Origin of the sequence: Paenibacillus rubinfantis (assembly GCF_001486505.1) — a bacterium.
Taxonomy (GTDB): Bacteria; Bacillota; Bacilli; order Paenibacillales; family Paenibacillaceae; genus Fontibacillus; species Fontibacillus rubinfantis.
The window spans coordinates 649983-765325 of the sequence record NZ_LN909066.1; the positions used below are offsets into that span (position 1 = coordinate 649983).

General features: G+C 54.0%; 116 protein-coding genes, 1 tRNA gene and 1 other annotated feature (2 of these 118 cut by a window edge). Of the genes, 39 read left to right on the forward strand and 78 right to left on the reverse strand.

The window, feature by feature from the left end:
• The 4 genes from pepF to BN3277_RS20520 all read left to right on the forward strand — a co-directional run.
• Positions 1-431, forward strand: partial view of an oligoendopeptidase F gene (gene pepF, locus BN3277_RS20505; protein ID WP_059045926.1) — the 3' portion only. The gene continues 1360 nt to the left of window position 1, outside the view; only the last 431 of its 1791 coding nucleotides appear in the window; its start codon lies beyond the left edge, outside the window; its stop codon occupies positions 429-431.
• 85 nt (positions 432-516) lie between these two features.
• Positions 517-900, forward strand: a complete 384-nt coding sequence (locus BN3277_RS20510) for a LapA family protein (protein WP_059045928.1) — start codon at positions 517-519, stop codon at positions 898-900.
• On the forward strand, positions 881-1918 hold the full coding sequence (locus tag BN3277_RS20515) for a M42 family metallopeptidase (protein WP_059045930.1): 1038 nt from the start codon (positions 881-883) through the stop codon (positions 1916-1918). Before BN3277_RS20510 ends, BN3277_RS20515 begins: the two co-directional genes overlap by 20 nt.
• 22 nt (positions 1919-1940) lie before the next feature.
• Positions 1941-2678 (forward strand): hypothetical protein, encoded by a 738-nt coding sequence (locus tag BN3277_RS20520; RefSeq protein ID WP_232436480.1) that lies wholly within the window; start codon positions 1941-1943, stop codon positions 2676-2678.
• Positions 2679-3054: 376 nt separating this feature from the next.
• On the opposite strand, the gene BN3277_RS20525 is transcribed toward BN3277_RS20520, so the two are convergent.
• From BN3277_RS20525 to BN3277_RS20550, 6 genes are all read right to left on the reverse strand, one after another.
• On the reverse strand, positions 3055-4422 hold the full coding sequence (locus BN3277_RS20525) for a helix-turn-helix domain-containing protein (protein WP_059045933.1): 1368 nt from the start codon (positions 4420-4422) through the stop codon (positions 3055-3057).
• 289 nt (positions 4423-4711) lie between these two features.
• Positions 4712-5461: an ABC transporter permease gene (locus tag BN3277_RS20530; RefSeq protein WP_059045935.1), complete on the reverse strand. Its 750-nt coding sequence runs from the start codon at positions 5459-5461 to the stop codon at positions 4712-4714.
• A complete protein-coding gene (locus BN3277_RS20535; RefSeq protein WP_059045936.1) occupies positions 5462-6223 on the reverse strand; it encodes an ABC transporter ATP-binding protein in 762 nt (253 codons plus the stop codon).
• A 134-nt stretch (positions 6224-6357) separates the two neighbouring features.
• The gene (locus BN3277_RS20540) at positions 6358-6687 is read right to left on the reverse strand and encodes a PadR family transcriptional regulator (protein WP_059045938.1); all 330 of its coding nucleotides are present in this window, start codon (positions 6685-6687) and stop codon (positions 6358-6360) included.
• Between the two features lie 13 nt (positions 6688-6700).
• On the reverse strand, positions 6701-7054 hold the full coding sequence (locus tag BN3277_RS20545) for a DUF1048 domain-containing protein (RefSeq protein ID WP_059045940.1): 354 nt from the start codon (positions 7052-7054) through the stop codon (positions 6701-6703).
• A gap of 1 nt (position 7055) precedes the next feature.
• A complete protein-coding gene (locus tag BN3277_RS20550) occupies positions 7056-7412 on the reverse strand; it encodes a DUF1048 domain-containing protein (protein ID WP_059045942.1) in 357 nt (118 codons plus the stop codon).
• Positions 7413-7756: 344 nt separating this feature from the next.
• On the opposite strand from BN3277_RS20550, the gene BN3277_RS20555 reads away from it, so the two are divergent.
• Entirely contained in the window at positions 7757-8257 is a 501-nt protein-coding gene (locus tag BN3277_RS20555) for a MarR family winged helix-turn-helix transcriptional regulator (RefSeq protein ID WP_059045944.1), read from the forward strand.
• Positions 8235-12446: a 2-hydroxyacyl-CoA dehydratase gene (locus BN3277_RS20560; protein ID WP_059045946.1), complete on the forward strand. Its 4212-nt coding sequence runs from the start codon at positions 8235-8237 to the stop codon at positions 12444-12446. Before BN3277_RS20555 ends, BN3277_RS20560 begins: the two co-directional genes overlap by 23 nt.
• A gap of 368 nt (positions 12447-12814) precedes the next feature.
• Here the strand turns inward: BN3277_RS20560 and BN3277_RS20565 are convergent, their stop codons facing one another.
• The 8 genes from BN3277_RS20565 to hemE all read right to left on the reverse strand — a co-directional run bounded on the left by BN3277_RS20565 (position 12815) and on the right by hemE (position 22239).
• A complete protein-coding gene (locus BN3277_RS20565) occupies positions 12815-14842 on the reverse strand; it encodes an ABC-F family ATP-binding cassette domain-containing protein (RefSeq protein WP_059045949.1) in 2028 nt (675 codons plus the stop codon).
• 15 nt (positions 14843-14857) lie between these two features.
• On the reverse strand, positions 14858-15685 hold the full coding sequence (locus tag BN3277_RS20570; protein ID WP_059047369.1) for a DUF92 domain-containing protein: 828 nt from the start codon (positions 15683-15685) through the stop codon (positions 14858-14860).
• Positions 15686-15687: 2 nt separating this feature from the next.
• Positions 15688-16329: a fumarylacetoacetate hydrolase family protein gene (locus BN3277_RS20575; RefSeq protein ID WP_059045951.1), complete on the reverse strand. Its 642-nt coding sequence runs from the start codon at positions 16327-16329 to the stop codon at positions 15688-15690.
• Positions 16322-17110 carry a glycerophosphodiester phosphodiesterase gene (locus BN3277_RS20580; RefSeq protein WP_059045952.1) on the reverse strand — a complete coding sequence of 263 codons (789 nt, stop codon included), beginning with the start codon at positions 17108-17110 and terminating at the stop codon, positions 16322-16324. The genes BN3277_RS20575 and BN3277_RS20580 overlap by 8 nt, the downstream gene beginning before the upstream one ends.
• 35 nt (positions 17111-17145) lie before the next feature.
• Positions 17146-18561 (reverse strand): CapA family protein, encoded by a 1416-nt coding sequence (locus BN3277_RS20585; RefSeq protein WP_059045954.1) that lies wholly within the window; start codon positions 18559-18561, stop codon positions 17146-17148.
• Positions 18562-18744: 183 nt separating this feature from the next.
• Positions 18745-20169, reverse strand: a complete 1425-nt coding sequence (gene hemG / locus BN3277_RS20590; protein ID WP_059045956.1) for a protoporphyrinogen oxidase — start codon at positions 20167-20169, stop codon at positions 18745-18747.
• A gap of 6 nt (positions 20170-20175) precedes the next feature.
• A complete protein-coding gene (gene hemH / locus BN3277_RS20595; protein WP_059045958.1) occupies positions 20176-21117 on the reverse strand; it encodes a ferrochelatase in 942 nt (313 codons plus the stop codon).
• A gap of 60 nt (positions 21118-21177) precedes the next feature.
• Entirely contained in the window at positions 21178-22239 is a 1062-nt protein-coding gene (gene hemE / locus BN3277_RS20600) for a uroporphyrinogen decarboxylase (protein WP_059045960.1), read from the reverse strand.
• A gap of 249 nt (positions 22240-22488) precedes the next feature.
• Between hemE and BN3277_RS20605 the strand changes: the two genes are divergently transcribed.
• Positions 22489-23706 carry an MFS transporter gene (locus BN3277_RS20605; protein WP_059045962.1) on the forward strand — a complete coding sequence of 406 codons (1218 nt, stop codon included), beginning with the start codon at positions 22489-22491 and terminating at the stop codon, positions 23704-23706.
• Positions 23707-23807: 101 nt separating this feature from the next.
• Here the strand turns inward: BN3277_RS20605 and BN3277_RS20610 are convergent, their stop codons facing one another.
• Positions 23808-24365, reverse strand: a complete 558-nt coding sequence (locus BN3277_RS20610) for a TetR/AcrR family transcriptional regulator (protein ID WP_059045964.1) — start codon at positions 24363-24365, stop codon at positions 23808-23810.
• A gap of 231 nt (positions 24366-24596) precedes the next feature.
• On the opposite strand from BN3277_RS20610, the gene BN3277_RS20615 reads away from it, so the two are divergent.
• The gene (locus BN3277_RS20615; protein WP_059045965.1) at positions 24597-25439 is read left to right on the forward strand and encodes an oxidoreductase; all 843 of its coding nucleotides are present in this window, start codon (positions 24597-24599) and stop codon (positions 25437-25439) included.
• A gap of 72 nt (positions 25440-25511) precedes the next feature.
• Here the strand turns inward: BN3277_RS20615 and BN3277_RS20620 are convergent, their stop codons facing one another.
• On the reverse strand, positions 25512-26369 hold the full coding sequence (locus BN3277_RS20620) for a class I SAM-dependent methyltransferase (protein ID WP_082691544.1): 858 nt from the start codon (positions 26367-26369) through the stop codon (positions 25512-25514).
• A gap of 128 nt (positions 26370-26497) precedes the next feature.
• Here BN3277_RS20620 and BN3277_RS20625 point away from each other — a divergent pair, with 128 nt between their 5' ends.
• Positions 26498-27409 (forward strand): LysR family transcriptional regulator, encoded by a 912-nt coding sequence (locus tag BN3277_RS20625; RefSeq protein WP_059045967.1) that lies wholly within the window; start codon positions 26498-26500, stop codon positions 27407-27409.
• On the opposite strand, the gene BN3277_RS20630 is transcribed toward BN3277_RS20625, so the two are convergent.
• Positions 27404-28570, reverse strand: coding sequence for an alanyl-tRNA editing protein (locus BN3277_RS20630; RefSeq protein WP_059045969.1), 1167 nt, complete (start codon positions 28568-28570; stop codon positions 27404-27406). The two genes, BN3277_RS20625 and BN3277_RS20630, sit on opposite strands and share 6 nt — an antisense overlap.
• 168 nt (positions 28571-28738) lie before the next feature.
• Between BN3277_RS20630 and shc the strand changes: the two genes are divergently transcribed.
• Complete coding sequence (shc, locus tag BN3277_RS20635; RefSeq protein ID WP_059045971.1) at positions 28739-30673, forward strand: squalene--hopene cyclase; 1935 nt, start codon at positions 28739-28741, stop codon at positions 30671-30673.
• A 30-nt stretch (positions 30674-30703) separates the two neighbouring features.
• Here shc and BN3277_RS20640 read toward each other — a convergent pair whose 3' ends face one another.
• Entirely contained in the window at positions 30704-31375 is a 672-nt protein-coding gene (locus BN3277_RS20640) for a TetR/AcrR family transcriptional regulator (RefSeq protein WP_059045973.1), read from the reverse strand.
• Positions 31376-31537: 162 nt separating this feature from the next.
• Between BN3277_RS20640 and BN3277_RS20645 the strand changes: the two genes are divergently transcribed.
• Entirely contained in the window at positions 31538-32743 is a 1206-nt protein-coding gene (locus BN3277_RS20645; RefSeq protein ID WP_059045974.1) for an MFS transporter, read from the forward strand.
• A 4-nt stretch (positions 32744-32747) separates the two neighbouring features.
• Positions 32748-33584 (forward strand): oxidoreductase, encoded by an 837-nt coding sequence (locus BN3277_RS20650; protein WP_059045976.1) that lies wholly within the window; start codon positions 32748-32750, stop codon positions 33582-33584.
• 112 nt (positions 33585-33696) lie between these two features.
• Here BN3277_RS20650 and BN3277_RS25620 read toward each other — a convergent pair whose 3' ends face one another.
• Positions 33697-33837, reverse strand: coding sequence for a hypothetical protein (locus tag BN3277_RS25620; protein WP_157688745.1), 141 nt, complete (start codon positions 33835-33837; stop codon positions 33697-33699).
• Between the two features lie 165 nt (positions 33838-34002).
• On the opposite strand from BN3277_RS25620, the gene BN3277_RS26330 reads away from it, so the two are divergent.
• Entirely contained in the window at positions 34003-34428 is a 426-nt protein-coding gene (locus tag BN3277_RS26330; protein WP_316244816.1) for a DUF559 domain-containing protein, read from the forward strand.
• 561 nt (positions 34429-34989) lie between these two features.
• On the opposite strand, the gene BN3277_RS20660 is transcribed toward BN3277_RS26330, so the two are convergent.
• Positions 34990-35211, reverse strand: coding sequence for a DUF2905 domain-containing protein (locus BN3277_RS20660; RefSeq protein ID WP_059045978.1), 222 nt, complete (start codon positions 35209-35211; stop codon positions 34990-34992).
• A 178-nt stretch (positions 35212-35389) separates the two neighbouring features.
• Here BN3277_RS20660 and BN3277_RS20665 point away from each other — a divergent pair, with 178 nt between their 5' ends.
• Complete coding sequence (locus tag BN3277_RS20665; protein ID WP_059045980.1) at positions 35390-36109, forward strand: cupin domain-containing protein; 720 nt, start codon at positions 35390-35392, stop codon at positions 36107-36109.
• A 54-nt stretch (positions 36110-36163) separates the two neighbouring features.
• Here BN3277_RS20665 and pfkB read toward each other — a convergent pair whose 3' ends face one another.
• The 4 genes from pfkB to BN3277_RS20685 form a co-directional block, all read right to left on the reverse strand.
• The gene (pfkB, locus tag BN3277_RS20670; RefSeq protein ID WP_059047371.1) at positions 36164-37081 is read right to left on the reverse strand and encodes a 1-phosphofructokinase; all 918 of its coding nucleotides are present in this window, start codon (positions 37079-37081) and stop codon (positions 36164-36166) included.
• A gap of 7 nt (positions 37082-37088) precedes the next feature.
• Complete coding sequence (locus BN3277_RS20675; RefSeq protein WP_059045981.1) at positions 37089-37838, reverse strand: DeoR/GlpR family DNA-binding transcription regulator; 750 nt, start codon at positions 37836-37838, stop codon at positions 37089-37091.
• A gap of 223 nt (positions 37839-38061) precedes the next feature.
• Positions 38062-39126 carry a lytic polysaccharide monooxygenase gene (locus BN3277_RS20680; RefSeq protein WP_059045983.1) on the reverse strand — a complete coding sequence of 355 codons (1065 nt, stop codon included), beginning with the start codon at positions 39124-39126 and terminating at the stop codon, positions 38062-38064.
• 265 nt (positions 39127-39391) lie between these two features.
• A complete protein-coding gene (locus BN3277_RS20685; RefSeq protein ID WP_059045985.1) occupies positions 39392-40021 on the reverse strand; it encodes an O-methyltransferase in 630 nt (209 codons plus the stop codon).
• Between the two features lie 138 nt (positions 40022-40159).
• Between BN3277_RS20685 and BN3277_RS20690 the strand changes: the two genes are divergently transcribed.
• Both BN3277_RS20690 and BN3277_RS20695 read left to right on the forward strand, forming a co-directional pair.
• Entirely contained in the window at positions 40160-41305 is a 1146-nt protein-coding gene (locus BN3277_RS20690; protein WP_059045986.1) for a THUMP domain-containing class I SAM-dependent RNA methyltransferase, read from the forward strand.
• 60 nt (positions 41306-41365) lie between these two features.
• The gene (locus tag BN3277_RS20695; protein ID WP_059045988.1) at positions 41366-43423 is read left to right on the forward strand and encodes an LTA synthase family protein; all 2058 of its coding nucleotides are present in this window, start codon (positions 41366-41368) and stop codon (positions 43421-43423) included.
• Positions 43424-43687: 264 nt separating this feature from the next.
• On the opposite strand, the gene BN3277_RS20700 is transcribed toward BN3277_RS20695, so the two are convergent.
• Complete coding sequence (locus BN3277_RS20700; RefSeq protein WP_059045991.1) at positions 43688-44653, reverse strand: acetylxylan esterase; 966 nt, start codon at positions 44651-44653, stop codon at positions 43688-43690.
• Positions 44654-44803: 150 nt separating this feature from the next.
• Here BN3277_RS20700 and BN3277_RS20705 point away from each other — a divergent pair, with 150 nt between their 5' ends.
• From BN3277_RS20705 to BN3277_RS20715, 3 genes are read left to right on the forward strand one after another with little or no spacing between them, the layout of a single operon-like run.
• Complete coding sequence (locus tag BN3277_RS20705; RefSeq protein WP_059045993.1) at positions 44804-45136, forward strand: PadR family transcriptional regulator; 333 nt, start codon at positions 44804-44806, stop codon at positions 45134-45136.
• A complete protein-coding gene (locus BN3277_RS20710; protein ID WP_059045996.1) occupies positions 45133-45489 on the forward strand; it encodes a hypothetical protein in 357 nt (118 codons plus the stop codon). Before BN3277_RS20705 ends, BN3277_RS20710 begins: the two co-directional genes overlap by 4 nt.
• 17 nt (positions 45490-45506) lie before the next feature.
• A complete protein-coding gene (locus BN3277_RS20715; protein ID WP_059045998.1) occupies positions 45507-46433 on the forward strand; it encodes an FtsW/RodA/SpoVE family cell cycle protein in 927 nt (308 codons plus the stop codon).
• A gap of 67 nt (positions 46434-46500) precedes the next feature.
• Here the strand turns inward: BN3277_RS20715 and BN3277_RS20720 are convergent, their stop codons facing one another.
• The 4 genes from BN3277_RS20720 to BN3277_RS20735 all read right to left on the reverse strand — a co-directional run bounded on the left by BN3277_RS20720 (position 46501) and on the right by BN3277_RS20735 (position 48133).
• A complete protein-coding gene (locus BN3277_RS20720) occupies positions 46501-46731 on the reverse strand; it encodes a YuzB family protein (RefSeq protein WP_059046000.1) in 231 nt (76 codons plus the stop codon).
• Between the two features lie 31 nt (positions 46732-46762).
• A complete protein-coding gene (locus BN3277_RS20725; RefSeq protein ID WP_059046001.1) occupies positions 46763-47065 on the reverse strand; it encodes a HesB/IscA family protein in 303 nt (100 codons plus the stop codon).
• Between the two features lie 81 nt (positions 47066-47146).
• Positions 47147-47386 carry a hypothetical protein gene (locus BN3277_RS20730; protein ID WP_059046003.1) on the reverse strand — a complete coding sequence of 80 codons (240 nt, stop codon included), beginning with the start codon at positions 47384-47386 and terminating at the stop codon, positions 47147-47149.
• Between the two features lie 123 nt (positions 47387-47509).
• The gene (locus BN3277_RS20735) at positions 47510-48133 is read right to left on the reverse strand and encodes a TraX family protein (protein ID WP_059046005.1); all 624 of its coding nucleotides are present in this window, start codon (positions 48131-48133) and stop codon (positions 47510-47512) included.
• A gap of 121 nt (positions 48134-48254) precedes the next feature.
• On the opposite strand from BN3277_RS20735, the gene BN3277_RS20740 reads away from it, so the two are divergent.
• Positions 48255-49166 carry a diacylglycerol/lipid kinase family protein gene (locus BN3277_RS20740; protein WP_059046007.1) on the forward strand — a complete coding sequence of 304 codons (912 nt, stop codon included), beginning with the start codon at positions 48255-48257 and terminating at the stop codon, positions 49164-49166.
• 67 nt (positions 49167-49233) lie between these two features.
• Here the strand turns inward: BN3277_RS20740 and racE are convergent, their stop codons facing one another.
• The 4 genes from racE to BN3277_RS20760 all read right to left on the reverse strand — a co-directional run bounded on the left by racE (position 49234) and on the right by BN3277_RS20760 (position 51519).
• Positions 49234-50052, reverse strand: a complete 819-nt coding sequence (gene racE, locus BN3277_RS20745; protein WP_187380109.1) for a glutamate racemase — start codon at positions 50050-50052, stop codon at positions 49234-49236.
• A 178-nt stretch (positions 50053-50230) separates the two neighbouring features.
• Positions 50231-50668: a YtxH domain-containing protein gene (locus BN3277_RS20750; RefSeq protein WP_059046009.1), complete on the reverse strand. Its 438-nt coding sequence runs from the start codon at positions 50666-50668 to the stop codon at positions 50231-50233.
• Between the two features lie 118 nt (positions 50669-50786).
• The gene (locus tag BN3277_RS20755) at positions 50787-51206 is read right to left on the reverse strand and encodes a DUF86 domain-containing protein (RefSeq protein ID WP_059046010.1); all 420 of its coding nucleotides are present in this window, start codon (positions 51204-51206) and stop codon (positions 50787-50789) included.
• Positions 51207-51231: 25 nt separating this feature from the next.
• The gene (locus BN3277_RS20760; RefSeq protein ID WP_059046012.1) at positions 51232-51519 is read right to left on the reverse strand and encodes a Dabb family protein; all 288 of its coding nucleotides are present in this window, start codon (positions 51517-51519) and stop codon (positions 51232-51234) included.
• Positions 51520-51686: 167 nt separating this feature from the next.
• On the opposite strand from BN3277_RS20760, the gene BN3277_RS20765 reads away from it, so the two are divergent.
• From BN3277_RS20765 to BN3277_RS20775, 3 genes are all read left to right on the forward strand, one after another.
• Positions 51687-51995 (forward strand): hypothetical protein, encoded by a 309-nt coding sequence (locus BN3277_RS20765; protein ID WP_059046014.1) that lies wholly within the window; start codon positions 51687-51689, stop codon positions 51993-51995.
• A 124-nt stretch (positions 51996-52119) separates the two neighbouring features.
• A tRNA-Ala gene (locus BN3277_RS20770) sits at positions 52120-52192 on the forward strand.
• A gap of 421 nt (positions 52193-52613) precedes the next feature.
• Positions 52614-52833, forward strand: a binding site (T-box leader).
• A gap of 43 nt (positions 52834-52876) precedes the next feature.
• On the forward strand, positions 52877-54748 hold the full coding sequence (locus BN3277_RS20775; protein WP_059046016.1) for an arginine--tRNA ligase: 1872 nt from the start codon (positions 52877-52879) through the stop codon (positions 54746-54748).
• A gap of 78 nt (positions 54749-54826) precedes the next feature.
• On the opposite strand, the gene BN3277_RS20780 is transcribed toward BN3277_RS20775, so the two are convergent.
• From BN3277_RS20780 to BN3277_RS20795, 4 genes are read right to left on the reverse strand one after another with little or no spacing between them, the layout of a single operon-like run.
• On the reverse strand, positions 54827-55621 hold the full coding sequence (locus tag BN3277_RS20780) for an ABC transporter permease subunit (protein WP_059046018.1): 795 nt from the start codon (positions 55619-55621) through the stop codon (positions 54827-54829).
• Between the two features lie 47 nt (positions 55622-55668).
• Entirely contained in the window at positions 55669-56442 is a 774-nt protein-coding gene (locus BN3277_RS20785; RefSeq protein ID WP_262362901.1) for an ABC transporter permease subunit, read from the reverse strand.
• Positions 56443-56478: 36 nt separating this feature from the next.
• A complete protein-coding gene (locus tag BN3277_RS20790) occupies positions 56479-57360 on the reverse strand; it encodes an ABC transporter ATP-binding protein (RefSeq protein WP_059046020.1) in 882 nt (293 codons plus the stop codon).
• A 34-nt stretch (positions 57361-57394) separates the two neighbouring features.
• The gene (locus BN3277_RS20795; protein ID WP_059046023.1) at positions 57395-58009 is read right to left on the reverse strand and encodes a TetR/AcrR family transcriptional regulator; all 615 of its coding nucleotides are present in this window, start codon (positions 58007-58009) and stop codon (positions 57395-57397) included.
• Between the two features lie 230 nt (positions 58010-58239).
• Here BN3277_RS20795 and BN3277_RS20800 point away from each other — a divergent pair, with 230 nt between their 5' ends.
• The 3 genes from BN3277_RS20800 to BN3277_RS20810 are packed head-to-tail and all read left to right on the forward strand — an operon-like array spanning position 58240 to position 61424.
• Positions 58240-59619 (forward strand): ABC transporter substrate-binding protein, encoded by a 1380-nt coding sequence (locus BN3277_RS20800; RefSeq protein WP_059046025.1) that lies wholly within the window; start codon positions 58240-58242, stop codon positions 59617-59619.
• A 60-nt stretch (positions 59620-59679) separates the two neighbouring features.
• Positions 59680-60567, forward strand: coding sequence for a carbohydrate ABC transporter permease (locus BN3277_RS20805; protein WP_059046027.1), 888 nt, complete (start codon positions 59680-59682; stop codon positions 60565-60567).
• Positions 60568-60590: 23 nt separating this feature from the next.
• Positions 60591-61424 carry a carbohydrate ABC transporter permease gene (locus tag BN3277_RS20810; RefSeq protein ID WP_059046029.1) on the forward strand — a complete coding sequence of 278 codons (834 nt, stop codon included), beginning with the start codon at positions 60591-60593 and terminating at the stop codon, positions 61422-61424.
• 13 nt (positions 61425-61437) lie between these two features.
• On the opposite strand, the gene BN3277_RS20815 is transcribed toward BN3277_RS20810, so the two are convergent.
• Both BN3277_RS20815 and BN3277_RS20820 read right to left on the reverse strand, forming a co-directional pair.
• Positions 61438-62433, reverse strand: a complete 996-nt coding sequence (locus BN3277_RS20815; protein ID WP_059046031.1) for a helix-turn-helix transcriptional regulator — start codon at positions 62431-62433, stop codon at positions 61438-61440.
• Positions 62434-62487: 54 nt separating this feature from the next.
• Positions 62488-62985: a DinB family protein gene (locus tag BN3277_RS20820; RefSeq protein ID WP_059046032.1), complete on the reverse strand. Its 498-nt coding sequence runs from the start codon at positions 62983-62985 to the stop codon at positions 62488-62490.
• A gap of 175 nt (positions 62986-63160) precedes the next feature.
• Between BN3277_RS20820 and BN3277_RS20825 the strand changes: the two genes are divergently transcribed.
• Complete coding sequence (locus tag BN3277_RS20825; protein WP_059046034.1) at positions 63161-64111, forward strand: radical SAM protein; 951 nt, start codon at positions 63161-63163, stop codon at positions 64109-64111.
• A gap of 75 nt (positions 64112-64186) precedes the next feature.
• Here the strand turns inward: BN3277_RS20825 and BN3277_RS25845 are convergent, their stop codons facing one another.
• Positions 64187-64306, reverse strand: a complete 120-nt coding sequence (locus BN3277_RS25845) for a sporulation protein YjcZ (RefSeq protein ID WP_198342965.1) — start codon at positions 64304-64306, stop codon at positions 64187-64189.
• Positions 64307-64529: 223 nt separating this feature from the next.
• Between BN3277_RS25845 and BN3277_RS20830 the strand changes: the two genes are divergently transcribed.
• Complete coding sequence (locus BN3277_RS20830) at positions 64530-64778, forward strand: hypothetical protein (RefSeq protein WP_232436482.1); 249 nt, start codon at positions 64530-64532, stop codon at positions 64776-64778.
• Between the two features lie 38 nt (positions 64779-64816).
• On the opposite strand, the gene BN3277_RS20835 is transcribed toward BN3277_RS20830, so the two are convergent.
• The 6 genes from BN3277_RS20835 to nrdR form a co-directional block, all read right to left on the reverse strand.
• Positions 64817-65440, reverse strand: a complete 624-nt coding sequence (locus tag BN3277_RS20835; RefSeq protein ID WP_059046037.1) for a DedA family protein — start codon at positions 65438-65440, stop codon at positions 64817-64819.
• Between the two features lie 210 nt (positions 65441-65650).
• A complete protein-coding gene (pstB, locus tag BN3277_RS20840; protein WP_059046038.1) occupies positions 65651-66409 on the reverse strand; it encodes a phosphate ABC transporter ATP-binding protein PstB in 759 nt (252 codons plus the stop codon).
• Positions 66410-66423: 14 nt separating this feature from the next.
• Positions 66424-67311, reverse strand: coding sequence for a phosphate ABC transporter permease PstA (gene pstA, locus BN3277_RS20845; RefSeq protein ID WP_059046041.1), 888 nt, complete (start codon positions 67309-67311; stop codon positions 66424-66426).
• Positions 67308-68210 (reverse strand): phosphate ABC transporter permease subunit PstC, encoded by a 903-nt coding sequence (gene pstC, locus BN3277_RS20850; RefSeq protein WP_059046042.1) that lies wholly within the window; start codon positions 68208-68210, stop codon positions 67308-67310. The genes pstA and pstC overlap by 4 nt, the downstream gene beginning before the upstream one ends.
• A gap of 89 nt (positions 68211-68299) precedes the next feature.
• Positions 68300-69259, reverse strand: coding sequence for a phosphate ABC transporter substrate-binding protein (locus BN3277_RS20855; RefSeq protein ID WP_059046044.1), 960 nt, complete (start codon positions 69257-69259; stop codon positions 68300-68302).
• 178 nt (positions 69260-69437) lie between these two features.
• Positions 69438-69908 (reverse strand): transcriptional regulator NrdR, encoded by a 471-nt coding sequence (gene nrdR, locus BN3277_RS20860; protein ID WP_059046045.1) that lies wholly within the window; start codon positions 69906-69908, stop codon positions 69438-69440.
• A 136-nt stretch (positions 69909-70044) separates the two neighbouring features.
• Here nrdR and BN3277_RS20865 point away from each other — a divergent pair, with 136 nt between their 5' ends.
• On the forward strand, positions 70045-70266 hold the full coding sequence (locus BN3277_RS20865; RefSeq protein WP_059046046.1) for an alpha/beta-type small acid-soluble spore protein: 222 nt from the start codon (positions 70045-70047) through the stop codon (positions 70264-70266).
• 73 nt (positions 70267-70339) lie between these two features.
• Here the strand turns inward: BN3277_RS20865 and BN3277_RS20870 are convergent, their stop codons facing one another.
• The 10 genes from BN3277_RS20870 to BN3277_RS20915 form a co-directional block, all read right to left on the reverse strand.
• Positions 70340-70903, reverse strand: a complete 564-nt coding sequence (locus tag BN3277_RS20870) for a lytic transglycosylase domain-containing protein (RefSeq protein WP_059046047.1) — start codon at positions 70901-70903, stop codon at positions 70340-70342.
• Positions 70900-71496, reverse strand: a complete 597-nt coding sequence (gene coaE, locus BN3277_RS20875; protein ID WP_059046048.1) for a dephospho-CoA kinase — start codon at positions 71494-71496, stop codon at positions 70900-70902. Before coaE ends, BN3277_RS20870 begins: the two co-directional genes overlap by 4 nt.
• Positions 71497-71551: 55 nt before the next feature.
• Positions 71552-72406 (reverse strand): DNA-formamidopyrimidine glycosylase, encoded by an 855-nt coding sequence (mutM, locus tag BN3277_RS20880; RefSeq protein WP_059046049.1) that lies wholly within the window; start codon positions 72404-72406, stop codon positions 71552-71554.
• 51 nt (positions 72407-72457) lie between these two features.
• The gene (gene polA / locus BN3277_RS20885; protein WP_059046050.1) at positions 72458-75118 is read right to left on the reverse strand and encodes a DNA polymerase I; all 2661 of its coding nucleotides are present in this window, start codon (positions 75116-75118) and stop codon (positions 72458-72460) included.
• 149 nt (positions 75119-75267) lie between these two features.
• Positions 75268-75927, reverse strand: coding sequence for a phosphate signaling complex protein PhoU (phoU, locus tag BN3277_RS20890; RefSeq protein ID WP_059046051.1), 660 nt, complete (start codon positions 75925-75927; stop codon positions 75268-75270).
• A gap of 18 nt (positions 75928-75945) precedes the next feature.
• Positions 75946-76704, reverse strand: a complete 759-nt coding sequence (gene pstB, locus BN3277_RS20895; protein WP_392396647.1) for a phosphate ABC transporter ATP-binding protein PstB — start codon at positions 76702-76704, stop codon at positions 75946-75948.
• Between the two features lie 234 nt (positions 76705-76938).
• Positions 76939-78153 carry a methyl-accepting chemotaxis protein gene (locus tag BN3277_RS20900; RefSeq protein WP_059046053.1) on the reverse strand — a complete coding sequence of 405 codons (1215 nt, stop codon included), beginning with the start codon at positions 78151-78153 and terminating at the stop codon, positions 76939-76941.
• Between the two features lie 119 nt (positions 78154-78272).
• Positions 78273-78998, reverse strand: coding sequence for a response regulator transcription factor (locus tag BN3277_RS20905; protein ID WP_059046054.1), 726 nt, complete (start codon positions 78996-78998; stop codon positions 78273-78275).
• 148 nt (positions 78999-79146) lie between these two features.
• Positions 79147-80943: a two-component system histidine kinase PnpS gene (pnpS, locus tag BN3277_RS20910; protein WP_059046055.1), complete on the reverse strand. Its 1797-nt coding sequence runs from the start codon at positions 80941-80943 to the stop codon at positions 79147-79149.
• 2 nt (positions 80944-80945) lie between these two features.
• Positions 80946-82496 carry a fumarate hydratase gene (locus tag BN3277_RS20915; RefSeq protein ID WP_059046056.1) on the reverse strand — a complete coding sequence of 517 codons (1551 nt, stop codon included), beginning with the start codon at positions 82494-82496 and terminating at the stop codon, positions 80946-80948.
• A 175-nt stretch (positions 82497-82671) separates the two neighbouring features.
• Between BN3277_RS20915 and yfbR the strand changes: the two genes are divergently transcribed.
• Positions 82672-83292 (forward strand): 5'-deoxynucleotidase, encoded by a 621-nt coding sequence (yfbR, locus tag BN3277_RS20920; RefSeq protein WP_059046057.1) that lies wholly within the window; start codon positions 82672-82674, stop codon positions 83290-83292.
• A gap of 108 nt (positions 83293-83400) precedes the next feature.
• Here yfbR and BN3277_RS20925 read toward each other — a convergent pair whose 3' ends face one another.
• Together BN3277_RS20925 and BN3277_RS20930 are read right to left on the reverse strand one after the other, a co-directional pair.
• Positions 83401-84270, reverse strand: a complete 870-nt coding sequence (locus BN3277_RS20925) for an SDR family oxidoreductase (protein ID WP_059046058.1) — start codon at positions 84268-84270, stop codon at positions 83401-83403.
• 96 nt (positions 84271-84366) lie between these two features.
• Positions 84367-85251, reverse strand: a complete 885-nt coding sequence (locus tag BN3277_RS20930) for a glycosyltransferase family 2 protein (RefSeq protein ID WP_059046059.1) — start codon at positions 85249-85251, stop codon at positions 84367-84369.
• Between the two features lie 163 nt (positions 85252-85414).
• On the opposite strand from BN3277_RS20930, the gene BN3277_RS20935 reads away from it, so the two are divergent.
• Complete coding sequence (locus BN3277_RS20935; protein ID WP_059046061.1) at positions 85415-85759, forward strand: helix-turn-helix domain-containing protein; 345 nt, start codon at positions 85415-85417, stop codon at positions 85757-85759.
• Between the two features lie 94 nt (positions 85760-85853).
• Here the strand turns inward: BN3277_RS20935 and BN3277_RS20940 are convergent, their stop codons facing one another.
• From BN3277_RS20940 to citZ, 5 genes are all read right to left on the reverse strand, one after another.
• Entirely contained in the window at positions 85854-86279 is a 426-nt protein-coding gene (locus tag BN3277_RS20940; protein ID WP_059046062.1) for a hypothetical protein, read from the reverse strand.
• Between the two features lie 1018 nt (positions 86280-87297).
• Positions 87298-88452: a multidrug efflux MFS transporter NorA gene (gene norA / locus BN3277_RS20945; RefSeq protein ID WP_059047375.1), complete on the reverse strand. Its 1155-nt coding sequence runs from the start codon at positions 88450-88452 to the stop codon at positions 87298-87300.
• Positions 88453-88571: 119 nt separating this feature from the next.
• The gene (locus tag BN3277_RS20950; protein ID WP_059046064.1) at positions 88572-89393 is read right to left on the reverse strand and encodes a MerR family transcriptional regulator; all 822 of its coding nucleotides are present in this window, start codon (positions 89391-89393) and stop codon (positions 88572-88574) included.
• A 145-nt stretch (positions 89394-89538) separates the two neighbouring features.
• A complete protein-coding gene (icd, locus tag BN3277_RS20955; RefSeq protein ID WP_059046066.1) occupies positions 89539-90834 on the reverse strand; it encodes an NADP-dependent isocitrate dehydrogenase in 1296 nt (431 codons plus the stop codon).
• An 86-nt stretch (positions 90835-90920) separates the two neighbouring features.
• Positions 90921-92033: a citrate synthase gene (citZ, locus tag BN3277_RS20960; RefSeq protein WP_059046067.1), complete on the reverse strand. Its 1113-nt coding sequence runs from the start codon at positions 92031-92033 to the stop codon at positions 90921-90923.
• Between the two features lie 353 nt (positions 92034-92386).
• On the opposite strand from citZ, the gene ytvI reads away from it, so the two are divergent.
• Positions 92387-93505: a sporulation integral membrane protein YtvI gene (ytvI, locus tag BN3277_RS20965; protein WP_059046069.1), complete on the forward strand. Its 1119-nt coding sequence runs from the start codon at positions 92387-92389 to the stop codon at positions 93503-93505.
• Positions 93506-93620: 115 nt separating this feature from the next.
• Here ytvI and BN3277_RS20970 read toward each other — a convergent pair whose 3' ends face one another.
• From BN3277_RS20970 to BN3277_RS21005, 8 genes are all read right to left on the reverse strand, one after another.
• On the reverse strand, positions 93621-94013 hold the full coding sequence (locus BN3277_RS20970) for an FxsA family protein (RefSeq protein WP_059046071.1): 393 nt from the start codon (positions 94011-94013) through the stop codon (positions 93621-93623).
• A gap of 65 nt (positions 94014-94078) precedes the next feature.
• Complete coding sequence (locus BN3277_RS20975) at positions 94079-94498, reverse strand: acyl-CoA thioesterase (protein WP_059046073.1); 420 nt, start codon at positions 94496-94498, stop codon at positions 94079-94081.
• 104 nt (positions 94499-94602) lie between these two features.
• Entirely contained in the window at positions 94603-96024 is a 1422-nt protein-coding gene (gene pyk / locus BN3277_RS20980; RefSeq protein WP_059046075.1) for a pyruvate kinase, read from the reverse strand.
• Between the two features lie 245 nt (positions 96025-96269).
• The gene (locus BN3277_RS20985; protein WP_059046077.1) at positions 96270-97355 is read right to left on the reverse strand and encodes an acetyl-CoA carboxylase carboxyltransferase subunit alpha; all 1086 of its coding nucleotides are present in this window, start codon (positions 97353-97355) and stop codon (positions 96270-96272) included.
• The gene (gene accD, locus BN3277_RS20990) at positions 97356-98249 is read right to left on the reverse strand and encodes an acetyl-CoA carboxylase, carboxyltransferase subunit beta (RefSeq protein WP_059046079.1); all 894 of its coding nucleotides are present in this window, start codon (positions 98247-98249) and stop codon (positions 97356-97358) included.
• Between the two features lie 118 nt (positions 98250-98367).
• Positions 98368-98556: a hypothetical protein gene (locus BN3277_RS20995; protein WP_036624401.1), complete on the reverse strand. Its 189-nt coding sequence runs from the start codon at positions 98554-98556 to the stop codon at positions 98368-98370.
• Between the two features lie 207 nt (positions 98557-98763).
• Entirely contained in the window at positions 98764-99258 is a 495-nt protein-coding gene (locus BN3277_RS21000) for a phosphatidylglycerophosphatase A family protein (RefSeq protein WP_059046080.1), read from the reverse strand.
• A gap of 1014 nt (positions 99259-100272) precedes the next feature.
• Positions 100273-103794: a DNA polymerase III subunit alpha gene (locus BN3277_RS21005; RefSeq protein WP_059046082.1), complete on the reverse strand. Its 3522-nt coding sequence runs from the start codon at positions 103792-103794 to the stop codon at positions 100273-100275.
• A gap of 109 nt (positions 103795-103903) precedes the next feature.
• Here BN3277_RS21005 and BN3277_RS21010 point away from each other — a divergent pair, with 109 nt between their 5' ends.
• The 3 genes from BN3277_RS21010 (at position 103904) to BN3277_RS21020 (ending at position 105663) form a co-directional block, all read left to right on the forward strand.
• The gene (locus BN3277_RS21010) at positions 103904-104233 is read left to right on the forward strand and encodes a YtrH family sporulation protein (protein ID WP_059046083.1); all 330 of its coding nucleotides are present in this window, start codon (positions 103904-103906) and stop codon (positions 104231-104233) included.
• Positions 104230-104730 (forward strand): sporulation membrane protein YtrI, encoded by a 501-nt coding sequence (locus tag BN3277_RS21015; RefSeq protein WP_059046085.1) that lies wholly within the window; start codon positions 104230-104232, stop codon positions 104728-104730. Before BN3277_RS21010 ends, BN3277_RS21015 begins: the two co-directional genes overlap by 4 nt.
• Positions 104731-105363: 633 nt before the next feature.
• Complete coding sequence (locus tag BN3277_RS21020; RefSeq protein ID WP_059046087.1) at positions 105364-105663, forward strand: YtpI family protein; 300 nt, start codon at positions 105364-105366, stop codon at positions 105661-105663.
• Between the two features lie 50 nt (positions 105664-105713).
• Here BN3277_RS21020 and BN3277_RS21025 read toward each other — a convergent pair whose 3' ends face one another.
• Positions 105714-107048 (reverse strand): DRTGG domain-containing protein, encoded by a 1335-nt coding sequence (locus BN3277_RS21025; protein WP_059046089.1) that lies wholly within the window; start codon positions 107046-107048, stop codon positions 105714-105716.
• Positions 107049-107100: 52 nt separating this feature from the next.
• Positions 107101-107832: a YwiC-like family protein gene (locus tag BN3277_RS21030; RefSeq protein ID WP_082691545.1), complete on the reverse strand. Its 732-nt coding sequence runs from the start codon at positions 107830-107832 to the stop codon at positions 107101-107103.
• Positions 107833-108063: 231 nt separating this feature from the next.
• On the opposite strand from BN3277_RS21030, the gene BN3277_RS21035 reads away from it, so the two are divergent.
• Genes BN3277_RS21035 through BN3277_RS21045 form a run of 3 tightly spaced genes read left to right on the forward strand, consistent with a single transcriptional unit; the run spans position 108064 to position 108911 of the window.
• Positions 108064-108297 carry a DUF2249 domain-containing protein gene (locus tag BN3277_RS21035; RefSeq protein ID WP_059046091.1) on the forward strand — a complete coding sequence of 78 codons (234 nt, stop codon included), beginning with the start codon at positions 108064-108066 and terminating at the stop codon, positions 108295-108297.
• A 17-nt stretch (positions 108298-108314) separates the two neighbouring features.
• Entirely contained in the window at positions 108315-108674 is a 360-nt protein-coding gene (locus BN3277_RS21040; protein WP_059046093.1) for a hypothetical protein, read from the forward strand.
• A complete protein-coding gene (locus BN3277_RS21045) occupies positions 108675-108911 on the forward strand; it encodes a DUF2249 domain-containing protein (protein ID WP_059046096.1) in 237 nt (78 codons plus the stop codon).
• A gap of 117 nt (positions 108912-109028) precedes the next feature.
• Here the strand turns inward: BN3277_RS21045 and BN3277_RS21050 are convergent, their stop codons facing one another.
• Both BN3277_RS21050 and hemG (BN3277_RS21055) read right to left on the reverse strand, forming a co-directional pair.
• Positions 109029-110114 (reverse strand): TIGR04053 family radical SAM/SPASM domain-containing protein, encoded by a 1086-nt coding sequence (locus tag BN3277_RS21050; protein ID WP_059046099.1) that lies wholly within the window; start codon positions 110112-110114, stop codon positions 109029-109031.
• Complete coding sequence (gene hemG, locus BN3277_RS21055; protein ID WP_059046101.1) at positions 110114-111544, reverse strand: protoporphyrinogen oxidase; 1431 nt, start codon at positions 111542-111544, stop codon at positions 110114-110116. Before hemG (BN3277_RS21055) ends, BN3277_RS21050 begins: the two co-directional genes overlap by 1 nt.
• A 176-nt stretch (positions 111545-111720) precedes the next feature.
• On the opposite strand from hemG (BN3277_RS21055), the gene ilvB reads away from it, so the two are divergent.
• Positions 111721-113442, forward strand: coding sequence for a biosynthetic-type acetolactate synthase large subunit (gene ilvB / locus BN3277_RS21060; protein ID WP_059046102.1), 1722 nt, complete (start codon positions 111721-111723; stop codon positions 113440-113442).
• A gap of 68 nt (positions 113443-113510) precedes the next feature.
• Here ilvB and BN3277_RS21065 read toward each other — a convergent pair whose 3' ends face one another.
• The 3 genes from BN3277_RS21065 to BN3277_RS21075 form a co-directional block, all read right to left on the reverse strand.
• Entirely contained in the window at positions 113511-113804 is a 294-nt protein-coding gene (locus BN3277_RS21065; RefSeq protein WP_059046104.1) for a hypothetical protein, read from the reverse strand.
• Positions 113805-113942: 138 nt separating this feature from the next.
• Positions 113943-114287 (reverse strand): YlbF/YmcA family competence regulator, encoded by a 345-nt coding sequence (locus tag BN3277_RS21070; RefSeq protein WP_059046106.1) that lies wholly within the window; start codon positions 114285-114287, stop codon positions 113943-113945.
• Positions 114288-114888: 601 nt separating this feature from the next.
• A protein-coding gene (locus tag BN3277_RS21075; protein WP_059046108.1) for a DUF445 family protein crosses the window boundary here: on the reverse strand, positions 114889-115343 show its 3' end. Its footprint extends 709 nt past the window's final position; only the last 455 of its 1164 coding nucleotides appear in the window; its start codon lies off the right edge, out of view — the gene reads right to left on this strand; the stop codon is at positions 114889-114891.

Below are 115343 nucleotides of genomic sequence, written 5' to 3' on the forward strand. Positions count from 1 at the left end.
TATTCCGGCAAACGATGTTCGCCGAATTCGAGAAGCTCATTCACGAGCGCGCCGAAGCCGGGGAGTCGTTGACACCGCAGGAGCTGTCGGAGATTTACTACGATCTGAACGTGAAATACCACGGCAAAGACATGGTCGTGGACCAAGACATCGAGATGGAATGGGCGCGGATTCCTCATTTTTACACGAGCTTTTACGTCTACAAATACGCAACGGGCTTCTCCGCGGCGACGAGCTTCTCGAAGCAAATTCTCGAGGAAGGCCAACCGGCGGTCGACCGTTACCTCGGCTTCTTGAAGAGCGGTGGCAGCGACTATTCGATTAATATCCTGAAAAAAGCCGGCGTTGACATGTCCTCTCCGGAGCCGATTCGCGAAGCGATGAGCGTGTTCGAGAACGTCATCGCGCAAATGGAACAATTGACGAACTAACGTACATTGGCCGATGGCTACCACAAAATCCCTTGCCCTTTGCGGACAAGGGATTTTATACTGTCCTAGAAGGAGGTGTACCCTCATGAAAATTCAATGGTCCCTGATTCTGGCCTTGATCTTCGCTTTGATCACCGCCGTGTTTGCCGTGATCAACGTGGATCCGGTGCAGGTGAATTTGCTGTTTGGCTCGGTCAGCCTTCCGCTGATTTTGCTGATTCTCGGCAGTACGCTGCTCGGCGGCATCATCGTTGGTTCGTTTGGCATTTACCGCGGCTACCGACTGCAGCGCGAAGTCAAAAGCTTGCACGCCAAGCTTGTACATATCCAGGAGGCAACCGGATATATTTTTCCGGAACCGGAGAAACCGGAGCGCGGTAAGAAGAAGAAATCCGCTGAAAACGAAACGCAATCCGAAAACGAAACTGAATCGGTGAAGGAGGACTCCCATGAATATTCAACCGAATGAAACCTATATGTTAAATTTACTGAAAACCCTGCTGGATACGCCTAGCCCCAGCGGGTTTACACACGGCATCATGTCGCTGATCCAACGTGAAGCCGATGCTTTGGGTGTGCCTTGCAGCTTCAATGAAAAAGGCGGCGCTCTCCTGACCCTGCCCGGCCGCGATTCATCGCGGCGCATCGCGCTCAGCGCACACGTCGATACGTTAGGCGCCATGGTGCGCGCCATCCGTCCAAACGGCACGCTGGCAATCACCTCGGTGGGCGGGTTCATGATGCATAGTATCGAGAACGAATACTGCCAAATCCACACCCGCAGCGGCCGGGTCTATACCGGTACGATTCTGTCGACCCACCCTTCCGTTCACGTCTACAGCGACGCCCGCGAGATCAAACGCGAAGAGATGAACATGGAGGTACGGATCGACGAGGTCGTAGAAAATAAAGAGGACGTGCTGAAGCTGGGCATTGGCGTTGGCGACTTCATTTCGTTTGATGCCCGCGCAGTCGTCACGTCTAGCGGGTACATCAAGTCCCGCCATCTGGACGATAAAGCAAGCGTCGCCGCCCTGTTTGGGCTCATCGAATCGAGCCGCCGCGAAGGCTGGACGCCGCGGCATGACCTCGTGTTCCTCATCTCCAATTATGAGGAAGTGGGGCACGGCGCCTCCTGGATTCCCGACGGCGTCAACGAAATGATCGCCGTCGACATGGGCGCCATGGGTGATGATTTAAGCTGCAAAGAGACCGACGTCTCGATTTGCGCGAAGGACTCCTCCGGCCCGTACGACTATGAGATGACCAGCCGGCTGATCGAGCTTGCCCAAGGCCTGGGTATTCCGCATGCGGTGGATATTTATCCGCACTACGGTTCTGATGCCTCGGCAGCGCTGCACGGCGGCCACAATATCCGCGCCGCCCTCATCGGACCAGGCGTGCACGCCTCGCACGCTATGGAGCGGACCCATAAGCTGGCGGTCATTAATACGACCCGCCTGTTAGCGGCTTATGTTGCCGATTAATTGGCGACGCTGGGGAATCGCCATGACTTCGGTCGTGGCGATTTTTCTTGGCATCCTGCTGATGATCGGCTGGGGCAGCCGCTACCTGCTCCCTCACCATTACGAGTATCAGGAGCTTACCGCGGCGAACGGCGTCAAGCTGCATGCCTTGATTGTGGACCCGGAGCGAATTGAGCTGCGGGCCGCGGACCAACCGCTGGGGCGTTACCGCGTGTATGGCATGAACGGCGGTTTTTTCTACAATGACGCCGTGTTGTCGCTCGCGGTAAACAACGATCAGCCGGTTCAAGGCACATCAGGCGCTTACGGCTCCGGCTGGTTCAACGCCAAATACGCGCGCGGTACGCTCGTGTGGGACGGCGCGGCGAACGGCTTCTCGGTGCAGGTGGTTTCCGCTGCAGACGAGCTTGTCGTCACGGATCGCGCCCGCTATTTTGCCCAAGGCGGCGTTAGCATGAAGCTGCAGGATGACGCCGGGTGGCGGGCGGCGGCGGTAGAGGCCGAGCATCTGCCGAATCCCGATGAGAATCGGCTCCGCTCCGGTCTCGCTTACGACGCGAGCGGCCAGCTGTGGCTGATCGTCACGCCTACGCGCTGCACAGCCGATGCCTTCCGCACCGCCGTCAAGGCAACGTTGGCGGACGGCCAGCTCGTCGACGGCATCTTCCTCGACGGGGACGGCTCCGCCCAACTGAACGCCGCGGAAACCAAGCTGAACGGCGACTCCCGCAATTTGCGGCAGATTATTGTGATCAGGTAGGGGGAGCGAAATAACGCCAGATGGCGTCCTCGTCGGGGGTTCCTGATGTCTCTCTCGTGCTGCCTTTACGCGATTATCCCTTTCATTCAGGGGGCCAGGGGCTCCGAGTGAGGAAGAGTTCTTCACCTGATCTCGGTAATATCTGACCAAAGGGGATAATGGTGCAAAGCCTGCGGAATTATTACTTTCTCATAACGAAAAAACGCCTACTCGTTTAAAACGAATAGGCGTTTTTACTTATGTCCTCTTATGTAGTTTTCTTATGCGCCACCATTTTGACCAAAGGCAGTGAAGGTAGGTTGCTCAACATGAATCGTAGCAGGAGTAGTAAAGATTAATGAAAAAAGAACTGCCAGAACAACAACGACTTTAGATTTCATAAACTTCGTTTCACCTCACTTACAATATTCTTATACTTCTTACATATATCTATTGCAGCCATGTGCCTATGATGTTCAAATAGTACCATAAAATCTAGAAGTGCTTCCTTATTATTCATTTTAACCGAATTCTCAATTCCTTGCATCAAATAATTGAAACCCATTGTATATTCTTTTTTATGTAGATAGTAATAAGTCAGATCGTACAAGAATTGATTGTACTTATCAGGTAGAACCTGGTCTTTATACAAGTCATTTGATTGTTTTCGGTTGATATATGCTTCGATCTCCGACTTAAATTGAAGTAGGATATGATCTACATCAATTTGGTGCCGGTTAGCTGCGGACATAACGTTTGAAATCGACGATATCACTTCATCAGGGTTTTCGATCATAAACGCTACATAATCGGAAAGATATTCGATTTCACCACTCATGAGTCGATTGACATAGATATTGGCACTCGACCATTTTTGAAATAACCTTAACCAATGTATGGAGTCCTCGTCCTTTTCCTGCACCCAACTTAAATCTGTATATTGATAAGTATATTCCAATGCTTTTGCGTAGTCTTCTCTACCCTCATATACTTCTGCACACAATAGTTTGGCATAAACAATGTATACAAACATGGGTCTGCTAAGCCGGTGTTGCATTTCGTGAAATCCCTTTTCCGAGCGTCTGTTACTGAAATAAAGGAGGCGTGCCTTGCGTTCCATCTCGAGAGCCAAAACCTCAAGCCTGTCCCACTCACGAAGCGAGCGGTACAAGTTAGCCAAATCCTTGAGCGCGTCCAGCTGTAGGACCTCATCCAGCCGATCCACGTAGGGTTCGAATTGGTGGGCGATTTTGAGATTATGGGCCTGGTCCGATCCTATCCGGATCTTAAACAAACGATACTGGCATATCGCCAACCGCTCAGAATACTGTCTCGTTTCGCACATAGCTACATTTTCATACAGAATTTCCGCGGCACCGTAGAATCCCTTCTCAAAAAACTCCTCGGCCAGCTCAAATAAGGAAGTGGAGTACGACAAGTTATCCAGCAGCAGACAGACCGTTCTGCGGATGCAATCCAGCTTGTCCAGTTCGGCACACTTGCGTAGAAAAGGGCCTACTCTCCGCCAATTGGGGTTTCTCTCCTGAAGATAATCCTCGATGTAATTCTCGTAATAATGCCCTATGGGTACGCCCATGATCTCCGAAATCCGGTCCAAATGTTCGATGGTTAAGGCTCGATTTCCGTTTAATATATAACTCAGTGTTCCAGCGTTAATATTTAACCTCATCGAGAATTGACTCAAATTCAATTCTTGTTCTCTGATAAAAGAATGAACTTCCTTCAGGATCGTAGAGGTACTCATCGGATCATCACCACACATTCTCATGATAATTACGTCTGGAATTATATGTATGAAATTAATATATCTTCTTTTTATACTTCGGTCAATTAACATTCTAAAGATATCAGAAATAATAGAAGCCCTTGCTTTCCCCCAATATGAGTGAATACAAGGGCTATTCCTATAGAGTTCGACTTAGCTGTTATTTCATACTTTTATCACACTTTTCGATAAGCTTGCTGGATCGAGGATGAAAAAACTAGCTTCCCCTTTAAACGAGGGGGGCTAGTTTTTTTAGAACCAGGGCGTACTACCCTAGTTGGCGTCTAAACGCTTTGCTCGCGAAGAAATAAGCAATGATCATCATGCCCACGCACCAGGCCAGCGCGATCCAGATCTCATTGCCGACCGTCCCCTCGTTCAGCAAGGCGCGAACGGCATCCACGATCGAGGTGACAGGCTGGTTCTCGGCAAACACGCGGATCGCTGTGGGCATGGATTCGGTAGGAACAAAAGCGGAACTGATAAACGGCAGGAAAATCAGCGGGTACGAGTAAGCCGTCGCCCCTTCCATCGATTTGGCCGTCAAGCCGGGAATGACCGACAGCCAGGTCAGTGCCAGCGTGAACAGCCCCAGTATTCCGGCTACCGCAAGCCACTCCAGGAGAGAGGCGCTGGAGCGGAAGCCCATCAAAAGGGCAACCAGGAACACAACCACAAGCGTTAACGCATTGGAAAAAAGCGAGGTCAGCACATGCGCCCACAAGACCGACGAGCGCTTGATCGGCATGGTGATGAAACGCGACATCAACCCGCCTTTGATATCATTAAACAGCCGCAGTGACGTGTACGCGACGCCGGAAGCGATTGCCATCAACAGGATTCCCGGAAGCAAATAATTCACGTAGTTGTTCGTTCCTGCATCGATGGCACCGCCAAATACGTAGACAAACAACAGCATCATCATGATCGGTGTAATTGCCACCGTAATAATCGTATCGGGACTACGCAGAATGTTGCGCATTAATCGACCTAACAGGACTCCAGTTTTGTTCTTCATTTACTTCTCCTCCTTCTTGCCGATGATCGCGAGGAAAATTTCCTCCAACGTCGGCTGCTTCTCGATATATTCCACCTTGGCCGGAGGGAACTTCTCCTTGAGTTCGGCTAACGTGCCGGTGGTGATAATGGTTCCGCCGTGCAAAATCGCAATTCGATCCGCCAGCTGCTCCGCCTCCTCCAGGTATTGGGTCGTGAGCAGGATGGTCGTGCCGCTGCCTGCCAGCTCCTTGACGGTATTCCAGACCTCGAGCCGTGCCTCAGGATCAAGCCCCGTCGTCGGTTCGTCGAGAAAAATAACCGCCGGCTTCCCGATCAAGCTCATCGCGATATCCAACCGGCGCTTCATCCCGCCGGAATATTGATCCGCCCGGCGGTCAGCGGCTTCGGTCAGGCTGAATTTGGCCAGCAGTTGGTCGGCAACTTGGATTGGCTTCGGAACGCCGCGCAGCTTGGCGACCAGGATCAGATTTTCTCGCCCGGTGAGCATGCCGTCGATGGCGGCGAATTGCCCCGTCAGGCTGATGCTCTGGCGCACCGAATCCGACTGGCGTGTAACGTCAAAACCGCAAATGCTCGCTTCCCCGTTATCCGGCTTCATCAAGGTTGATAGAATATTTACCGTTGTCGTTTTGCCGGCCCCATTGGAGCCCAGCAGGGCAAAGATCTCCCCGCTCCGCACCTCGAAGTCCACCCCCTTCAGTACCTCTTTATCCTTAAAAGATTTTTTAAGACCTTTGACAGAAATCGCAACATGATTCATCTATACTCCTCCTTACTATTTAGTACGACTGGTAACCAGTGTCACTTACTACTAAGCAAAAAATGAGACCGAATGGGGGCCGAATCGTATGTTCCTGAAAATACCCGCATTCAGTCAGTGATATCGATATTGCATTATTTCAACGAATAGGACTTCAAAGCGTTGATCTTTGACGAGAGGAAATCCCACTTTTCCCAAAACGAATCAAGCTCTCGGCGACCCGCCTCATTCAGCGTATAGAACTTGCGGGGCGGCCCCATATCGGACGGTTTCTTCTCGATGTTAACGAGATTTTTCTTCTCCAATCGCACGAGGATGGTATACACCGTCCCTTCCACGACTTCGGTAAACCCCAACTCGTTCAGACGCCGGGTAATTTCGTACCCATAGGTTTCATGTCGGCTGATGATTTCCAGCACGCAACCTTCCAACGAACCCTTTAACATTTCCGTTAAGTTATCCATAATTTGCACCCTTTTACTTCTGTTTTTTATTGATCGACTTGTTTACGGCTTGATTTACTTTTTGGTTGACGCTTTCTTGGTAAAGATCGGCGTACGTTTTGGAATCTTTGACTAACTCGTCGCAGAAAGCCGCAACGTCGCGCCCTGTGACTTCGAGGACTCCCTTCCCCAAGCTCGCTCCCTCTTCAAACAGATCGACAATCCCCGTAAGCAAGCCAATCCCATCACCAAGCTCAACCGGGCCAACCCGAAACAGATATTTCTGAATCTCGTGATACACAATCTGATAATCCTGCGGTAGCGTTTTTACGCGTGCAACGTGCGCCCGCCATTCTTTTTTGCCCTGGACCATTTCTTGAATATTCATGTTATCCCTCCAGCTTCCCTAATTTTTTGGCGACATTCTGATTAAGCTGCTCTCGCCACTTGTCGCGAAGCGACTTGGCTCCTTCTTCACCGGCTAGCGCCAAGCAGAAACCCGGGATATCGTCCCCCAGCACCTCTTGAACGTGCTGTCCGTCCGCCGCCGTTTCTTCGAACCAGCTAAGCGCACCGTCAAAAATAGGCATGAGGTTGCGACCGGTGAAATCGGAGTGCTGCCAAAGATTCACTTTCATTTGCTCCCATGCCGCTTGGTAATCGGCCGGTAACTTTTGGGCCCGCGCTTCAAAAGCTTTAAACTCCCTCGTCATGTCATTGCCTGTGATCTTATCCCAAAATTTCATGACTCTTCTCCTTTAGCTCAATGATATCTCGGGGCCGCGAAGCCCCTCTATTCTGTCTGACTGATATTCTGTATGACTTAGTACCTGAGGAAAAATAATACCGATAGCTTGTGGAGTATAGAGTAACCGATCTCGCTTCCGCTATTCAGTATCACTTATTACAGGTACATTGTAACACCGAGTAGGAGGGGTGTCAATCGGTTTTCTAAACAAATTTTTTTGTGGCCAACGTGTCCGATTCCCTTGTCCCTATTACATTTTTAACATTCGGATGTTCCCGCGGGGTGATATGGTTTGACTATAAAGTTTTACCGTAAAAGTTTCCGCTCTGGGAGGGCTGAACGATGAGGGACCATCAAGACATGTGCGTCGGAATCTGCGAGACCACGCTGGATATTGCGCATAGCATGGGCCGGTTGTTTTTTAACGATGGGGAGCAGATTTTGCCGAGCAAGTTTTTTATTCTATTGGCGATTTACCGGAATGGGAAATCCACGGTAACGCAAATTGCCGAACAGGTTGGCTTATCCACCGGCGCCAATACGATCGCCATTAATAAAATGGTCAAGGAAGGCCTGCTGAATCGGGTCCGGGACCCCGAAGATAAACGCATTTGCTGGATCGATTTAACGGCGAAAGGGCGTGCGACACTAGAGGCCATGATCGCCAAGCGCAATCAACTTTTTCAAGCGATCCTTGACGATTTCCCGGAAGAGCAGCTGCTTGTATTCCTGCAATCGCTGCAGACGATTCGGGATAAGTTCGCCGCGGGGAGCCCGGGGAAGGCTGGGTCGTTATGGACAACGGGGACGGAGGAACATCATGTTGCTGCAGATCGGACTTGATATCGGCTCCACCACGGCAAAAATCGTTGCCCTGCACCAAGGAGTCATCGTGCACCGGGCGTATGTCCGCCATTATTCGGATATTCGCACGGCGGTGCCAACGTTATGGCGGGAGGTCATGGACCGCTTCCCCGGTGCGGAAGCCAGCCTCTGCATCAGTGGCTCCTCCGGGCTGAAGCTAGCGGAGCTGGCTGGGATCCCGTTTCTGCAGGAGGTCGTCGCCTGCACGAAGGCGATCCAGCGGCTGGCGCCGGAAACGGACACCGCGATCGAGTTGGGCGGCGAAGACGCCAAGATCATCTATTTGCGCGGCGGCATCGAACAGCGCATGAACAACGCCTGCGCCGGCGGAACCGGTGCGTTTATCGACCAGATGGCCGCGCTGCTGGAAACGGATCCGGCGGGGCTTGACGAATGGGCAGCTCGCTATGAGACGATCTACCCGATCGCTTCGCGCTGCGGGGTGTTCGCCAAGACGGACGTGCAGCCGCTCCTAAACGAAGGGGCGCGCCGCGAGGATATCGCCGCCTCCATCTTCCAGAGCATCGTCACGCAGACGATCAGCGGGCTGGCCTGCGGACGGCCGATCCGCGGGAAGGTGGCTTTTCTGGGCGGGCCGCTTACGTTCTTGCCGCAATTGCGCGTGCGTTTCATTGAAACGCTCCAGCTTGCACCGGAGGACGTCGTGTTCCCGGAAGATGCCCAGTATTTCGTGGCGATCGGCGCCGGCCTACAAAGCACGGGCGGACTTTCGCTACCACTCGGCAATTGGCTAAACCGCATGGAGGACGCCAAATGGACCTCCGCCTCCGATGGCGAGCATCGGCTGGCTCCCCTGTTCGCGGACGCACAGGCATACCACGCCTTCCGGAAGCGTCACGATAGGGACGCCGCGCCACGGGCAGACCTGTCCAGCTACCAAGGTCCCTGCTTCCTTGGCATTGATGCCGGTTCAACGACCACCAAGCTGGTGTTGACCGGTGCCGAGGATCAAATTTTACATACGTTCTATCGCGGCAATAAAGGCAACCCGCTCGCTTCCCTTGCCGAAGCGCTGCAGGAAATGTACGCTCGGCTGCCGGAAGGCTGCTATATCGCCCGCACCTGCGTTACGGGCTACGGCGAAGGCTTGATGAAAGCGGCGTTCCGCATCGATGCCGGCGAGGTGGAGACGGTGGCCCACTACAAAGCGGCGGCCCGCTTTATGCCGGACGTCGACTTCATCCTCGATATCGGCGGCCAGGATATGAAATGCATCAAAATCCGCGGCGGCGCGATCGACAGTTTGCTGCTGAACGAAGCCTGCTCGGCGGGCTGCGGTTCTTTTCTCGAGAGCTTTGCCGGAGCTTTAGGTCTAGGGATTGCTGAGTTTGCGGAAGCGGCGCTTCATGCCGACCATCCGGTGGATCTCGGTTCACGCTGCACGGTGTTCATGAACTCCAAAGTCAAACAGGTGCAGAAGGAAGGTGCCACTTTGCCCGATCTATCGGCAGGGTTGGCTTACTCCGTCATAAAGAACGCACTGCAAAAAGTGATCAAAGTTCGCAATCCCGAGGAGCTTGGACGCCGCATCGTCGTGCAGGGCGGAACCTTCTACAACGACGCTGTGCTGCGCGCTTTCGAGCTGCTCACCGGCCGGGAGGCCATTCGTCCCGACATCGCCGGGATCATGGGCGCTTATGGATGCGCACTGTTGGCCCGCGAGCAATATGACGGTGCGGGTCGCAGCAGCCTGTTGCCTTGCGAGGAGCTGCACTCGTTCACCTATGAAGTCTCGCATGCCCGCTGCTCGTTATGCAGCAACAATTGCGCCATGACGATCAGCCGTTTTCCCGACAAAAGCTTCCATGTCAGCGGCAATCGCTGCGAACGTGGCGCGACGCAGAAGAAGCACAAAAGCACGCTCCCCAATCTCGTTGACTATAAATACGAGCGGATGTTCAGCTACGACCCGCTCCCTATGGAGCAGGCGGTACGAGGGACGGTGGGTTTGCCGCGGGTGTTAAATCTGTTCGAGAACTACCCGTTTTGGCATACGTTTTTTACGCAGCTGGGGTACCGGGTTGTCCTATCGCCCAAATCCTCGAAAAAACTGTACGAAACCGGCATGGAGACGATTCCGTCGGAGTCCGTATGTTATCCCGCCAAACTCGTGCACGGCCATATCGACAGCCTCATTCGCAGCCAAGTTGACTTCATCTTCTATCCTGCCGTTGTGTATGAGAAGAAAGAGGATGCTTCGGCTGACAATCATTTCAACTGTCCGGTGGTCGCCTCCTATCCCGAGGTGATTCGCACCAATATGGACCGGCTGAAGGAGCAGGGCATCCCGCTGGTCAGCCCGTTCCTGAATATCGACCATGTGCCGGCTTTGAAAAAAACGCTGCAAACCACGTTCCCACACATTCCGGCGGAAGAGTTGGAGGCGGCGATTGAGGCAGGGCTGCAGGAAGCCGCGCGGGCTCGCGGCGATATCTGCGCTCAAGGCGAAGCGACGCTGAAGCTGCTGGAAGAGACCGGTGCCAAAGGCGTCGTGCTCTGCGGCCACCCGTATCACAGCGATCCCGAGATCAATCACGGCATCGCCGACCTGATTGCCGGGATGGGACTCGCGGTGTTGACGGAGGACGCCGTGTGCCATCTCGGCACCGTCAAAGATCCCTTGCCCGTCGTCAATCAATGGACGTATCACGGGCGGATGTATCGTGCGGCTTATTTCGTGAGCAGCCGGGAGGACCTGGAGTTGGTGCAGCTAACTTCCTTTGGCTGCGGCATCGACGCGATCACCGCGGATACGATCCAGGACATTCTGGAGCGCCACCATAAGACGTTCACCTTGATTAAGGTGGATGAAATCAGCAACCTAGGAGCGGCGCGCATCCGGTTACGTTCGCTGCTCGCGGCGATGAAGGAGCGGGAAGCGTCGCAGGGGGCGGCGCGGGCGGTGGTTGTGCCCGTCACGCCGGTTTCTTTTACGAAGGAAATGAAAAGTGAATATACGATCCTTGCCCCGCAGCTCTCGCCCATACACTTCGAATTGTTTGAGACGGTGTTCCGCGGGGCCGGTTACCGGCTGAAGGTGCTGGAGAAAGCCAGCAAGCAAACGATGGACGAAGGGTTGAAATTCGTCAACAACGACGCCTGCTACCCGGCGATCGTCACGATCGGGCAAATCATGGCGGCCTTGCGCGGCGGCGATTACGACCCGGAACGGACGGCAGTCATTCTGACCCAAACCGGCGGCGGCTGCCGGGCGACCAACTACATCGCCTTGCTGCGTAAAGCGCTCAAAGAAGCGGGGATGGCGCAAATCCCAGTCATCTCGCTGAATGCGACAGGCATCGAAAGCCAGCCGGGCTTTAAGCTGAATTTGAAGCTGATCAACCGGCTGATCGCGGCGGCTTGTTACGGCGACTTGCTGATGCGCCTGCTGTACCGCTTCCGGCCGTACGAGCGGAACGCTGGCGATACCGAGCTGCTGTTCCGCAAATGGATGGTGCTGTGCAAGCATTCTCTGCGGGAGTTTGCTTTTGGTGACTATAAAGAGCATATTCACAACATGGTCGCGGAGTTTGAAGCCCTGCCGCTTACGGGAGCGGCGAAACCACGTGTTGGCATCGTCGGCGAAATTCTGATCAAGTTCCACCCGGACGCCAACAACCGGATCGTGGAGGTCATCGAAGCCGAGGGCGGGGAGGCGGTCGTGCCTGATTTTCTCGATTTTATGTTCTATTGCTTATACAATCCGATTTACAAGGCCGATCATCTCGGCAAGAGCAAAATGCTGGGCTTCGTGAACCCGCTGGTGATCCGCTACATCGAGATGTACCGCAAGCCAGTGAAGCAAGCGCTGGAGGCGAGCCGCTACTTAACTCCGCCGGAGAGCATCTACACGCTGGCGGAAAAAGCCGGACGCCTGCTGTCGGTCGGCAACCAGATGGGCGAAGGCTGGTTCCTCACGGCGGAGATGATGGAGCTGTTGGATCACGGGGTGAACAACATCGTTTGCATCCAGCCGTTCGCTTGCCTGCCGAACCACATCACCGGCCGCGGGATGATCAAAGGGCTGAAGGAACTGTACCCGGACGCCAACATCGCGGCGATTGACTACGACGCCGGTGCGAGCGAAGTGAACCAGATCAACCGCATCAAGCTGATGATGTCGGTAGCCAGCGGCGTGCTGTGTTAAGGAACTAAAAAAACCTTTAAGCCACTATACCCCTCCGTTTTCCGCTAGGCTGGTGTGTGTGTGCTTAAAGGTTTTTTATTTTATATGAAAAATCATATATAATCCGCCCGTTGAGGGCATTTCAACGAAATTTTATATGAAATTTCAAATATATTTCGGCTTCTAGCTGACGAAACCTTGGATTCTATATGAAAAATCGAATAGAATACGGGGTTTCGTTGGAAAAGGAAGCAAATGTATGCGAAAAATCGAATACATTCATCAGTTAAGAGCGCCGCATCCTTGTAATGTTGCAGGAAATACAACACTTCAATCAACCTGCGACAACGTTAGGCGCATATAAGCCATGGTAGAGCGTGATCCAACCCTCACCCGTTCCGCTGGGCTTCAATCTTCTCCGCCAGCTCGTTCAGATACGTCCAGCGCTCCATCAGGCGCTCCAGTTCGGCTTCCGCCTCCTGCTGCTGCTGCATCAGCTCCTGCAGCCGGACTGCGTCGCTTGCGGCGGATTCCATTTCCCCGGAAATGGCGGCAAGACGTTGCTCGGCTGCTTCGATGGTCGCGTCGATCGTCTCGTATTCGCGTTGCTCGTTATAGCTGAACTTCAGCTTCTCGCCGCGGCCCGGGTCACGGCTGCCGGAATTGGCTGTGGAAGGTGTACCGGCATCCGCTGAACTCGAACCGGCTTTTCGCGATCCAGATGCCGAGCCAGCGCCCGAGCCTGAGCCCGAACCAGCCCCTGCTCCCGAGCCCGTTGAACCGCCTTCGCTCCCTTTCCCCGTACCGTTCGTTCCACCTGCCGCCTGCGTCCGTTCCTCATACTCGCTATAGTCGCCCACGTGTACTGCCACTACGCCGCCGCCTTCAAAGGCCATGATTTTGTCCACGGTCCGGTCGAGGAAATAACGATCATGGGAGACGACAAACACAGCCCCGGGGAACTCATCCAAATACGCTTCCAGTACGGTTAGCGTCTGGATATCGAGATCGTTGGTGGGTTCGTCCAGCAATAAGACGTTAGGCGCGCCCATTAATACGCGGAGCAAGTAGAGCCGCCGCTTCTCGCCCCCCGACAGCTTGCCGATCGGCGTCCACAGCATGTCCGGCGGGAACAGGAACCGCTCCAGCATTTGCGCCGCGGTAATCCGCGAGCCGTCCGCCGTCGTCACCACCTCCGCCTCTTCCTTGATGTATTCGATCGCCCGCTGCTGGCTGTCCATTTCCTGATGCTCCTGGGTAAAATACCCCAGCTTCACCGTCTGGCCCAACACGATTTCGCCGCCATCCGGCTCGATCCGTCCGGCGATCATGTTCAGCAGCGTCGATTTCCCGCTGCCGTTGGGCCCCACGATCCCCACGCGGTCGCCCGGGACCGCCGTATAGGTCAAGTCCCCGATGAGCAGCCGCCCTTCGATCGATTTGCGCAGCCCTTCGATCTCCAGGATTTTGCGGCCCAGGCGAGTGGAAGCAACCGAGATTTCGAGGTTATCGCTCTTATATTCCGTCTTGGCCGATTGCAGCTGCTCGAACCGTTCGATACGCGCCTTCTGTTTGGTCGAACGCGCTTTGGCTCCGCGGCGGATCCAAGCGAGCTCGTTCCGCAGCAGATTTTGCCGCTTCTGTTCGGTGGCGGCTTCGCGCTCTTCGCGTTCGCTCTTCAGCTCCAGGAAGCGGCTGTAATTCGCCTCATAGCGGAACAACCGGCCATGATCGAGCTCCAACATCACGTTGCAGACCCGGTCCAGAAAATAACGGTCATGCGTGATCAACAGCAGCGCCCCGCGCCGTTTCTGGAGGTACGTCTCCAGCCATGCGACGGATTCATTGTCGATGTGGTTGGTGGGCTCGTCCATAATCAGCAGCTCCGAAGGGAGAATTAACGCCGATGCGAGCGCGACGCGCTTGCGCTGGCCCCCGGACAAGCTGCCCATGTTCTGGGCGAAGTTGGAGATGCCCAGCTTGGAGAGCACGCTTTTGGCATCGCTGACCAGGGTCCATGTTTGCAGCCGGTCCATTTCCTGCGACAGTCGCGCCAACTCCGCCTGCCGCGCCGCATCCTCCGGCTCCCGCTCCAATGCTTCCTCGGCCTCCATATAGGCCGAGACAACCTGCAGCTCGGGCCCGCCGCCCTGGAAGACGCCGCGCAGTACAGAAATGCCCGGGTCATATTCGGGATTTTGCGCCAGAAATGTCACGCGGACGTCCCGGTTGATGGCGACTTTGCCGGAATCAGCTTGGTCCAAACCGGCAATAACCTTCAGGAACGTTGATTTCCCTGTACCATTCACGCCGATGACGCCGATTTTATCGTTTTCGTCCATGCCAAAGGCTGCGTCTTGAAAGAGCACTTTCTCCCCATAGGTTTTCGTTAAATGTTCCACCGTCAAAATGTTCATTGGTTAACCCCTACTTTATCCTATCATCCCGATTCCCCACGCCAGTAAACCGGCAGCCAGGGAACTGAGTAAATTCACCATATCGTTGTCCATCCAGCGGAACCCTCGCAAATGTTCGGTACTCCGGCCGCAATGCTCCTCCACTTCAATCTCTTTGCCGCAAACGACGCAGCGATGCATATATTGAATCGTCGCGCCCAGCCAGGAGTCGGCAAAAGCTCCGGCCAAACCGGATATCCCGCCGATCAGCCCCCACTTCACCATCGCAAGCAGCGCGGAACCTACCTCGGAGTAAGTATCGTCTCCCGTCCACATCCGCAGCAGCCATGCGGCCCCGCCAATGCACACCGCACCGGCTAACGCCGCCGCACTGCCCAGCAGCGTGACTCCGCCCGACGTTCCCGGAAGAACGCGGCGGCCGTTCAGGATCGAACGCGGCTCGCTTTTGCTGAGGCCGCCCCATTCCGTTGCCCATGTATCCGCGGTCACCGCGGCCATCGTGCCAACGAAAAAGTATGCCCAAGCCGGATCCGGCCAAAACAGGTTGCCGAGGCAGGCCAGCATGCCGAGCCCACCGTTCGCCAGCACCTGTCCGGCGTCCCGGCGGCCGCTCTTAGCATAAGACTTCTCCAGCTCGGCCTTCCGGTCGCCGCGAAAATGCGAAAAGACCGACGAGCTGACGAAAAACAACAGCAAGATCCCAAACCAGAACAAATTGCCGGCCCCGTAGTATATGGTCCCCATGACAAACGCAGCCAGCATGCCGGAGAGGGATAACGATCGCTTCTTATAAGCCGCTCCAGACACGATTAGGGCGCCAAGCGCCCCAATGATCCAATCGATATTCATTTTGCCGCCGGGCCGGAAGCGATCGTGCAGCTGCCCAACACTTGAGTACCGTAGGACAACTCCAGCTTGTCGCCTTGTACAACCGGGCCCACGCCTTCTGGCGTTCCGGTGAAAATCAAATCCCCTTCGCCCAAGCCGTAATGCTCGGCGATATAATCCACGATCTGCTGCAGCGGGAAAATCATCCGGCTAATATTGCCGCGTTGCACAATCTCCCCGTTCTTCCGCAGTACGAAATCTTCGCCAGCCGTCTCCGCCGCACCGGGGAAAGCGATATAAGGCGTGATCGGCGCCGATTGCAGGAAGCCTTTGGCTGGTGTCCAAGGATTCCCCTTGTCTTTGACGATGTTCTGCACATCGCGCAGCGTGAAGTCGATCCCAAACGCGATCACGTCCACCAGCTCGTCAACCGTCATCCCCGGCTTGTAATCGCGGGCGATGCGCAGTACCAGCTCGGCCTCATAATGCACCGAGCCGCGGTCAGCAGGGAGCTCCAGGCCCCGGCCGTCCATGGCGGTCACGGCATGCGACGGTTTCAGGAAGATCATCGGCTCGGTGGGCACCTCGTTACCCAGCTCCTCGGCATGGGCCCGGTAGTTCCGGCCAACGCAATAGACATTCGCGATCAATTTATTCATCGTCATCTTCTCCTCCAGGGGACTGTGATTTCCCATTCGAATTTTTGAATTTCCCGCTTCCCATCGCTTGGCGCCAGACATCCGGCCGATTCGTGCAGAGCAGGATTTCGGGATGCAGCGCGGCGACCTTTCGCAGCGACTTCACCTCATCCATCGTCCAGGCCATGACCTCGATGCCGTGCTTATACGCTTTGGCAGCCAGCTCTGCGGTTAATGGGCGATAATGGATCGATAAAAACGAGCAATGCAACAGCTTCAACCGCAGCAGCAAATCCTTTGGCTGCCGGTCGATGATCAGCCCTGTGCGGATGCCGCGACCGATCTCCTTGATCTTCGCCAGAATCCGCGGCTCAAACGAGGTCAGCACGACTTCGTGCTCCATATGCCGCCGTTTGACGGCGGCCACGACCTTTTCCTCCAGCCCCGGGTACATATTGCCTTCGGTCTTGATTTCCAGATTGACCCGCAGGCGTCCGGCGACGGCGTCGAGGAATTCGTCGAGGCTGGGCAGGCGTTCCCCGCGGTAGGCCTTGGACTTCCAGCTCCCGGCATCCAGTGTTTGCAGCTCCGCCCAGGTCTTGTCCTTAACCGGCCCTCGGCCGTTGGTCGTGCGGTTCAGCGTAAAATCATGAATCAACAACGGCACGCCGTCCTTTGAACATTGTACATCAACTTCGATCCAGCGGACATCCTTCTGCTCCATGGCCAGCTGGACCGCAGCCATCGTGTTCTCCGGAGCGATTCCGGAGAAGCCGCGATGGGCGACGCAGGGGTTACGCAATCTCTCGCCTCCTTCCGATCGGAAACGATCTTCGCTTAGGTCCGATCCTCCGCCTGCAGCGGTACGCCGGATGGATTCATCCGCCCGGTCTTTGCGGCACTCACGTCGCCCTCCTCCGAGATCCGTACCCCCGGCGAGAAGCTCTGGATTTCTTTTAACAGCTTGCTTCCGTCCTCAGCGTTCATGGGCACGGGCTGCCCCAGCTCGGTTCGATACGGGATCAGCTTGAGCTCACAATCCCCGTCACGCGTGCAGGAAGCGGCAAACACCGCGGTTTCCCACGTCTTCGGGTCCTTCGATTTTGTAAAAATAAAGTTCCCCGTGCTGTAAGCAATCCATTTGCCTTTGTATTGCTCCAGCCCCTGCATCACATGCGGATGACTGCCGATGACCAGATCGGCACCGGCATCGATAAACGCATGCGCCAGCTCCGGCTGATGCTTCTCTAGCTGCGTCGTCCGCTCCTTGCCCCAATGGGTCATCACGAGCACCAGGTCCGCGTTCTGGCGCGCAGCCTGAATGGCGCTCAGCGCTGCTTCCGGCGCATAAACCGAGGCGACCCCCGGTTTGCTCTTCCCGGCGACCCACCCCGGCTCCGGCACCACCCGGCTGAAGCCAAACAGGGCGATCTTGATCCCTTTGCGTTCAACATAAACCGGGGCGTACGCTTCCTTGCTATTCTTGCCGGCGCCAACATACAGCAGGTTGTGCTGACGCAGGGCTTTCATCGTATCCTGGAGGCCGGACACGCCTTGGTCCAACACATGGTTATTCGCCAGATTCACCGCGTCTACGCCGGCCTGGGCCATCGGTCCAATCGCCTTTGGCGGCGACTTAAACACATAGGTTTTATCCTCCGCCGGATCCCCGCCGGTCGTGACAGGCGTCTCCAAATTCAGCACGCTTAAATCGTCGTTCTTGAACAACCCCCGGACATATTCGTAGGGAAGCTCATATCCTGCTTTCTCCAGCCGTTCCTCTACCTTGCCGGAAAAAATCGTATCTCCCGCAAAATGAATCAGCAGCCGCTCCGCATCCCCGCCATCCCACTTGCCGGAGTCCGAGCCAGTCGACGGAGCTAAGCCAACCTCTCCCTCGTCCCCCGTGTCACCTTCCTCCGGAGAAGTTCCATCCGAATGGGGGTTATTGGGTCCGCTTCCATTCTCCGTACCGTTTTCCGTATGCGCAGCATCGCTGTCATCCGTTGGCGGTGTCTCTCCGGCATTTGGATCGCTTTCGTTCGGCGCGGTTTCACCCAAAACGCCGTTCGGCAGCTGTTCCGTTCCCGCCTCCGGTCCAACTTGCTTGAGGCGCTCCTCCAAATAAAAGTAAGCTCCCAGCACGAAAATCAAAGTGATGAGAGTCAAGTTAAGCAGGAGCCATATCCGGTTTTGACGCCGCTTTTTTTCCTGCTGTTTCTTTTTGTTTTTTTCCGACCTTGGTGGGTACATGACGGACTCCTTTTTGCATGATCTATCGTTTCGATGAAGGCTAGCCTATCCGTTCCTTCGTGATCAAAAGCCGACCGTTTGATTTTATTATATCAGGTCTCCGTAAATAAATAGAACCCCTCGCCTATTTTGCGGGCAAGGGGTCAGGAAGTCCTATGTCGAGCCTTCAAATCGGCTGTCCGATTAAGCCTGAGCGATCTTCAATTGATCCGCCATCCGCTCCGCCAGTTCCTTCGCCTGCTTAATGCAGTCGGGCAATCCAACGCCATAAAAGGCTGCCCCCGTGGCATAAACGCCGGGCAGCGACTCTTCCAATTGGCGGCTCAGGTCGGCGACCTGCTCCAGATGGCCAACCGGATACTGCGGCATCGATTTCGGCAGCCGGGTAATTTCCGTGAACAGCGGCCGGGCCGTGATGTTCATCAGCCGCTTCAAATCGCCAAGCACCAGCTCCGTCAGCTCCTCGTCCGGCAAAGCCGCCTTCTCCTCGTCGCCGGAGCGGCCAACGTAGCAGCGCAGCAGCATTTTGTCGTCCGGGCTCGTATGCAGCCATTTGATGCCCGTCCACGTGCAGGCGGTGATATTCAGCCCTTCCTTGCGCGGCACCAGGAACCCGGAGCCGTCGAACAGGCCGGTGACATCCTTGCGATCAAACGCCATGACTACGTTGGCAACAGACACATAGTTGATCGCGTCCAGCGCAGTCACATCAACGTGCGGCCGCAGCAGCTCGGCGGCGGTAAACGCCGGGACGGTCACGATGACGTCATCGGCAGGGAGCGCTTCGCCCGAAGTCAGCACGACCTCGTAAGCTTCCGATCCCGTGCGGCGGATTTCCACCACCTCGGTCTCCAGTCGGCAGTTGACGTCGGACAATGAAGAGATCAGCCCGTTCACCAGTGTTTGCAGGCCTTTGCGGAACGTGAGGAACGCGCTGCGCTTCGTGCCCGTGTGTGTTTCCACCGGCTTCTTGCCGGTCATCATGCCCTTAATCAAGCTGCCGTAAGCCCGTTCAACCTCGCCAAACTGCGGGAAGGTCGACTGCAAGCTCAGCTTGTAGGTATCGCCCGCATAAATGCCGGCGAGCAGCGGCTCCGTGACGTTCTGCAGCACTTCGGGGCCCAGCCGTCGTTCGATAAACGCCCCCAGCGACTCATCCTCCTGGCTTTGCCGCGCCGGCATCACCAGATCCAGCATTGCCCGCGCTTTGCCGCTCCAGGAGACCAGACCGCTGCGCAGGAATGGCCCGAGCTCCGTCGGAATGCCCAACACCAGCCCCGACGGCATCGGGTGCAGCTTGCCGTCGCTGACGATATACGTCTTCTTGGCGTCCGGGTTCATGGACACGAGCTCGCCCTCCAGCCCCAGCTCCTTCGCCAGGTCGGTCATGGCCGTCTTGCGGGCCAGGAAGGAATCCGGACCTTTTTCGATCACAAAGTCGTCCTTCTCCAACGTTTCAATTTTGCCGCCAAGGGTGTTGCCTTTTTCCAACAGCGTAATTTGCGGGTTGTTGCCCCGTTCCTTGTAAAACTTGCGAACGTAAAAAGCCGCGGACAGGCCGGTTAGCCCCCCGCCGATTATGACAACCTGACGTGAAGAATCACGCATGTCCTCTCATCTCTTTTCCCAAGATTTGATAATGACGTCGCTGAGCGCCTCCATGTACAAAGGTTCCGTGTTCAGCGATTCGATCCGCTCCAGCCGCATATCCAGCTCTTTGGCGATCGTTTTGGCTTCGATGTCCAGATCGTACAGCACTTCCAGATGATCCGATACGAATCCAACCGGAGCGACCAGTACGTCTTCCACCTGCTCTTCGCTTAAATCCTTCAGCGTATCCAAAATATCCGGGCCCAGCCACGGATCGGCGGTACGGCCCGCGCTTTGCCAGGTGAACTGCCAGTTCTTCACGCCGGCTTTGTCAGCGACCGCTTGGGAGGTCTCCAGCAGTTGGTCCCGGTACGGGTCGCCCATCTGCAGGATCTTCTCCGGCAAGCTGTGAGCGCTGAACAGCACTCGCACCTGATCGCGCAACGCGCCGGCCTCTTCGAATTGGTCCAGCTTGGCGGACACCCGCGCGGCAAAAGCCTCGATCAGCTTCGGATGCAGATGATAGCTCTCCACGAAGCGCATCGAAATACCCCGCTCCTGCGCTTTGGCCTCGGCCCGTTTGATGTAACCGCCGATGCTCATCACGGAATAATGTGGCGCAAGCACGATGCCTACCGCTTCGCGGATCCCGTCCTCGGCCATTTGCGCCACGCCGTCTTCAATAAACGGATGGGCATGCTTCAATCCTTGATAACAAACAAACTCCACGTCTTTGTCCGCGGTCATTCCGTGTAACGTATCCTGCAATGCGGCCACTTGCTTATCGGTATTGGCACGCAGCGGGAACACCCCGCCTACGATCGCTTCATAACGGCCAACCAGCTCCTGGAGCTGCTCCGCAGTTGGAGGATGACCCCGCCGGATATGCGTATAATACGCTTCGACCTGGTCCAGACTTTGCGGCGTGCCGTAAGACATCACCAACACTCCGATCTTCGATTTCACGATTCCAGTTCACCTCTAGTCGATAATTAGGTTGCTCTCATTCATGTATGGGGTTTAGCATTACGCACGTGTCGTTAGTTGATGCAAAATAGCTTCAGCGGAATACGCATGCACGAATTCCGTCAGCTCCCGCAGCTTGTCGAGGGAAGCCTCAGGGAACAAGCCGTGTCCCAGGTTAAACACAAATCCGGGAGATTGAATGCCCTCATCGATAATTTCTTTCGCCTGCTGTTTGATGACCTCCATCGGGGCCGTCAGGATATAGGGGTCCAAGTTCCCTTGCATCGCAAACTTCCCGCCCGTGCGGCGCCGGCCTTCCGTAATCGATACGCGCCAGTCGAGCCCAACGGCGTCAACGGCGATGTCGGTTAACGTCGGCAGCAGTTCTCCCGAGCTCACGCCGGGAAAATAAATTTTCGGTACATCCAAATCCGAAAGTTCGGCAAAAATACGGGTGATCGTCGGGAGTACATAACGTTTAAAATCGTTAGGAGCGAGCGCGCCCACCCAGCTGTCGAACAGTTGGAATGCTTTGCCGCCGCTTTGGACATGAGCCCGCAGGTAAGCGATCACCATGTCGCCCAACTTGTCCATTAGCTTAAACCAAGCCTCAGGTTCGCCGTACATCATCTCTTTGGTGCGGATATAACTCTTGGACGGCCGCCCTTCGATCAAGTAGCTGGCGATCGTAAACGGTGCGCCGGCAAACGTAATGAGCGGAACGTCCAGCTCCTTGTCCAGAATCGCGATCGTCTCCAAAATATGCGATAAATCCTTATGAACATCGATGGGCCGGAGTCGATCAATATCCGCAAGCGTACGGATCGGTTGTTCGATGACCGGACCGATATTTTTGACGATATCAAACTCAACGCCAAGTGAAGCAACCGGATTCATGATATCGGAATACAAAATAGCCGCATCCACGCCAAGCTTGCGGACGGGCATCATCGTGATCTCCGCCGCCAGCTCCGGCTGCCGGCAAATTTCTAATAAGCTGAATTTTTCTTTGATTTTCCGGTATTCGGGATCATACCTGCCCGCCTGGCGCATGTACCAAACCGGAAGGCGATCCACCTCCTGCTTCCGCAGGGCCCGGATCAAGCGATCGTTGTATACCAAGCCGCATGCCTCCAATACTCGTAGAAACCCATTTTATTCTTAATCTATAAGCTACACTATAAACATTCTAATTTACATTATGCCCTACTTAAAAGTAAGTAACAACTGTCACAACGTGGCGAAGCTATGACAATCGGATGAAGATGCCATGAAGAATGCCTCAGCCCTGAGTCTTCCAATGGTGTATACTAATATAACTTTGTTTTTTGGGATGCCTCCTAGAGACCTGCGAAAGGAAGTGAAAGCACATTGAAAACCTGGAAGGTCAATCTCATTGTGCTTTGGTTCGGGCAGTTTCTGGTCAACGCCGGGATGACGATGATCACGCCGTTTCTCTCGCTGTACCTAGCGCGGGATTTGCACGTCCAGGGGGAGCAGGCGATCGGGCTGTGGGCCGGGATGATTTTTGCTGCCAATTTCGCCACCTCGTTTATTTTTCAGCCGATCTGGGGGAAGCTTGCCGACAAATACGGCCGAAAAATCATGTTGCTTCGCTCCGGCTTCGGCATGGCGATCGTCATCACGATGATGGGCTTCGCCACCCAGCCCTGGCATCTGCTTGGCTTACGGCTGCTGAACGGGACGATCTCCGGTTTTAATCCGGCGTCCGTGGCTCTGATTTCAGGTACAGCACCGAAGGAACGGATGGGGTTCGCTATGGGGACCATTCAATCCGGCAACGTCGCCGGCACGATCCTTGGCCCCTTAATTGGCGGGATATTGGCGGGATGGATCGGGTTCCGGCCGATTTTTTACATTACCGGGATACTGCTGTTTATTGCCTCCATGCTGGCGCTTCTATTTGTACGTGAGAAGTTTGACCGCGAGGAAGCGTTGCATACGCCGCAACCTTCCGTACTGCAAGGTTTCCTCGAACTGAACAAAACGCCGCAACTGACTGCGCTGTTCGCCGTGACGTTCCTGCTGCAATTCGCGATGCTGAGCCCGATGTCGCTGCTGCCTTTATATGTGGAGAAGCTGCATGGACAAACTGCGGACGTGGCGTTTTGGGCCGGTTTTGTCAGCGCCGTGACGGGCATCTCCAATATGATCACCTCGCCGGTGCTCGGCAAGGTCAGCGATAAGCTGGGGGCACACCGTATTTTGACGTTTTGTCTTGTCGGGGCGGCGGCTACGCTGATCCCGCAGGCGTTCGTGCAGACGGTGTGGCAACTGATCGCCGTTCGGTTCCTGATGGGCGTGTTCATGGGGGGACTGCTGCCGAGCGTCAATGCGCTGATCCGCTATTACACCCCGGACGGCATGGAGAGCCGAGCTTTTGGGTTCAACAGCAGTACGCTCGCCCTCGGCAACATGATGGGCGCTTTGATCGGCGGCTTTCTTGCCGGTTACATCGGCATCGAAGGGCTGTTCATCATCTCCGGGATCCTTCTGTTGCTCAATACGCTGTGGGTCCGCTTGAAGCTGTATGCGAAGCCGAAGCCGCGAATGACGGCCCCGAGGTAGGTGGAGATGGTGAGGGAATTGCCCAAAGGTCATCGTTCCCTGCCTATCACAAAGAGGCTGTCCCCAGTGGGGCAGCCCTATGTGATTACGCAATGCACCGCTTATATTCTCACTGCTTTCCAACAGGCTTCGATCGTTTGTTGAATGTGGATCTCATCAAGTGGATATTTCCCAACCAAGTAACCCCTGATAACCGAAGCGATCATGCCGTGTAGGAGTTGGTAACAAAACTGCGGATCCATCTCCTTCAGCAACCCCTGCTTCTGGCCTTCCATGATAATATTCAACGCCTCTCGTGTACCCTTGTCATCCATATGACGCAGCTGGGGGGTAATATAAGGCGAATACGAATAACTGTCGATAAACAAAAACTCCTTCGAACAATCGATCGCAAAACGAATCCGATTCAGTTGAATACACTTGTATCTTTCATATAAGCTAGCCTGTGAATCGTAGCCGACCAGTAGGCGTTCCGCCAGATGGAGGCGAGCTTGCCGGTATACCTCGTTCACTAACTCTTCCTTACTCGAGAAATAGTTAAACAGTGTACCGGAACCTACCTTCGCCCGTTTAAAAATTTTGGCAAAGGTTACGGACTGCAGGCCTTCCTCATCGATCAAATCCAGCGTCGCCTTTAAGATATCCTCACGTTTGCTCATCTTAAGCACCTCATGTAGTTCACTTTATCGCGGACGTCCAATTTCGTCAATTAATTCGGAATATATATTCCAAATTTATAGTTTTATTACGTTGATAACCATATTTATAGCCTGTGATTACCTATTTTACTAGAATATTTATTCCAAATTTTCTTGACCATGTCCTCTGCAAGAGTTATGATGAACCCGTTGGAACATTCATTCCAAACCCCAAAAAGGAGAGAAATCATCATGTCAAAAGTATGGCTGATTACCGGGAGTTCACGAGGTTTTGGACGCAGCTTGGCCGAGGCGGTATTGGCAAACGGGGATCGCTTGATCGCGACCGCGCGGAAGCCGGAACAGCTGGCAGCGTTGACCGAACGCTATGGAGATCGGGTCCGCACCGTTACCCTTGATGTTACAAACCAGGAGCAGGTGAAAGCTGCCGTCGAGTCAGCAATCCAAGCGTTTGGCCGCCTCGATGTACTAGTTAATAATGCAGGGTACGGAAATATCGCCTCCATCGAGGAAACCTCGCCGGAAGACTTTCGAGCCCAGTTCGAAACAAACTTTTGGGGAGTGGTTTACGTGACCAAAGCGGCCCTTCCCTTCCTTCGAGAACAAGGCTCAGGGCATATCCTTCAGTTCTCGTCCGTCGGAGGGCGCATCGGCTCGCCCGGGTTGGGACCTTATCAGGCGGCTAAATGGGCTGTTGAGGGTTTCTCCGAGGTTCTGGCGAAAGAAGTCGCCCCCTTGGGAATTAAAGTGACGATCATCGAACCGGGTGGGTTCCGCACCGATTGGGCCGGAGCCTCGATGAGCCACATCGAACCCCGGGAGGAATACCGTGATACGGTAGGTCTTATGCTGGAGCGCGTTCGTCAAAGCTCTGGGAAGCAGAAGGGGGATCCAACCAAAGCCGCTCAGGCGATCATCGCTATTGTAGCAGAGAAGAACCCGCCGCTCCGTTTACTACTTGGTAGCGACGCCGTGCAAATGGCTCTTGACGCCGACCAGCGGCGTCTAGCGGAAACGGAACGTTGGGCCGAATTAAGCGTATCGGCTGATTTTGATGAATTTCAACAGCAATAATAACGAAACTAGAGCCGTCGGGTTCACGACCAAAAGGGGCAGCAGCCGAATCTCTCGGCTCCTGCCCCTCCTTTAGGTGTCTGGATTATTTCTGCACCGTCGCACTTGCCGGAAGGCGGCGTCCGTATCATCGGTTTTGCGGCCCAGGTTGGCGACAACCCCGCCGCATCGCTGACTTACGATTAACCGGAGGGAGCCCGTCAGCGTCGGCATCGTCCGATAGTTCCCGTATTTGCGATCCCATTCCCCGGACTTCAAAGCATCGGATAGTTTTCGCAAAAGTCGCTCTTCTACCCCAGTTTCAAGGAACCCCCACGCGGACTGAGCTTGGCGCACCTCCGGCACCAGGAAAGCCTCCGGACGACCGTAAAAAGCTTCCTGGAACCCATCGATACAATCGAGCGGGACCGGGACCGGAAGGATTTGACCAGAGCCCCCTAACGCTTGAAGCACCTCCTCCGGTTTCGGATAACGCCGCCGCTCCGCTTCAACGAGTTCCGGAAAATACTCCGCATTCCAGAACGAGTCCAGCGCCTCCGGATCAAAGGTCAACACGACGACGTTCCCCCGCGTCACCCGCCGCAGCTCCTGCAGCCCTTTGCGATAATCCGTCCAGTGGTGAAGGGTCACCATCGCCATTCCTGCATCAAAGGCTTCATCGTCGAACGGGAGCGCCTCTGCCCAGGCATTCACGGCGGGCATCGCTCCCCGGGTCAACCTCTGCGCCCGCATCACGGCGGAAGGCTCCACCGCAACGACGTATCTATCCTTCGGCTCATACGATCCGGTACCCGATCCGACGTTAAGGATCGTTTGGGCCGAGCCTAAAGCTTCGAGCACCCGTCGCTCGATCCGTGGATCCGTTCGCCGGTATCCGGCGTAATTCGTCCCGTGCTTATCGTAATCATAAAAGGGCTTCTCGATGTTCATCCAACCTCAGCTCCTTGAACGATAATATTGTTCCTGCTGAGGTCATTGTAGTTGAAAGCGACCTATAAATATAATATATCTTTATGTATAAATCATAGATTTAAATTATGATTCAAGGAGGCCCCCCTGTGAATTTACACGCCCTGCGGCTATTCCACGTCATCGCTGAAACGGGCAGCGTGACTCGCGCTTCAGAGCTGCTAAACATAAGCCAACCCGCCATCTCCGCTCAGATCAAGAAGCTGGAGCATGAGCTGGATTTCCCTCTGTTAAAAGCACAAGGTCGCGGCATCGCCCTGACCGACGGTGGAGAAAAGCTGTTTACGTACAGCAAGCGGCTGTTTGCCGTAGAGCAGCAGATCCAGCGTTTTATCGAGGATTACAAAGCCGGGGAGCTGGGCCATATCCGCTTAGCTGCGACGTATCTGCCCGCTCATTTTCTACTCCCAACCTGGATCGCCAAATTCAAGACGCACTATGAACAGACGGAGATGACCATCAACACGACCAATTCCACCGGAGCTTTAAACCAGCTGTTAAATCTGGAGGTCGATTTGGCGATCTATGGCGGGTTGCCGGAAGCGTATCCCGAATCGATCCACGCGGAGGAATTGTTCCGAGACGAGTTGTGGTTTGTCGTCTCCCCTCAGCACCGTTACGCGGGTCAGCGCGTCAGCTTACACGACATGGTCAAGGAGCCCTTCGTGATGCGGGAGGTCGGCAGCTCCACCCGGGAGAGATTTATGGCGTTATGCCGTACGTATAACGCTCCGGCGCCGCGTATCGCCCTGCAATTCAACGGGTTAAACGAAACGATCCAGGCGGTGATCGCGGGATACGGCGCCAGCTTTGTTTCGGCGCTGGTTGTAAGGGATGATGTGGAGCGAGGCCAGTTGAGCCGGGTATTTGTGGAGGAGGTCAATCTGATGAACTCCATTTCGGTATATACGCGAAAAAAAGAGCCGCTGTCTCCAGCGGCCCAACGGTTCGTTAAGTTAATTCGCGAAGTTTCGCACGGACAGCGGCCACTCTCCCTATGACAACGCATGTTTGGCGAACTCGTAAAAAGCGTGGGCCTCGTCCCATGAACCAAAGCCGGCCTGCGCCAGCTTATCGCTGCCGCCGCCTTTTCCACCGTAAGCCGCAAGATGCTCCTTAAAAAAGGCGCCGCAGGCTACCGGATGACGGCCGCTATGAGCCAGCACCACCTTAAGCTCGGCTTCCGTTGCCAGCAGTACCGCCGCATCGCATTGCCCGGTGAGCTTCTGGGCCAGGTTCTGCAAATCCTTCAGCGGCTTGTCCGCAAAGATGCGGGCGATCCGTCCGCCTTCCTGCTCAGCCAACAACTGACCTACCGTGATTTCGTCCAACGCTTCTTTCAAGACGTCGAGCTCGGTTTGCCGCTGCTTCTGCTCGTCTTCCCATTTGTCGAGGCGTTCCAGGATGCCGTCGCGGCTCGTTTTCAATCTAACAGTTACCGCGCCCAGCACTTGCTGCTGTTCCTGAAACTCTTGGAGTGCCCGATATCCGCATTTGAAGAAAATTCGCACATGGCCTTTCTGCTTCTCGGTTTTCAGCAGCTTGACCATCCCGATCGCACCGGTCGCCGCTACGTGCGTTCCCCCGCAGCCGTTGTACTCCACGCCTTCCATCTCAACGATGCGGATGCGATCCACCGCCTTCGGCGGCTTCACCAACGGCAGCCGTGAGGCCTCCGCTTCGGTGACGAAATAGCCGGAGATTTTATGGTTCATATAGATATGCCGGTTCGCCTCTAGTTCGATGGCGGCAAGCTGCTCGGCTGGCAGGTCCGTCCAATCCACATCAATCGTACAGTAGTCCTCGCCGAGGTGGAAGCTTAACGTCATCGCCCCATGCTTGAGGCACACGGCCGATAGCAGGTGCTGCCCGCTATGCTGCTGCATATGGTCAAACCGGCGGTCCCAGTCGATGTTGCAGCGTACCTCATCCTCGTCCGGGAGTCGCTCCACCTTGTGCAGCACCTCGTCGCCCTCACTGATCACGTCCAGTACGGGGATGCCGTTCATCCGCCCCGTATCGTTTGGCTGCCCCCCGCCATGCGGGTAAAAGGCGCTTTCTTCCAACACGACGTATAGGCCATCCTCCCGTTCCAGCTTGTCCTTGACACGGGTTGTCCAATGAGTTAAATAGGCATCGTCAAAATATAATCTGATCGTCATGGCCAGCGTCCTCTCTTGGTATCTCTGGATCTTCGTAATAAGTTCATTTCTTCCTTTTACTATACCGGAACTCGGGGGTGCTTCGCACCCCTCGCTGGGGAGGTGCGACACATGGCTCTCTTCCTCCCCTCATATAATGGGTTGACGAGGAACAAGGAGGGGGCAAGGATGGCCGTAACCCTTACCGACATCCAGCGGGAGATTCACCGATTATCCGAGGAACTGATTCAGCGGCAGGAGCCAGACGGCACTTGGCGGTTTTGCTTCGAAAACGGCATCACGCTGGATGCGTGCACCATCATTCTATTGCGAACGTTAAATGCAGATCAGGAGGAACTGATCCGACAGCTGCACGATCGCATCCTCGCCGCCCAGGAGCCGGAGGGCTGCTGGCGATGGTATCGCGACGACGGCGAAGGTCATCTGTCCGCCACGGTAGAGGCGTATTATGCCTTGCTATTCTCCGGGTTCAGCCGGCCGGAGGACGAGGCGCTGCAACGGGCGAAGCGGTACATTCTGGAACGCGGCGGCATCGGTCAGGCAAAAAGCCTGCTGACCAAAGCGATCCTGGCGGCCACCGGACAGCGGGCATGGCCATCATCCTTGTCGCTGATCCCGATTGAAATTCTGCTGCTGCCCGAGTCGTTTCCGCTGAATTTTTATGATTTCTCCGGGTACTCCCGGGTTCATCTCGTTCCGCTGCTGATTATGGCCGAGCGGAATTTCCGTGCCCGAACCGCGCGCACGCCTGATTTAAGCGAGCTGTTCAGCAGCGACCGCGATCCCGATGAAGAGGGCCTTTTGCGATCCCCGGAGAGCCGGGAGGCGCTTGATCAAATCCAATCGGCGCTCGCTCATTTGGTGGGGACGCCGCGGCGGATCCGGCAAGCCGCCATCCATAAAGCCGAACGTTATTTGCTCGACCGGATCGAGAGCGACGGGACGCTTTACACGTATGCCAGTTGCACGGTGCTGATGGTCTTCGCTTTGCTCGCGCTGGGTTATGAGGCGCAGCACCCGGTGATCCAGCGCGCCGTTGAAGGCTTATCCAACATGAAGTTTACGGTTGACGGCAGCGACCTTGGCGAAAGCGGCTATGGTTATATCACGATTCAAAATTCCCCTTCCACCGTCTGGGATACCGCGTTGATTTCCTATGCTTTGCAGGAAGGGGGGACGGTGGCAACGCATCCGGCCATTCGCCGATCCGCCGCCTACCTGCGCGATCGTCAGCATCACCGCGCCGGCGATTGGCAAATTCATAATCCGGGCGTCTTGCCGGGAGGGTGGGGCTTCTCTGAGACGAATACGTTTGTTCCCGATGTGGACGACACCACGGCGGCTCTGCGCGCCCTCGCTGCCCTGCACACGGACGATCATGCCACCCTGGACGCGTGGAATCGCGGGTTAAACTGGGTCTGGTCGATGCAAAACCACGATGGCGGTTGGCCCGCCTTTGAAAAAAACACCGATAAAGTCATGCTCACCTGGCTGGCGATCGAAGGGGCGAAATCCGCGGCGACCGATCCCTCGGAAGCCGATCTGACCGGTCGGACGCTGGAGTACTTGGGGAACTTCGCCAAGCTGGGTATCCGTCATGATTGGGTCGCACGCGGGGCCGACTGGCTCCTGAGCCACCAACAGGAGGACGGATCGTGGTACGGTCGGTGGGGAATCTGCTACATTTACGGCACTTGGGCCGCGTTAACGGGGTTGATGGCCGTGGGTATGCCCGCCGATCATCCAGCCGTCATCAAAGGTGCTGATTGGCTGGGCAGCATCCAAAACGCCGACGGCGGCTGGGGGGAATCGTGCCGCAGCGATCAAGCGAGGCGGTTCGTGCCGCTCCGCGCCAGCACGCCTTCGCAAACCGCTTGGGCGCTGGATGCGCTCATCGCGGTGCACGATCAGCCCACGCCCGAACTCGAGCGGGGAGCCGCCCGATTGATCGAGCTACTGCACGAGGACGGCTGGCCCGCCTCGTATCCGACCGGGGCCGGGTTGCCGGGGTATTTTTACACCCATTATCACAGCTATCGCTACATCTGGCCGCTTCTGGCCCTCGCGCATTACGTGAATAAATATGGGGACGGTGCGCCTTAACGGCGTTCCCGTCCCCTGTTTGATTTACGATCATACAACGTTCCGTTTATATTTCTGCAAGATATGCTCCATTATCGGCTCAAGCTCATGATCATTGACTAGCGCTAGCTTCTCCGCTTTAAAGAGCTGAACCTTCTTGAAATCATAATAGTCCCGCAACACCTGCTCCAACGTCGTTTCATTGAACATAATATATTTCGCAGTCAGAATTTCCCGCAGCATGACGTCGTCTTGCAGCAGTAGAAACTTGACGTTTACTTGGTTAAACACGCCCCGCTTCATCCCGTCCTGGTAGAACTCGACCATTTTCCGTTCTCGTCGATGCATCGCTTCTTTAATATGCCCAAACAATTCTGGATAAGCTAACTGAAGATCACGTAGAAACACATCCGTCACCGACTCAATCAGTAGGACCGATTGTTCGAACAGCCGCTGAAATCGAATCCCGAATGAGGATTCCTCCCCTTGTGTCGTATCCAGCGCCAGACCGTCAATGTAGTCCTCATAGGTCTCGACTAAGGCCTCCACAACTTCGTCCTTCGAAGAGAAATATTTGTACATCGTCGCCCGGCTGACGTCCATGGCTTTAGCGATATCGTCCATTCTAAGAGACTGAAAACCTTCCTTTTTGGTGACGCCCGCCAATTTCTTCAGCATCTTGCTTTTCGATTTATTAGGCGATTGATCGGTTAATCGTTCCATCCCGTACATCGACCTCCTTACGCTACCATCTATTATACACAAATCACGCCATGAGATCATACTCATTATACAAAATAGACACTTTATATATTTTTTGTTTACTTTGTATCGAAATCATGATATCCTTCTCTCGTAGCCAAATTAGAGAAAGAAGGAGAAACCATGACTCGAAGTTTTAAGATCGGCGTGTTGTTCTGTGCCGTCATTGTTACGTTTGGCAACATGCTCGCTGCACCAGCAGTAAAACTGCTGCAGGCGGATTTTCCACATGTGAGCGGCTTGCTGCTGCAATGGGTAGTTACTTTATCGTCCCTGTTTATATTGCCGACCTTGTTCCTAGCCGGGTATTTGTCCAAACGGATTTCTAAGAAAAGCATCCTGATTCTTGGCCTAGTCATTTATCTGATCGGAGGGATCGGCCCGGCTTTCATGAATTCCATCACTTGGATCCTCGTCTTCAGGGCGATCCTGGGTTTAGGCATCGGCTTTGTGGCTCCGACCTATAACGCCGTGATCGCCGAGAACACCCAAGGTACCGAGCGTTCGCATATGAATGGGCTGGTCACGGCCGTAAACGGGATCGGCGGAGCAATTTTCCTATCGGTGGGCGGATTTATTGCAGCTTATGGGTGGCGTAGTGTCTTCTTATGTTACGCCTACGCCCTTGTGATTCTGCTCATGGTCATCTTCCTGATCCCTAAGAACAAAACGCTACCATTGCAGAAACCAACTGAACCTGCTGCCGGTTCAGGAACTGCGGCCCCCCTCCCTCGTTCCTTCTACGGACTAGTATTAGGAAGCGGACTGCATGTCATGCTGTTCTATGTGCTGCCTACTACGTTGTCGTTATATCTGGCGGAAACCCATCTGGGAGGTACGTCAACAGTAGGCATCTTGATGGCATTATCCCTTTTGAGTGTGTTTGCCGCCGGGTTATCTGTCACCGGGTTGACCCATAGAATGCCAAATGCGGTTGTTCCACTGGCTTTGGCCTTATACGCTGCTGGCTTCCTCATGGAAAGTATGGCGACGAATCTCGTGGTTGCTGCACTCTCCATTCTAATGATCGGGTTTGCTCAAGGGCTTCTTTTTCCCGTGTCATTGAATAAAACGGCCGAATCGGTGCCGAAGGAACGAATCACTACCGCCTTCTCAGTATTGCTGGCCAGCCTTTATTTGTTCCAATTCCTTGCTCCGCTGTTCGTTCATGGTGTGCAATCGTTGCTGCACCTATCGACCTATCGCGAAACCTATTTATTTCTTGCTGCTGCTGCTGGCTTGTCCTTCTTCGTTGCCTTAGCTTTAAAGGTGAGAAGCAAGACTGGAAATAAATTACACCCACAAAATAACGAAGTGAAAGGAAGTTAAAAATATGTCAAAAGTATGGTTGATTACCGGAAGCTCCCGGGGATTTGGGAGAGAACTTGTCAAAGCGGCGTTGGACAAAGGAGATCGGGTCGTTGCTACGGCTCGGCGACCGGAGATGCTAGACGACCTTGTCCGACTCTACGGTGATCAAATACGCACTTATGCGCTGGACGTCACTGATGCGGTGGCGGCAAAGAATGCCGTATCGTTCACGGTGGAGGAATTTGGCACGCTTGACGTCGTCGTCAATAACGCAGGTTATGCGGATAGCGCTCCGATCGAGGAGATGAGCGATGGGATGTTCCGCGCCCAAATCGAAGCCAATCTGTTTGGAGTCGTGAACGTAACGAAAGCCGCATTACCGATTTTGCGGAAGAAACGTTCGGGCCACATGATCCAGTTCTCTTCCATCGGTGGGCGCGTTGGGGGAACGCCTGGCATGGGTGCCTATCAAACCGCGAAGTATGCCGTGGAGGGTTTCTCCGAAGTGCTGAACAACGAGGTAAGCCCCCTTGGCATCAAGGTGATCATTGTCGAGCCCGGAGGATTTCGAACGGATTGGAACGGTTCATCGATGCGCAAGCTGTCCGTAAGCGCGGACTATGAAGATACTGTTGGAGCGACGAATCGGTTCCGTGACTCGTTTGAAGGCAACCAGCCCGGGGACCCTGTGCGAGGAGCGAAAATCGTTGTTGACCTCGTCCGGATGGAAGAACCGCCGTTACGTATGCTGCTTGGCTCTGATGCAGTCGAAATGGCTGCCACATCGTCCAAAGCCCGTACAGAAGAAGCCGAAAAATGGGCGGAACTCAGCCGGAGCGCGGATTACCCGAAATCATAATATCTCTTTGGAGGAAGCACAAACGTCCCGCCGCTCAGGATTTCTTACGGAGAAGCGGGACGTTTACACTTAATGAGGGGCTTTGCCCTTACTGGTCTCGTACCTTCCTTTTTTACGGTCGCTTTGCCGTATTGAACGGCTTGGGACGGGCAAAAATGCAGGCAAGCGGCAAGACTTCCTCCGCTGCGGACAGCTTCTGCTGCTGCACCTCCTCGGAATCCACATCCCCCATCAAAATAAAATTGTTTGGCACTTATTCGAACTTCCGTTTTCTGTCAATAGAGGTTTCTGCGAAAGGAGAGCAGGTTTTCAACCTACTCCTTGCCAGGTATAATGTGGAGTAGACGAAGAACGTCCCGATCCAATCCAAGTTGTTGGAGCCGGGGCGTTTTCTTTTTTTCACGGGAGGGATAAAGGGATGTTGTCAGAGCTAACCTTCGAACAAGCGCACGCCGCATTTCTGCAGAAGCATCTGGAGTCTAGGACGGGAGAGCGTAGAGGGCGTCTGGAGCGCGGGCACCGGGAGGCGGAGAAGTTATTCTGCCGCAAAGTTTGGTGGGAAGTCCACGGTAATTTCGAGCACTTGCATCCGGAGTACGAGGTGATGGATTGGCGGGGATTGTCCTACTTTTGCGATTTCGTGTGGATTCATGGACCGGTGAAGCTGGTCATTGAAATCAAGGGCTTTGGCCCCCACGTCAAGGACATGGACCGGCAAAAATACTGCAATGAGCTCAATCGGGAAACCTTTCTGACCGCGATGGGGTATCAAGTGATTTGCTTTGCATACGATGATGTCGCCAACGGCCGGAATTGTGCATTACCTTGCTGCGGATGGTGTTGAATCGATTTCTACCGGTTTCGGCCCCAGCAGAGCCGCTGTCTCTGATGGAAAGAGAGATCTTTCGGCTAGCTTGCCAATTAGCTCGTCCCGTTCGTCCAATCGACGTAAAATCGCACTTTCAGGTGAACCAACGAACTGCGGTACAAGCTTTACAGTCCATGCAGGACAAAGGCCTGCTTAAGCCTGTCTTTGGTTCCATGGGAAAACGTGCGGTCAGGTACGAGCTCCAGAAAGATGCGATACATCGGCTATAACTTAGTGGGGAAAGTAGCCGATGCTATCTAGCCTAACCGGACTCCGTGTAGATACGGGGAGATGACGCATAGATGAAATAAGTGCAACCGTACATCTAAATTGGAGATTTTTTTCAAAAAAGACCAAATAGCTGCAATAATGCACTTATTTTATCTAAATTCGCGTCATCCCCCAGTTTCACACCAAAATAGATGCACTATTGCAACTATTTCAATAAAAGGGGCCAAATCCTCAAAAATAAGTGCACCCTGGACGTTATTTATTCCATACGTACGTTATTGCGTATATGCTAGAAACCCACCCCGTCTATTTGGTAAACCAACGGATGACGGCCAAGATCAATGAGAATACAACGCTGATCACAATGCAAGTTACGATGGGAAAATAAAACCGGAAGTTCCCCCGCTCGATCGCGATGTCGCCGGGCAGCTTCCCCAGTTGCACAAATCTCCCCAGCAGCATCCAAACCAAGCCGATGACAATCAGAACGGTACCGGCCAGAATCAGCATCTTCGGAACGTTGCTCATGGGTTGTTTTCTCCTTTCGATTCAAATTTACTTCATGATACCTAACTTCCAACCGCTATAGCAAACCGCCGACGCTCTCTGTTCAGCTCCCCTTAAAAGGTACATATAACCTCCTGATCAAACATACATATGCAGTAGAAGGGATAGCGCCTATACGTAGGAAAGGCAGGGAACAACCATGGCGGTTTCTTACATGGATTTCACATCACCCAACGCACAATTCTCATTTGACATCAACCGGAACACGACGGTCCAAAAGGACCAACGCAACTTCATCAACGAGTTGTCCATCCATCAGTTAAATACGCTGGGGAATATATCCATGCTGGATACTTACCTGGACAAAGGCAACGTCATTGAAATGCATATTCATCAAAACGCCTCCGAGCTCGTGTATTGTATTTCGGGGGAAGTGGTCGTCTCCATCATCAACCCGTTCACCAAAGAGCTGCGGCATTATCCGAACCGTCCCGGCCAAGCGACAAGTATCCCGCAGGGCTGGTGGCATTATGACACCGCAACGATGGACGGGACGCATTTCTTGGCGATTTTTGATCAGCCTATTCCGGAAATCATTCCCGCGTCCGATATGCTGCGACTGACTCCGCCTGAAGCGTTTGCACACGCCTATTGCCTGGATGCCAACAAGGTCCGGGAAGCGTTCGCTCCGCTTAACCAAACGGTGATCATCGGTCCGCCAAGAGGCTGCCACCAGGAAAATCAGCAGGCGCCTTACCCTAATCCACAGCAGCAGCAACAGGCGTATTCACCGCATGCTTCCCATCCTCCCTATAACCAAGGGTACGGACTGCGGCCATACCAACAAAGCGACGGCAATCCCCGCCGCCCGCAGGTCATCGGCAACGGCTGGGCGCATTTGTACCACGATGGGCCATAAGGATAACCGGCTAAAGAATATCCCCCAATCTCCGTAATTGGGGGGTTCTCCATTTTATCCTATCCTCTCGATACTCACCTTCGCTCGAAGCTCCTCGATCCGCGCACGCTCAGCCAAATCGTCGGAGAAAGCGGTGGCGCTGCCCGAGGCGACGCCGGCCCGGAACGCCTCGAGCAGGTCACCGCCCAGGGCGAGCGTTCCCGCAAATCCGGCGATCATCGAATCGCCGGCCCCTACGGAGTTGCGCACCTTGCCGGGCGGGACGTTGGCATGGTACACCTCGTCGCCGTGGATCAGCAGCGCGCCTTCGCCGGCCATCGAAATCAAGACGTGCTGCGCCCCTTCCTCAAGCAGCCGGCGGCCGTAAGTAATCAACTGTTCCCGCGACTCCATTACGACGCCAAACAGTTCGGCCAGCTCATGATGGTTCGGCTTCACAAGCAGCGGACGGTACGCCAGCGCCCGGCGCAGCGGCTCGCCTGTCGTGTCGATGACGAACTCGGCCCCTTGTTCTCGGCACTTGCGGATCAACTGCTCATAGAAATCGCCGGGAAGGGACGGAGGCAAGCTGCCCGCCAAAATGACAAGGTCACCTTCCTTCAAGAAGGACAGCTTCTCCACCAAAGCATCGGCTTCTCCCGGAGCAATAACCGGGCCTCCGCCGTTGATTTCCGTCTCCTCGCCATGCTTGAGCTTGATATTGATCCGGGTGTCTCCGCCGCCAATGCGCACAAAATCGGCGTCAATCCCTTCCTTCCGCAGAAATCCCTCAATAAAATCTCCGGTGAATCCGCCGAGAAACCCCATTGCGACAGTGTTTGCCCCCAACCGCTTCAACACGCGCGAGACATTAATCCCTTTCCCGCCGGGCAATTTCAGGTCCCGAGCCATGCGATTTAATCCGCCAAGCTGCAGGTCGGTAACTTCCACGATATAGTCAATGGAAGGATTTAAAGTGAGCGTATAGATCATGATAAGTTTATCCTCCAATTAGGTTGGTTTTCTCCTCAATCGGCTTGCGCCACCGCTCCGGAACATGCTCCGTAACAAGCGCCGCCCGCTCCAGTTCCATCATCTGAACGAAAGCGATGTTCCCGATTTTGCTGGAATCGGCAAGCACGTAGGTGAACGAGGACAACTCACTCGCCCGGCGCTTCAGCGCAGCCTCCTCCGGATCAGGGGTCGTATAACCCGCATCGGGATGAACCCCGTTTGCCCCAAGAAAGCACCGGTCAAAACGAAACCGTCCCAGATGCTCCACCGCCAGGGAACCGACCAACGCTTTTGTGTTTTTTTTGGCTTGGCCGCCGAGTAGATAACTCGGGATGTCGGCTTCCAGCAACGCTTCGATCTGCGGCAAGCCGTTCGTCACAACGGTGATCGATTTCCCTCGCAGATAAGGGATCATCGCTAAGGTCGTTGTCCCCGCGTCCAGATAAATCGCCTCTCCGCTGCGTACCAAACCGGACGCCATTTCGGCAATTTGTTGCTTTTGCGCTAGATTGACGGCGGACTTCTCCGCCATCCCCGGCTCCAGTCCACCGGCCATCAGCGGTAGGGTCGCACCGCCATGAACTCTTCGCAGCAGCCCCTGCTCTTCCAAATCCGCCAAAACCCGCCTCACGGTGGACTCGGACGCTTCCAGCAGAACGCAAAGCTCCCGGAGCTTAACGGTGCCTACCTCCTGCAACCGCCGCAAAATCCGGCGATGCCTTTCTTCCGTTAACATCGTTCCCCCTCCAACTCCAACCAGCGTAATCATACCTTCTGCATAATTCAATCATATTCTATCATAATCAATCAATTTCAATCAAATTCTATCATTAACTAGGGCAGCAAGGTGGAACAAATCCCCTGCGCAGGGCCACGCAACTTATAGATTCCAAGCTGTTTTCGGCAAAAAAATCCCCCGGCTCTCCTGAAAAGCCGAGGGATTTACTAAGTGTATTCCGTTATTTCAACTGCCACAAAGCCGGTACATTAGGCGGCTCCCAGCCGGGCAGGGAGGTATGGGCCTGTCGGCACTCGTAGATCGTCCCGCCGTAACTGACCTGCGCCCCTACCGCATAAGGGGTATGGGGGGCCCATGTCTGGTTAGGGCTGGAAGGCCCGGATGCTGTCGTCGCCTGCACCGTATTGCTGGCAGCCGACTCGTTGCCTGCCGCGTCGATCGCCCTGACCGTAAACGTGTAGGATGTGTTTGGACTTAGTCCTGTCACGGTATAGATACGAGTCGTTCCCGACACGGAGCCGATCAGGTTGCCGCCGTGATAGATTCGATAGCCGGTAACGCCAACATTATCGCTGGAGGCGTTCCAGCCAAGCGTAGCCGTTGTGGAGGTTACCGCTGTAACCGCGAGTCCGGACGGTGCTGTAGGAGCGGTCGTATCCCCCGAATTGCCGCCGCCAAAATCCACGTCAATCACATTGTAGAAGGCATTGGTGGTATCGGCGATCTCCCAAACGGCCAGAATGACGTGGTAACCCGTCCGTGCCGGCACGTTACAGGTATCCGTATACGTAAACGGGGGCCGTGCGCCGCCATAGTTCACCGAGCAAAACGGAGTCAGATCAAAGGAATTACGGGTTAATGGGGCGTTAGGGTCCCACCGCGGCTTCGTGATGTAATACTTCCAGCTGGCCGTGGCGTGAGGAGCGGTAAGCTTCCAGGTGAAGGTGTTCGTTCCAGCCGAGATGTTCACTTTCGTCCAGCGGCTAGCCGACTGCGCGTCAAGCTCGGGGAACAACCCGTTTGCGCTGGCGATCTTCCCGTCCGCCGGGCCGGCATTTGGGAAGCCTTTTGGCGCTTCCAGGCTTTGAGGCTCGTACATAATCGGGCCGCAGTTCGTATTTTGGCCGGTTTTACATAAGCTTGCCCGGCTTGCCGGTCCGTCCACCCAGCCGTGCGCCGAAGCTTTTTCCGAGAACAGGATCATACCGATGCCAGCAATCACCATAACCAATAAAGAAATAAGCGCCTTCAATATCATCGAGTGAGCGAGCCGAGTTGAAGTCATGCTTGTCCCTCCTTTGGATTAGGAAAAATGCCTAGTGCCTGATCCCAAGCTGTCAGATTGCGCCTTCTGCAGGAACTCCCCTAAAAACCCCCTTTCCGATTGCATTAGATATAAACCCCCACGAGAGTTTATATCCTAGTAAAGTTATAAATGGATAGATATGGATACATCTAAATTATACACGACATCTCGCATATCATGTAAGATTTATTTAACCCGCGATTTGCAGCGGGTTCTTGTCCTTTGCTCGTTAGAGGTTAAGCCTTTATTTCACCATCGCCAGCGCCAGTCCGTCATACGCCGGGAGCAACGTGCTGATCAACCGCTCGTCCCGGGCAATTCTCTCATTGAACGTGCGCATCGCCTGCACCGACGGCCCGTTTTTTTCCTCGTTTAGCGTCCGACCGCGCAGCAGGATATTGTCTCCGGCGATCAGCGCCCCCGGTTTGGCCAGCTTGATAGCATAGTCGAGATAATTCGGGTAATTTTCCTTGTCCGCATCGATAAAAAAGAAATCAAACCGCTCCCCCCGCTGTTCCAGGGTTTGCAAGCTGTCTAGCGCAGGTCCAACCATGTACTCCGCAACCTGCCCAAATCCGGCCTCACGCAAATTGGCCCGAGCCAGTTCGGCATTCTCCTGCTTCAGCTCCAAGGACATGAGCCGCCCGTCGGCAGGTAATCCCCGCGCCAGGCAGATGCCGCTGTATCCGCCTAACGCTCCGATTTCCAGCACGTCCTTGGCACCGGCCAGCTTAACCAGCAGCGTCAGCAGTCGTCCGTATCCCGGGGCAATCGACACGTCCCGCATTCCGCTGTCCGCGATGGATCGGGTTACCCGCTCCAGCACTTCGTCCTTGGCATATAATTCATCACCGTATTGTTCCGGCGTTAGCATCTCTTATCTTCCTTTCGTCACGTTCATTCCCTATATGAAGAACCGTTTGTAACTTGTTGAACATTGGCCTATACTGAATTGTATGGTTTTTCCGTTATTCTCACAAGTCTAAGTGAAGCTGGAGTGATTGACTTACCTATGGCTGGACCTTTGCAATTGATCGCAACCGCCCCTATGGGCCTGGAGGCCGTGGTGGCGCGCGAATTAAAAGAGTTAGGTTATGAAGATACCGTCGTGGAAAACGGGCGGGTTAATTTTACCGGGGACCTGATCGACATCTGCCGCTGCAACCTGTGGCTGAGAACCTCAGACCGGGTGCTTATCAAAATGGGCGAGTTCACTGCCGTCACCTTCGACGAGCTGTTCGAAGGCACCAAGGCGCTGCCTTGGCAGGATTTTATCCCGGCGGACGGGGAGTTCCCCGTGGAGGGCCGCTCCCACAAATCGCAGCTCAGCAGCGTACCGGCTTGCCAGGGGATCGTCAAAAAAGCGATCGTCGACAAGCTGCAACAGTCGTACCACACCGAGTGGTTCGAAGAAACCGGGCCGCGTTACGTGATCGAAGTGAACCTGCTGAACGACAAAGCGTTGTTGACGCTGGACACCACCGGCCCGGCGCTGCATAAGCGCGGCTACCGCAAGCACGCGACGGAAGCGCCGCTGAAGGAAACGATGGCGGCGGCGATGATCCTGCTGAGCCGCTGGAACCAGAACCCGTCGCGGCCGTTCTACGACCCGTGCTGCGGCTCGGGGACGCTGCCGATCGAGGCGGCGATGATCGGCTGGAACATCGCGCCGGGTCTGCGGCGCACGTTTAACGCCGAGCGCTGGCCGGTTATCCCAGCAGAGCTGTGGCAGCAGGCGCGCGACGAGGCGATCGACGCGGTGCGGGACGACGTGCCGCTGAACATTGCCGGCAGCGACATCGACCCGGACGCGATCGAGATCGCCAAGGCCGCGGCCAAAAGCGCTGGGCTGGCGAACGAAATCAAGTTCGACTGCCTGCCTGCGGTGAAGATCCAGCCGCAGGGGGATTACGGCGTGATGATCACGAACCCGCCCTATGGGGAGCGGATCGGCGAAGAGAAGGAAGTGCGCAAGCTGATCGCCCAGCTCGGGCGAGTGATGGCCGGACTGCCGACCTGGTCCTTCTTCGCACTTACCCCAACCAAGCAGTTCGAGCACGACTTCCAGCGCAAAGCGGACAAGCGCCGCAAGCTGTTTAACGGGCGCATCGAATGTCAATTATTGCAGTATCTCGGGCCCCTTCCTCCGCGCCATTAGCCGTGGGGGGAGGGTCTCTCCCTTTTATCCCCTTGCTAGGAAAGGAGCTGACGATACGTCATGTTACGTTTGACGGCCAATCGCGGCTTTCGCTTTAACGGCCGCCTGTTCGTTTATCTCTTCTTTGTTGCAGCCATCTTCATGAAGCTTGTCATCCTGCATCGTAACCTGCATGCCCTCTATATCGATATGAACCTGCTGGACAATCTGATCGCCATCGGTTCCATCCTGCTCGTCTCGTTCTGGACGTTCTGGCTCCCCTCGCGCGGAAGGGGGATCGCCTTAGGCGTGCTGAACGTGCTGCTTACGGTATTGATTTTCGCCGATCTGGTTTACTATCGATATTTCGGCGATTTTCTAACCGTGCCCGTCCTGCTTCAAGCCGGACAAGTTGGCGAGCTTGGCGGCAGCATTCGCGAGTTGATTCACCTCGCCGACTTGTGGCTGATCGCCGATTGGGTCGTCTGGGCAGTGGTGAAACTCGGGCTGCGATGGACGCGTGGGGACGGCGGACGCCGTCGTACGCAGCTTAGCGGGTACGATAGTCGTAGCTTCTCCGGCCATTCCGGCCTGGGGAGCGGCTCCTTCTCCCCCGTTTCCTTCGGCTCGGGCGGCCGGAGAGCCGGCGGACGCCGCTTCGGACGCTTGTTCTCGGGGATCGGCGTATTTCTGTTAGGCTTTGCGCTGACGATGGGCCCGATCCGCTTTTATACCCAAACCTGGGCGATGGGGCTGTTCGAAAACAACTGGTGGAACGTCTCCTTATACAATGTGACCGGCTTGCTTGGTTTCCATTATTACGATGCGAGCCGTTATCTCAAGGAGCATCTCGGAGGCGGCCCAAAAGTCAGCGCCCAGGAGCAGGACGAAATCCGGCAGTGGTTTGACGAAGCCGGTCAACGCCGCATAGCGGATAACGAGCTGTTTGGTGCGTATGCTGGAAGCAATGTCATCGTCATTCAAGCCGAAGCCTTTATGAACTTCATGATCGGCAAGTCGATCGGCGCCCAAGAAATCACGCCAAATTTCAACAAGCTGATGGGCGAAAGCCTCTATTTCTCGAATTACTATCATCAAACGGGTCAAGGCCGCACTTCGGATGCGGACTTCTCCTCCAACAGCTCGCTGCATCCTTTACCGACGGGATCGGTTGCGGTCCGTTACCCGACCCATACGTTTGATATGCTGCCGCAGATTCTGAAGACGCAGGCCGGTTATACCGCCGACGCGTTTCATGCGTACGAAGGCAGCTTCTGGAACCGCAACAATATGTATCAAGCGATGGGCTACGACCGGTTTTACAGCAAAAAAGACTTCCAGCTGGACGAGCCGCTGGGCTGGTCGCTAGGCGATAAATCTTTTTTCCGGCAGTCGTTAGACGTGATGGCTCAGGAGAAACCGCCCTTTTATTCGTTCCTCATAACGTTATCCAGCCACCATCCGTATACGCTGCCGGCTTCCGTGCAGGAGTTGGACACCGGCGAGTTGAAGGGCACTATCCTCGGCGATTATTTACAGGCCGTGCATTACGTGGATGCGGCGCTTGGGGAGTTCGTGGAGGGATTAAAGCGGGAAGGTTTGTGGGATCAGACGATTTTGGCGTTTTACGGGGACCACGACAACTCGATTACCGACAAAGCGATGTATGAGCAGTTCCTGGGCAAGTCGCTGAGCGATCTTGATATGCACCAGATCCTGAATCAGGTGCCGCTGCTCCTCCATTTGCCGGACAGCCAGCATGCCGGAGTCTACGAGGAGCCTGCCGGTCAACTTGACCTGGCGCCGACGCTGCTGCATCTGCTGGGCATCCACTCGGACTCCTACTACATGATGGGTCATAATCTGTTTGCCGACACCGGGACGGATCGCGCCGCGGATCGTCTGGTCGTCCTACGTTCGGGCGCGTTTACGGACGGCGAACGGTACTATATTCCGTCCGCGGACAACCTGTTCGCGAACGGCACCTGTTACAATTTGGCCGGCCGCAAGACGACCGCAGTCGAACCGTGCCGGGCTCCGCACGAAGAAGCGATGAAGCGCCTGCGGATCTCGGACCAAGTGATCACATCCGATTTGATCGCGACCTTCCGCAAGGAGGATCAAGGGGTGGCGCGGTGAGCCTCCCGAGCGCGAATGAATTAGCGGTAATATAGGGCGTTATTTCGTCCAATTATTGTTAGCTATCGCGAAATAACACCCTTTTGTGGTGTTATTTTCGTAGACCGTTGGCTAAACCGCCATTAGGAGCGATACTGCCGTTAGATAGAACCAAAAAAGTCCGTTATTCTCGGTCAATTACGAAAAATGGCCGAAATAGCGGACTTTTATACCGTTATCTGGACGAACGAGAGGGAGTGTCGCCAACGTCGCTTCTTCCCCGCCTTAAGGGCGCAAATGCTCGCGCAAGAAGGCATACGCCTTCAGCCGATGCTCGTCGGGCCCTTCCTCATGCCCCATAAACGGGTAGAGCAGCAGCTCCTTCCCGGCTGCGGAGTTCCGGTTGTAGGCCGCCGCGATCGTTTCCGGCCAGCAGATCAGATCCTTGAAGCCCGCGGAATATAACACGGGGATGTTGATTTTTTCGGCCAAGTTCAGGTTGTCAAAATAACTCAGCGTCGTCAGCACCTGCTCCAACGTTCCCGGGTTTCGGGCGACAAACTCGGCGATCTCCGAGACGGAGCCGGTTGAGTTCAGCAAGGCAAATTCTAAATGGCACAGGTTCGGGACATTCGCAACCGCCACACGCGGCACTTCGCTTAACGCCGCCATCTGCAAGGTCAAACCGCCGCCTTGGCTCGTCCCGTACACCCCGATCCGCTCCGCATCGATCTCGGGTTGTACGCTCACCCATTGCAGCGCCTTCCAGGCGTCGATCGTCATCGCCAAGCCGTAGAAGTTCTCCGGCTCCAGCACGCCTTGGGTCATCCATCCTTTGACATTACCTCGGTCAGACGCCAAGCGATTCCCCGTTTCTCCGGTCTGCCCGCGCGTATCCACGGCAAACACCGCGTACCCCATTTGCAGCCATACCGCATAATTTTCCGGTAATCCCCGATGACATTGGTAGCCTTGATATATCACGATACATGGATATTTCCGTTTGTACCCTTCCCCGCCGTTCGGAACCAAAAACCAGCCATGCAGCGGCGTATCGTCATAACCTTCAAACTGAATGCGCTCCGCAAGGATTCCCTTCATCAACGTCTCTGCCGGTTCCCGGCGGTCGTGCAGCGGCTTGGCCGCAAACCGCTCCAGCGTCCGGCTCCAAAACGCATCGAAATCCTCTCTCGCCGTACGCTCCGCCCGATAATGCGCGACATCCGCCATACGTTCCCGAATTGCTCCCATGATCCGACTCCTTTATTTCGTATTGAATAGATTCGAACAGCTTCACCCAAGACTACCCTACCAGAAAAATCCACTTCGCCAATACCTAGATTTGCTATGCATATGAATTCTAGGTATAATATTTGTAAGATGATGGAAGGTGGTGTTGATGTGAAAGTGAATAAGGAGCTGCTGAAGGGCAGTACCGGCATGCTGATCCTCAGCCTTCTGGACCAAAAGGAAATGTACGGTTATCAGTTAATCAAAGAGCTGGAACGCTTGTCGGAAGGGACGTTTGATATAAAGGAAGGTACGTTGTATCCGATTCTTCACGGGATGGAGACGGAGAAATGGCTGGATTCCTACTGGGAGATGGCCGACGGACGAAAACGCAAATACTACCGCATCACCGATCAAGGGAAACGTCAGCTTCAGGAAAAGAAGCGGGAGTGGCAATTTTTCAGTGGAGCGGTTGATCGCGTACTTGGGGAGGGGCCCGCATGAATCAATTACACCCCCTGTTGCAAGCGTATGTCGACCAGGTTGGCCAACAAGTGAAAGCGCGGGAAATCCGTCAGGAAATTAAAGAGGAGATTTCCGAGCATCTCTACGAGTTATGGGAATCGATTCGGTCCGACGAGGTTGATGACGAATCCGCCGCACGGTTGGCTGTGGCCCAAATGGGCGCCTCCGAGGAAATCGCCAAGGGACTTAACCGGGTTCATAAACCGCGAATCCCTTGGGGGATGTTAGCATTCTTAGGGCTCATGCTGCCCCTTGCTCTCTTGGTGATGTACGCCGTACAACTCGGATACCAGGCCGGCGACGGATTGTTTGTAAGACAAGCGTATACATAGCTGGTGGATTGGGACTGATGTTCTTCATCAGCCGAATTCATCATCAACGGTTGTATCGCTATTCTTGGATGATCTACGGATTATCAGCAGCCCTTTTTGGGGCTGCCCATCTTTGGAGTCCGCAGATCAATGGCATTCGGGGTTATATTATCGGTGGAATAAGTATTAAACTGCTCTGCCCCTACCTCTTTATCATCGCGGCAGCCGGACTGCTGTCCAGGGTCGAGAAGAATGAGGGGTACGGGAAGGTTGTAGGGAAAATCATTCTGCTTGGGGTTCTTCCCTTGCTGCTGTTTGCATCCATTCCGTCGTTTGCCAGCCTTCTGCTCTATGCCGCCACGTTCTCCTTCATGTTAGCCATCTCCAGGTATGTACGCCCATGGGCAGCCGCTTACCTGGCATTCGTCACTGCGGCCTTCCTCTTGCCCATGCTGCTAAGCGAACGCGGACATGATCGGCTGCTCGGATATTTGCTGCGCCATCGAGATCCGGAGGGAGACGGTTATCTATACCGGCAAATTGATGAAGCCGTCCAGTCAGCCGGGTGGAGCGGACATGGCTTTGGTTCGCCGATGCAATCTCTCCCTTACATCCACTCGGATCATATCTTTACTTATCTGGTCTACAGTATGGGATGGACTTTCGGAATCCTCGTATCCATCCTTGTCCTGTTCTTTATCATTCAACTGGTCAGCATGTTCAAATCGGCCAAGGATCCTTATGGCAAAATGCTCATTTCCGGACTTGGAGCTCTATTTGTGATCCAATTCCTCTGGAGCTTGGGCATGTCGATGGGACTTCTCCCGCTCTCCGCGGTTCCATTTCCGTTTCTCAGTTACGGCGGAAGCCAGTTGTTGGTTCAGTTGGCGGCCATCGGCCTGATCTACAGTGTCTATCGACGGAAGGACATGCTTCGTTTGAAAGACGGGATTCCCAACTCTTAAGCAACATAAAACCGCCGGAGCCTAAGCCCCGGCGGTTTTGCTGCATGCGCCTATCGTGCGCAGCCCTTTATTTCGGTTTTTTCACAAACGGTGCGGCCTTCGCCAGCACCTCTTCTTCCGTCGGCGCACTGACGTATCTGCCGTTGATATATACGAACGCTCTTTTGCCGCACGGACCGCAATACGATTTGCAGCCGATTTTGATCTCGGCGTCCGGCGCGAGCTTTTGCAGCTTAGGTACAAACGTCTTCATGCGGATATGATTGCATTTATCGCAAATCCGAATATCGTTAGCCATGCCAGGTCCCTTCTTTATCGTTAGCTAAAGCTTAGTGATCCCCGTGATTGCCTTTGGACGGGTTAGTGATCACGAACCCTTCCTCCGGGAAATACAAATAATCGATCTTCACGCCGTCAAGCAGCGGATCGGTGCCTTCTACGATCACATCAATCTCCTTGTCGGTTTTGATGATTTGATCGCTGTCTGTCGGCTTGGCCAAATCCAGCCCGTAGTGGGCATGGTCGCCGTGGGAATGGGTGATGAACACCTTCAACGCCAGTCCTTGGTTCTCTTCCTTCGCCAGTTCCTTTTGTATCACTTTCGCCGCATTGCGGGTAATTTTGACGTTCATATGATCGCTCCTATCGCGCAAAATTTCTTCCTCTAACATTCCTATTGTAAAGAAACGCCGCCCAACAAGCAAGACCAACCGCTAAGCCCCCGGATATTTTCGCTCCGCCCGGGTCACGAACCAATCCATCAGCAGCATGGTCACGGCCATGTCGTCGATCGGAATCCACGGCAACACATCCGGTAGAACCCAGTAAAGCAGCGCCGGCACAACCAGCAACAACTTGTCGGTGAACGGAATTTTACCCGAAGTCAACAGCGGGAGAGTCCGACGAAAAATATGGGACCAACGACGAAGCGACCACCAGCTTTTCCATTTCATCTCCACCCCTCCCCGCCCTCAGGTCAGAAACTGCTATTTCCGTTAGGATACCCTATTTATCATGTTTCATGGCGCAAAAAAATCCGGGACCCTCCCGGATTCTTCGTGACCTCATTCCAACTACTACAAGAAATACACGAGCACTGCCAACACCGCCAAATGCACGGGATAAAAAGCTCTCCACACCCAGCGAGGAAGCCGCCAAGCTTCGAGCTTTCGCCACAGTTCCGGCCCATAGGCGATGATCATCGTCGGCAGAATACTGGCCAGTTGGATCACCCAGCCGTAAGCAAACAAATAAACGACGTTAAGCAGCAGGTGCATCACCACCGCTTTTCCTTGCCCGGCATATTTGAAGATTAGCACCAGCAGCAGCCCATACGCGCCGTAATCAAACGGAAGCACTTCCATGATGACGCAGACGCCAGCGATGATGACTGCGGAGAGCGGGCCCGGTTTGGCCGAATCCAACATCCGCAAGACCAAGGACGAGACAAACAAGGTGGCGACAACATTAAGTCCGTTCGTATCAAAGGCCAGCTGGTAAGGAACTTGCGAAAGCGCGGCGATCAGAAACAAACGAATCGCATATTTCCGGTAATTGGAGGTATGCACATGACCCTGGACCAGCGCGTAGGCATAGATCGGGAAGGCGATCCGCCCGATAACTCGCCACAGCACTTCTCCGGGGAAAAACAGCAGCCCGACATGGTCGATCAGCATGGTGATCATGGCGATCAGTTGCACGGCCTACACTCCTTTCGTCCATCAACGGGGTTTCGAAAAATTTTGATTTTCATTTATTCAATTCTTCAGTAGACTGAAATTACGCCGCTCTGGCGCTGCCATCATAGATAGGGGAGTCATCATGTATTTGTTTATCGTGAATCCAAATGCCGGGAATGGCGAAGGCCGTCGGGTTTGGAACAAAATCAGCAAACAGCTGCGCCGGCGAGGCATTCCTTACGAGCACGCCTTGACGGACAGCCGGGAGCAAGCGCATACATTTCTTCAGGATCGGCTGTCCGGACCGGAGTCTTGGAAGGCCGTTGGGGTGGTCGGCGGCGACGGGACGATCCACAGCCTGCTGCCGGCATTGCGGCACTCCGGTGTCCCGCTGGCCGTCTTCTCCGCCGGCTCGGGCAATGACACCGCCCGCGGCTTCGGCATTCCGCGCCGGACTCGGGCCGCCTTGGACGTGCTGCTCAACGGCCGTCCGGCCTCGGCCGACCTGATTGCCGTCGAAGGGCGCAGCACGCTGACCGCACTGGCCGTTGGCTTCGACGCCGAAGTTGCCCGGAACGTCAACCTCAGCCGCTACAAGAAAATATGCAATGCGCTGGGGCTCGGCAGGCTAGCTTATATTATCGGGATCTTTCATACCCTGCTAACCTTCCGTCCCGGCCCCCTAAACGTTGATACCGATGGGATCACCCATCATTTCGAGTCCGCTTGGCTGACGGCGATCAACAACGTGGACAGCTATGGCGGGGGACTCAGCATCTGCCCCGACGCCAAGCCGGATGACGGTGTGCTGGATCTTTGCGTCGTGCACGATTGCTCGAAGCTGAAGCTGCTGCTGTTATTTCCGACCGTCTTATTTGGTGCCCATACGAAGCTCTCATTCGTGACGATGCTAAGGGGGCGAAATATTACGGTGACGAGCCCCATCCCTCGCCTCGCCTTAGGCGATGGGGAAGATGTCGCCGTCACGCCGCTGAACGCATCGGCGGATCCCGGCGCCCTTCAAATCCTGCGTCCCATGTCAGACGTCATGTAACGCAGCCAAGCCCGGGTCAAAAAAACCTTTGGACGAGGGGCACCCCCGCCAAAGGTTTTTTTATCGATTACCCTGCCGGGCTGGACACCTGCCATACGATCGGTGTCAGCTCGATTTGCTCGCCCAGCCATTGGCGGGCGATCTTGCGGAAGATCTCCGCATCCCCGCTGCAGAAAAACTGGTGAACGGGGATGTTATTACCGCGTGCCAGGCAACCGCGCTGATGAAGCACGGTGCTGATCTCCCTGGCGGTTTCGTCCGCAGAGCTGATGAGCTTCACTTTCGGACCCATCACCTGCTGGATCGGATCTTTTAAGAAAGGATAATGAGTACAGCCTAAAATCAGGCAATCCATCGCATGCTCCTTCATCCCCCGCAGCGACCGCTGCACCACAAGCAACGCTTCATTCGTATCATACAGCCCTTTCTCTACCAGGGGAACAAACTCGGGACACGCCTCGCTGACGATTTCGGTCTGCGGATTCAGTTCTCGTAAAGCGGCGGTATAGGCCCCGCTGCGGACCGTCCCCACCGTTCCGATCACACCGATTTTACCGGTTTTGGTGGCGCTGATCGCCGCTCTCGCTCCGGGATGGATCACGCCGATGACGGGGATGTCGACTTTGGCTTTAATGAAATCAAGCGCAGCCGCCGTCGCCGTATTACATGCAATTACAATCAGTTTGGGCTCATATTGAATCAAATAATCGACGATTTGCTCGGTAAACAAGCGAACTTCTTCAGGTGATCTTGGACCGTAGGGAGCTCGGGCCGTGTCTCCGAAGTAGATGATCTTCTCTCGGGGAAGCTGTCTCATCACTTCCTTGCAGACGGTGAGGCCTCCCACTCCCGAGTCTAGTATAGCGATAGCTTGCTGCACGAACATACCGCATCCTTCATGTTTAGTTTAAAATCCCTCTCGTTACTTTATGACTCGGGTCTTCAAAGGGTACCTAAATCTTAACTCAATTTCCGATACAAGAAAACCCGCAAACGTCGAAGAAACGGGAAAAAGACCCGGCATCGGGTCTTTTTCGGGCGATCGTTAAGGTGTGATGTGCAGGTTATTTGTCCTCTTCGCTCTCAGAAGTGGCTGCCGCTTCCGAAGCCGCAACTTCCAGCTCGCTGGCTTCAGTCGCTTCTTCCCCCGTTACGACGCTAAGGACCACGGTCTCTTCTTCGGCAGCAGGCTCCTCATCCTCCGCCGCAAACTCGGAGACTTGAGCCACTTCCTCCTCCGTGCTGTCCTTGACGGGCCGACGGCTTTGGATTTCACTTATCAAGCCTTCGGCGGCTTCCTTCACCTTGCCAACCAGAACCGTACTTTGCTCCGATACTTTGCCGGCAACCTCTTGCGTTTTCTCCCCAACCTGACGAGCGCCGTCGGCGATATCCTTACGCAGCTCTTTCCCGGCTTTGGGAGCAAACAGCAGCGCTGTTACCGCACCGGCCACCGTACCGATGGCGGCACCCCATAACCAACCCTTGTTTCCTTTGCTCACGATTCATCTCTCCTTTTCGGCTTCTCCGCGAATGCCCATATCGATAATGCATTATAAGCAGCAACGGCTCGTCCGGTCACACCTGGAAGGAATTATTTTTGGGCTTGTCCATTCACGGTCAAACCCCTTCCTGATCCAGATACTTCCGCACGTTTGCCGCAAAATCCTGCAAAGCGCCGGGCAGCCGCTCCCTCAGGCCCATAACTTCCTGACGGTCCCATGCGAAATATTCCTGGACCAACGGTTTCCGCAGACGAACCAGTTCGATCAGCGTCGCATGCAGCGAGGAATCAACCACTTTCTCGTCCAGCAGGATGTCCACGATATCCTCATAGCTGCTGGCATCGCGCATAATAAAACCGTCGATCAAATAACTGCCCACATCCGTCACAATCTCGATGGCCAGATGCAATGCCCGTTCCTCCGCATATCTCCCCAGTAAAGACGAAGCCGACTGGATCGATTCGCGAAAGGCCTCAAGCACTTCCGGCACAAGCTCCAGCCGGCGCTCAATTTGTTCCCGGTTGACATAGTACACGCCTGTCTCCTCCTCCGATCACCAGCTAAAATTCGAAATCGACTGCGACCTGGCTCTCCCGCACTTCGTTCATGTGCTCGATGACCTTCTTGTGCTCCGGATGAACCTGATACCCTTCCAAATCGGTCAGCGAATCAAAGGTGGCAATCAGCGCAATATCATAGGAACGAGGGGAACGAATCACATCGGTGCCTACCTCCAGGCTTCTCAGCTGCTCCACTTTGCCCTCCAAGCTGCGCAGCACCTCCACTGTACGTCCAACACTTTCCGGGGACGCATCTTTCAGTTTGAACAAGACGATATGTTTGATCATGGGTTATCCCTCTCCTTACTTAACGATTCAGTAACTGATTTCAGCATAACATAAAGGATATCTGCCGAAAAGTAAGGCCCCACCCGAACTCTATCAATCTATCTACATAAGATATATTGTCTCTTTTTACTAGAGACAAGTCTCGGAATGAAATGAGGTGAATTCGATTGACCCTTTTACGTTTTCTGTTGCAAGAACCGCTGCGAAGGCGAATTCGCCTGCTGCAAGCCGAGCTGGATCTGTTGGCTAGCCGGGTGGAGCATTTGGAGCAGGTACTTGAGGCCGCCGCCTTCCCGGATTCCGTTACCCGACAGCGGATCGAAGCTTCGATTGGCCTCAGCATCACCCTGGAGACGACCGGCTCCCCCCTTTACGGCAAGCTGATCGCCGTTCACCCCGATGCGTTGGAAATGATCGATGCATCGGGGCGGCAATTGATTGTACCGACTGCCAAAATCACGGCGATGAAGGTATAAGCCTTGGAACCTGCCGTGACCCCCTTTCCGGCAACCTTGGTTGCCGGAACCTCGGGGACAGATTTTTTTGCAAGAGGATATTGACAGCCTGGCCGCATTTTTATAAAATAAAATAGTCGCTCACGGGGCCTTAGCTCAGCTGGGAGAGCGCATCGCTGGCAGCGATGAGGTCAGGGGTTCGATCCCCCTAGGCTCCATAAAGGTTTATAATTATAATCTAAGTTTGATTTTAGAGAAGCTCAAGCGAAGTGGCTTGGGCTTTTTACTTTATGCAAAAAATCCTTGCAGGCATTCTTGACTTGAGCTAACCTACCAGCAAAATCGTCGAGGGATGGAGGTTAGTCACTGTTGATGTACATCGTTATAACAAAGTACAAAGATATTGACCATTAGTCCTATATAGGACTATACTATAGGGAAAGGTGTTGGAAATGACTGGAGATACACGAGGCGGATTGTGGGTTCAGCTCCAAACGACACGTTCATCTACCGACGGACATGCGTCTCTTTATTATTCAAAGGCCGCGGCAAACGTACGAACCTGAGTCAGCGGGATACGGGGAGGGAAATGTCCAGCCGAATCAAGTGCGGCAAGCCGGATATAATATTACGAAATACCCAAATTCGACGATTGGGAGAGTAGCTGTCCGTTCTAGTCCAAGCGAGCCGGGAGAGTGGAAACCGGTACAGGGCAGACAGCGAAGCGGACCCAGGAGAAGGGTTGCTGAACGCAAGTCAACTAGGCAGCCACGGCCAAGGACCGTTATCCTAGAGTGGTTAAACGTGAAGTTTAACAACAAGAGTGGTACCGCGAGCGCGTAAAGCCTTCGTCTCTTTGATGAGATGAAGGCTATTTTTATTGCCTAGGAGGAGTGGATTTTATGATCAGCAGTTGGATGAAAAAACATCTGGAAACGTCCGTCCGTCAAGTCCTTTCAAAGCTTGGCCACAGCGCCGAAGTTCTCCCAGATGTCGTGATCGAGCGGCCGGCCCGTCCGGAGCATGGGGAGTATTCGACTAACATCGCGATGCAACTGGCCCAAACGCTGCGTCAACCTCCGCTACACATAGCTGCGCTACTGAGAGATGAATTGGATCAAACGGGCCGGATGGAAGGGCTTTTTCACCAGATCGAAACCGCGCCGCCGGGCTTCCTCAACTTCCGCGTGGATTGGAACGAATGGGCCCGCAAGTCCTTTCGTCTTCCGCAAGCGGTTCGCGAAAAAGTCGTGATCGAACATACCTCCATCAATCCGAACAAGTCCGCACATATCGGCCACCTGAGAAATGCCTGCATCGGCGACTTGCTGGCGCGGTTACTCAAGAGGGCCGGCTACCATGTCGAAGTGCATAATTACATCGACGATCTGGGGAATCAGCTGGCAGACACCGTAGTTGGGTTACTGCAGTTGGAACATCAGGCGACCCACCTGAGATTCGGGGATTTCTGTTGGGATGTCTATTCCAAGGTGAACAAAGAATACATCGAACAACCGTCTCTGTTGGAGCAGAGAACGAAGGTGCTGCAAGCGCTCGAGGATGGAGACGGGAACCTGGCTTGGCTCGGCTTGCTAACGGCTGAGCGCATCGTGCGAGAACATCTGGAGGAAATGAAGGCGTTTGGCATCGATTACGATTTGTTGGTCTGGGAAAGCAACATCGTCCGGCAAGGGTTCTGGGACACCGCCTTTCGTTTGCTGCAGAAGACCGATCTATTCCATCAAGAAACATCCGGCAAGTTGGAGGGCTGCTGGGTCCTGAAGCAGCCTGTCGCAGAGGAGGTGGAGCCTGATAACGAACATCAGGCCGATAAGGTGCTGGTTCGGTCCAACGGAATTTTAACGTATACAGCCAAGGATATCGCCTATCATCTTTGGAAGTTTGGGGGGCTGGGGAACGACTTCAGATACAAACCGTTTGCAGACGGGCTCTGGACTACGAGTGCGGAAGGCCTCACCGCCGATTACGGCAAGGCGGATCTCGTCGTTAACGTGATTGACCACCGGCAAGCGTATCCGCAAGCGATGGTGAAGCAAGCGCTCGAGGCGCTAGGCTTCACTACCCAGGCGGAGAAGCTGCGCCACGTCGGTTACGGTGTCGTGTCGTTAAGCCCTGGCGCTGCACGGGAGCTAGGCCTCGACACTACGGACGGTAAAACCTCGTACGCCATGTCCGGCAGACAAGGGATCGGTATCAAAGTGTCCGATTTGCTGGATCGGATGGAAGCGCAAATCGAAGCCAGACGGTCCGATCCCGCAGGGTTGTCCAGCCGTCTAATCGCCGCAGCGGCGATCCGTTATTACCTGCTGCGGTTCGCTTTACCAACCGAAGTGGTATTCGACATTCAGCAGGCCACCGAGACAACCGGCAATACCGGCGTCTACTTGATGTACGCTCATGCCCGGGCTACTGGAATCTTGGCCAAAGCCGAAGCTGGCGGCCTCCCACGGACGGAGTCGCTCCAGCTTCCGGAGGACATCGCTCCGTTGGATCATGCCGAACACGCTCTGTTGAGGCAAATCGCAGCATGGCCCGATACGCTAAGCACCGCGTGTGAGGAACTGTCCCCTACGCCGATCTGCCATTTCGCATACGAGCTCGCCACCTTGTTTAATCATTTTTATACTGCCTGTCCGATCCTTAAAGCCGAGCCGGAGCGGCAAGCCTACCGCCTGTGGCTGACGGCGAAATTTAAGGAGACGATCGCCGATGCGCTGAATGTCATCGGCTTGCCGGCTCCGGATCGCATGTAAGCATAAAAAGGCGCGACCGGATCTACCAGCCGCGCCTTTACCCTGGGTGGACATTTCGCCCCCATCAATTCAAAACGTTCAAACGTTTAATTCTCTTTTGCGATAAGCCGCATAAGTGAAAACCACCAGCCCCGCCACCAGGAGGAGGGATAACGCGGTTATCCCTGCATGAAGGCCTTCTCCATTAACGATACGCGCATAGCTGAAGTATTTGAAGGGTGTGAGTACGTTCAAAGCGTTTAGCTGATCCGTCAGGTCGGTGATTTTGGAAATCACAAAGCATCCCAGCAGAACCCCCGTGGCGATGGAGCCGGACGTTTTGGGGCGTTTCAGCAGGGCCGAAAGCACCGTACCGAGCGACAGAAAGATCAGTTGAACCAACAGTAAGCTAGCCATGAACTGCAGGATTTCCTCCGTAATCGCTTCCCCTTGATTATAGGCGGAAACCATCACCAGCGAGGAAACTAGCGTAACAAGGTTCAGGAGGATCGCCTGGACCAGGGCAGCGAGCAGTTTGGCCGTCAGGATGGTCCCCCGCGACACCGGCTTCACGATCAGAAATTCAACGGTTTTGTCCCGTTCCTCTTTCGCGATGATCCCGCTACCCAGCAGGACCGCGTGGATGGCTACCGTGAGCTCGATATACAAAAACAGCATGGCAAAATATCCGCTGATCTGCGTGACATCAAATGAACCAAATCCCAGCAGCGCCTTCATCGTTTGCGGCAAGGCATCAAACACCTCGCTGCTTGCGCCGCCGGCTGAATAAGCCGAATACTTGCTCATTCCGCTGACAACCAGCAAGAACAGGCACACGCTCCAGATGATCAAGCCTCGCCGGTAAGCCCTTAGTTCCCTCCGGAAGATATTCATCGCACTTCCTCCATTCCATAGAATCCAATGCTTCCAAGCCGTCGCCTTTAGCTCACCGCGTGGACATCTTTGTTCAGATAGACTGTGTAGCTTAAAGCCACCGCAACCCCAATAATCACGGCAGCGGCTATCAGATAAGGCGTCTCATACCCGGCATGGGCCAGCACGTAGGATGGCTCGAAGTATTTGAACGGCGAGATAAATCGGATCAGCTCTTTGTCCTCCCCGCTCGCGAGCAGCGCGCCAATCAGATACAATCCAAAGACCACGCCCAGTGATAACGGAAGGACGCTCCTGAGTTTGGCAAAAAACACGGAAGACGCCATACCGATCGCCAAAAACATCAGTTGGACAAAAAATAACGTCAAATGGATCAGCATAAACAGTTTTGCGCTGAAATCTTCCGTTTTGACACCGTTTGCGATGAGAAACGCAGCCGCATAAAAGACGAGATTCGTTGCGATCAAGATCAGCACCGCAGCCACCAGCTTGGAGCTGACGATCTTAGCCCGCGAGACCGGTTTGACCAGCAGGAAATCCGCCGTGCGCTCCCGCGACTCCTTCGTGAGGATCGACACGCCCAGGTTCATCGCCTGAATCGCCCCACACAAGACGATGATCGAGAAGACCATGGAGTATAACCCCAGAATCGAGGCGATTCGATCCAAATCAATCCCTAGCATCGCTCGAACGGATTCCGGGTAACTGCCGAGCAGCTTTTTGAAATCTTCGGCATCGCTCGCTACGCTGGGGTAAATCGATAAGTAGAGGGCCGCCAAGGCAATCATCGCTAAGGTCCAGACGATCGCCGATTTCCTCAGCGACTTCCATTAATGTATGAACATATTCATGACGGCTTAATCCTCCTTCACGTAGTAATGCAGGAAGATTTCCTCCAGATCGGGCTCCACGATCGAAATATTGGTTAACTGAAAGGCAGTGATTCTTTGCAGCATTGCGTTGAGGCTGCCCTTAAAGATGAAGCTGGCTGATGTTCCCTTCAGTTCAAGATTGCTAACACCATCTAGGTCGAGGGCCGCCGGATCGATCGCGGACTTGGCTTCCAGGCTGACTTTCTTGTAGTTATTGTCCTGTAAGTCGCTCATCTTCTCCTGCTTGATGATCCGTCCCTCCTTGATGAAGGCGACGCGGCTGCACATTTTCTGGACTTCGCTCAGAATATGGGACGAGAAAAATACGGTCGCCCCCTTTCGGTTCTCCTCCGCGATCAGCTCGAAGAACGTTTGCTGCATCAGCGGATCAAGCCCGCTGGTCGGCTCATCCAAAAGGATCAGCTTCGGCTCATGCAGCAGCCCCTGCACGATCCCCACCTTTTTCTTGTTCCCGAAGGACAGGTCATCGATTTTCTTCTTCAGATCCAAATCCATGCGCTCAGCTAATTCCTGAATACGCTTCGTGCAGTCCTTCTTATAGAAGCTTGCGGAATATTGGAGTAGATCCATCACACGCATGCCATCATAATAAAAGACTTCCGAAGGCAGATACCCGAGCTCCTTGCGGATCTCAGGATGCGTGGTACAGCTCTTGCCAAATAGGGTGGCACTGCCGCTGGTCGGAGAAATAAGCCCAAGCAGCGTCCGAATCGTCGTTGACTTTCCCGCCCCGTTGGGACCGATAAAGCCAAAGATCTCCCCCTCCTCCACCTGCAGGTTCACGTCGCTGATTCCTCTGGCCTTACCGTACCGTTTCGTGAGATTTCTCAATTCTATCACGCTCATGGGAACGCCCTCCTCCTCATATGAACCGCCGCACCTACAAATATTCCGGTCTGTAAAACTGCGATCTCAGCATATCAAGGCAGAGGAGAAACCCTCTCGTGATTTCCTTGATATCAAATTTGTTCTCCCTAGACATCTGGTTGGTGAAGCCCTCCGCCATCCATGTCAACATGTTAATGAGGAGCTCCAGATCAATCCCTTCCTTAAACTTCGATTCATCCACGCCGGTCAAGGCCATCCGGTTCCGAACCTCCTCCCCTTTGGCAAAGAGCGCCTTAATTTCCGGACGAACCTCCTCATGGGTTTCAAAATAAACGCTGGTTAAGAAAGACAGTAACGCCGGGTGCTTATCGACCATCGCTACCTTGATGTTGGTGGCTTGCTTGATCCGCTCGAAGAAATCCGTCACCGTATGATCGTATTTGGCTTCAATTTCGTTCATCACCAAGTCGCTGCAATAGTTGATCAAATATAGATACAACGCCTTCTTCGTGCCGAAATAGTGGAATACCATCGCTTTGGATATTCCCGCTTCGGCGGCGATGTCGTTGATCGATGTTTTCTTATATCCGGTAGTGCCGAAACACGTTAACGCTGCATCGATAATCGTATGTTGCTTCTCCAGGGGCAAGCTAAAAAACTTCTCCATCTCTTCACCTCCTCAAAGGCTATAAACCGAATTGGTCGAGAAGATCATACTGCTATAAACCGATTCGGTCAATAGATTTCGTGACGTTTTTTTGAATAAATTAGTTCCTCTGCAAGTATGTTTTAGTGGAAGGTTTGGAAGCGGATACAACGCAATCCCTTTCACAACCGATGTAGGCTCAATCCGTTCCGAATCCAAAGGGGTTACGAAACCAGGGAGGGATCATCAGCATGTCATTCATGAAAAAAAGAAGTTGGGCCATCACTTCCGTGTTGTTGTGTACGGCATTAGGCGGGACGCTGCTAGCCGGGTGCTCCGGATCCGGCGACAAGTCGGCCAGCTCCGGAAAAACGACGATTACGGTAACCTACCGTGACGACGGAGCGGGGGAAAAAGGTTCGCTGTACCGTTGGTTAACAGAGATTGCTGCCGACTACCCCAACAAAGAGGTTGAGATTAAGCCGTCGCCAATCCAAGCCTCCGAAGGTGACTATTTCGCGAAAATCGCTTTAGCCTTGAAGTCCAAAGATACCGCGCCGGATATTGTGACGGAGGACACGTTTATTCTCAATTCCGACGCCAGCGCCGGTTATCTGGAACCGCTGGATGAGCGGCTGAAGGCATGGGAGGACTGGACGAACGGTTCATTTATTGAGGCGATGAAGAAAGGCGTGACCGCCAGTGACGGCAAGGTGTACGGCGTACCGTACAATACCGACTCGCGGGGCCTTTGGTACAACAAGGAAATCTTTAAACAAGTTGGCCTTCCCGAGGAGTGGACGCCAAAGAATTGGGAGGAAGTACTGGATGCGGCCCGCACGGTTAAGGAAAAAGCGCCGGACATCGTCCCGATCTGGATGAATATGGGGAAAGCGACCGGGGAAGCCACCTCGATGCAAACGTACGAAATGCTCCTCTACGGCACCGGTGAACGGTTGTATGACGATGCTAGCGGGAAATGGATCATTCAAAGTCAGGGCATTCTCGATGCGTTAGGTTTTGTTGAAACCGTTAATAAGGAAAAGCTCGGACCGCCTCTCTCCAAGGTGCTGAACGGGCAAGCCGGCAACACCGCTTCCCGCGAATACTTGCCCCAAGGTAAGCTGGCTATCTCCCTCGATGGCTCCTGGATCACCGGCAACTATCAGGAATCCGGCGCCTCGCCTTGGCCGGAATACAAGGACGTGCTTGGTTTTGCTCCTATGCCAACGAGCCAGGGCCAAGCGCCGGGTTCCATCACCCTCGCCGGGGGCTGGGCGTTATCCATTCCAAGCAACGCCAAGCATAAAGACGAAGCTTGGGAGTTTATCAAATACGCGCTGAACAAGGAAAACAGCCAGAAGCTCGTCACCGCTTCGGGCAACATTACCGTCCGGGCCGACGTCGCCAAGGATCCCGGATACACCAAAATGCCATTTAACGAGATCGCTACGGAATACCTGCAAAACGCCGAATTCCGGCCGGCGCAGGATAAATACCCGGAAGTCTCCACGCAAATCCAGACGATGGTCGAGTCCGTCGCAACGGGGACCTCCCCTGCGGACGCCGCGCAGAAGTACGCCCAGGACGTGACCCGAATTGTGGGTGAAGATGCGGTGATCCAAAAATAACGCTTAGAGCTTGCAACAAAACTAGCGGCAAAGCATTGCCTTCCGGAAGGAGAACAAATCATGAGCAGCATGACGGCTGAAGGTTATTCCAGAAAACGAAACTCTTATGCGTGGCTGTATTTCATGCTCCCTTCGATTGCGATAATGCTGGTGTTTTTTATTTATCCCGTCTTTCTGACCTTTTTCTATTCGTTTACGAATCTGGCCTTAACGGGGGAATCCGCCCGAGAGTTGAAGTTTGTTGGCTTTGACAACTATCTCCACATGTTTAAGGACCCGACGGTGAAGATCAGCATTTGGAATACGCTGATCTTTCTGTTTGGCTCTGCGGTGATCGGCCAACAGGTGCTGGGCTTTCTGATCGCCCTGCTGATGAAGCACAAGAACCGAACGTTTCGCCGGGTAATCGGCACCGTTGTCCTGGCCGGCTGGGTCACCCCGGAGATCGTCTGCGCTTTGTGCTTGTACAGCTTCTTTGGCGACGAAGGCACGTTGAACTCGATCATCACCTCGCTGGGGATTCCGGCGGTCACTTGGCTTTATACGGTACCGATGCTGACAATTATCCTCGCCAATATCTGGCACGGAACGGCTTTCTCGATGCTCGTCTTTCAAGCGGCGCTGGACGACGTTCCCAGCGAGGTGGAAGAAGCGGCTGTCGTTGACGGAGCGTCACGATGGCAGGTACTCATTCGAATCATCATCCCTTATATCAAAGAGACGTTTATGACCAACATGATGCTGGTCACGTTACAGACGTTGGGCGTATTCGGATTAATCTATGCCATGACCGGCGGCGGCCCGGGAACGTCCACGACCACACTGCCGATCTTTATGTACAACCAAGCCTTTGTGAACTATCAACTGGGGTACGGAACGGCGATTTCCTTGCTGCTGCTGCTCATCGGGATCGTGCTGAGCTTGTTCTATACCCGCTCGTTGAAATAGTCCAAGTGCAAGGAGACTTCCATATGAACGCAAAACAACGGAAAACCATCTACCGGATCCTGCCCTATGCGATCCTTACGTTTATCGGGATCTGCTTCGTCCTGCCCCTGCTGTGGGTTGCGGTCGCTTCCATCGACGCCAATGCCATGCAGACGTTGAAGCTGCCGCAGCGATTTACGGCGGACAATTACATTGAAGTGATCACCAGCGGCGAGAACCAGCGCGCTTTCCTGATCGGCTTGATCATGTCGCTGGGGCAAGCGGTACTCGTGGTCATTTTGGCGCTGCTGGCCGCTTATCCGTTGTCCCGGTACCAGATGAAATACAAGAAGCCGTTTATGCTCACGATCCTGTTTATGACCTCCCTGCCGATCACCGCCGTGATGGTCCCGGTCTACCAGCTGTTTCTGAGCCTGAAGCTGTATGACCAGATCTTTGGTGTCATTTTGTTCTATGTCGCTTCCTCCATGCCCTACGGCATCTGGATGCTCAAGAACTTCATGGATTCGGTTCCGTTGGATTTGGAGGAAGCCGCTTGGGTGGATGGAGCTTCCGTATTTACGGGCATCCGTAGTGTCATTGCACCACTGATGATTCCAGGGATTTGCACGGTGGCGATCTTCACCTTCTCCGGAAGCTGGGGCAACTTCTTTGTTCCGTACATTTTGCTGCAAAATCCCGAGAACTTCCCGGCTTCCTTGAAGCTGTATCAGTTTTTCGGTCAATACGGCATGGTGGAATACGGCAATCTTGCCGCCTTCTCCATCCTGTATGCCATCCCGTCCATTGTGCTGTATATTTTGTCCCAACGGTTTATGTCCAAGGGGTTTGGCTTACAAGGCGGAACAAAGGGGTAAGCGAAAAACTCGCTTACCCCTTCTTCTTCTCAACCCCAGCCGTTTTCATCCGCTGGTAATGCTCGGCCATCGACAGACTGACCTCCGCCATGCGCTCGATCAACACGTCCGGCTCTACAATCGTTAGGGCTTTCCCATACGGAAGCAAATAGTACGGCACATAAGTGTGCAGGGCGGCGCTTTCCATCCGGAACACCGCCTCCTCTTCATTACGCTGTACCAGCGTATGTCCAAACATCCAATGGCGCTGCAGCTCGTTTAAAGCTCGCTCGGGCCCCTGAATTCGAACCGTCAGCAGGGACGCCGCCTCCAAGGACTCCGGCAACAAATTCCCCAGCAAAAACGCTTTGGCGGAGAAATGGGACGGGCGTTCGAACCGCTCCTCACTTCGGTTCAGCCGTTTGATCCGGTCAACCCGAAAACTGCGCAGCTGCTTACGCAGCCGGCAAAAACCAACGGTGTACCAGTTTCCCTTCCAATAAACGATGCCGTAGGGGTCAAATAAGCGGACGACAGCTGCCTCCTCTTTGCCTCTCCCGTACTCCATCTCCAGCGAACAGCCTTCCGCAGCGGCCAGCTCCAGCGTTTGCAGGAACGACTGGTGGTGCTCGTCCACCGGCGGGTAAATCACCGACACCCCACGCCCGTGACGTTCGATCTGCTCCAGCTGTTCGTCATTCGTGTACAGCTTCAGCTTGTCCACCGCCCGAATTAACGCCTCGCTAAACGGATACCCCGCTTCCCGGGCGAAGATCGAAGCATGCACCAGCGCCTTCTGCTCCTCGGTATCAAACATTAGCGGCGATTCCGCAAACCGCCCGAGAATTCGGTAACCGCCACCCGGACCCGCATCGGCAACGATCGGCACGCCGCTGGCGCAGAGGGAATCGATCCAGCGGTAGATGGTACGGATATGAACTTCCAACTCGTCGGCTAGCTGACGGGCGGTGAGCTTTCGGCCCGAACGAAGGAGCCACAGGATCGACAGCATCTGATCCGCTTTGGACATGCGCATGACCCTTTCCGGTAAAATGTTGCTTCTATTGTAACCGCCTGCACCGATTTAGGCCAGCGGCTCCATCCCCTGTTCGATCCAGGATTCGTAGGTTGGACCGTAAATGTCGGGCACTCGCAGTCCGGCTTGGCGCATCAATACGCTCATCTGTCCCCGGTGGTGCGCCTGATGCATCAGCGTAAACCGGAGCGAGGCTCCATTCGACCACATTTCACCCGCAATTTCCGTGGCGGCCCGGAGATGTTCATCCGTCCATTGCGAACGGATGGCCTCGAGGAGGGCTCCGCTGATACGCCGGTACTCCTTCGCGATCTCCGCTGCCGATGCAGGAACTTGCTCTCCGCTAGCCGGTCCGGCGAATTCCAAACCGCAATGGGTGATGTAATGGATCGATCCAACCAAGTGCCAAGCGATTTGCCCCAACGTTCTGCGGCCTTCGATGACAGGCCGGGACAACGACGCATCGGTCAGCGCTTCCATCACCCGCTCCGTTAATTTACTCTCCTCGGTCCAGGCCTCCATAAATTCATCGATCTTTACAAACATCCCAATTCCTCCTGCAAAATGATTTTGAGCTAAGTATAACGAAGAAACACTGACAGTTACGGTCAGTGTTTATCGCGCTAGCGCTGGAAGGTTAAAAATGTCATAAATCCGGCCATGCCATAAGCTATATAATCACAAAGGACCCAAGGATTCTATTATTAAACGAGCTGGGAGGCTGTACCTCTTGAACCCTTACAAATTTCTCGAACTGGAAAATCCGCTCGACTATCGGCTGGAAGCGCTGGAAGTTGGCGTCACCTCCAATTGCAATTTCAAATGCGATTATTGCTGCGCTTATGAAAGAAATGACGGCAACAGCATCCGCGGTGAGGAGGTCGTGCGCCTTCTAAAGGAGGCCGGTACGATCCGCCGGGTTAGGCTGTCGGGCGGGGAGGTCACTTTGAAATTTCAAGACTGCCTGAAGATCGTCGAATATTGCGCGATGAACGGCATCGAAACGCAGTTGAACTCCAACGCCAGTCTATTAACGCCGGCCCGTATCGATCAGCTGGCAGATGTGGGATTAACGACCTTGCATATCTCGTTTAACTTCACCGATGCGAATCGTTTCTCCCGGTATTACGGCATGCCAGAATCAGTGTACGCTAAAATCCGCAACAATATTGCCTACAGCGCAACAACCCCCATTGATACGGTGCTGGAGACGCTGTTGTTTGCCGAAACGGAGCATGACCTTCCGGAAATTGCCGAACACGTCTACCAGCTTGGCGTGCGTACACATGAAATTCAGAACAGTATCCAAATGCCGCATAGCGGATGGAAAGCCATCGCCGCCCGTGATCAATTCAAGAGGGCGGTTCAACAGCTGATTGACGCCAAGAGAGAAGACAGCACTCTCTATTTTACCTGTATGGACCGATTTGCTGAGGAGTTGGGATTTACCGATCAACCCGGCGTGTATTTCTCCCGCTGTATCGAAGGGAAAAAGCAGCTCCACTTGCACGGAAATGGCGATATTCTGATCTCCGAGCTGTGCTATCCCGTTGTGATCGGCAATGTCTATCAAGGGACCTCCCTGAAGGAGCTGTTCCATCAGATGCCTCCGGCTCTGAAGCATTTCCTGGATACCGAACCTTGTCCAGCGCGAAACGCGTTATTTCCCTAATCATCGGCCTCCTGCAAAGAAAATGAAAAAGGCCCTGCAACAGCAGGGCCTTTGCCAAAGAAGTGATCTCCCCAATTATACGATAAGCGCTCTAGAGATGATGACCAGCAGGATGAACAGAACCAGAATTGTCCCCGTGGAAGTCCAGAAGCCACCGTAACCTACATTCCCTACGCCATTTTCATATCCCGACATTGATTTTCCCTCCTTTTTAAATATAGAACATCATATTACGACCTGCCTTTGAAGGATCGGGACATTCGCGGAGATCCGCAAAATTGGGTAAACGTTGCCTAGCCCCCCAACTCATATCTTAAATTTAAGATAGTCCTAAGCCCAGCCCTCTGCCAATGCAGCCGCCTAATCAGGCCTACCGCCATTTGCATATGATGAAACAAGTCAATCTCAGAAGCAGGTGGTGTTCTTGGGAGGAAAAAAGAGGCGACAATACCGAAGACTCCAAGACGAAGACATTTCCTCGGATGACCTGGCGATCATCGGTGCCGGGTTCACCGTCCTCGGGGATTTTTTCGATTTGCTCTCCCTGTTGAAGCTGAAGGAGGAAAAAGAGAACGGCAACGCCAACGGTGGCGACACCGAGGAGACACTGCTGGACGACTTCCTCCTGCACCGAAGCAATCCCGAACCTAAAAAGAGACGAAAATAACAAAGGCACAGGAATCCGCATCCTGCGCCTTTTTGTCGTTATCGGGACAGCTTGGCTACCTTTAGCCTCCAACGCCGCCATTTCAAGTACACGAGCACCAACAGCAACGCGCCCAACCCCATAAAGAAAAACTTCAAATACTTTTCGACCAGGTCGATCGCAACCTGCCACTGCTCGCCAAACACAAATCCGATACTTACAAATGCAGCCACCCAAAGCGCTGCCCCGGTGTAAGCATATAAAGCGAAGGTTCGAAAAGGAATGCGGATAATACCAACAAAATACCCGAAAAACTGCCTAACGCCCGGCACAAAAAAACTGATCAGCAGCATTTTGTTGCCGTATTTCTCATAAACCCGCCTGGTTTTCTCCAAATGTGAGGGCTTGACCAAAATCCACTTCCCGTATCGTTCAATAAGCGGTGCGCCAACCCGATGGCCGATCAAATAGGTGATGGTCACCCCGACCACCGCCCCGGCGTATCCGGCGAGAAAAGCCGGCAGGAAATCAAGCAAGCCTCGATAAGCCAAATATCCCGTATAGGTCAAGGTCGTTTGACCCGGCGGCAGCGGCAGCGCGATAAAATCGATGGGGAGTCCGAGCAGCAGGACAAAATAACCGTATTGCTCAAACATCCTTTCTATCCAATCCAGCACGTTCATGTTCCTGTCTCCTTTAAACTTTCCAGGCGCTGCCCACGCCTCTATCTTTTATGTTATCAGTATATACGGAGATTTTCCAATCTAAAAGGGACCGCAGGCGGGGCGGCGCCCCGACCCGGGTCCGGGAATGTCCCAGCTTTACGCCAAAAAGGCCAAGCCGGAAAAAATCCCCCGCTTGGCCTTTGAGTTGCCTGCACTGGCGGTTGGTGCTTATCCGAACCGGCCGGTGATATAATCGTCTGTCCGTTTTTCGGACGGATTGGTGAAGATTTTGCTCGTATCATCGTATTCCACTAGCTCGCCCATCAAGAAGAAAGCTGTCTTCTCCGACACTCGGGCCGCCTGATGCATATTATGTGTGACGATGATAATACAGAATTCCTGCTTGAGCTCCGCGATCAGCTCTTCGATTTTGGCGCTGGACACCGGGTCCAATGCCGAAGCCGGCTCATCCATCAGGATGATGCTCGGATTGACCGCAATCGATCGGGCGATGCAAAGCCGCTGCTGCTGACCGCCGGACAAAGCCAAGGCGGAGCTGTGCAGCCGGTCTTTCGTTTCATTCCAAAGCGCCGCCTTGGTGAGCGATTCCTCGACGATTTGATCTAGCTTCTTCTTATCCCGAATCCCGTGGTAACGCGGTCCGAAAGCGATATTTTCATAGATCGATTTATGGAAAGGGTTCGGGCGCTGCCAAACCATGCCGATCTTCTGCCGCAGCAGCACGACATCGGTTTTCGGATCGTTGATATTGTCGTCCCCGATCCAGATATCCCCCGTGATCTTCGCCCCGCTGATCAGGTCGTTCATCCGGTTTAAGCTGCGCAGAAAGGTGGACTTGCCGCAGCCGGAGGGACCAATCAAAGCGGTCACCTGCCGAGAAGCAAAATCAAGCGAGATATTCTTCACGGCTTGCTTCTCTCCGTAATATACGCTTAAGTTCTTCGTTGAAAGTTCGATATTCGCCACTTCGCTTCGTCCTCCTATTTCGTCGCCGTAAATTTCTTGAGCATCACGCGTCCAAGCCAGCGGGCCAACAGGTTAAACACCAGCACGGTCAGAATCAGGACGGCCGAAGCCCCGGCGGCGATTTCAGGAGCATCCGGCGCCAACCCTTCGGAATTGATCTTCCAGATATGAACGGCGAGCGTTTCCGCCGGGCGGAACGGGTTCAGCGGCGACGTTGGGCTAAGCGGATTCCAGTTGCTGAAGTCAAGCCGCGGACTGCTCATCCCCGCCGTGAACAGCAGGGCAGCCGCCTCGCCAAACACCCGGCCTGCCGCCAGGATCGTCCCGGTCAGGATAATTGGCATGGCGATCGGGAGCATCACCGATTGGATCGTTTTCCATTTGGACAAGCCCAGCGCCAAGCTCGCTTCCTTCTGTGCCAGCGGTACGCTGGCTAATCCCTGCTCGGTGATCCGTACCATCAGCGGCAGGTTAAAGATCGTTAAAGCGAGCGCCCCTGAGAACAGGGAGAACCCAAAACCAAACAGATTCACAAGAACTAGCAAACCAAACAAACCTACGACGATCGACGGGAAGGAGGACAACACCTCAACGATCAAACGGATAAAATCGGTAATCTTCCCCGGTTTGGCGTATTCGCTCATGTAGACCCCTGCGCCGATGCCCAGCGGAATCGTGATCATCATCGTCAAGACCAACAGGAACAAGGAATTAAATAATTGCGGGCCGATCCCGCCACCCTCCTTAATCGTTTCGGGAGGGGATGTGAGAAAATCGAAACTGATATGGCCTAGCCCCCGGACTAAAATAAAACCGAGCAACCCCGCCATAATGAGCACGATCAAGCCGGCCAAAGCGATAATGACGGCCGTTGCGATTTTGTCTACGGTTTTTGCGCTCATCGTTTTGCTCTCCTTTCCAGCCAACGGACGATAAAGACGAACACAAACGTCATCAGCATCAAGATCAGCGCCAGCGTCCAGAGGACGTTGTTCTGCGTCGTCCCCATTACGGTGTTCCCCATGCTCAGCGTGATGACACTGGTCAAGGTCGAAGTGGATTCAAAGAGCGAGCGCGGAATATGCGGCGCGTTCCCGATCACCATCTGCACCGCCAGGGCTTCGCCAAAAGCCCGAGCCATCCCCAGGACAACCCCGGTCAACAAGGCCGGCATCGTCGTTGGCAAGACGGTCCGCGACAAGGTCTGCCAACGGGTTGCGCCAAGTGCATAAGAACCTTCTTTCAAACCGGGAGGCAAAGCAGCCAACGCATCGGTAGCGATCGAAGTGATCGTTGGCAAAATCATGATCGACAGCACGGTGGCACCAGCCAGGATGCCAAGACCTTGTCCCGGAAAAATATCCCGGTAGAAAGGTACGATTACGCTAAGCCCCACAAAGCCGTAAACGACAGAGGGGATCCCGGCCAGCAGCTCGATGACCGGCTGCAAATACTTCTTGCCGAACTTTGGCATGATTTCAACCATAAACAAAGCCGCGCAAATGCCAAGCGGCGCTGCGATTAGCGCTGCTAAGATCGAGGTGCTAAACGAACCGAAAATAAACGGTAAAGCGCCGAATACCGCAGGCTCCCCATCCGGTTTCCAGTTCGTGCTGCCGAAGATTTCGCTTAGGGCGATCCCGTTTTGAAAAAAGGTGCTTAACCCCTTGGTTGCTACATAATAAACCATCGAGAAGATCGTAACTACCAGCAGCACAATACAAAATGAAGCGTATATTTTACCGGTCCATTCTTCGATGATATGCGGTTGTATTTTTTTTCTTCCGCCGGACTGAGCCATGAAACCTCTCCCTTTAATAACAGCACAGAAAGAGGCAGAACAGTCCGCCTCTTGCCGCGCCGATATGATGTTATCGAGTCCTGCTACGATTACTTCGTGATATTGCCGTCAACATCGCGTTTCACTTGCATTTTGCTGATCGGAATATACCCCAGTTCTACAACGTCGCCGTTATCGCTTTGGACGTCCGGAGAAACCATGTAGTCCAGGAACGCTTTAACCACTTCGTTGGGCTCGCCTTTTGTATACATGTGCTCGTAAGCCCATACCGGATACGTTCCGTTCGCAACATTCTCTTCCGTAGCTTCCACACTGTTGTATTTCACAACTTTCACGGAATCGTCAAGGTAGGACAAAGCCAGATATCCGATCGCTCCCGGTGTTTCACCTACAAGCTTCTTAACCGTACCGGAGGAATCCTCTTGGATCGACCCTTGCAGGTCTTCCGTTTTGGTACCCAGCGCGTATTTTTCGAACGTTGCGCGTGTCCCGGAGCTGGAAGGACGGTTCACGATTTGAATCTTTTGATCCGGGCCGCCCAGGTCTTTCCAGTTCGTCACTTTCCCGGTGAAGATTTCCACCAGTTGGTCTTTCGTCAAATCGTCGACGGTAATGTCCGGGTTCACAACAGCAGCCATCGCGACGACGGCCACTTGATGGTCAACCAGTTCGCCGGCTTGTGCCGCTTCCAGCTTCTCTTCCGCGAAAACGTCGGAGTTCCCGATATCCGCTTGGCCTCCGGAAACTTGCGTCAACCCTGTGCCGCTGCCTCCGCCTTGAACTTGTATAGAAACGTTAGGATTTTGATCCATGAATTTTTTCGAAACTTGGTCTACCAAAGGTTGCAATGCCGAGGAACCTACTGCCAAAATCGATCCGGACAAGTCCGATGCGGTTGCATTGCCGCCGCCATTGCTCGCGGATGCTTCATCCGTTGTTCCGCCGTTTGTTCCGGCCGTGTTGTTTTGTGCCGCATTGTTGTTTTGACCGCAAGCTGCCAGAGTCAAGCTCAACACCAAAGTCAAAACCAAAAGCATACTCTTTTTCATTGTCTTAGGTTTCCCCCTTATTTGATTTACAACTTGATTATAGAAAGCGAAGATCAATCCCATGTTTTCGTTTTGTAAATTTTGTGTAAAATGAGGGGACCATCTTGTTTATATTCTTTGCAAAAGATAAAAAAAGAACTCCTCGCCTCTGGCGAAGAGTTCTTTTTTATATAAGTAATTATTCCGAGCCCCCCGTATTTTTGGACAGCAGGCCCTTAAGCTCTTTCATAAACATGTTGATGTCTTTAAATTGACGATAAACCGAAGCAAACCGGACATAGGCGACTTCATCCACCGGATATAGCTGCTCCATGACTAACTCGCCGATCTCTTGGCTTTCGACCTCGGCGTTAGCCGAGTGACGCAAGGAACGCTCGACTTCGGAAACGATCGATTCCAGTTGCTCTACGGAGACCGGACGCTTCTCGCAGGCCCGGATCAACCCCCGCAGCATTTTCTCCCGGCTGAATTCCTCACGGCTTCCGCCTTTCTTGATCACGATCAGCGGCATTTCCTCCACCATTTCGAATGTCGTAAACCGCCGGCTGCATTTCTCGCACTCGCGGCGGCGTCGGATCGATCGGTTCTCGTTAGCCGGCCTTGAATCAAGCACCTTCGTCCCTAAATAATCGCAATATGGACATTTCAAGCTAGAACGCCTCCCCTCTAAACGCCGTCGTGACGGCCTTTTTGACCTACTGGCAATAAATTACTTTAAATTCATCGGATTGAAGTTGATAGTCCGGCACATAATACTGTTACCAACCACAAGGAGGTGAACAATCATGGCCCAAAATAATAACTCTTCGAACGACCTGGTGGTTAGACAAGCTTCCGGAGCTTTGGATCAAATGAAATATGAAATCGCTCAGGAGCTTGGCATCTCTTTCCCACAAGACGGATATGCTGGTAACCTGACATCTTACGAAAACGGTTCGATCGGTGGTTTCATTACGAAACGTTTGGTCACCCTGGCTGAACAACAGCTGGCAGGTCAATTCAAATAACCGATGAACTAAAGGGAGCATTGACTGGTGATAAGCCGGTCAATGCTTTCTTTTGTATTTTCGCCAAATCCACCTAAAACTCCTCGTAAATCTTCAGATATTGCTTGTAATAATGGGAGACCCGCTGGACATAGTGCCGGGTTTCGCCAAACGGGATGTTCTGCGCCGTTTCCAACCGTCCATCCCATCGCCCGCTCTTCAGCCAGTTCTTCACATTGGTCGGGCCGGCATTATAGGCGGCGATCATGGCGATTTCGTTGCCATCAAATTGATCGGACAGCGACTTCAGGTACCAAGTGCCGATCCGAATATTTGTCTCCGTTTCATTGCGGATGTCCTCCAACGTCGTATCGGGTAGCTTCGCTTTGGAAATGACCCATTCCGCCGTATCCGGCATGATCTGCATAATTCCAAGCGCCCCTTTCCGGGACTCGGCACCCGACTTGTAGTTGGTCTCCACCTTAATGATCGCTGCGACGATAAACGGATCCAGCCCATTGTTTTTGGCATGCTGCCGAATCTCTTCTTTATAATGAATCGGATAAAATAACGAAAGCCAAGCGGAATTAAAAAAGATAAGGACCGTGAAACCAATGAACAGCAGAAGCAGAACTCTTTTTTTGCGAAGCCACCTCATCTTAGTCCCTTATCCCGCCAAAACATGTCGATCTGCCGTTTCGTCTCCTCTAGTCCACCGCTGTTATCAATCAAAATATCCGCCCTCTCTTTTTTTAGTTCGATATCCATTTGGGCGCTTAACCGCAGTTCGGCCGCTTCCCGGGATAATCCGTCCCTAAGGATCAAACGGGACAGTTGCAGCTCCCGGGGCACGTACACGACCATAATTTCATCATATAACGGATCCAGTCCGGATTCGTAGAGCAGCGGGATATCCGCCACTACCAATCTTTGCGGATCCGCCTCCTCCAGCTCGTCGAGACGGCGCTTCATCTCGGAGCGGATCGCCGGATGCGTTAACGCCTCCAGCGCCTTACGCTCTTCCGGATTCGCGAACACGATTTCGCCGAGCTTCTTGCGATTCAGCGTCCCGTCAGGGTGAAGCACCTCCGGGCCAAAACGTTCGCGGACGGCGGCTAACACCGGATGGCCCGGCTCCATAATCTCTCTGGCAATCACGTCCGCATCGATCACGGCGGCACCGCGGCTGGCCAGTATGCGAGAAACCGTGCTTTTCCCGGTGGCTATGCCCCCGGTGAGTCCGATGTTCATTCCCCTTCCACCTCACTGTTTCTGACTTGAAGCTTGGATCTCTAGCTCCGTCTCCTTATTTCCTAGCCTTTCGGCTTGTCCGGTAAGGCGGCTGGCAGTGCGGGCAAAAATGCGTTCCCCGCCCTCCCACGACCGTCTTCTCCACCGGCTGTCCGCAATTCAGGCATGGCTCTCCTTGACGGCCGTACATCCGCAGGGAATGCTGAAACATCCCCATTTCCCCCTGCCCGTTTACATAGGACTTGATGGAGGAGCCTCCCGCTTCCACCGCTTCGGACAACGTCTCCACGATCGCAGCGTGTAACCGCTCCAACTGCGGCTTGGTTAGCTTGTCCGCCGGATGCTCCGGATGGATGCCCGCCCGGAACAACGCTTCATCTACATAGATATTCCCCAAGCCCACAATGTATTCCTGGTTCAGCAGCGCCGGCTTAATCTTGGTGGTTCGCCGGGACATCGCCTCTTGGAAAGCGGCGGCGGTAAACGAATCCTCCAGCGGCTCCAACCCCAGTTTCGCCAAAGGCTTCTGCTTCGATTCCTCGCCGGGCGCAAAGAGATGCATGGTCCCGAATTGGCGTACATCCTTATAGCGGAGCTCCGTCCCGTCCGTGAATTGGAAAATCACATGCGTATGCTTCTCCACCTCATCACCGGTCTGATACACCCCATAACGACCTTCCATCCGCAAGTGGGAGACGAGCACCAGCCCGTCCATCACGATGCGCAGGAATTTCCCGCGGCGGCCGATCTCTACGATGGTATGGCCGGCGAGCTCGGCTTCAAACCGTCGGATATCATCCGGGCGTTGGATGATTCGCGGCAGGGACACGTGGACGCTTTGGATCGTCTTGCCGACGATCAATTGGGTTAAAGTCCGTCGGACCGTTTCGACCTCCGGCAATTCCGGCATATCCTCTCACCTCATTCTAAGATGTTAGGCGAAGCTTGCCTCGCCTTTCTCCTACTTCGCTTCGTACCAATTGAATCCGCTGGACACCTCGGCCTTCAAAGGGACGGTCAGTTCCAAAGCTTTTCCCATCGTTTCCGGAACAAGCTTACTCATGAGCTCCAACTCCTCCGGCGGCACCTCGAACACCAATTCGTCATGCACCTGGAGCAGCATGCGGCTCTTGAGCCCATGTTTATGAAGCTCCTCGTCCATCCGCACCATCGCCAGCTTGATGATGTCCGCCGCCGTCCCCTGAATCGGCGTGTTCATCGCCGTACGTTCGGCGAAGGAGCGCAGGTTGAAGTTCGAAGCGTTGATCTCCGGGAGGTAACGGCGGCGCTCCAGCAGCGTTTTCACGTAACCGTCGCGTTTGGCCTCCTTGACGATGTCGTCCATGTAACGCCGCACGCCTTGGAAGGCATTAAAGTATTGCTCGATGAACTGGGAGGCTTCTTTCCGCGTGATGTTGAGGTTCTGGGACAAGCCGTAATCGCTGATCCCATACACAATCCCGAAGTTCACCGCTTTGGCCGAACGGCGCATATTGGCGTCCACCTGATCCGGACCTACGCCAAACACATCCATGGCCGTTTTCGTGTGGATGTCCATATCATGCAGGAACGCTTCCTGTAATCCCGGATCCCCCGAAATATGAGCCAATACACGAAGCTCGATCTGCGAATAGTCCGCGGCCAGGATAAACCATCCTTCCTCCGAGGGGACAAACACCTTGCGGATTTTGCGGCCTTCCTCGAGGCGAATCGGGATGTTCTGCAGGTTTGGAAACTGGCTGCTCAGGCGCCCGGTGGCGGCGATGGTTTGCCGGAAATACGTATGCACCTTGCCGGTCTTTGGCGAGATCTCCTTCAGCAGTCCCTCGACATAGGTCGATTGCAGCTTGGCCAACTGGCGGTATTCCAGAATAAACTGGACGATTTCATGGTATGGCGCCAGCTTTTCCAGGACCTCCGCATCCGTCGAATACCCGGTTTTCGTTTTCTTGATCACCGGCAGCCCCAGCTTATCGAACAGGATTTCCCCTAACTGCTTCGTTGAATTGATATTAAATTCCTGACCGGCAATTTCATAAATGCGCGTGACCAATTTGTTGATTTGGGCTTCAAATTCCACGCCGAGCTCTTTCAAGGCTTCCTTGTTTACGGCGACGCCTTGCTTCTCCATATCGGCCAAAATCCGGGATAACGGCATTTCCAGATCGTAGAATAGCCGCTCCATTTCATATTTCTTCAGCTCTTGCCGCTGCAGCGGCAGGATGCGCAGCAAAGCGTCCGCCTTACGTGCCAAATGGTGGCTTAACACTTCAGGTGCCGGCACCTTGAATTTCGCACCTTTACCATAGACTTCGTCGTCCCCAGGCACCGGAGGGAGCTGATATTTCGCCGCCAGCCCGCTGATCGTCTGGTCGCTTTCCGTCGGGTCAAGCAAATAGGCGGCCAGCTGTACATCGTGCTCGGCTCCGGCAAACGGAACGCCATGCCAGGACAGCACCAAATCCGCCCGGTGCAGGTCGTACCCGCGCTTCGGCACCTGCTCGTCGGCCAGCCAAGCGCGCACTTCCGCAGCCGCTTCCGATTGCAGCACGTCAAACGGCAGGAAATAATGGCGGCTGGCGGTGGACATCGCCATCCCCATCATCGTAGCCTGATGCGGATTGTCCCCATGGGACTCCACGATGATCCCTTCAAGGTTCGGCAAATCCGCGGCCAGCTCGGACAGGTTGTCCCCGGTAACCGTGGTCACTTCGATTTCAACCTGCTCCGCAGGAGCCGCTTCACCGTTGGCATTCCCGCCGCCGGCAAAGGACATCCGCTCCAGCAGCGATTTGAACTCCAGCTTGCGCAGCATCGGGACGGCGGATTCTTCCGGAATACCTTCAAACTTCATCTCTTCCCAGGTACGCTCGACAGGGACCTCGCGGAAAATGGTTGCCAGTTGTTTGCTCATCCGAGCGTCGTCCGCATGGTTCACCAGATTTTCCTTCATTTTTCCCTTCAGCTCGTCGGTATGAGCTAACACTTCCTCAACGGACCCGAACTGGTGCAATAATTTCAGGGCCGTCTTCTCTCCAATCCCCGGCACCCCGGGAATATTATCGGACGTATCGCCCATCAGTCCTTTCAAATCGATGATCTGCAGCGGCTTAAGCCCGTATTTCTCCTCGATTTGCTGCGGACCATAAGGCTCGACCTCGGTAACCCCTTTGCGCGTCAACGCCACTTTAACCCGATCGCTGACGACCTGCAGCATGTCCTTGTCGCCAGTAACGACAAGCACCTCTTGACCGATCTCCTCCGCCCGCTTGCTAAGGGTGCCGATAATATCGTCCGCTTCGTACCCTGCCAATTCAAACCAAGCGATGCCAAAGCTCTCCAGCAGCTCGCGCATCAACGGAAATTGCTCGGACAGCTCGGACGGCGTTTTGTCGCGTCCGCCTTTGTACTCCTGATAGCCCTCATGACGGAACGTTACCTTGCCCGCATCAAAGGCAACCAGCATATGCGTAGGGCGCTCCTCTTGAATCAAGCGCAGCAGCATGTTCGTAAAACCGTAAACGGCATTTGTATGCAGGCCGTTGGAATTGGTTAGCGGCGGCATGGCAAAAAACGCCCGGTAAATAATGCTGTTCCCATCTATAAGTATCAATTTATCCATACGACACCTCGTCCACAGTTTTCTACCTTTTCTTATGATAACACAGGGGCCATCCCGATAACACCAAAGCGGGCATTGGAAAAGAAAAACCGGCCCCGGCTTGCGATATTTCGCAAGCCGGGGCCGGTTAATCCCGGTTAAAGCCGAATTTATTGATTCAAGTCCGGACGATGACCGGTCACCAGATAAACGGCGCTTTCGCCGATATTCGTGGCGTGGTCGGCGATCCGTTCGATATACCGGCCCACCAGTGTCAGCAGCATCGCCTGCTGGAGGGATTCCGGATTCGCGATCATAAACGCATACAGCTCGTGAATCATTTGGCTGTAAAGGTGATCGACTTCGTCGTCGTCCTTGGCCATTTTATAAGCCAAATCGGTATTTTCATCCAAATACGATTGCAGCGATTCCCGCACCATCAGAATAACCAACTCGGACATTTTGGGGATATCGATTAACGGTTTGATGAGCTTCTGCCCTTCCAGCCGCGTCGTGACCTTGGCGATATCGATGGCCAGATCGCCCATCCGTTCCAAATCGCTGGAGATCTTAAACGCGACGATAATCCGTCGTAGATCCTTGGCCACCGGTTGCTGGGTGACGATGAGGCGCGAGCCAATCTCCATAACCTGCTCCTCCATCTGGTTCAGCTCCACGTCGCGTGCAACGATCGCTTTTGCTTTCGCCGAGTCTAGAGCCTGCAGGGCGTCGATCGACTCCGTCAAAGCGTGCTCGACATGCTCGCCCATTTGTCTCAAGAGCTGCCTTAAATCCTCCAGGTTCTGATCAAATTCCTTTCTTTGAATCATCTTGCTGCAGCCTCCTTCTTATCCGAAACGACCGGAAATGTAATCTTCAGTGCGTGGATCCTGCGGTGTGGAGAAGAGCTTCTGTGTATCATCCGCCTCCACGATCTCCCCGTTTAGGAAGAAGACGGTTCGGCCAGAAATACGCGCCGCCTGATGCATGTTGTGCGTCACCATGACGATCGTATAACTATCTTTTAATTGCTGCACCAGCTCTTCAATCTTGAGGGTTGAGATCGGGTCCAGCGCTGAAGTGGCTTCATCCATCAGCAGAATCTCCGGCTGCACGGCAATCGCTCGGGCGATGCACAAACGCTGCTGCTGGCCGCCGGACAAGCTGAGTGCTGATCGTTTCAGGAAGTCCTTAACCTCGTCCCACAGCACGGCTTGGCGGAGACTCCGCTCCACGATTTCATCTAGGGCTGCTTTGTTCTTCATGCCATGCAGCCGAGGCCCATAGGCCACATTGTCATATATCGATTTCGGAAAAGGATTCGGCTGCTGAAACACCATGCCCACCCGTTTCCGCAAAGCTTCCACCTCAACGTCATCCCCGTAAATGTCGGTGCCGGCGATTTGTACCGAGCCTTCGATCCGCGTCCCCGGAATCATGTCGTTCATCCGGTTCAAGGTCCGCAGCAGCGTCGACTTGCCGCAGCCGGATGGCCCGATAAATGCGGTGATCGCTTTCTCCGGAATATCCAGGGAAACGTCTTTTAGCGCATGAAATCGGTCATAGTAGAGGTTCAGCTTTTGAATCCGGATCAGGTTATCCATCACAGTTCTCCTTCACAAGTAAACATCTTTGCCTCCGGACGCAGGGCTTAACCCTGACTGACCGGGAAAATGGCGGACAAACTTGAAGCACGGTACCCGCCTTCCGGCGAGCCCGTGCCAGCGCTTCGGTTATGAATTTAGTATGCGCGAAACAGGATTTATCCCATGTAAAACAGTTTCATTTTATCGCACTTATGTAAATGCACATGAGTCTAAATGTAAACGCTGTGTAAAATCTTACTCCGATTTCACCAATTGACGTAGTTCATCCAATACGGTTCGCGTTCGGCCGGCTGCTGTTTCCGAGGAGCGGAACATCTCTTGGCCGCGTTCCTCTACAGTTCGAGCGGATGCTACCAGCGCTTGGAACGTCCCGTCCGCATTCCCAACCCGTCCGTGGCTCTCCGCCATCTCCTCCGCCGTAGCGGACGCGGTGGCCGCCGTTTGCTGGATCAAACGGTTCACGACCCCCAGCGTCAAACCGATCTCCTCCGAGAAGCTTTTGGTCTGCAGCGCCAGCTTGCGAACCTCGGAGGCCACCACCGCAAATCCCCTCCCATGTTCACCCGCATGCGCCGCTTCGATCGAGGCGTTCATGGCCAGCATGCCGCTTTGATCCGCAAGACTGCGGATCTGATCGGCGATGGAGGATATCTGCTTGGTCCGCTCCAACAGCTCCGCCACTTGCTTCTCTTGGGAGCGGGACATCTCGAGCACGCGGCTAAACGAAGCGATGACGGCCTCCAGTTCCTGCCGCCCTTCCGATGATAATCCGTTCATCCGCTCGGATTCTTGCAAGCTTCGCTTTGCAGATTCCGCCACTTCAGCAATCGAGCGCTCGATCTCTATGATCCGATCGCGGCTTTCACGGACCGCCGCCCGCCTGGCTTCATCCGCCTCCCGCTGCAGCTGCCGGGACATCTGCATCAGATCCTGTACTGTCAGGATCCCGTAATAATGCCCTTGATCAGTCAGGATTAACCCGTCATAGAAGGAAGCACCCTCCCGTCCCAACGCTTGATCCAGCAGTTCGCCGGGTGGTGTATCCAGTTCGCAGATCAACGGCTGTCGTTCGGCAAATTGAAGCGAAGGCACTTCATAAAACAAATCGGCAGCAAACCGTCCGGCTAAGTGGCGAAAGAAACGATCCCGCATCAGCATCCCTAACGGCTTGTGATCAACATCACAAACCACAACACACGGAAGCTCAGGCTGCCTTTGGAATTGCCCCAGCACCTGTCGGCAAGGAACCTCCGGACCGATCACCGAAACCTGACGGCAAAAGGACCGGACCTCAACCTCCGCAGATAATGCGTCCTTTGCGATCATAGGCTCCCTTTTCCAATTGCCGCTTTCCATCGCCACCGTCCCCTCGCCTTCTTTGTTCGCTTCCAACCTCTCAGTCTCTTGAAGCGTCGAAAGTTCCAGTACCGCGGTGATCTGATTATCCAACTTGATCCACTCCCCCGTAGGTATCCATTGCGTTCTATCTACTTGAATCATAGAGGGAGAGTGTTAAGGGGATATTTACGGGACTTTTGTCCTATGTAAAAAGAACGCCCATCATGAGATCACATGATGGACGCCTTTTTCTTGTTAACAACCAGTTTATAGCCAACGCCGCGAATCGAATCGATATGCACCGATTGCGGATCCAGCTCAAGCTTCTTGCGCAGCGAGCTGACGTGGACATCCACCGTCCGCTGCCCCCCGATATAATCGAACCCCCATACGGCGTTCATCAGATCGTCCCGGGTCATCACCACGCCGGGCTTGCGCGCTAAATACAGCAGCACCTCAAACTCTTTGGGTCTCAGCGTGATCGCTTCCCCGTTTAACGTGACTTCGTATTTCTCCGGGTAAATCGTCAAGGCGCCCAGGACAATTTGCGAATTCTCCTGCTGCACCGGTTTGTCCCGTTCCTCTTGGCCGGAGGATCGGCGAAGAACGGCGGCAACACGAGCCAGCAGCTCGGCTACGCCAAACGGCTTTGTGATGTAATCGTCGGCTCCGGATTTCAAGCCCTGCACGACTTCCTCCTCCGCATTTTTTGCGGTTAGGATAATCACCGGCGTCATCACACCCTCGCTTCGCAGCTTGGACATGATTTCGAAACCGTTCATCCCCGGCAGCATCAAATCAAGCAATATCAAATCAAAATCCTGCTGCAGTGCGGTCTCATAACCGGTCTGCCCGTGATCCTCTACGACAACTTCATAGCCCTCACTCGTCAGGTTGTAAGACAAAAGCCGGGCTAACGTCGGTTCATCTTCGATAACCAATAGACGTTGTGTCATAGTACCCCCCATTTGTTTGCGGTACAAGTTCATGCTCTGAACCAATATCACTTTAATGACAAGCCCAGCATATCACGGCATTGTTAACGCGGTGTAAAGTTTTTGAAAAAACGGTTTACACTTTATTCGTATGTTCTTCGGGCCGATCTTAATCATCCAGAGCATGCATCAGGGGGAGCTCCAGAGTAAACGTCGTTCCTTCGCCAACTTTGCTCTCCACGCGGATAGTGCCGCGATGCAGTTCCACAAGGTGTTTAACGATGGACAAGCCAAGCCCCGTCCCACCGGAGCTGCGGGATCTGGCCTTGTCAACTCGGTAGAAGCGTTCGAAAATCCGCGGCAAATCCTTTTTGGGGATGCCGATCCCCGTATCGCTGATCCGAAAGCGAACCTTCTCTTCATCTTCACCCTCGCCTATAATGCTGGCCGATACGTCTACCTTTCCGCCTTCCAGGGAATAGCTGATCGCGTTGGACAGCAAATTCATGAAGATTTGCCGCAGCCGGTCTTCATCCCCTTCGATAAACAGGTGCTCGGGCACATCGTGCGACATGGAGATGGATTTTTTGCTTGCCGCCGGGAGAAGCACTTCATAAATGCTGTCGAACAGCTCTTTCAGATGAACGGGCGCATATTCCAACGGCACCCGCTTCGATTCGATTTTGGACAGCTCGAGAATGTCGCCAATCAACCGGTTTAACCGATCTCCTTCGTCATAGATGATCTGCAGGAAGGAGCGGGCCGTTTCCTCATCCTTCACCCCGCCGGCCAGCAGCGTTTCGGCGAAGCCCTTCACTGCCGCGATCGGCGTCTTTAATTCGTGGGACACGTTGGCGACGAATTCGCTGCGAATGCGCTCCAGCTTGCGGATTTCGGTGACATCCTGCAGCAGGAACAACATACCGCGGTAGTCGCCATTATCCTCGAACATCGGCACGCTGTCGAACAGCAAAATTTTCTCCTCGGGATCGTAGACGTTCCGCTCCTCCTGAAACACTTCCTTGCGGGCGATGCCTTCTTCCATGAATTTGGTAAATTCATAGTTTCGCTTGAGTACCTGAACCGATTTGCCCAACAGTAACTCGCCCCTCATGTGCAGGATTCGCTCCGCCTCCCGGTTAATCAAGGCGATCCGCTCCGAGTCATCCACCATCAGAATTCCGCCGGTCATGTTCGCAAGCACGCTCTGCATCAAATCCTCGTTATCGCGGATCCGCTTGAGCTGCTGCTGCAAGCTGTCCGCCATCCCGTTGATCGCTAAGCCCAATTGGCCGATTTCGTCCTTGCGGGCCAGCTTGACCCTGGCATCGTAATCAAACCTGGAGATCCGATGGGCAACGCGGGTGATCTGTTCCAGCGGTCGGGTCAACCCCGCCGCCACCCGGTAACTCACCAAACCCGCGATTAGGAAAAGGATAAGCAGCCCACCAAACATCCAAATCCACCCTTGGACAAGACCCTTCTCCACAGTCGCCAAACTCATCGAAAGGCGGATGTAGCCGTCAAAATCGCCGGCGGTTACACGGTGAGCGACGTACAGCATATTTTCACCAACGGTATCGCTGAACCGAATCGCGCTGCCGACGTTCCCGTCCGCCGCCGACTCAATTTCCTGCCGGTGCGCATGGTTATCCATCCGCTCCGGATCGGATTCGGAGTCGCCAACGACCATGCCGTCCAGCGTGATGAACGTGACACGGGAATCGGTCAGCTCCTGTAACTGCTGCGCTTGACGTTCGTAATAAGCGCTCGCCTCGGAATTTCCTTCCACGGGAACGAAATCGAGGGTCGTTTCAAGCAACTTAATTTCCCGGGCCATATTCTCCTCCAGCGCCCGGATATGCGAGTTTTTAAACATTTGGGCCATCGTAATGCCGGCAGCTAGCATCGAAATGCCAAGGAGGATCATTAAAATGAAGGTTAGGCGCGTGCGAAAAGTTTTCATCTTTATTTGAACACCGGGTCCTTAAAGGCGGCCAGCTTCGACAACGAGTCCTTCTCCACACCTTCATGCAGGCTATCTCCATGCGAATCCATCGTTACGATAGCAGCGAAGCCTTCGACCTCCAAATGCCACATCGCTTCAGGAACTCCAAACTCCATGAAATCAACGCCGTTGACCTTCTTGATGCATTCCGCATAATACTGCGCCGCTCCGCCGATTGCATTCAAATACACGCCGCCATGTTCTTTCAAAGCCGCAAGCGTCTTGGGGCCCATCCCGCCTTTGCCGATCACCGCGCGGATGCCGAATTTCTTCATGATATCTCCTTGATACGGTTCCTCGCGGATGCTGGTAGTTGGTCCAGCCGCCTTCACATGCCAGCCTTCCTCATCCTTCAGCATCACCGGTCCGCAATGATATATCACCGCACCGTTCAAATCCAGCGGTGCATCATGGTCCATCAAATATTTGTGCAAGGCATCGCGGCCGGTGTGCATTTCACCGTGGATAACTACGACATCGCCAACCCGCAGACTGCGAATTTGCTCCTCCGTTACCGGGGTTTGCAGCACGATTTCACGACTGGCCGGGGCCTGTGTTAGCTCGGATGCTACGCCTGTTTCGGCCGTCTCCAAATCCCCTACAGGTACCTCGCTGCCGCGCTCGTACAGCCATTCGCGGATCGCGCCGGTAGCCGGATCAATATCGACTCCCTGGCGGCGGAACGCCCAGCAGTTGTAGGCGACCGACACAAAGAAGCTGGCCGGAAGCCGGTTGATCGCTCCGATTTTACAGCCCAGCAAGGTCACTTCCCCACCGAAGCCCATCGTGCCGATCCCCAGTTGGTTGGCCGTTTCCAAAATATAACGTTCCATCCGGTCCAGATCGGGATTCGGGTTCACGTCATCCAGCGGGCGGAACAGCTGCTGTTTAGCCAACTCGTACCCCGTCGTGCGGTCGCCGCCGATCCCGACCCCAAGAAATCCTGCGCTGCAGCCCTGCCCCTGCGCCTGATAAACGGCATGCAAAATACATTTGCGAATACCGTCGAGATCCCGCCCTGCACGACCCAGGCCTTCCAGCTCCGTCGGCAGGCTGTATTGAATATTTTTATTCTCGCATCCGCCGCCCTTCAAGATCAGCCGAATGTCGATCGTATCTTGCTCCCATTGTTCGAAATGGATCACCGGTGTACCCGGTCCCAAATTATCTCCACTGTTTTCTCCCGTTAAGGAATCCACGGAATTCGAACGCAGCTTTCCTTCCTTCGTTGCCCGCTTTACCGCGGTGTAAATCGCCTTCTTCATCTCGATCTGGTTTGCCCCTACCGGCGTATGCACGATAAAGGTCAACATTCCAGTATCCTGGCAGATCGGCGAAACCTGCTCCTCCGCCATGCGGATGTTTTGCGCGATGGTCGACATGGCCAACCCGGCCCGTGTCGCCCGGTTCTCCAGGGCTCGCCCCCGGTTCACCGCACGCCGTACGTCGCCCGGCAACCTTGTTGAAGCTTCCACAATCAATTCGTATACGCTTTCTTCAAACTGGTGCATGATCCAAGAATCCCCTCTCCCTGTCATCTTGTTTAACCCTTGAGCGCAAAAAAAGCTAAACCTTATCGCGTCTTTCATCATATCGCATTCTTCAGATTTATAATAACATAAGAACTAGTTTCGGTTGACAATTTCTGTCCAAAATCAACTCCAAAATAAGCGAGGTTTATCACTGATGAGCTACCATTTTCCTGCTTACCTGTACCGCCTGCGTTCCATCCATCGCTGGAGCTTGATGCGCAGCACCGCCGCCGACAGCGTGGCCGAGCACTCGTTCCATGTCGCGTTGTTAGCCCATCTGCTGTGCGAAATTGGAAACGCCCATTTCGGGCGCCGGTTGAAGGCGGAACGCGCCGCGACATTTGCGTTGTTCCATGACGCTACGGAGGTGTTCACCGGTGACATCCCCACGCCGGTCAAACATCATAATCCCCGGCTTTTGTCCAGCTTCCGCGAAATGGAGACGATCGCTGCGGAGCGCTTGCTCTCCATGGTTCCACCGGAGCTCCAGCAGGTGTATGCCCCGCTGCTCTCTCCCGGTCAAACGGCGGATTCGCCCGACGATACCGAATTGCTTGTATATGTCAAAGCTGCGGACAGTCTGGACGCTTATTTGAAATGCGCCTGGGAGCTCACCGCCGGAAATCGGGAATTTGCCGTTGCGAAGACGCAGCTTCTGGATAAACTCCAGCGGCTACAACTCCCCGAAGTCGACTATTTCCTGGAACACCTGGCGCCGAGCTTTGAAATGACGCTGGATGAGTTGTCCTTTTCAGAGGGGCAAGAGAAAGAATAGAGAACATCTGGAGGAAAAAGAAACCCCCAAGCCGTTCGGCACCGCTGCCGATAAGCTTGGGGATTTCTGTTGATTCTCTGAATTACATACAGCCTGCCCACAGCCTTGCTAGCCGTTCACGATCTCCCCACCGTTGATATGCAAGACCTGACCGCTCATATACGAGGAATCGTCCGAAGCCAGGAATACATAGGCCGGAGCCAGCTCCTCCGGTTGGCCGGGCCGCTGCATCGGCGTGGTTCCTCCAAACTCGGACACCTGCTTCTCATTAAAGGTTGACGGGATCAACGGGGTCCATATCGGGCCTGGTGCCACCGCATTTACCCGGATGCCTTTGCTCCCGACGATGTTCATTGACAATGCCCGTGTGAAGCTAACGATCGCGCCTTTTGTTGCCGAGTAATCGATGAGCTGCGGGTTGCCTTTATAGGCCGTCACCGAGGCCGTATTAATGATCGCACTGCCTTGACGCAAATGCGGCATCGCTGCCTTGGTTAAATAGAACATGGCGAAAATGTTTGTCCGGAACGTCTTCTCCAGCTGTGCCGCCGTTATGGCCGTAATATCGGGCTGCGGATGTTGCTCAGCCGCGTTGTTGACCAGGATGTCCAGGTGTCCTAGCTCCTGCACCGTTTGCTGCACGGCCTGCTCGGCGAAGGCCTCGTCGCCGATATCGCCGGCAATCAGGAGGCAGCGGCGCCCTTCCTGCTCGACTTCCTTCCGGGTTACGCCCGCATCCTCGTGCTCGTTCAAATAGACGATCGCCACATCGGCACCCTCTTTAGCGTAAGCTACGGCGACGGCCCGTCCAATGCCGCTGTCCCCGCCGGTGATCAGCGCCACTTTGCCCGTCAGCTTGCCCGCAGCCTTATAATCTCCTTCATAGACCGGGCGCGGGTGCATCTCCGCTTCCACACCGGGCTGATGATTCTGGTGCTGGGGCGGTAAAGTCTGCTTCGCTTGTCCGTTTCCTGCCACTTCTGCATCCTCCTTCGGGTTCTCGGTATCTAGGTGCGAAGTACCCATCGCTACCTTCCCTATTAGGATGGCCCGGCGGCTCCGGCTTATCCCTGCTTATTTCCAATGAACTCCGAATCGCTCGACGAACCATTTCTCGTCACACTTACGAAGAGAGAGATTTTTCTCCCTTCGTTCCATCGTCCGTTCCCTTAACAGAGCCTCGTCCAACAGCTCACCTTCAAACGTCTGACGCACCAGTTCCCGGCTGGCCGAAATCAGTTCATCGCCAAAATGCAAATAGGCAAGGGTCATTAAATCGTTCCCCCACTGCTCCCCACTGTTGTCATAGGGGAAATTTTGCCGAAATACTTGAGTTAACGTCACTTCCGGAACGTAGCGGCAGACCCCGCCCTGAAGCCATAACCTCATGGAAAATTCCGCGGTCTCCAGCTCTTTGCCGATAAAACCGTCCTCCATCCCCCCCATTTCCCGAAACTTCTCGCGTCGGACGGCAAGACATTCCCAGGACAACCAAGGGATCTCCTGCAGGTCTGCATTCCGGATCGGGTACCCGCGCACCGCCCCCATGATTCCTCCAATTTCCTTCCCTTTCGGAGCGGAGGAACGCTCACTCTTCTCAAACGCAGGCGACACCGCGTCCGCTTGTCCCAACATCAACGGCTCCAACAACCGTTCCATCCATTCGTCATCATAATATAAATGAGATCCGCAAAAGATCAGATAATCTCCTTCGGCATGAGCAGCCCCCATATTGCGGGCCGAAATTCCCGGCTCTCCCTTGATTCGTTTAAACGGCCGATCAAACCGGTAACCCATCAAAAAATCACAGCACCCGTCGACCGAACCTTCGTCGACGATAATAACTTCATAAGGAAGCGTCGTATGCGACACTTTCAAAGATTCCATCGTGGTGTACAGGTCAATTCCGTTGTTCTTGACCGTAATAATGATTGAAACTGAACTAGATTCGGAAGACATACATGATCTCCTTAATTTTGGTTAGAATAAGTAATTGAACCATTTCAGTAAATCCCATGATTCCATAATAACCCAATTCGTACTTTCAGTAAATACAAACAAAACCTGTAGTTTATTATCTTTCCTCCGGCTTCTCACTAAGGTTAAATACAGGAGGGGTGTTATGGATTACGAGGCATTGGGGAAAAGGCTGCGTCAAGAACGGCATAAAATGCACTTGACCCAGGAAAAACTCGCCGAACGCATCGAAGTTTCGGACGCATACATAGGGCAAATCGAACGGGGAGAGCGAAGCTTGTCCCTGGAAACACTCATCAAACTGGCGAATCAATTAGGTGTTACCGTTGATTATTTGCTCCATGATTCAATTGAGATCAGCGATGACCATTTTATGGACCAGATTCAACAGATCGTTATGAACCGGTCGCCGAAAGAGAAACAGCTGGCGCTCGATATTTTGAAATTAATGTTCACTCATTTGGACGAATTAAAAAAAGAGAATCCTTAATAGTAAAGTGGCTTACGCCGAAATGAATGCGCAGCAACAAAAAAAGACCTGCCGGCTTTTTCGCCGGCAGGTCTTTTGGGTTTCTTCTAAGGAATTAAATAATGGTACTGAACACCATAAAGAAGGAGATCAGCAACACCGTCACGGATAACAGCGCACTTAACGTACGCAGCTTCCCTTCCTCCGCGGTTACGGTCTTATTCTGACGAATCCCCTCCAGCGCCAAGCGCAGCGGCTTCGCCATGATCCCGCTAAACGCGCCGATCGCCAAAAACAAGATGACAATCACGATCATCCAAGCTACGGAATAATCGCCTTGGCCAATCAAATAGCCGCCCGTCAACAGTTGGAGGATCAACCCGACCTGTGCGTATCGGTTCAAAGTATGCACAGCGGATACCGTTCCTTCCTGAGCTGCCAACGACAACTTCCCGATTCGACCGAGCACAAACGGCAGGACCAGGTAAAAGCCCAGTGCCAACGCGCCGATGATATGTAGGAATAACATGACTTGATACATTAACATAACCGCCCTTTCCGCGTCAATTACATATATTATAATCTATTATAACTTTGGATGGAAATAAAAGAAACGTCTGACGGGGCGGACTGGGGATTCGAAGATAAGGAATGGGGGCAACGCGGTGAAATGTTCCTACGATCGCTGTTGTTCGCAGGTTTCCTGATTCGATAACTTCAGATGAGGTCGAAACCCGCTCACAAAGGCGAACGCTCCGCTTCTTCGGAATCATTTCCCGCTTTTGCCCTGCTCCTTATCATATAGAAGCCTCAGGGCCCGCCCCTTCAGACTCAGGGCGGGCAGGAAAACCCTTGATAAGGAATGGGGGCAACGCGGCGAAATGTTCCTACGATCGCTGTTGTTCGCAGGTTTCCTGATTCAGTAATTTCAGATGAGGTTGAAACCCGCTCACAAAGGCGAACGCTCCGCTTCTTCGGAATCATTTCCCGCTTTTGCCCTGCTCCTTATCATATAGAAGCCTCAGGGCCCGCCCCTTCAGACTCAGGGCGGGCAGGAAAACCCTTGATAAGGAATGGGGGCAACGCGGCGAAATGTTCCTACGATCGCTGTTGTTCGCAGGTTTCCTGATTCAGTAATTTCAGATGAGGTTGAAACCCGCTCACAAAGGCGAACGCTCCGCTTCTTCGGAATCATTTCCCGCTTTTGCCCTGCTCCTTATCATATAGAAGCCTCAGGGCCCGCCCCTTCAGACTCAGGGCGGGCAGGAAAACCCTTGATAAGGAATGGGGGCAACGCGGTGAAATGTTCCTACGATCGCTGTTGTTCGCAGGTTTCCTGATTCGGTAATTTCAGATGAGGTTGAAACCCGCTCACAAAGGCGAACGCTCCGCTTCTTCGGAATCATTTCCCGCTTTTGCCCTGCTCCTTATCATTTAGAAGCCCTAAAGCCCGCCCCTTCAGACTCAGGGCGGGCAGGAAAACCCTTGATAAGGAATGGGGGCAACGCGGTGAAATGTTCCTACGATCGCTGTTGCTCGCAGGTTTCCTGATCCGGTAACTACGTTTTGTTCTGAGATTGCGGGATTTTTTTCGCTGCTGGATCTTTCCACATCATCGCAATGACGAGGCCCACAACAATGAAAACCGTACTGAAATAAAACGGGTAATTAATATCGATATCAAACATGATTCCGCCGATAATTGGCCCAAATACATTTGCCAGCGAGGTGAAAAACGAATTCATTCCACCAACGAAACCTTGATCATTCCCTGCAATACGCGAGAGATACGTCGTCACTGCGGGACGAATTAAGTCAAAGCCAATAAATACGGTGAACGTGACGAGCATAATCATCCAATACGAATTCACAACGGTTAATGCCATCACCAATACCGCCGAGAAAATCAAACTAAAGCGCACCAATTTAATTTCTCCAAACCGCTTCATTAGACGATCAAAGAGGAGAACCTGACAAATGGCCCCGGCAATCGCCCCACCCGTAATCGCAATAGCGATGTCCCCCGGAGTAAAGGCATACTTATGGTCAACGAATAACGAGAAGAAGGACTCGAAAGCCGCTAAACCGAAGGATGCAACAAATATGACGATAAACGCAATCAAAAAACTCGGTACTAAAATTTTGGCTAAGCTGTTTTTCGCTGCTGTTCCTAGTTCTACCTCCGGTTCTTCTTTACGCCCTGGTTCCTTTAACAGGATTTGCGATAAAAGCGCTGCGACAAAACCGAGTACTCCAGCTGCAAAAAAAGGAACACGTATCCCAACATCCGCTAAAAAGCCGCCGATCCCCGGTCCAATAATGAAGCCCGTACTAATCGCTGCGGACATGTAGCCGAGTGCTTTCGGCCGATAATCAAGCGTCGTAATATCGACGATAAACGCGGTTACGGCCGGCATAATGAAGGCGGCACTTAGTCCGCCTAAAATACGGGAGATAAACAATACATCGATGGTTTTACCCAACCCAAACAAAAATTCGGAACCGCCAAATATGATTAATCCAAGAACGATCATGATTTTTCGACCAAAACGGTCAGCGGCTTTCCCTGCAAACGGAGAAACGACTAATTGGGTTAATGCAAACGATGCTGTTAAATAACCGACAACCTTTCCGCTAATCGATAACTCATTCATTAACGTTGGGAGCACCGGAATGACGATGCCAATCCCCAAAAACGCAATAAATAAGTTCATAAGTAACAAGCTAAGCGTAACTTTTTGCTTCTTTTCCACGTTGAAAACCTCTACTTCCTTGATTTACGTCTACAACCTAGAATAAACCCTACAGTTACTGTAGGGTCAAGTTCGATCTCTTACTTTATTTTTACTTTTAGCTCAACTACGAATTCGGTTGGTTCTGTTGGTGAATAATTCATAGGCATAAAGACCTCATATACAGGTGAGTGCGGTTCTTGAACCGCAGCGTACAGCTTTTTATAAGCTTTAAAATAGGTTTCATTGTTTTCGAACAAAAATGCTATATTCGCATACTTCCCACCCGGCATTTCGAGAATTTGTTCGTCTTCATGTATGAGTTCCACATAACGCTCTGTCAATAAAGGTGTAAACAAATAATCATAAAATATTTGCTTGAATGTCTCATAGTCTTTCATCTCATAAATGGCACCATATTTACTAATGATTGTACCTTCACGCTCAACCATTTTTGTAAATGTACTAAAAGTTTCGCCGGTTATATTGTCTACGTTTAAATCAACGGTTTTCAGGGCGATCAAACGCTGTGAAGTCATCTCTGTTTCATAAACCTCATTGTATTTTGGAATGTTCATTTTTTCAGTGATGAGCTCTTTGGTTTTTAAAAGCGCCTGTTGTACCTCAAGCATGCGTTGTACTTTCTGTTCAACCCTTTGTTCTTGATCGGATAAAAATTCGAGGAGCTGCGTAGGCGTCAACGACTGTGCGTATTTAATACTTTCAAGCGGAGTGCCAATATACTTTAACGATTTGATTAAATCCAGTTGATAGATTTGCGTTTCACTATAATAGCGATAATGGGTTAGCGGATCGACATATGCCGGCTTAAATAGGTCGATTTGATCATAATAATGCAAGGTCCGAATTGGCAAATTGACGATTCTTGATATTTCACTTATAGTTAAATAATTTTTCTTCATGCAGTGACCCCACTTGCCTCCGTTATCTCAACTTTATTATTAGCATACATCTAGAAAAAAAGCCCTCCCAACATGCGCCGGGAGGGCAAATCTAAACGGAGTGTGTTTCTAAAGGATGCCGGTCGACGAGCACCGGCTCGGAACTCTACATATTATTGATGACATGGTCCGCGAACTCGGAGCATTTCACTTCCGTAGCGCCTTCCATCAAACGAGCGAAGTCGTAAGTGACCGTTTTCTTGTTAATCGAGCTCTCCAAACCTTTATAGATCAGGTCCGCCGCTTCTTGCCAGCCCAGATGCTCCAGCATCATAACACCGGACAAGATCACGGAACCCGGGTTGACTACGTCGAGGTCAGCGTATTTCGGCGCTGTACCATGCGTTGCTTCGAAAATAGCATGCCCGGTCACATAGTTGATGTTAGCACCCGGCGCAATGCCGATGCCGCCAACTTGCGCGGCCAAGGCGTCGGACAAGTAGTCACCGTTCAGGTTCAACGTCGCGATGACATCGAAGTCCGTCGGCCGCGTCAATACTTGCTGCAGCGCAATATCGGCAATCGCATCCTTGATGATGATTTTGCCTTCGGCTTCCGCCGCTTTTTGCGCTTGGTTCGCTGCGTCTGCGCCGGATGCTTCCTTGATCCGGTCGTATTCGGCCCAAGTGAATACCTTATCGCCGAATTCCGCTTCTGCTACCTCATAACCCCAGTTCTTAAACGCACCTTCGGTAAATTTCATGATGTTACCTTTGTGCACAAGTGTCACGCTCTTGCGACCGTGTTTGATTGCATATTCTACCGCTGCGCGGACGAGGCGCTTCGATCCCTCTTCCGAAACCGGCTTGATGCCGATACCGGACGTTTCTGGGAAGCGGATTTTCTTCACGCCCATTTCGTTTTGCAGGAAGGCCAGCACTTTCTTCACTTCTTCGGAGCCTTCCTTATACTCGATGCCGGCATAAATATCCTCGGTGTTCTCCCGGAAAATCACCATATCCACGAGCTCCGGACGTTTCACCGGGGAAGGTACGCCTTGGAAATAACGGACCGGACGCAGGCAGACGTACAAGTCCAGCTCCTGGCGAAGCGCTACGTTCAACGAGCGGATCCCGCCGCCAATCGGCGTGGTCAAAGGTCCCTTAATAGCCACAATATATTCGCGGATCGCCGTCAGCGTGTCCGCTGGCAACCACTCCCCGTATGTATTGAAGGCCTTCTCGCCGGCGAACACTTCGTACCAAGCGATTTTTTTCTCTCCGCCGTAGGCTTTCTCCACGGCGGCGTCCAATACGCGTTTCGAAGCTTTCCAAATATCGCGGCCAGTACCGTCGCCCTCAATAAAAGGAATGACAGGGTGATTAGGCACCTGAAGCTTCCCGTCCTGAATCGTAATTTTCTCACCTTCAGTAGGAAGATCGAACTTTTCCAGTTTCAACATGTTTACGGTTTCCTCCTTCAGTCTGTTTGCTGCATCTCACGGTCTCCATTTTACCACAATGTTCCTTGGAGCTCCCGTATGGCTGCTTATCTTAGTTCAATAGGAACGTATTTCTGATTGGTTACGCCCGTATATTCCGCACGCGGACGGATCAGGCGGTTATCTTCCAGCTGCTCCAGAATATGCGCCGTCCACCCGGACAACCGGCTGATGGCAAAAATCGGCGTAAACAGGTCACGCGGAATTCCCAGCATCGTGTAGACCGAAGCGGAATAAAAGTCCACGTTAGGCTTCAGCCCTTTTTGGCCGGTAACGAGCTGCTCCACTTTGACGGAAATGTCGTACAACGTGGAATCGCCTTTCAGGATGCTTAGCTGACGCGACATATTTTGCAGATGCTTCGCACGGGGATCGCCGTTCTTGTAGACGCGGTGGCCGAAGCCCATGATTTTCTCCTTATTAGCCAGCTTCTTCTGAATATACGGCTCCGCTTGATCCAGCGTACCGATCTCGGCCAGCATGTTCATGACCGCTTCGTTGGCCCCGCCATGCAGAGGTCCTTTGAGGGTGCCGATGGCCGAAGTGACTCCCGAGTAAATATCGGATAACGTCGCGATCGTCACGCGGGCGGAGAACGTCGAAGCGTTCAGTTCATGGTCAGCATGAAGCACCAGCGCTTGATCCAAAGCGCGAACCGCAATCGGATCCGGTTCCTCGCCGGTCAACATGTAGAGGAAGTTGTGCGCGATCGAAACGTCCTTAAGCGGAGCGACCGGTTCCTTCCCATCCCGGATACGTGCAAAGGCGGCGATTAAGGTCGGAATTTGAGTTTGGAGTTTGATCGCCTTCAATTGGTTGCTTTCGCGGGAGTTGTCGTTGGCGTTCTCATCATACAAAGCAAGAGCCGATACGGCAGTACGAAGCACTGCCATCGTGTTGGCAGTCTGCGGATACAGCTTCATCTGTTCAAGCACTGCATCCGGAACCGCGGCGAAATCGCTCAATTGCCGCCGCAGGCGTTCCAGGTCAGCTTGATTGGGCAATTTGCCGTACCATAACAAATAAGCCGTTTCTTCAAAACTCGCACGTTCCGCCAAATCGTCGATATTAATCCCACGATAGGCGAGCACGCCATCATGAATGGAGCTGATCGAAGAGGTTGCCGCAACAATGCCTTCCAGGCCTTTCGTAGCTGTCATGAACCATCTCTCCTTTGTTAACATTTTGTGAGCAAACAAGCCCCTGAAAACATTTTCAAAATTGAAAGTTTTAAATTTTCGGAGTTAACCAATAACGGGCCTATAAATGCAGAAATATAGCTCCACTGCTTACTTCTTCATCATACTGGATTTCCGAAAACATGGGAACCGCTTCAGCACTACTGGGTACATCAAATGATTTTATCACAACAATAAAGAAATTTTGTAAACGATTCCAGCTGTGCAATGAATTATATCACATATCTTGATGAATTGTACGGGGCGGAATACTCAGGCCGGACAACTAATAGAGTAGAACTAGGACATGTACTTATGAAAAGGGGAAGTGCCTCATGGATCACGTGATCGTCAAACGCGTGCTGCGCGGCAGCTGGATATGCGTTGTCCTGATCGGCTCTATTTTGGCGGTCTATTGGCTGCTCCCGCTGATTTATCCGTTTTTGATCGCCTGGCTGCTTGCTTACGCGATGAATCCGTTTGTCCAGTGGCTCCAAAAAAGCCTGCGGGTGCCGAAATGGCTAGCCGTAACGCTGTCGCTGCTCATATATTTCGGAAGCGCGGGAATCATCGTATCGGCAGCGTTAACGCGACTTGTCAAAGAGTTGATCCATTTTGCCGAATCGTTTGATCTACGTATCGCCGAGTGGAGAAATCTGTTTGTCTCGTGGACGCAAAGCGAAGGCATTCAATCGATCATTACCGAGATCAACCGTTTTATTGCCGACAATCCTGGCTATGAAAATACGATTCACAAAAATATCGACAATACCACCGAAAGGGTAGGTTCCTTTGTTTCCCACCTCGTGAATAACGTGCTGGAAACGATCGTCACCCTGCTCTCCTCCCTGCCCAATTTAGGGGTGATCCTCGGGGTTATTTTGATGGCCACCTTTTTTATCAGCAGCCACTGGGAGCGGGATGTGCGATTCTTGGCCGCCTCCATCCCTTCGCCGTTCCGCAAAACCGCAGGTGCGATCTGGCGCGATTTGCAGCGTGCGTTATCCGGTTATCTTCGCGCCCAATTCATCATGATTTCCATCACCGCGTTTATCGTGCTGCTCGGCCTGTTAATTTTAGGCGTCGACTCCGCCTTTACCTATGCCCTGCTCATTGGACTTGTCGATTTGCTGCCATATCTGGGCGTTGGCACGGTGATGATTCCCTGGCTGATCTATGCTTTCGCCACCGGCGATGTCACGCTGGGAATCGGGCTGGCCGTGCTGTACGGGGTCATCCTGGTAGCCCGCCAGCTGATTGAACCCAAGGTGCTGGCCAGCAGTGTTGGACTGGATCCCTTGCCCACGCTGATCGCCATGTTTGTCGGCCTGAAGCTGTTTGGCGTGTTGGGGCTCCTGATTGGCCCGGTCACGCTGGTGATCCTGGGGGCCGCCGTCCGAGCCGGCGTCGTCCGCGATTTGCGCAACTATATCCTTCATGGGCGACTAAGGTAGCGATACCGCTTGAGGTTAAAAAAAGGGCATCCCGTCTCTCCTGACGAGATGCCTTTCTTTTCGATCCGGGAATCCTACCGTCCAACCGGCCCAACGACGGCTAGACGAACCGGGCTTAACGGCGGAAATAAGTAATGGTGCCGTCCTTCATTTTCTTGCTGACCCATTTCAAGAGCGGAATTCGATATAACACGCGCGTCAACGGAAACACCATCGTAAATCCGATGATATCGGTAATGAAGCCGGGGATCAAGAGCAGCATCCCGCCGGCAAACACGCATAATCCATCAAGGACCATTCGTCCCGGAATTTGTCCGCCGCTCATTTGGGCTTTGGCGTCAGCCAGCACTTTACGCCCTTCAAATTGCATCATCAACCCGCCGATCACGGAGGTCGCCAGCGTCAGAAAAATCGTTTTCCCCACGCCCAACCTCTCGCCGACGTACATATACCCCCAAAACTCTACGATCGGAATCAATACGATGAGAGCGGCTATCCATTTACGCATATCAGGACTCCTTTACTACATTCCTGTACTTGTATTTTACCGCCTCCGCGCCGGATAATCAAAATTTATGGTTTCCGGGCTTCCTCCAGCGCCGCATACCATTCCGGGAATACCTTCTTGAATTGGACCGGCTTGAAGTCCTCGCGGCGAACGATATAGTGGGAAGAAGATCCCTCAACGCAAAGCGTACCTTCCCCGTTGTATACCTCATAACCGTAAGCGGTTTTGACACCGCTGTTCTCGATGACCCGAGTCTTCAGCAGGACGGTTTCGCCATAGCGGATCCCGCGCTTATACTCTACCTTCATTTCGTGGACGGGCGAGATATACCCCGCCTGCTCCATCTCGATATAATCAAATCCGAGATTCCGGCTCAGCTGCAGTCTCCCCAACTCGAACCATTCCAGGTAATGAGCATGGTAGATGATCCCCATCATGTCGAACTCCGAATATTTCGGCTCAATGGATATTTCGCATACGTACACAGCGCTCCGCTCCTTTTCAGTGGTGGCAAAAAAAGCAATGGTCCCAAGCGGGCCCCATTGCCTTTTTTTTGCTGACGATTCGTCCATTTATTAGAACCTTACGACTACTTGCGGATTTGTCCGATCTTCACCAGGTTCGTTGAACCGGAACGTCCAAGCGGTACCCCAGCGGTGATAACAACGAGGTCGCCCTCTTTCACCAGACCGGAATCCACGCCGCCTTTCATCGCCTTATCGAACATTTCATCGGTGGTGCTGGCCAGATCGCCTTTCACCGGTGTTACGCCCCAGTTCAGAGCCAGACGACGCAAGGTTTGATCTTCAGTAGTTACTGCGATGATTGGTGCTTTTGGACGATATTTGGAGACCATACGTGCCGTATAGCCTGTTTCCGTCGAAGTAATGATCGCCTTGGCGTTCAGCTCCAGTGCCGAGTTGGCTACCGCTTGGCTGATCGCTTCCGTTACAGTCGTTTGTTGTGCATTACTTTGCTTCACGAAAATTTCACGGTATTCCAAAGCGGATTCCGCTTTCTCCGCGATGCGGGACATCGTCAGCACCGATTCCACCGGATATTTACCGGCAGCTGTTTCGCCGGAGAGCATGATCGCGTCCGTACCGTCGAAGATCGCGTTGGCTACGTCACTTGCTTCCGCGCGCGTAGGTCTAGGGTTGCGTTGCATGGAGTCAAGCATTTGCGTTGCAGTGATAACCGGTTTACCCACACGGTTACATTTCTCGATCATGCGTTTTTGCACGAGCGGCACGTCTTCGGCAGGAATTTCCACGCCAAGGTCACCGCGGGCAACCATCAGGCCGTCGGAGACTTCCAAGATTTCATCGAGGTTGTCAACGCCTTGTTGGTTTTCAATTTTAGAAATGATTTGAATTTGAGTTGCGTTGTTTTTCTCCAGCAATTGACGAATTTCAAGCACGTCGCTCGCTTTACGAACGAAGGAAGCCGCAATAAAATCGATGCCTTGCTCGATCCCGAACTTGATGTCGCTAGCGTCTTTCTCGGTGATGCCTGGCAGGGAAATGTTTACGCCGGGTACGTTAACGCCTTTTTTACTCTTGATGGTACCGCCATTCACGATACGGCATTTGATTTCCGTACCTTGAATTTCAACAACCGTCAGACCAATCAAACCGTCGTCGATCAGAATCGTCGAGCCCACTTCCACATCTCCTGGAAGCTCTTTGTACGTAATGGAAATCCGTTCCTTGTCACCGAGAATCTCTTCCGTCGTCAAGGTAATGAATTCGTCCTGTACCAGCTCGATTGGCTCTTCTTTCAACTTACCGGTACGGATCTCTGGACCTTTAGTGTCCAACAGTATGGCGATCGATTTCCCCAGCTCCGCGCTCGCTTGACGGATCGTCTTGATCCGGTTGCCATGCTCCTCAAAATCACCGTGGGAGAAGTTCAGACGAGCGACGTTCATTCCGGCCATAATCAGCTTCTTGATGTTTTCTAACGATTCACTAGAAGGACCGATAGTACATACGATTTTTGTTTTGCGCATTTGGGTTTCCTCCGTTTAAAATAGTTCTCTCTATATAATCTTTTCCAACAACTAAATTTACTACAGTTTTGTCGATTTGTATAGGAAGTTTATCATATTGTAACGAATATGCCTTCAAAGCATGCACGAAACGCTAGGCGTCAAGCCAAAACTTGTGCTAAATTTCCAGTATTCCCCGAAAACAGCGAAAATAACCTTGCCGCGGGTCCCCGATGGGTTCCACTCGTAAGGTTATCGCTTGAGCTTTAGCTTCGCTCGGCTGTATGAGCCTCCGCTGCCGCCGCCGATTCGCCCGATGCTTCCGAAGACGACTCGCCCTCGTTGATACCAGCGACTTCGACCACGTCTTTTGGAGCCCCCGCCGCTTCCGCCTTGCCGGCCACCTGGAACTCGCCGATTTTGCGGAACTTCCGGTAGCGGTCTTCTACCAGCTCATCCGGATGCAGGTTGGACAATTCATCCAGGTGACGAAGCAGCGCCGCTTTGATCACTTCCGCAGTGGATTCGTAGTCTCGGTGCGCGCCGCCGTGCGGTTCGGGAACGATCTCTTCGATCACGCCCATCTCCAACAGGTCTTGCGCGGTGATCTTCATCGCTTCCGCCGCTTGATCGGCCTTGGAGGCGTCCTTCCAAAGGATCGAGGCCGCTCCGTTCGGCGAAATGACCGAATAGATGGCGTTCTCCAGCATCAACACACGGTTGCCTACGCCAAGCGCTAGCGCGCCGCCGCTTCCGCCTTCTCCAAGCACCACGCAAATGACAGGTACCCGAAGCATCGACATATCGCGCAAATTCCGGGCAATCGCTTCTGATTGTCCGCGCTCCTCTGCCGTGATTCCCGGGTAAGCCCCCTTCGTGTCGATAAACGTCACGATCGGGCGGCGGAACTTGTCCGCTTGCTGCATGAGTCGCAGCGCTTTGCGGAAGCCTTCCGGATGTGCGCTGCCGAAGAAACGGGCGATGTTATCCTTCGTATCCTTCCCCCGCTGCTGCCCGATAACCGTCACCGGCACGCCGCCAAGCTTAGCCAGTCCGCCTACCACGGCCAGGTCGTCGCCAAACACCCGATCTCCGTGGAGCTCGATAAATTCCTCGAAGATCAGGCCGATCATATCCAGGGATGTCGGACGCTGGTGGTGGCGGGCCAGATGCATTTTTTGCGAAGGAGAAATGTTGCTGTAGATCTCTTCCTCCAGCTGACGGTAACGCTCTTCCAAACGCGCAATCTCTTCCGTAAAATCGATGCCCTTCTCGCTGCCAAACTGCTCCAGTTCCGAAATCTTCTCGCGCAGCTTCACGAGAGGCGTCTCAAAAGGCAATTCGCCTGCCATTTATGCTCCCCCCTTCACGCCGTGCAAATCCAGCAATTTCGCCAGCGTCGACTTCATGTCCTTCCGATGGACGACCAGGTCAATCTGACCGTGCTGCAGATTAAATTCCGCCGTCTGGAAATCATCCGGCAGCTTCTGACGGATCGTCTGCTCGATGACGATTCTCCCGGCAAACCCAAAGACAGCGCCGGGCTCGGCCACAATGACGTCGCCAAGCATGGCAAAGCTGGCCGATACGCCGCCCGTCGTCGGGTCCGTAATGACCGAAATAAAAAGCCCGCCATGTTCGCTTAACCGGGCTAGTGCCGCGCTCGTCTTGGCCATCTGCATCAAGCTCAAGATACTCTCCTGCATCCGCGCGCCGCCCGACGTTGAGAAGATGATCATCGGCAGGCGTTTCTCGGTAGCGGCTTCAATGGCTCGCGTGATTTTTTCCCCAACCACGGAACCCATGCTTCCGGAGAAAAAGTCAAAGCTCATCACGGCCGCAACGGCAGGAAAACCTTGGATCGTCCCTTCGCCTGTGACAACCGCTTCGCGCAGCCCTGATTTCAAGGTTTGCTGCTCCAGCTTGCTGGCGTACCCCGGGAATTCCAACGGGTCGACAGACACCAGGTCCGCATCGTACTCCGTAAAGCTGCCTTCATCAAACGTATAACGAATCCGCTCCAGCGCGTTCAGGCGCATATGGTGTCCGCAGGCCGGGCACACCATAAAATTCTTCTCCAGCTCTTTGCTGTATTGAATCGCGCCGCAGCGGCCGCATTTATTCATTAGACCCTCAGGAATTTCGCGTTTGGGCCGATCCGCCTGCGGAGTGCCCTCTTCGCTGCCCGTTCGTCCTGAGGGAATGGTCGCGTACTTCCTCTTCTTCTGAAACAAATCTTTGAACACAACTACACCTCTTCAGCCGTTTATTTATCGTGGCAGTTCCAAAAGTCTTAAGGCCAGCCGACCCTTATGAACCCGCACTTCCAGGCCTCATTTGCAACGAGGAATCTCGAATTCCCTGCTAAGGATGCAAAATCGAATTCAACACTTCTTGCACTTCTTCCAATTCCCCGGAAGGAACCAGAATCTCAAACTGCTGTTTGGATAAATTAACAGGACGTGTTTGGACGAGAAAGCCTTCTTCGGTGAGTTTCGTCTTGATCATATCCGCAACTTTTGCGGTAGGCGCGATATACATAACAGTCCACATGCCCTTTTCAAAGCCCCCTAACCTTATCTTTGAGCCCGTATAATAGAGTAATGATAACATAATTTTCAAATTTCCCGCAACAAAAGGAAAACCGCGCCGGAAGCGGCCCGAGGCAAGAATTTGCCGCGAGGCCCGGCGCTGCAGTAGGAGGACGAAATCGGTGGGGGGTGCAGCAGGGCAATGGATGTTTTAATTTTCGGATTCTCTTTAGTCCGAACTAGAAGGGTAGGTCGCAGCCTGCTCATGCTTATGCGCGATTCGGGCAGAAGCCGCAGCCGCAAGGCCCGCAACGAGGTCGTCGAGAAAGACGTGAATACAGTCGCCGCGATTGTTCAGCTTGCCGATAATCTCCGGTTTGACCTTGTCCAAATAACCGAAGCTCGTCAGGCCAATCATCCCGAACACGCTCGTGATGCCCAGCGCCATCGTCTCATCCACCCCGTAAAGTGGCTCGTCGGCCTCCATGATCTCCTGCAAAGGTTCCGGGAGCTGCTTCTGCTCGGCCAGCTCGTCGAGGGCGATCCCGGTAAACAGGGTGTATTGGACCTCTCTTTTTTGCAGCACGGCTTTTACACTCTCCAGACATTGGTCCAACGTCAAATCCTCATGATACGCCGTTTGCAACGAATGAACAATCTGCGCGATTTCCTCCAGCTTGACACCCCGGCGCAGCAACTGCGCTTCCGCTAGTTCATATGACATACGCATCTTCCTCCCTTGATTCCGGACCACCCCTGAGGCAGCATGTAGATGCACGGCCGGAATCCACTTTCCGGGCGTTCCAGCCCGATACTTGGTTTTTCGTGTTCCTAAGTGTATGCACGACCTTCCGAAAATGTTCGTTCAAACTTGTCCCCACGAAAGGAGAACGGAGGTGTATCGCGCGATGGGATGCCGATGGAAAGTGCCAAGTAACTGGTGCTGGCGTGGGGGCGGTCGGCTGGTGCTGATGGGAAGTGCCGAGTGGCTGGTGCTGGCGTAGGGGCGGTCGACTGGTGCTGACGGGAAGTGCCGAGTAACTGGTGCTGACGTGGGGGTGGTCGGCTGATGCTATTGGCAAGTACCGAGTGACTGGTGCTGGCGTGGGGGCGGTCGGCTGGTGCTGATGGGAAGTGCCGAGTGACCGGTGCTGGCGTAGGGGCGGTCGACTGGTGCTGATGGGAAGTGCCCGGTGACTGGTGCTGGCGGGGGCTGGTCGGCTGGTGCTGATGGGAAGTGGCCGGTGGCTGGTGCTGATGGGAAGTGCCAAGTAACTGGTGCTGGCGTGGGGGCGGTCGGCTGGCGCTGATGGGAAGTGCCGAGGGACTGGTGCCGGCGTGGGGGTGGTCGGCTGGTGCTGATGGGAAGTGCCGAGTGACTAGTGCTGGCGTGGGGGCGGTCGGCTGGTGCTGATGGGAAGTGCCGAGGGACTGGTGCCGGCGTGGGGGCTGGTCGGCTGGTGCTGATGGGAAGTGCCGAGTGTTTAGCGCTAACGGACCGTAGTGACGTTATTTAGTTATTTCCCGCCCATTTCCCGATGTAACGGACTCCACAGCCCTTATTAGGCGCGATTTGGGGATATACAGGCGGTTTTTGGGGATATAACGTCTCTCCGGTCCGTTAGATCGCATCGTCTCCTGTTACCGCGGAAATAACGTCGCTGGAGTCCGTTAGATCAGCGCGCGCCAAAAAACCGGTTCTGCAACAAAGGCAGAACCGGTTTAAACAAGGCGCAAATCATCTAATCTTGACCGTGTCGGAGCCCAGCATCTGCTCCATTTCACGGATCAAGGCGGGCGAAGGCTTGATGCTGTAGCGTTCCGTCAAGGCCAGCAGCTTGCCGGTGCTTTCGTAGAAAAGCACCGTGGCGACCGGGCCGGGATGCTGCTCCAGCAGCAGCTTGAGCCGCTCGAGCAGGCGCGCGTTCTCCGCCGCGGCCGTGATCTTGATGAAGACGCGCTGCGCCGGCGTCTTCTCCTGCCCGCGCCGCGCGCCCGGGCGCAGCTGGGCCAGGCTTTGCTCGCTCAGCGGAGCGACTTCGTCGGCCAGCAGCTTGAAGCCTTCGTCCTGCTGCTGGACGACGCCGCGCAGCGCGAGCAAAGCCCCTTTCTCGACGTGGGCGGCCGAGCGCCGCCACACTTCGGGGAACAACACGACCTCGCAGCGCTCGATTTGGTCCTCCAGCTCCATGAACGCCATCGCTTTCCCCTGCTTGGTCGTGATCGTCTTGACCGACATGACCATCCCCGCGACAACCGCACGGGACTCGTCAGGCGCTTCGGCCAAATCCATCAGCCGCTCGACGCCGTCCCCTTCCAGCAGTTCGTCGAAGTCGTCCAGCGGATGGCCGGACAAATACAAGCCCAACAGCTCCCGCTCCAGATCCAGCTGCTGTCCAGCCGTAAACTTCGGCACATCCGGGTATTCGATGTCCCAGTTCGGCGACTCCACGAAATCGAACAGCTGAATCTGCAAGTCGTCCCGCTCCTTGCGCCATTTCAGCGCCGCTTCGACGGTTTCGTCGAGCATCGCCAGCAGTTGGGCGCGGTGACCCGGCAAGGAATCAAACGCTCCGCCTTGGATCAGCGACTCGATCACCCGCTTGTTGCACGTCCGCAAATCCACTCGCCTGCAAAAATCAAGCAAGCTGTCGAACGGACGCTCTTTTCGCTCCCTCAAAATACTTTCGATTGCCTGCGTCCCCACGTTCTTGATCGCCGCCAATCCGAAGCGGATCACGCCGAGTCCCTCCGCGCCTTCCTCTCCGGACTCGGTGGAACCCGCCGCTGGGGACGTAGTCTGCGCCTGCGGCGTAAACAGCACGTTGCTTTCGTTCACGTCCGGCGGCAGCACCACAATGCCCATCCGCCGGCATTCGACAATATACTCCGCCACCTTGCGGTGGCTGCCGGTTACGGCGGTCAGCATCGAGGCCATAAACTGCACCGGGTAATGCGCTTTGAGGTAGGCGGTCTGAAACGCCAGCACGCCATAAGCCGCGGCATGCGCCCGCGCAAAGCCGTAATCGGCGAACCGCACGATCATGTCGTACACCGCGTTCGCCTCATCCGCAGTATAGCCTTGCGTGATGCTGCCGCTGACGAAATGACCACGCTGCTCATCGAGCACCTCGCGTTTCTTCTTGGATACGGCGCGTCGCAGGAGGTCGGATTCCCCTAATGAGAAACCCGCCATTTTGGAGGCGATCTGCATAATTTGTTCCTGGTAAACGATGATGCCGTACGTATCCTTCAGCAACGGTTCCAAATCGGGATGCGGATATTCGACGCTGATCTGACCATGCTTGCCGGCGATGTATTTCGGAATAAACTCCATCGGCCCCGGACGATACAACGCCAGCAGGGAGATGATGTCCTCGAACACCGACGGCTTCATCTCCTTCAGCACCCGTCGCATCCCCGTGGACTCGAGCTGGAACACCCCGGTCGTCTCGCCTCGTCCCAACATCTCGTACGTCGAGTGATCGTCGTCCGGGACAAGCCGGAAATCGGGGGCGTTCCCCTCCTGTTCCTTGATCCAGTTCATACAGCGTTCGATGATGGACAACGTGCGAAGCCCGAGGAAGTCCATTTTCAGCAGGCCGATCGCTTCCAGGTTTTCCATGGAATACTGCGTCAACGCCGTATGCTCGCTGCCCGCCTGCAGCGGAACCGCATCGGTTAACGGGTCGCGCGAAATGACGACGCCGGCGGCGTGGGTGGAGGCGTGCCGTGGCATGCCTTCGACTTTCTTCGCCATGTCCAGCAGCCCTTTGACCCGCTCGGATCCGTCGTACATCGCCTTCAGATCCGGGCTTTCCTTCAAGGCGCGTTCGATCGTCATCCCCAGATGACCCGGGATCAGCTTCGCCACTTTATTCACTTCGCCAAACGGCACATTCAGCGCTCGCCCTACATCGCGGACCGCCGCACGGGCCGCCATCGTACCAAACGTGATAATCTGGGCCACATGCTCTGCCCCGTATTTGTCGACGACATAAGCGATCACTTCATCCCGCCGCTCGTCGCTGAAGTCGATATCGATATCCGGCATCGTTACCCGCTCCGGATTCAAAAACCGTTCAAACAACAGGTTATATTTGATCGGGTCGACGTCGGTGATCCGCAGCACGTAAGCGACCAAGCTGCCCGCCGAGGAGCCCCGTCCCGGTCCCGTCGCGATTCCGCTCCGATGGGCAAAGGCAATAAAGTCCCACACGATCAGAAAATAATCGGAAAATCCCATGCTCGCGATGATCTCCAGCTCATAACGCAACCGCTGCTCCAGCTTCTCCCGCTCCGCCGGGTCACGCCATACGTCCAGCTCGCCATACCGGTCGGCCAGGCCCTGCTGACACAGCTCCGCCAGGTAGCTTCCGGCGGTTTGCCCTTCCGGAATCGGCCGATACGCCGGCAAAATATGCCGATCAAACTCCAGCTCCAATTCGCAGGAATCGGCAATTTTCGCCGTATTGGCATATGCCTCCGGCAGATGGGGGAACAGCTCGGCCATTTCCTCCGCGGTTTTCAGATACAGCTGATTGGTGTGCATTTTGAGCCGGTCTTCGTCGTCCACCGTTTTTCCCGTACCCACGCAAATCAGGACATCCTGCACCTCGGCGTCTTCCTTGCTCAGGTAATGCGCGTCATTGGTGACGACCAGCTGCGCCCCGATTTCCCCGGCCAGCTGAACGAGCAGCGGATTCACTTTCTTTTGCTCGGGAATGCCATGATCCTGCAGCTCCAGGTAAAAATCCTCGCCAAACGCCGTTTGATAACGCAGCGCGGCTTTTTTCGCTTCGTCGTAATGACCGCGCAGCAGGTGGAACGGGACCTCTCCGCCCAAGCAGGCGCTAAGGCACACCAGGCCTTCGCGATGCCGCTCCAGCGCATCCCAGTCGATCCGCGGCTTGTAGTGGAAGCCTTCGAGATGACCGATGGAGCTTAACTTCATCAGGTTGCGGTAGCCCGTCTCATTCTTGGCCAGCAAAATCAAATGATGGATCGGTTGGTCCTGCCGGCTTCCCCGCTCCTTGCGCGAGCCCGCCGTAAAATACACCTCACAGCCGATAATCGGCTTGATGCCGTGCTTTTGACACAATTTATAAAAAGGAACCGCGCCGTACATGACCCCATGATCTGTCAGCGCCAGCGCCTTCATGCCGGAGGCTGCGGCCTTGGCGACGAGGTCCTCGAGCCGGGCTGCCCCGTCCAGCAAGCTGTATTCGCTATGTACGTGCAAATGAACAAAGCTGTCCATGCGATCCCTTCCTTTCGAGCGATTTACTTAATATTTTATCATACATAGGGAGGCCCCGCCCATAGAATGGTAGAAAGACCGGACAAACCTCGGAAAGGGGCAAACGCGCATGAGTACGTTTTTAACCAAAGCGGTTATGGATTTCTTTATCGCCTTTGGCATCGTGGTGGGGGGCGCCATGGTGGGCGGCATCGGAGCGGTCGTTTCGCTGCAGCCGCCGACGCATACGATGCTGGACATCGCTGACCGCATTAAGATATGGGCGCTGGCCGCTGCCGTAGGCGGCACGATCGACCCGATGCGGGTGATTGAGAGCAACTTTTTTGACGGAAACCTGTCTCCAGCTATCAAACAGATCTTGTACCTGCTGTTCGCTTTTCTCGGGGCCCATATGGGCTCGGAGCTGGTGCGCTGGATGTGCGGGGGAGGACGGGGATGACCGAGGAAGCGAAACGGCCGAAGCTGACGGGCTTTCGCAGGTTTATGCAGTTTACCGCCGTGTTTATCTTCGGCATGGTGATCGGCAGCATCGTTTACAACGTCATCTATCAGACAAGCTACAATTTGCTATGGATCCAGAACAAGGATCTTACGATCCAGCTGCATCAAGCCGAAGAGGACATCCGGACGCTGAAAAAATACAACAACCGCTCCACCGTCATCAAAGAGATCAAGGTCCGTGTGGAGGAGCGTGATCCACCGCTAGACTCGCTGGCGGTCAAAGAGGTCGCCGAGCAGCTTCACAACGAGCTGGAGGTGCTGCGGGGGCGGAACATTTTTGATATCGATTCCGATGCCAAAATGGCCCGGACGCTGTTGAACCGCAAAATCTATGTCGTGCGCGACAAGGAATATACGATCCAGATAAAGACGATGCTGGTGAGCGACGGGGTGCTGCAGGTTTGGGTGGATATGAGGCCCTATATTCGTCTCTAGCAAATCATGTTAAAATAGAGGTAATTAAAAAAACGGATATTGATCACGATGTTTTGGCTAGGAAGCGAGTTCGGCATCGAATCTTGGATTCACCCGGGCCATCCGTTGCTCACGTAGGTTTCTCCTACGCTCCGCTACTCTGTCCCTAAGCTTCATCCAACCTTCTCGGTGCTGAACATCCGTTTTTTTAACTTTCATTGAACTGGATATTAAAAAAAACGGATATTGATCACGATGTTTTGGCGATGAAGCGAGTTCCGCGTCGAATCTTGGATTCACCCGGTCGGATTCCCCATTTTATATGATTTTTCATATAGAATTGGGCCAAAATCGCTAAAAAAGCCAAATCTATATGAAATTTCATATAGAATATCGACTTTTTCGCTTTTCCGCGTAATTATGTATGATTTTTCGAACATAATGCAGCGCGTGGGGGGGACATTCTTACGACGCATGAGCGAGGGAACATCCCTGCGACCCGTGCGCGAGGGATTAACTTCGGTACTCGTGGACAACTTGCGGCGTACGGAGCCATCTTGTGACGTACGAAGCGCAGCAATCCCGCGGCGTTCCCCATCAACCTGCGTTAGGCAAACTTAAATCCATATGCCATAAAAGGAGCTCGTATTCCCCATGATCCAAACGATCCAATACGTACTTTACGCTATCTTGATCCTCAGCTGCGTGGCCTCGGTTTTCTTCAGCTTTAAGTCGCGGCGTTCGCTGGATCCGCAAACCCGGGGGATGGCGGCCGCCAAAATGAACATCAGTATGGGCGTGATGCTGATCATCCTTGCCCTCATCCAAATGTTCCTGTTCAGCGGCTCCACGCTTCGGGTGGTCATCGGCGCCGTGTTTATGGTGCTGGGGGCGTTTAACATTTTTGCCGGCCTCCGCAACCACGGCTTGTACGCAAGACAAAAACAGGGATAACCCGCTGGCCGGGATTCTTCCGGCTGTTAGGTTATCCCGCTAAATCACGCTTACGCGTGGTCAATCGACTGCAGCGTCATGACCGCCTTGGAGATCAGGGTTTCCTGGTAGGTTAACATGATTTCCAACTTACAAGCCCGGCGGCTCATCTCCAGCAATACGGGGATGATGACGACCGGGTTTTCGATTTGAACCGGGCGCACGAAATAGGTAGTGATGTTGTCGACGACAAAATCGCCTCCGCTAATGTCCTTGGCCGCCCGAATCCCCGCTTGGGTCATCAGCGAAGTCAGGACCCCGTGTGAGATTGTCCCCAAATCCGTTGACATCTGCGGCGTGATCATCCCGCGAAAAAACAACTTCCCTGCCTCGTCCCGTTCCTCGGCGAATCCGTTCCACATTAAATGCTCGAACGTTTCGCCCAGCTGCGGCTGATTCCGCACGTCCCGCATCGCCTGCAGCACTTCGCGGCGCGTCACCGACGAAACCAGCTTCCGGTTGCGGTCGACGACAGGCAAGAAGTCGATCCCTTCCCAGACCATGATCTGCGCGGCGGAAGCAAGTGAGGTTTGCAGGCCTACGGTGATTGGATGACGGGTCATGCATTTCTCGATCGCCTGGTCGCCGCTGAGCTCCTCGACATTTTTGCGGCTGACGATTCCGATCACCCGGTTCCACTCATCTACGACCGGAAAATGCTGATGCCCCGTCTCCACTGACAGCTGATCGAAATCGGAAATATTGCTCGTTGCCTTCAGCATGTTCACCCGCGGTTTGCGGCTGACGATGTCTTCTACCAGCATGATCTTCTTCTTAATCAGGCGGTCGAATAACGCCCGGTTAATCATCGAAGCGACGGTAAACGTATCATGACGCGAGGAAATGATCGGCAAGGACAGCTTGTCCGCCAACGTCTTCACCTCGCGGCTCGTCCCGAAGCCCCCGGTGATCAGTACGCCGGCGCCTTGCTCCAGGGCCAGCGAATGGGCGTTGTCGCGGTTCCCGATGATCAGCAGGCTGCCGGCATCGATGTACCTTGCCATGGCATCGATTTTCATCGCGCCGATGACGTATTTGTTCAACGTTTTGTCCAAGCCTTCTCCGCCGCCCAGCACATGGCCTTCCACGATATCAACCACGTCGCCAAAGGTTAACTGGTCAGAGATGTTCCTCGGCTTCTTCTCCACGCGAACCGTGCCTATCCGTTCCTTCGTAATGACGATCCCGAGATTCTCCGCTTCCTTCAGCGCCCGGTAGGCGGTGCCTTCACTGACGGCCAGCGCTTTGGCTAGCTTGCGTACGGATATTTTCGTCCCGATCTTCAGTCCTTCGATATGCTGGAGCAGCTGTTCGTGTTTCGTGACGCTTTCTTCCGGTCCCTCCAACTGTTATACCCCCCTGCCCGAATCTGTACTATTCTGTATTCATTATACACGTTCAGGCGTAGGTCATCCAGACGGCGGCAAGAACGATAACAGAATAGACAATTTCCAGCATGCCGGACTGCTTCGCGGTAATTCCCGTTCGCGGGAACCAAACCGCCCTGGCCAGCAGGATCAAAGCGGCGATTTGCATCGCTGGGGACAGCAGCCACAAAGCCAGGAGCATCAACATTCCATGGTAGGCGACGGAATAGAAGTAGAAACGCTTATTATTCCGCTCGCGGATGATCGTTTTCACGTAAAACGCTGTCCCGATAAAATACAACGTGCTGATCAGGAACAATTCCGCGGCGAGCCGAAGATCGGTTCCTCCTCCAAGCTTATAGGAGATCAACACCATCAAGCTGAATTGCACGATCGCCGCGATGTCATTCAGCAGCGCGCGTTCGCGTTTACGCTTGGCATAGAGAGCATTCACCGCAAACAGCGGCACAAACAGAAGCGCCATTGACAGAACCTCGGGACGGAGAAGGACCAGAATCAGCGCCGCAGGGACCAGCAACGCGCCATAAAGCAGCAAGGGCTTGCGGTAACGGGCCGCGGTTTTGGCTTTTCCCAACCGAATCCACTGCAGCAAGGGAAACATAAACAAATAAATCAGAAGCCAGCAAGCAAACAGCAAGGCGTGGATCGCCCCGGGGGTAGAGGCGAGCATGCCAAACAGAAACGGAACGAGAAGCATGGCCCAGGCACCGTGTTGATTCGGAATATAATCTCGGATACGCACGTTATCGGTTCCTCCTTAAATCATCAAGCATCCAATCCAAATTACGGACATTATAATCACCCGGCTCGGGTGCCCCAGTGACCGGAATCACTGGAACCATGACGGCTTCCGAACATTTCCGCGGGGAAATTTTCACTGCTGCGCTTCTTGTGACTGATATCACAATCCTGTGCCTTCCCGTTGATATAATGAGGTCGAATCGTTAAATTTTTAACTTTAGGAGGACTACACATGAGTCAATTCAAAGCTACTGTCAACGCCACCGAATATCCGCCGCAGCTCAAGCATAAGACGATCTTCGCCGCCTTCAATTCCCTGGAATCGGGAGAGGCGATGCTGCTGATCAACGACCATGACCCGGTGCCGCTCCGTTTTCAGTTTGAATCGATGCATCCCGGCGGTTTTACTTGGGAGTACATCGAGCAAGGACCTGAGATGTTCCAGGTGAAAATCGGCAAAAACTAAAGCAGGGGGAATGCCCTATGGCTACCATTACGGTTATCGATGACAAAACGATCAAGATCGCCGTCGAGCTGGAGGATGCCTTACGCATGATTGAGGAAGCGGAAAGCAATCTGGAGCTGTACGCCGGCGAGATCCTCACCATCGCGGAAAAAATGCCGGAATTCCAATATACGTATTTCTGTTTCTATGCCTACGATACCTCCACATTGTTTGAAAAAATGCTGGGGATCGATCCAAAGCAATATCTGTCCTTCTCGCTGGATGCGCCGGACTCGTTCTTTTATACGTTGTACGGCGGTATGAAGGGACTTAGCGGTGCTGCGAGGCTGTGCCAAGCATTTGCAACCGAGCAAACCGATGCGGAGGTGAATGCATAAATGTCCAACCGCATCGTTGAACTCGACGTTCGCCCGTATCTTCGCCGGGGCGAAGAGCCGTTTAGCGTGATTATGGACACGGTCGGGAAGCTGGAAGAGGGCGAGATTTTCGTTCTGCATGCGACCATGAATCCCGTCCCGTTGCTGAAGGTGCTGGAAGGCAAGGGCTACAGCCATGCTTGCGAACAACTGGCTGCGGATCATTGGAAGGTCACTTTTGAACCGATCCCTTCCTAATCTTGAGATATTCCCCATAGAAAAAGGAGGCCTCCCGGCCTCCTTTTTGGCATTCGCAGTTACGTTTGCGTTTGCAGCTACACTCTCAATGCGCGAATATGCTTATCCTTCAACTTGTTATCCCCGAGGAATATAGGCGCAATACGGATCGCTTTCCAAATAGTCGCCCGTAACGGCATAGGCCCGGGCTCTCGAGCCCCCGCAGAGCTCTTTGAATTCGCAGACGCCGCATTTGCCCTTTAGCAGGGATTTATCCCTCAGCTCCCGAAGGATCGGAGAGTTCCGATAAATATCCACCAGTGAAGCTTGCCGGACATTCCCGCAACTGACCGGCAGGAAGCCGCTTGGATACACCTCGCCAATATGGCTGATGAACACGAAACCGTCTCCGTCATTGACACCTTTGGGCGAGCGGCCGAGCAGATCCTTGCGTTTTGGTGTGGCCTCGGCGCTTCCTCCGGCGAGGGCGTCCAGCTTCCGCTGCTGCATGAAAACTCTGCGGTAATGAGGCGCCTCCGTCGCTTTGATCCCGTAAGGCATCTCCTGCTGCAATCGGGCGAGCCAGGTCATCACCTGCTCATGCTCTTCCGCTGTAATCATGTCTTTGACCATCCCCCGGCCCGTTGGGACGAGGAAAAACACGCTCCAAAGCACAGCGCCCATCGCTTTGACCGTTTCTGCAATCCGCGGCAGATCGTCCAGGTTATAACGGGATACCGTCGTATTGATCTGAATCGGGATCTCCAGTTGCTGCAAATACCCAATGCCTTTCATCGTCATCTCAAAAGAACCCCGCGTGCCGCGGAAATGATCATGAATCTCCGCGGACGAGCCGTCGAGGCTAAAGGCCCAGCGGGAGAGCCCCACCTCTTTGGCTTTACTCACGGCGGAGAAGGTCACCCGCGGCGTGGCGCTTGGGGTCATGGACACAGGCAGCCCCTTCTCGTGGATCGCATATCTTGCCAGATCAAATAAATCCGGACGCATCAACGGATCGCCGCCGGTAAATACAAACAGCGGATCGTCCATTTTGGCGATTTCATCGATCAGTTGCTTGCCCTCCTCGAAGGTCAGTTGTCTGGGATCGGGGTGATATTGCGCTTCCGCGCGGCAATGCAGGCATTTGAGCGCACAAGCTCTCGTCACCTCCCAGATGACAATAAACGGATTCTCGTTATAGTCCTTCAATTGAATTTGCTGCATCACCGCTCATCTCCTAACCGGGTTAACATGGCTTCCGCCGCTTCTTTACCTTGACGAATGCAATCGGGAATGCCAACTCCGCCGTATCCCGCCCCGCACAGCAAGACGCCGGGCATCGTCCGCTCCAGCTCGCCGCGCAGCTCCTGCAGTCGCTCTACGTGACCAACCGGATATTGCGGCATCGACTCGGGTAAGGACGACATTTCGCAAAAGAGCGGTTCAGCCTCGATCCCCATCAGTTCCTTGAGTTCGGCGGCCACGCGCCGACGGACCTCTGCCTCGGGCAGCTGGGTCCAGGCCTGGTCTCCCAGACGGCCGATATACGTGCGGAGCAGCACTCGATCTTCCGGTGCCGAATGCAGCCACTTGGAGGACGTCCAGGTGATCGCCGTAATCATCCGGCCTTCGCCGCGTGGGATCAATACGCCGGAGCCGTTCAGATCATGCCGAATCTCCTCACGCCGGTAAGCCAATGCCAAATTCGCCACCGAAACATAACGGATTTGCTCCAGGTGGGCCGCTGCGTCGAACTGTTCCTGAAGCAAACGAGCGGCCGCATTGGCCGGAGTCGCCAGAATGACGGCGTCCGCCTCGACCTGCTCGGCTCCGCTAAGCTCCAACTCATAGCGGTGACCCTGACGGGTTAGTCCAACCACCGCTTGTCCTGTGATCACCCGCTCTTCCTGGAGCGCAGCGGTTAAAGCCTCCGTCAGGACGGTTAACCCGCCCTCCAGCGTCAAAAACATGCTGCTATACGCCACCTTCGGCACCCCTTCGCGCGGCTTGGGAGGGGGTTGTTTTTTGCTCGCCAGAAGGCCGAGAATCAAACTGCGATGCTTCCGCTCCATCTCCATAAATTGAGGGAACGTTGCCTTCAAGCTCAGCTCCGCCGTATCCCCGGCGTAAATGCCGGCAAGCAGCGGCTCCGTCAGGTTCTCCAGCACCTCGCGACCTAGCCGTCGGCGGATAAATCCGCCCAGCGATTCATCGCCTTCGTCTCGTTTGGCCGGAAGAAGCAGATCCAGCCCCGCTCGCAGCTTACCAACCGGCGACAGCAAGCCCGTCTTCACCATCGGCCACATCTGGGTCGGAATGCCGAGCATCAACCCGGGCGGCATCGGATGAAACCGGCCATGATGCAGAATGAAGTTTTTTCTGGCCCGCGGATTCGTTCCCACCAGCCGCTGCTCAAGCCCCAGTTCCTGGATCAGCTCTAGTACCGCTGTTTTCCGGGCGATAAATGAATCAGGGCCTTGCTCTATCGTAAAACCGTCCCGGTGCAAGGTGCGAATCTTCCCACCCAACCGGTTGGTTTCCTCAATGATCGTAATCTCGGCATCGATCCGCCGTTCGCGAAGCCATTTCCGGGCGTAATAAGCCGCGCTTAACCCGGTAATTCCTCCACCGACTACTGCGATGGTTTTTCTCACTAAGAGATGCCTCCTTTAATCTCATCGGCCTGTTTCGTCTAGCGAATCAAACCGATTCTTCATGGATCCTTAGCTATCGTAACCCTTGCTTCCGGGACGTTTTATGACTGGAATCACTCTAAGGCCTTATCCGTCGCGATAAAATGGTCAAAATTCCACCGGGAGGTACAGGTTTGATGAAGAACATCCAGGAACCCCAGTTAACCGCTGCAAAAAGCGGAGCAGAGCTGCTGATCGAATGTCTGCTCGCGGAGCAGGTCGATACGATCTTCGGTTATCCCGGCGGCGCGGTGATTCCGATTTATGATGCGCTGTACGATTGCCGGGAGATCCGGCATATCCTGACCCGGCATGAGCAAGCCGCCGTACATGCGGCGGACGGCTACGCCCGCGTCACCGGAAAGGCGGGGGTCGCACTTGTCACCTCCGGGCCGGGGGCCACCAATGCGGTCACAGGTATCGCCAACGCCTACATGGACTCGGTCCCGATGGTTGTATTAACGGGCCAGGTTTCGACCGACCTGATCGGACGGGACAGCTTCCAGGAGGTCAACATTTACGGCATGACGATGGACGTAACCAAACATAACTATTCCGTGATGGACCTCCGCGAGCTGCCTAGAATCCTCAAGGAAGCTTTTCATCTCGCCGTTACCGGTCGACCGGGACCGGTCCTGATCGATTTACCCAAGAACATCATGACCGCGCATACCGACCTCAGCCCGGCCGCCGAAATCAACATTCGCGGCTACGCCCCCACAGCCCCGATCGACGAGGAGGCCGTGCACCTGATCGCCCGAAAGATCGAGAGCTCCCTTCGCCCGGTGCTCGTGATTGGCGGCGGCGCGATGGCACACGGTGCAACTGAGCAGCTGCACCGGCTGGCGGAAATCGCGCAGATCCCGGTTGCTACCACGCTGATGGGTATCGGGGCCTTTCCTACCCGCCATCCCCTGTATCTCGGGATGCTGGGGATGCACGGCACGTATGCCGCCAACCGAGCGGTCCATCACGCGGATTTGCTGATTTGCCTTGGCACGCGATTAAACGACCGGCTTTCCGGCAAGGCCAAATCGTTCGCCCCCCATGCCTGGAAGATCCAAGTGGACATTGACGATGCCGAGCTGGATAAGAACATCCCTGTGGATTTAGGGCTTTGCGGAGACGTTGGGGAGCTGCTGCGGAAATTGAATGCGTGCGCCATTAAGCCCAAGCCGACTCACTGGTCGGAGGAAACGGCCGGATGGCAGCGGAAGGTGCCCCACTATAACGAGGCCGGAGTTGTAGGGACGCTGAACCCGCAGGAGGTCATTCGGCTGATCGACAAGCATACTCAAGGAAACGCGGTGGTAGCGACCGACGTCGGGCAGCATCAAATCTGGACCGCCCATCACTACCGGTTCTCCCGGCCTCGCTCCTTCCTAACCTCGGGAGGACTCGGGACGATGGGCTTTGGTTTCCCGGCCGCGATTGGCGCGGCGATGGCCTTGGGAGGTTCTGTCGCCCCGCCGGTCGTCTGTATCACCGGAGACGGCAGCTTCCAAATGAATCTGCAAGAGCTAATGACGGCCGTCGATTACGAGCTGCCGGTGAAGATCGCGATCCTGAATAACGGATATCTCGGGATGGTCCGGCAATGGCAGCAGCTGTTCTATGAGCGGCGATACTCCTCCGTGAATATCACTTCGCCCGACTTCGTCGCCTTTGCCGGTGCCTACGGGGTACCCGGGCTGCGGGCGCAGACGCCGGAAGAAGCCGATGCGGTGATCCGGCAGGCGCTTGCGCTCCCCGGTCCCGTCCTGATGGAATTTAACGTACGTGAGGAGCAAAACGTTTATCCGATGGTTCCGCCCGGAGCCAGCAACGATCAAATGTTGACCGGCGACGGTGAGAGGTAGAGCTTCGGACAAAAAAGGGACGGTCCCGGAAGAATTGAAATCTTCCGGGACCGTCCCTTTTTGTTTCATTATGCATTTTCGCCGCGTTTGCCGTCCTCTTGCCACTGAAGCTCCCATTCGCGATATTTCGCCCGCCGGATCCGATCCAGCTCCCGTTGCTTCTCTTCGCCTACCCCTAGAAGGAAATGCAGATGAGCCCCTATCACGAGGAAAGCAAACCCCGCCCACACGGCGCCAAATACCGACACCCAGCCGGCTCCAGGCTCAAAGGAAATCATCGGCAATGCATAGATGAGCATCGCCAATGCGAGAATCAGGTACACGACATGCTTCCATTTGCTCGGTTTTTTTACGGTTTTCATCTTCCGCAGCTCCTTTATTTCATAGATTACGAGATATGAGATTTGGTTTGTGGTCCCTTGTCTCTTCTATCTCTATGAACGGAGCGGTTAGAATATGATAGAAACTTGCGATTGAAAGATACGATTGGAAGCGGAGACTTACATCCCCGCGCCGTACAGATGAGCTAGGCTGTCCGTAATGATCTTGTTGACGTCCTGGATGATCACGCTTAGCCGGCGTTCGGCATCAAACAGACGGCGGATGTTCAGGTTTAGACTCAGCACCTCGAACTGTTTTTCTATGCGTTCCATTTCCTCTTGCGACGGCATTTCTCCAGTCATCATTCGCTGCTGTATTTCGTTTTGGCGAACCCGGAACTCATCCAGCATCCGTTTGCTTTCGGGATCGGCATCCACCAGTTTCATCGCTGCCGTAATTTCAGCAACCTCCGGACTGTCCTTCAAGGCTGCCGCCAGATCATGTGCTTTGTCGTAAATGTTCATTCCTAAACCTCCAAATTTTAATTAATAAAGCAAAGCGGGCGCAGGCCGGGCCTATCACTGGCTGGCTGGCTTGCTTAGCAGATCGCTATCGCTACCCTGCTTGCTTACTTGCTTGCCACTACTCACTTGCTCACTCACTTGCTTATCTGCTAGCCACTACTCACTTACTCACTTACTCACTTGCTCACTTGCTTACTTGCTTGCCACTACTCACTTACTCACTTGCTTACCTGCCTGCTGGCTAACTAACTTTCTTTCTTGCGCTAACGCTTGTCAGGAAGCTTATTTGCCCCAAAAACGAGGATTACAAATTTTAACGCTGATCAGAAAGCTTATTGTCCCGAAATTACCGCGGTTACCCGCAAAATAGGGGAAATAAGCTCTCCAGCAAGCGTTAGAATTTCTTTTTCCTCTTTTGGGCCCAATTAGCGCTCCTCGTAAGCGTTAGAGCAAGTAGGTGTAGCTACGGCTGTGTAATTAGTTGCAATTAGTTGCGAAACTAGCGAAACTAGCGTAACTAGCTACGTAGCCAGCCTTCTACTGTAACCTTCGCGGCACAACAGACAGCGGAAGTTACACCCAGATGCCCTCGCCCATCAGCTTACCCCATCCACAGCAACAGCAGGGATTGGAACAAGCCGATGATACCTCCAAGCAGCACGCCGAGCCAAGTTATGGCGCGGAACTCCTTGCCCGAGACGCTGAGGATAACCTCCTCCAGACGTTCCACCGGAAATTTCTGCACCTGTTCCTCGACCAGGCCGGGCAGATCAACCGCCTGCATCGCCGTCGGGATCCCCTTGGCGACAAGGCGCAACAGCCGCTCCGTCAGCGCCGGAACAAAGGCGGCAATTTGCATCTTCCACGGCTCAACCAACGAGCGAAGCGGAATGTTGTCCGCTTGCTCCAGCCACCGTTCCAGCGGCAGCTGCTCCAGCTTGCCGCCCAGCCACCCCAGCGCCTCTTCGCCGGTTAACAAGGCGAGCAGTTCCGCCACGGGCTTCTCGCCGTACAGCTCCAGGCGCGATTCGATTGCCTGAGCCGTTTTGTTCACGG

Excerpts from the sequence above, each read along its gene's own strand:
- BN3277_RS20510 (WP_059045928.1), top strand. The coding sequence starts at position 517 with ATGAAAATTCAATGGTCCCTGATTCTGGCCTTGATCTTCGCTTTGATC.
- BN3277_RS20515 (WP_059045930.1), top strand. The coding sequence starts at position 881 with ATGAATATTCAACCGAATGAAACCTATATGTTAAATTTACTGAAAACC.
- BN3277_RS20520 (WP_232436480.1), top strand. The coding sequence starts at position 1,941 with ATGACTTCGGTCGTGGCGATTTTTCTTGGCATCCTGCTGATGATCGGC.
- BN3277_RS20525 (WP_059045933.1), bottom strand. The coding sequence starts at position 4,422 with ATGAGTACCTCTACGATCCTGAAGGAAGTTCATTCTTTTATCAGAGAA.
- BN3277_RS20530 (WP_059045935.1), bottom strand. The coding sequence starts at position 5,461 with ATGAAGAACAAAACTGGAGTCCTGTTAGGTCGATTAATGCGCAACATT.
- BN3277_RS20535 (WP_059045936.1), bottom strand. The coding sequence starts at position 6,223 with ATGAATCATGTTGCGATTTCTGTCAAAGGTCTTAAAAAATCTTTTAAG.
- BN3277_RS20540 (WP_059045938.1), bottom strand. The coding sequence starts at position 6,687 with ATGGATAACTTAACGGAAATGTTAAAGGGTTCGTTGGAAGGTTGCGTG.
- BN3277_RS20545 (WP_059045940.1), bottom strand. The coding sequence starts at position 7,054 with ATGAATATTCAAGAAATGGTCCAGGGCAAAAAAGAATGGCGGGCGCAC.
- BN3277_RS20550 (WP_059045942.1), bottom strand. The coding sequence starts at position 7,412 with ATGAAATTTTGGGATAAGATCACAGGCAATGACATGACGAGGGAGTTT.
- BN3277_RS20555 (WP_059045944.1), top strand. The coding sequence starts at position 7,757 with ATGAGGGACCATCAAGACATGTGCGTCGGAATCTGCGAGACCACGCTG.
- BN3277_RS20560 (WP_059045946.1), top strand. The coding sequence starts at position 8,235 with ATGTTGCTGCAGATCGGACTTGATATCGGCTCCACCACGGCAAAAATC.
- BN3277_RS20565 (WP_059045949.1), bottom strand. The coding sequence starts at position 14,842 with ATGAACATTTTGACGGTGGAACATTTAACGAAAACCTATGGGGAGAAA.
- BN3277_RS20575 (WP_059045951.1), bottom strand. The coding sequence starts at position 16,329 with ATGAATAAATTGATCGCGAATGTCTATTGCGTTGGCCGGAACTACCGG.
- BN3277_RS20585 (WP_059045954.1), bottom strand. The coding sequence starts at position 18,561 with ATGTACCCACCAAGGTCGGAAAAAAACAAAAAGAAACAGCAGGAAAAA.
- hemG (WP_059045956.1), bottom strand. The coding sequence starts at position 20,169 with ATGCGTGATTCTTCACGTCAGGTTGTCATAATCGGCGGGGGGCTAACC.
- BN3277_RS20610 (WP_059045964.1), bottom strand. The coding sequence starts at position 24,365 with ATGAGCAAACGTGAGGATATCTTAAAGGCGACGCTGGATTTGATCGAT.
- BN3277_RS20615 (WP_059045965.1), top strand. The coding sequence starts at position 24,597 with ATGTCAAAAGTATGGCTGATTACCGGGAGTTCACGAGGTTTTGGACGC.
- BN3277_RS20620 (WP_082691544.1), bottom strand. The coding sequence starts at position 26,369 with ATGAACATCGAGAAGCCCTTTTATGATTACGATAAGCACGGGACGAAT.
- BN3277_RS20630 (WP_059045969.1), bottom strand. The coding sequence starts at position 28,570 with ATGACGATCAGATTATATTTTGACGATGCCTATTTAACTCATTGGACA.
- shc (WP_059045971.1), top strand. The coding sequence starts at position 28,739 with ATGGCCGTAACCCTTACCGACATCCAGCGGGAGATTCACCGATTATCC.
- BN3277_RS20640 (WP_059045973.1), bottom strand. The coding sequence starts at position 31,375 with ATGGAACGATTAACCGATCAATCGCCTAATAAATCGAAAAGCAAGATG.
- BN3277_RS20645 (WP_059045974.1), top strand. The coding sequence starts at position 31,538 with ATGACTCGAAGTTTTAAGATCGGCGTGTTGTTCTGTGCCGTCATTGTT.
- BN3277_RS20650 (WP_059045976.1), top strand. The coding sequence starts at position 32,748 with ATGTCAAAAGTATGGTTGATTACCGGAAGCTCCCGGGGATTTGGGAGA.
- BN3277_RS26330 (WP_316244816.1), top strand. The coding sequence starts at position 34,003 with ATGTTGTCAGAGCTAACCTTCGAACAAGCGCACGCCGCATTTCTGCAG.
- BN3277_RS20660 (WP_059045978.1), bottom strand. The coding sequence starts at position 35,211 with ATGAGCAACGTTCCGAAGATGCTGATTCTGGCCGGTACCGTTCTGATT.
- BN3277_RS20665 (WP_059045980.1), top strand. The coding sequence starts at position 35,390 with ATGGCGGTTTCTTACATGGATTTCACATCACCCAACGCACAATTCTCA.
- pfkB (WP_059047371.1), bottom strand. The coding sequence starts at position 37,081 with ATGATCTATACGCTCACTTTAAATCCTTCCATTGACTATATCGTGGAA.
- BN3277_RS20675 (WP_059045981.1), bottom strand. The coding sequence starts at position 37,838 with ATGTTAACGGAAGAAAGGCATCGCCGGATTTTGCGGCGGTTGCAGGAG.
- BN3277_RS20680 (WP_059045983.1), bottom strand. The coding sequence starts at position 39,126 with ATGACTTCAACTCGGCTCGCTCACTCGATGATATTGAAGGCGCTTATT.
- BN3277_RS20685 (WP_059045985.1), bottom strand. The coding sequence starts at position 40,021 with ATGCTAACGCCGGAACAATACGGTGATGAATTATATGCCAAGGACGAA.
- BN3277_RS20690 (WP_059045986.1), top strand. The coding sequence starts at position 40,160 with ATGGCTGGACCTTTGCAATTGATCGCAACCGCCCCTATGGGCCTGGAG.
- BN3277_RS20695 (WP_059045988.1), top strand. The coding sequence starts at position 41,366 with ATGTTACGTTTGACGGCCAATCGCGGCTTTCGCTTTAACGGCCGCCTG.
- BN3277_RS20700 (WP_059045991.1), bottom strand. The coding sequence starts at position 44,653 with ATGGGAGCAATTCGGGAACGTATGGCGGATGTCGCGCATTATCGGGCG.
- BN3277_RS20710 (WP_059045996.1), top strand. The coding sequence starts at position 45,133 with ATGAATCAATTACACCCCCTGTTGCAAGCGTATGTCGACCAGGTTGGC.
- BN3277_RS20715 (WP_059045998.1), top strand. The coding sequence starts at position 45,507 with ATGTTCTTCATCAGCCGAATTCATCATCAACGGTTGTATCGCTATTCT.
- BN3277_RS20720 (WP_059046000.1), bottom strand. The coding sequence starts at position 46,731 with ATGGCTAACGATATTCGGATTTGCGATAAATGCAATCATATCCGCATG.
- BN3277_RS20725 (WP_059046001.1), bottom strand. The coding sequence starts at position 47,065 with ATGAACGTCAAAATTACCCGCAATGCGGCGAAAGTGATACAAAAGGAA.
- BN3277_RS20730 (WP_059046003.1), bottom strand. The coding sequence starts at position 47,386 with ATGAAATGGAAAAGCTGGTGGTCGCTTCGTCGTTGGTCCCATATTTTT.
- BN3277_RS20740 (WP_059046007.1), top strand. The coding sequence starts at position 48,255 with ATGTATTTGTTTATCGTGAATCCAAATGCCGGGAATGGCGAAGGCCGT.
- racE (WP_187380109.1), bottom strand. The coding sequence starts at position 50,052 with ATGTTCGTGCAGCAAGCTATCGCTATACTAGACTCGGGAGTGGGAGGC.
- BN3277_RS20760 (WP_059046012.1), bottom strand. The coding sequence starts at position 51,519 with ATGATCAAACATATCGTCTTGTTCAAACTGAAAGATGCGTCCCCGGAA.
- BN3277_RS20775 (WP_059046016.1), top strand. The coding sequence starts at position 52,877 with ATGATCAGCAGTTGGATGAAAAAACATCTGGAAACGTCCGTCCGTCAA.
- BN3277_RS20780 (WP_059046018.1), bottom strand. The coding sequence starts at position 55,621 with ATGAATATCTTCCGGAGGGAACTAAGGGCTTACCGGCGAGGCTTGATC.
- BN3277_RS20790 (WP_059046020.1), bottom strand. The coding sequence starts at position 57,360 with ATGAGCGTGATAGAATTGAGAAATCTCACGAAACGGTACGGTAAGGCC.
- BN3277_RS20795 (WP_059046023.1), bottom strand. The coding sequence starts at position 58,009 with ATGGAGAAGTTTTTTAGCTTGCCCCTGGAGAAGCAACATACGATTATC.
- BN3277_RS20800 (WP_059046025.1), top strand. The coding sequence starts at position 58,240 with ATGTCATTCATGAAAAAAAGAAGTTGGGCCATCACTTCCGTGTTGTTG.
- BN3277_RS20805 (WP_059046027.1), top strand. The coding sequence starts at position 59,680 with ATGAGCAGCATGACGGCTGAAGGTTATTCCAGAAAACGAAACTCTTAT.
- BN3277_RS20810 (WP_059046029.1), top strand. The coding sequence starts at position 60,591 with ATGAACGCAAAACAACGGAAAACCATCTACCGGATCCTGCCCTATGCG.
- BN3277_RS20815 (WP_059046031.1), bottom strand. The coding sequence starts at position 62,433 with ATGTCCAAAGCGGATCAGATGCTGTCGATCCTGTGGCTCCTTCGTTCG.
- BN3277_RS20820 (WP_059046032.1), bottom strand. The coding sequence starts at position 62,985 with ATGTTTGTAAAGATCGATGAATTTATGGAGGCCTGGACCGAGGAGAGT.
- BN3277_RS25845 (WP_198342965.1), bottom strand. The coding sequence starts at position 64,306 with ATGTCGGGATATGAAAATGGCGTAGGGAATGTAGGTTACGGTGGCTTC.
- BN3277_RS20835 (WP_059046037.1), bottom strand. The coding sequence starts at position 65,440 with ATGAACGTGCTGGATTGGATAGAAAGGATGTTTGAGCAATACGGTTAT.
- pstA (WP_059046041.1), bottom strand. The coding sequence starts at position 67,311 with ATGAGCGCAAAAACCGTAGACAAAATCGCAACGGCCGTCATTATCGCT.
- pstC (WP_059046042.1), bottom strand. The coding sequence starts at position 68,210 with ATGGCTCAGTCCGGCGGAAGAAAAAAAATACAACCGCATATCATCGAA.
- BN3277_RS20855 (WP_059046044.1), bottom strand. The coding sequence starts at position 69,259 with ATGAAAAAGAGTATGCTTTTGGTTTTGACTTTGGTGTTGAGCTTGACT.
- BN3277_RS20865 (WP_059046046.1), top strand. The coding sequence starts at position 70,045 with ATGGCCCAAAATAATAACTCTTCGAACGACCTGGTGGTTAGACAAGCT.
- BN3277_RS20870 (WP_059046047.1), bottom strand. The coding sequence starts at position 70,903 with ATGAGGTGGCTTCGCAAAAAAAGAGTTCTGCTTCTGCTGTTCATTGGT.
- coaE (WP_059046048.1), bottom strand. The coding sequence starts at position 71,496 with ATGAACATCGGACTCACCGGGGGCATAGCCACCGGGAAAAGCACGGTT.
- mutM (WP_059046049.1), bottom strand. The coding sequence starts at position 72,406 with ATGCCGGAATTGCCGGAGGTCGAAACGGTCCGACGGACTTTAACCCAA.
- polA (WP_059046050.1), bottom strand. The coding sequence starts at position 75,118 with ATGGATAAATTGATACTTATAGATGGGAACAGCATTATTTACCGGGCG.
- phoU (WP_059046051.1), bottom strand. The coding sequence starts at position 75,927 with ATGATTCAAAGAAAGGAATTTGATCAGAACCTGGAGGATTTAAGGCAG.
- BN3277_RS20905 (WP_059046054.1), bottom strand. The coding sequence starts at position 78,998 with ATGACACAACGTCTATTGGTTATCGAAGATGAACCGACGTTAGCCCGG.
- pnpS (WP_059046055.1), bottom strand. The coding sequence starts at position 80,943 with ATGAAAACTTTTCGCACGCGCCTAACCTTCATTTTAATGATCCTCCTT.
- BN3277_RS20915 (WP_059046056.1), bottom strand. The coding sequence starts at position 82,496 with ATGCACCAGTTTGAAGAAAGCGTATACGAATTGATTGTGGAAGCTTCA.
- yfbR (WP_059046057.1), top strand. The coding sequence starts at position 82,672 with ATGAGCTACCATTTTCCTGCTTACCTGTACCGCCTGCGTTCCATCCAT.
- BN3277_RS20930 (WP_059046059.1), bottom strand. The coding sequence starts at position 85,251 with ATGTCTTCCGAATCTAGTTCAGTTTCAATCATTATTACGGTCAAGAAC.
- BN3277_RS20935 (WP_059046061.1), top strand. The coding sequence starts at position 85,415 with ATGGATTACGAGGCATTGGGGAAAAGGCTGCGTCAAGAACGGCATAAA.
- BN3277_RS20940 (WP_059046062.1), bottom strand. The coding sequence starts at position 86,279 with ATGTATCAAGTCATGTTATTCCTACATATCATCGGCGCGTTGGCACTG.
- norA (WP_059047375.1), bottom strand. The coding sequence starts at position 88,452 with ATGAACTTATTTATTGCGTTTTTGGGGATTGGCATCGTCATTCCGGTG.
- BN3277_RS20950 (WP_059046064.1), bottom strand. The coding sequence starts at position 89,393 with ATGAAGAAAAATTATTTAACTATAAGTGAAATATCAAGAATCGTCAAT.
- icd (WP_059046066.1), bottom strand. The coding sequence starts at position 90,834 with ATGTTGAAACTGGAAAAGTTCGATCTTCCTACTGAAGGTGAGAAAATT.
- citZ (WP_059046067.1), bottom strand. The coding sequence starts at position 92,033 with ATGACAGCTACGAAAGGCCTGGAAGGCATTGTTGCGGCAACCTCTTCG.
- ytvI (WP_059046069.1), top strand. The coding sequence starts at position 92,387 with ATGGATCACGTGATCGTCAAACGCGTGCTGCGCGGCAGCTGGATATGC.
- BN3277_RS20970 (WP_059046071.1), bottom strand. The coding sequence starts at position 94,013 with ATGCGTAAATGGATAGCCGCTCTCATCGTATTGATTCCGATCGTAGAG.
- pyk (WP_059046075.1), bottom strand. The coding sequence starts at position 96,024 with ATGCGCAAAACAAAAATCGTATGTACTATCGGTCCTTCTAGTGAATCG.
- BN3277_RS20985 (WP_059046077.1), bottom strand. The coding sequence starts at position 97,355 with ATGGCAGGCGAATTGCCTTTTGAGACGCCTCTCGTGAAGCTGCGCGAG.
- BN3277_RS20995 (WP_036624401.1), bottom strand. The coding sequence starts at position 98,556 with ATGTGGACTGTTATGTATATCGCGCCTACCGCAAAAGTTGCGGATATG.
- BN3277_RS21000 (WP_059046080.1), bottom strand. The coding sequence starts at position 99,258 with ATGTCATATGAACTAGCGGAAGCGCAGTTGCTGCGCCGGGGTGTCAAG.
- BN3277_RS21005 (WP_059046082.1), bottom strand. The coding sequence starts at position 103,794 with ATGGACAGCTTTGTTCATTTGCACGTACATAGCGAATACAGCTTGCTG.
- BN3277_RS21010 (WP_059046083.1), top strand. The coding sequence starts at position 103,904 with ATGAGTACGTTTTTAACCAAAGCGGTTATGGATTTCTTTATCGCCTTT.
- BN3277_RS21015 (WP_059046085.1), top strand. The coding sequence starts at position 104,230 with ATGACCGAGGAAGCGAAACGGCCGAAGCTGACGGGCTTTCGCAGGTTT.
- BN3277_RS21020 (WP_059046087.1), top strand. The coding sequence starts at position 105,364 with ATGATCCAAACGATCCAATACGTACTTTACGCTATCTTGATCCTCAGC.
- BN3277_RS21035 (WP_059046091.1), top strand. The coding sequence starts at position 108,064 with ATGAGTCAATTCAAAGCTACTGTCAACGCCACCGAATATCCGCCGCAG.
- BN3277_RS21040 (WP_059046093.1), top strand. The coding sequence starts at position 108,315 with ATGGCTACCATTACGGTTATCGATGACAAAACGATCAAGATCGCCGTC.
- BN3277_RS21045 (WP_059046096.1), top strand. The coding sequence starts at position 108,675 with ATGTCCAACCGCATCGTTGAACTCGACGTTCGCCCGTATCTTCGCCGG.
- BN3277_RS21050 (WP_059046099.1), bottom strand. The coding sequence starts at position 110,114 with ATGCAGCAAATTCAATTGAAGGACTATAACGAGAATCCGTTTATTGTC.
- ilvB (WP_059046102.1), top strand. The coding sequence starts at position 111,721 with ATGAAGAACATCCAGGAACCCCAGTTAACCGCTGCAAAAAGCGGAGCA.
- BN3277_RS21065 (WP_059046104.1), bottom strand. The coding sequence starts at position 113,804 with ATGAAAACCGTAAAAAAACCGAGCAAATGGAAGCATGTCGTGTACCTG.
- BN3277_RS21070 (WP_059046106.1), bottom strand. The coding sequence starts at position 114,287 with ATGAACATTTACGACAAAGCACATGATCTGGCGGCAGCCTTGAAGGAC.